Raw genomic sequence first — 115,343 nt, 5'->3', positions numbered from 1 at the left:
GGCTCTGCCCTATCTTTTACCTGCTGAGATTTATTTCTCATAGAAAGATACAAACGGACTTTTTTCTTTTTATCCTCCCAAAGTGCAGACAGTTTGCGGAATTCCAGCAGCATGCGATGATAGGCCAAAATCCGACTCCCCCGATCCACGTTTGTAGCCCTGGCTATATTCACCCGCTCGCAAAGTGCCTTTTTTTCGGTGTTATACCACTCGAGCATCCCTGTCTTGGTCATATAATCCTTCTCCTCTATAGAAAGGCCAAGCAGCGGATCCTCCTCCTGCGCATCGGCCAATGGCTGGAATTCTTTTTTATAGTAAAGCAGCCACAAGGGGTCAACATCTGTAAAATAATAGGAATGCTGCGTACCTTCAGCGTATGTGGTATTGTAAACCGTATCTGACTGGAGCTTATATGCTTCTTCTGCAGACTGCATCGCTGCTACCAATCCCAATCTCTGCATCTGAGGCCCTACTGGGCCTAATGGGCGCAAATCTGTTTTTGGATAATTGGGATGCAGTGCCCAGGTAAGCCAATACTCTGGATTAAGTCCTAGAAAACCGCTAGTGGGGGTAAACTTAGACCGGTCCCACTGCTTAAATACCATTCGCTCCTGCTGATTGGTAATATGTCTGTCGCGTAGAGTAGGCAAATGAATCACAAAATTTAATTATGAAAAAAGTTGGTATTTTATTAGGGCTGTGCCTGGGTCTATCGGCAGCTTCGTTTGCGCAAACTCCAAAATTCTCTAAAAGAGATCAGGCTGAGATCCAAAAGGTTCTTGGTAAAGATTTTACTGCTGTATTGGGTAAAGATGGTCAACTAGCTGTTGTTACGCCTAACAAGGTAGCTGATTTAAAATCTACCTCTAGAGGAGGTTTTACTGGCCAACCAGGTATGGCTGCAAATGCGATCTTGGCTGCTTATGAGAAAGCTTGGGTTTACAAACAATCTGGTGCTGTTTTAAAATCTAAATTGGGTGAGGAGCGTTTCAACCAGTTGAAGACTATTCTCACCGCTAAAGGTTTACAGATGTAATCTCCCGTTGGGTTTGAATCTTGGGCCTATGCGCGTGTGCATAGGCCTTTTTTGATTGTTGCTGGTTTTCATTTTTCGCTTTTTCATTTAGGCTCTTTGTATTATGACTTTAACTTATCGCTCTCTGTTTTCTTTTTTCAGGGAGAATATCTTTTATAAAGTGGATTACCATTTTTCTCATTCTCAGCTGGAAGTTTTCAGGATTCTGATTGCTGTTTTCTGCATGGTGAATTTTTCAACTATTTTATTGGATTATGATGTATTCCTAGCGCCTAATGGCCTGGTAGGCTGGGAAGTTTCCAATGCCAATTCTTTCTGGTTTGAACTTCATCCGCAGAAAATTGCAGATTTACTAGGTGTTTTGCCTGAACGGGTTATGATAGCGGTTTGTGTGGTTTATCTGAGTGCTTTGGGATTTCTGCTTTTTGGGGTGTTTGCAAATATTGCTGCTTTGGTTTCTCTTGTTTGCTTTACGCTGATTACAGCTGTCATTACTCCTTATGCTTATGGCGTGGACGTATATCAGTCGGTGTGTTTGTTCTTTCTTTGTTTCTTTCCAATTGGTTATAGCTATGCTGTGCGAGAGAAAAAGAAGAAAGATAATCTTGCTGTTTTGCAGGCACTGAGTGTGCGGTTACTGCAACTTTATCTGATTATAACTTATTTGTCAGCGGGTTTTGAAAAGGCGGTAATGAGCGGCTGGTGGAATGGAAAATTCATTTTCTTTTTGGTGAATGATCCTACGATTGTAAGCTCTTCGCTGATTCCTAAGAGTGCCCCCCTATTTCTTTATCTTTTTTTTGGTGTGGTGGTGGTGCTTTCAGAATCGCTTTATTTTGTGCTGATCTGGTTAAAAGCTACCCGGCTTTGGATCTTTCTTGCGGTGGTATCTATGCATGTTTTTATTGCGCTTTTCATGGATCTGATGTTCTTTGGGATCCTGCTTACGATTTTAAATATCTGCTGCTGGTATCCGGCTATTGTTTCTGATCTTAAAACTATTCGTGTATGATTTCCAGGTATAAATTATTTCTTCGGGTTATTGTGGTGATCATGTTTCTCTCTATTTTGAAGGTAAATGAATGGGTAGAAAAACATACCTCTTCTTATGCTATGATTGTTGGACAGTCTTTTGTCTTTAGGATTACCAGGCTGAACTGGCAGTATGGTTTTTTCACGAGTAAACGTAATGATTATCAGTTTATCAAAAGTGATATTGCGCTTGTGGATGACCTGGATTCTGCGCGGAGTGTTGTGGTTGCTCGGTCTGGGGGACTAGATACGCTGGTACATGGGATCAATGCAGTGCGGGTGAATACGGCTATTCAGCAGATCGTTAGGGATTCTCTTTATCTGGAGGCCGGGTCTCGTGCTATGTCCCTGTATTTGTTTCAGCAGCATCCTGATTTTCGGAATATTAATTTTTCTATTCAGGCTTATAATAAAAAGATTAGGTTAGATGGGAATAGGTATCGGTTGGTTTCGAAGACGGATACTCTTTTCAATAGGCGGATAAGCTATTAGATTTTTTGGTTACCTAGCCGCTGATTTAGCGGCTTTTTTGTTTTTGCAGGCTTTTGTTTTCGCTTGTTGCCAGTGTTTTTGATTTGTGCTTTCCAAATATAATTTTCTTTTCTGGTTGATTTCAGTTTATTCGGCTGAAGTTGTCTGGCTGCTTTGCTGTTGGAGTTAAAGTTTTGATTTTTGCCACTGGTACTCTTGATTAGATCAAGGCAGCCTCTATTAGTCAGGGCTGATTTCTTCATCAATAGGGAAAGGCGGATGCCGGTTCCTATTTGTTTTTAAGCGGGCCTGGCTTTGTGGCTTTCTCTCTGCATCTGACGGCCAGGCCTCGCTTTTTTCCGATAATTAAATCTTCCAGCTTATTGTGCTTTACTTGTATTCCCTATCACCGATAAGCTCTTTTTTGTACTTTATTAAACGACACCTCTCGTTCTATACGTTCAGAGGGAAAGGAATGACTTAGCAAAAAATCCGGCAGCCAAATTCGCGTACAGTTTGGAGCGAAACGGACTGTACAGTTTTAGTGAAATACGCAGCAAGCACTGCGATATGTCAGCAACAGGATTAATAATGTTTTTAATGAATCGCACATGCAAAAGGCGAATTCGTTCGAACAGCTTGAAGTCAACTATGGAGAGTTCAATAAATAGATCGAAATTGCCACCTGGTTCCAGGTTCGCCTCAGGTCAATCGAGGACATCGTTTCAGGAAGGATTATCATGCGGCTATTGCGATATTCAATCATAAAGGTTTAAGGGAAATCGTTCAGAGAAACTTTTCCAAGTCCGATTATATTGACAATGTACTCAAATAGATACCCACAAACTAGCAGGCTATGCGAGTAGTTAAAAACATGTTGCCGAAGGAACTACTTAACGTGTAGTTTCTCTATCGGTCAGCACAACTGACGAATCTTCTTGATGGGATATTAACCTAATCTGGTCTAAATGTCTTTTGACCTTAGGTAAAGAAATTGTAAATTAGAGCTTTTAAGAGTATAAAAAATTAGAAACATTTAATTAACGCTCATGGGATTATTTGATGGAAAAAAGGAAAAACAGCTTGAATATCTTGAGGAAGAACGAAAAAAGCTTTGGAGCAGAATAATCAATCTGGAAAATGCCAACAAAGCATTGCAGAAGGAAATTCAAAAAAAAGCCAGTGATTCAGAAAAAGAAGCTGCCCAAAGCTCCAGAAAGGCAGCGGAATTTAAGAACAAAGCAGAGCAGCGCCTTGAAGAAGCTGGGACTATTGTTTCCGAAATCAAAAAACATTTAAATTCTGCTGAAAACACTGTTACCAATATTGCTTCGAGTAAAGTTGATGTGGAGAAAAACCAAACCGAAATACTTGAAATAAAGAACCAGCTGAAAGAAACAGAAGCTGAATATCAGGCAAGCCTTGAAGAACTAGATAACAGAATCGCCAAGTTTGACGGCTTCCTTGAAAAATATCCGGACCTTGAAAATCAACTTGAAGATGCAGATGAAAACCTGAGTAAGATATTGGACATTGTCGAAAAATCTAGTGTCAGCCTTAACGCCCTTAATAAACGAAAAAAGGATATTGACGACATGCATCGGGAAATTTTCGGCTACAGTCAAACTGATGCAGAGGGCAACATAACAAAAGTAGAAGGCTTAAAGGACGAACTTTCAGAAGCATATGAAAAGTTATCACTTGAGATAACCGAATCGCAGGAGAAAGTCGAACAGATTAATGTAGATTATAAAACTAAATTTGAAAATTTCGAAAAAGGTCACGACGAAAAATATAAAGCAATAACTGAGGAGATTACAGCCTTACTTCCCAACGCATTAACAGCCGGTCTCAGTGCCGCATTCTCAAAAAAGAAAGAAGAAGAGGTTAGTTCGTCCCACACTCTTCAAAAACGATTTAATTTAGGAATCTATTTGTTAATTGGCGTCAGTTTTCTTCCATTCATACTTAATGGCATTTTTCTTTATCAGGGAATAGGTCTCCAGGAGGCGATAAACAGGTTACCCAGGCTTGTCCTTGCGATTATCCCGATGTATATACCTGTCCTATGGTTCACCTATTCAGCTAATAAAAAACTCAACCTTTCCAAAAGACTGATAGAGGAATATGCACACAAGGAAGTATTGAGTAAAACTTATGAGGGATTGTCTAAGCAAATCAACGGTATCACGGGCGAGGGACAATCGGACGAACTTAAATTTAGGTTGTTATCGAATTTCTTGCAGGTCTCTTCCGAGAATCCAGGCAAACTTATATCTAACTATGAGGCTTCTGATCATCCGATTATGGAAGCCCTTGAACAAAGTTATAAATTCCAAATTGCGATCGATCGCCTGGAAGGCATACCAGGCTTAGGAAAAGTCGCCGCTATATTAGAATCTAAAGCCAAAAAGAAAATAGAGAATAAACAGCAGGTGATTGAAAAAGCTTTGGTTACAGAAACACAAGACGACGAGGAAGAAGATACTTAAATGGTAAAAAAGACGCACTCTATCTACCATGGAAACCAGTCATCCATAAGTAATCAAATGCAGACAACTCATCATTGAACAGTATCAATATGATTATATCGAACGGATTTTGAAAGGACTCGGTTAAAAATTCCTGAAACACTTGGCTCCTGATTAAAATCCTTTTTACTTCATCAACATTTCTGCACCCTATTCGCCAACCAAGTATAATACGTAAACTGAAGCTGAACATTCACAAATTTATAGCGGCTAATTACGATGGTCATCAGAACGAGCGCGTGAGCGGGTGCAGCGGCATCCTTTTGGCACAAAAGATACAGTGCAAAACGCGCCCCTTTAGGGGCACGCCCAAAAAATTAAAATAAAACCTACTTGAAATAGAAACTTAACTGGCAAAAGGACCAACAATACTATTTCAAACAAAAATATTTGCAATCCAGCCCAGTAGCGAACAAAAAAGGGCAAACAAAAATAGCGCAGTCTACCGTGTCACCGGCATGGGTAACATAATAGCTGCCGTTTCTTTGGCAGAAAGCTGAAAGGGCTGAAAAGGACAGTAAAAAAAGCAGGATGTATTTCATGGGAAGCGTTTGTGCCAATAATATAGGAAATCACGAGATTTAAATAGCGGCAGTTGTCGGGCTGGACGGCAACCCTTTCCGACATTGGCCACTCGGCTACAAATAGGGAAAAGACAACATGAGATGGCACTATCCGTTATACCTATAGCAATGTCCAACTGCAATCCACAACATCCCCTCACGGGTAGAAGCAAGAAAGCACCTTTCGGGCGAAACGATTAAGCAACTAAAGTATGGTGGGAAAACAGCAGCAAATTGCACTCCCCCCTCCACTTGCAGCACTATCCTCTGCCAACCCACAACATCCCGTCTCGGGAAAAAGTAAAAAGAAAATGTGCCTGGTGAGGCTGCCCGATTGTGGATTGAAGAAACTGGACGCCGGGTACGATAGTGTGATTGTATTCCTGCTCTGTCTCCTGTTTCGATAGCTGTCTAATTTCATTCCACTTCAACACCAAATCCATTAAATCAACGCCTAATTTAACGATTGTCGAAATGGCACCTGCAATAGCAGCAACGGTAAGAAAAAATGTGATGTAAACCATATTTGGTTGGATTTTAAATTGGCCTGAATTGGTCAACCGCTCCCAATAAGACAAATTTACGGAGAATTTTGGGCGAATTTCGAAAGGGGTTACCTTTCGGACGGAACAAACAGGCCGCGAACATGTAGCGCCAAATTCTTGAACCAATCCTAGGGACAGCATACCAAATATTTCGGTAACAGTTAGCTGGCTTACAAGCCCATAAATAATCTACAATCAACAGATAATGAGCTAAAAAGAAATTAAAAAACTCGAACAAAATACTAAAAATATTAGTATTTTGAAAAAGTAATTTGTACCTTTGATTAATGAAACTGTAGCACACTGCTCAAAATATTGATACCCTAAATTTTTCACCAAATTAACCGCGCTCATGAAAAACATCATTCCATACAATCATTATAGACTTACCCCCTATTTTCAACCGGTAGAACGCAAACAACTTCAAGTGGTCTGTTCTGAGGTTATTCCCGGCCTTACCTACTATCCCAATTTTATTTCTATAGCAGAAGAGCATGAACTTTTGACGATAATCAACGCCCAAGAATGGCTTGGAGACCTTAAGAGAAGGGTACAACACTATGGTTGGAAATACGACTACCGAGCCAGATCGCTTGATAAATCCATGCGCCTAGGCCCTTTACCCCTCTGGATAAAAAAAATTGCCCTACGCCTGAAAGAATGCGGCATGGTCGATGAAATCCCGGATCAGGTTATTGTCAATGAATACAGACCTGGTCAGGGTATTGGCAACCACGTGGACTGTGAACCCTGTTTTGGAGACACAATAATATCACTCAGTCTCTCTTCAACCAGTGTAATGAATTTTGTCAACCTGGAATCCAAATCAAAAGTTGAGGCTGTTCTGGAAGCACGCAGTGCTATTTGTGTTAAGGGTGAGGCCAGGTACAAATGGTCGCATGGAATTCCTGGCCGCTTAGCTGACGATATTTATGGTGTAAGGGTCAATAGAGGATTGAGGGTTTCAATGACTTTTCGAAAGGTAATTGTCTGATAGCTGGTCGATATTCAGGATAAACTCTTCAGCACAGTGAACGACTTTGCGCTATCAGAAGACTGGACAATAAATAGTAAAGCCGGACTTTTCAGGTCAAAAAACGCTATCTCAATACAACTTTCCTAAAGGTCATAGATAAGCGTACAGTTCTTTTGATGTACTGGTTGTTGATCGTATCCGCAAGTCTCGAAGGAATTCCATGCGACCATTTGTACCTGGATTCATCCTTGATGACCACAGCACTTCTGGGTTCAAGCACCAGTTCAATCTTTTCTTTGCTTTCCAGATTAATAAGGTTCATAATACATGCTGATCCAAGGCTTAAAGAAACGATTGAATTTCCAAAACAGGGTTCGCAGTCCACGTGGTTAGCGATGCCCTGTCCAGGCTTATACTCGTTTATAATGACCTGGTCGGCTAAATCTGTTGTGAGTTTGCGATCATACAGCCGGGCTGCAATGTTCGATGCCCACACCGGAAGCTGTCCGAGATACATTGAATAATCAATATTGCGCGCCCTGTAATCATATTTCCACCCGAAATGTTGGACCCTCCGCTTCAGGTCAGTCAGCCACTCATTCTGGTTGATATTCAAAAGAAGTTCGTTTTCTTCCTGCTGGCTAATGAAATCCGGAATATAGGTAAGCCCAGGAACCCTTATTGTGGGACCAGGATTACCCTGTCCAAAATTGTCCGGAGCCGGGTTAAACAAATCAAATGAATGCGTCATATATCTACTGCCTTTGCACTATCACAATTATGCGGCCGAAAATAGCCATTATCTAAAAATTATCACTTGATTATTTCTAATATTTCGTAATAAACTTTCTCATTTGACTCGGAAGAGACCGTTTTATACCTGATAGTCTCCGTGTTCTCAGCCAATCTGTGATGCTGGACAAGTGATTTAAAATCAAGATATTTAGTATTACGTATATCATTATCCGGGTTCTGGAACACAAAATAAACATGGTCCCAAAGTTTGATAATGTCGGCCACGAACGCTGCCAGATCATTAGGTAGAAGCGAATCGCTTGCAAAAAGATAAGAGGCATTGATAATGACCGGGTTGTTTTTTCCAGCCACAGCATAGAGCACACCGAAATCAATGTCGTTCCAACTCTCGTGGTAATAAAAAGTACTATCACAAAATATATCCGATCCCTCGAACGTTTTCGCCCGCCATAGCATTGCTGGAGCGATATCCACTCCAATATAGGTGAACGATAATGCATTTCCTGTATTAGTCTTAATGAGATCCCCCAGTGCGAGCCCCGAGGTCATCGGTCCACAGCCCAAATCAATCACAATAGGGGTGTAATCAGGATTATTGAAGAAAGTCTTTAAGGATGGGAGGATTAGTTCAAATACGGCATACGATGTGTAGAAATGCTTCTTCATATTGAAAAAACAATACAGTAGAACCTTATCATCTGGAGTTATCTCCCCGTAAGCTTCTCTAAAATCTGTCCTTCCCCTTCGCAAAACTTCTCCCAATATCGTTCTGTTGTCGTATCCCCACCAGTTTCCTGCTGGGTGATTAATCTTTGCATGAGCGTAATATTCACTGTTCAGCTGATGAAAAATTGCCTTAATGGCTTCAGAAGGCTCTAGCCTGTCCCGCAATATCGTAACTGGCTCTACAGAAAATAGCTCTTCGCCAGTTATCATTGCCCTGATCACCGGGTGTTCAAGTATTGGATAGGCAGCAACTAATTCAGGATCCGAGCAACATTCATCTAAACGCGTGACATATCCACCCTTGCCCAATTTATTGAATGCCATTCTTGCCTTTTCAATAAAAAATACAAGAATATCGATTAACGACCTGTAATTTGCCTCCTCCCCGATCAACTGCGCTTTCGCCAACAAGGCCAGCACAACTGGCAGCTTGGTGAAATAGTCTTTTGAAACATCCTCTACCTGTGAAAATTCACGAAGCGCTTCCAGCCGGTAACGAGCGGCGTTTTCCGGCAGATGAGCCAAGAGTGTAAGCAACATCGAATCGATCTGGATCAGTGCCAGCCGCTCAGCAGCAACCGAAACCATATCCATGAAAAAGATAAATGGCTCAGCCGTAGAACCACTTGCCTTAAAATTCTTATAGGCTGCTGATTTGGCGATCGAGCTAAAGAATTTGCTATCAAAATCCATCGCATGCAGATCGGGACCTGAAAGTCTATAAAGGAAATTTGATAAGTCTTTTTCGTGTTTATCCAGCCAAATATCGAATTCAGCAGCAGATTTGGTTTCAAGAGCAGTGAGGAGAGCGTTTATATCCATTATTTTCTGTTCTTTAATCGCTTATCAAACTCCATTAACTGAATGAGATCATCAAAGTCTATCCTGGAAGCATTTTCCTTAATCAGTTCAAACAACTGCATCTTAGTCATGCCAAAATTAGCTATCATATGGTGAACTAGAGCCGAACTGGCCGGTACATGATAGGAATAAGTCTTATCCAACGATTCAAACAAGATATCTATTTTATTTATCCTTCGGAATACCGTGATAGGCGCACCTAATAACGAATAAGAAAAGTCCTGATATTCATAAGCGCCGGACCGAACTGTACTTGCTTCCCGAAATTCTGGCCGCTGATAATCAAGAAATGAAAATCCTTTACTGATGTTCAACCCATCGATGGCAAACCGATAGGCACTTTCCATTACGAACCTATCAATAAAGGAAGTTAACCTAAATTTGATCGACTGGTATTTTTGACTGACTGACGCAAAAAAGGGATCAACCAGATTGATATTGGTATCTTCCTTGATCATGGTTTTATATCCATAATAAAGCCCCAATACTGACAACAAGAATTCAGAAACGCTTTTGCTCAATGGAGAATTATTATCCAGGAAATTATTTCTTACCGCCTGTTTATCGGTATGTTGCCTACTCTTGTTGGGAAACCGAGAAAGAAACAGCAATGCGAGGACAGGATAGTTTCTGCTAATCGCTCCATGGAAGGCAACATCTTTATAGGAGATCTGCTTTTCCTGCAATCGTTCAAAGAGTTCAATAATTATCCCTAACTCCTTTTGCTCGTCTATCGTAGAAAGCTCACTTGCCAAAGCGGCTTTTAAAATGGTTATTGCAACATCGATATCCAAATCCACATTTTCATAAATGGCTTTCAGTATCCGTTGAAACAATAGGCGTTGAACAGTAGTCAGCTCAATTTCGCCAGGAAAAATGATGTATTTATATAGACCTATATCCCGGGTAGATTTCGGGACCACTGCAGCATTGACCACACTAAGTGCTGCGAGGTAATTATGCGTATATTCTTCAAATATACTTTCGCGATCGGAAAAAAACACTCCTGCGTTTTTCATAAACGCAAACATCCCCAGTAGTTTATCATATCTGTCCATAATATCATGCCACTGATCAATTTTGGCATTTGGACCAATTTTTACATCATCCAAGTCAACTGTTATGGCTGCTAATCTCGTAGAAACAAAGCATATTTTTTCCTCAACAAAGAAATCGGGAAAGGTTTTAGCAGAGGAAATAAACGTAGATCTGGCCGCTGCTGAGTTAAAGACAATCCCTTTTACTCTTGACAGCGGAATTGGGGTTTCGCTACGAACCAGGGGCGTACCTGGAATTTCTATCAGTTCAAGTTCGTCTGAGAGAATATCAAGTAAGGCGTCATCATCTGAGAACGAATTAATCGGACTAGGACTAAGCAAAATACTATCAGGGAATAAGGTAAAAATATCCTTTTTCCTGTTTTCTTTAACATAAATCTCACTTTCCTCCAAAATAAGCGGATAGATCAGGCCTGCATTAAAGTAGTGAGATATGTTAGACGCTTTTAAATGGATAAAGAGCGTACCACGTTTGGATCCGGGATTGGAATGCAGCTTGGGTTCGCCTACCCCTACAAGTGCTAATTGATTATCCTGAGGATCTTTTTGTAAGTCCCATCCCTTAAGCCTTTTGATCAAAACCTCTTTAGTCCCCTTATCATCTAAATTTCTTTCCTTGCAAAGCGCTTTCAACCGCGTAGTTTCCAGTTTTTTATATTCCATGTCTAGTATGCTTAAAATGGTAGATCATCATCGTATCCAGGTGTTTTTGGTGCGGCAATAATTGGTTTGGTTAACTTTCCAGTTTTTGTCAACTGGTAACTTCCGACGTCAAATTTATTAAAATATTCAGGCAGATTATCCCCTTTAGCCAGCAGAAATAGATTTTCTTTAGCTCTTGTGGATCCGATGTAATAATGTTGTCCAGTCTGATAATATATCCCACCTACAGTTTCCATATTTGGCATTATCACCGTTTGGAATTCTAATCCCTGGGCAGATTTATAAGTCGTTACCAGCACATTTTCTAAGTCATTAACGTGGTCTTGATTGTGGTGACTGGAACAACTTATTCCCAAGCCACTGATAGCTTCGTAGTAGTACCTAACTTCATCAATATGATAAACAATTACAGCTACATTCCGGTCTCCTGCGTCCTTCAAAAGCGTGTAAAGCTGTGCGATCTCGCTGTCTTGATCCGGAACCACAAAAAATGTAGGCTTTACGCTTCTTCCCTTAGGGATTTTTTCGATAGCCCTCTCATTGTTAACCCGCTCGTTTAAGGGCAAAAAGTACCGTGCAAAATTGTATATTTCGTAAGTATTCCTATAATTATACTGCAATTGGACCGGATTTACCGCGCCTTTTAATTTCATTTTTTCGGTGATCTGTTCTGTTGTTAGACCCTTATGAACTTTTTGGGCATTATCTGCTCCTATGGCTATCACTTTACATTTTTCTAATAATATCCTGTGAAATGCCTCCGGAAAGTTCTGTCCCTCGTCAATAATAAATTCGTCGATTGAATCATAATTTTTGAGTTCTTCGGCCATCTCTTCGTAAGTCATTTTCTCGACCTTCTTCCTTTCCACTCCATCCACCTCGGTATACTCGCTTTCCCGATAATACCAGCCATGATACTTCAAAATATTTGGGGCAAGTTCTTTCGTGGCACTATTTTTTAGATTGGTAACCAAAAGATCGTGAAAGGTAATGATGTGAACGTTTTTTTCAAGGTTAATCAGTCGTTCCGCGCGCATCAAGCTAACAGTGGTTTTTCCACTTCCGGCGCAGCCCGTCACCAAGAGGTTTTCCGGCCCGTCATAATCGATGGCATATATCATTTGGGCACCACCCAGACTATTCTCAATATCGGTTCTTGAGATAATGTTAAATTTAAATTGAGGCATAATTAAGATTAAAATTAAGTGTTAAATATAATCGACAAATTGTCAAAATCCCAAATATTATAGGGCAAAGGATAAAATACACATTAATAGGAAGCATTAGCTCCTGAATTTGACATAGGTGGTTCCTTTTGGTAAGTCCAATGATACCAGATTGAACACAATATGAGACAGAATAATACCCAAAGTCATAATAGTATTAAAACACCACAGATAGTGCCATAGTAATAACCAAGGTATGCAACTTTCCCGCTGTCAGAAATTAGAATGGCATACGAAATAACTTGATTTGTTGAAATCTTTCTTTCCTGCTCCTTACCTTCTTTAGTATATTGGCCTGAAAAACGCTCCAACATTGATTTTAACACAAACCTATCCAGAGCAACAGCGATTTTTCCGTATTGCCCAATTGAGTATAAAGATTAGCCGCCATCCGGGCAAATACCCACTTACAGGCTTTTTCTTGGGCAAAACTTATTGTTCCAGGGTATTTAACCATACCTTGGCAAACTGCCTGGAACCAAAGGCACCTTATGATCCATTCTGCTTTGGCTCTAGCGGAACCAAAAAAACAAACAAGTAAAAGTCATCTAACCAGGTCCACAACCCTAACCCCATGCCATGCAGCTTCAAGAAATGATTTCTTTCATAAAAAACAACAGCCACGAGCAGCTCAGTGCCTACTATGGTGAGCTAAAAGAAAGCATACGCGATACAAAGGAAAAAAGTGACAGGCTATATTTCTGGATGATTATCATCGGAGTACTTTATTACCTTTACCGTACTTCAGCTATCTCGGGACTCGAATTCAGTATCATCAAGCTGGACAATATCAGACTGGTGGGCTTGTTGACCGCCCCGGTATTTTCAGCAATGATGTTATTTAACACCCTACTGAATGCCAAACTGGACGAGCTGAGACACTTCAGCAAACTCATCGCCTTCAAACTCTATAACCATGGGCAGGTAAGCCTCTTTGACATCGCTACCTCCAGACAGCCGCATACCTCCAGGCTAACCCAACCCATGTCAATCGGTCTTGAGCTTCTTAAAGAAAGCCCGGCACACAAAACAGATCTTCTGGATCTCATTTTGCTATCCCCGGCAGCACTTATCGGATTAACTCCCCTTGCCTTTATGGCTTACACTAATATCAAACTGATCCAGGAGAACAATGGAACCTCCCTTGGTCTAGTGGTAATCGCCGTTACTACTTATATCAACCTATTTGCCGTCTATAGATTTTGGAGGAAGATTTTCGGAGATATAAAGAGGTCCGAACAGCCCGGCAATAACGCATTAATCTACCTTGATGAGTTTAATTCTTTTTCCGAGAAAAAATAACATGCATTAATTATCGTAAAAGTTCCGTTTCCAACAAATCCTAACAGCCCCATCGAAAGCCGCAATGACAACCCACTTCCACGATAACAAAACACTCAAATCTCTGCTCATTCCAGCGGTAAAGGAAGCGTTGGAACAGATTGATGCCCACCTGAAGAACCGGAACAAAAAAGACCGGTCAGCAAGACTTCCCAAACACTACCGCTATCCGGTCCTCCAGCCAGCAGAGAACGGTCTGCCAAAATTCCGCTATACAGAAACACTGAAAACTGACCATGCGAAAATCTATACAGACAATGCCCCCGACTCTCGGCGACCATTTGCCGATGCCTTTCATGAATATATCATGAACTCAGACCCGATCTGCCAATATTTCGGTATCGGGCCGTACACTCCTGAATCCGTCAGGAAATTCGACGAAATCCTTGACAACTATAACAGCATGCACAGTCATTTCTTCATTGGCCATTTCTGTGACTGTTACATCCACCAATCCGGCTTTGGTTTTGACCAAGCAAGCTTTGACACCTTATACGAACCTTTTTTTCGCATACTATCCTCGCCCACGCTAGAAGTCAACATTTATGTTCCCATCATTTATACCAGCTTTGAAGCCGGCGACCTGGAATTATCGGAGCAGCAAAGCATCGTGAAGATACCAGATAGTATCCTTCTCACCCAAGCTAAACAATTAGATCAAATCACCCCAAGGAATAGAAGTATCTCCATTGCTGCTACACATGCTATTCTATTACAGGGGTGGCAAATTCCAAACGAAAGCGCAAAGGACCTCCGCATTACCTTACACCACCCATCAGCCTACACCCAGGTCAAAAAAACCGTCAATACCATTTTCGCAGCGCTGAGGGTTACCAATCCTACCCTCGATACCGGCTATAGCCATTTCCTTAGCGTTCCGGTAGGCTGGAGAAGTGAGTTTAGCACCCCAATTGCCCAGGCGATCCTAGTCGATGATCCTTACTATCCCCAGCAACTGGAAAATTTAATTTCCTGCCCTGAATCTAACTATATCCCCTTTTCGAAACATCTGGAAATCTCTATCGTTTACCACCAACTTAAACGGCTGGGCAATCTCGAGCTAGCGGTCAACAGGCTCAACAAAGCCTGTATCAATAGACTTGATGATGATTCGATCATAGATATTGCCATCGCACTGGAAAGCATCCTTACCAGCGATTCGAAAAGCGAGATTACCTACCGCCTTGCTACCCGCGCAGCATTACTTTGTAAACTTAATCCATTTGATGGGCACACGGCAGAGGAAATTTTTAACCTTTGCAAAAAAATCTATGACTTCAGAAGTTCGGTCGTTCATGGAGAACCTGCAAAACAGGAGAAAAAGCGCATCATTACCCTTAAAGAAAATAAGACCGTCAAAGCAAACGAGTTCGCACTTGAATTCCTCAAGCACATCATCAAGACCGTAGCCCTCAGCCCCGGTATCAAAAACTCCGCTGACATCGACAAACAACTGTTTTTGTAATCCAATTCCATCAACTAAAAATGAAGCAACAAGAATTAATATCGGAAATTGTCAACCTGCTGATCCAATCCTCAATTGAAGTCCGTGATAAGGGAAAGGTTAATCTTTACGACATCAATGTGATCTCTGAGGACACACTTGCGCCCATACTCAGCATTATCTTTGGTGTAAGCCTTTGTAACCTCAACGAAGATAAAGACAATTATCCGGGTATAGACCTGGCCAGCACTGACCATGCCACCTACGGAGATACCAAAAAAAGGATTGCATTCCAGATCACTTCAACTGCCGGAATAGAAAAAATCAAAAAAACACTTAAGATCTATAAGGAAAAAGAATTTTATAAAGACTTCGGAGAAATATTCATATACAATATTGATGAAAAACAGAACGGCTTCCAACCAAAATCTGTCAAAATGGTAAACGATATAGTAGCCGGTGTATTTGAGTTTGATCTTAAAAAACACGTCATTGACCGTACCGATCTGGAAAAGCGGATCAAAGGGTTGCGTCCTGTAGCTAAGATTGTGAAAATACATAAGCTTTTAACCGATCAGTACGTATACCAAAAAAAGAGTCTGTTTTCATTGGAAATCTGGAAAAGTGGAGACAAAGTTGGGTACGGTTTTTCAAATCTGATCAGCGGTATCGACCAGACTACCTTTGAGACACTGAGTAAGCAAGACCTGCCAAAGCAGGCTCGGGATGTCCTGGCATCGCTTTTTGAGAGCTATAATAAAGAGTTCTCTGCCAACTATGGGCGCAATAATGATGGTAAGTTCCCAAATCTTGGCTTCAACACCTATCTTAAGGCCGCATTTGCACAAACGGAATCTTCGTATGCCCTTATCAGGGACCACGTACCCACGCAGCTAACCACCGTAGAGTTCAGCAAGAATATGGCAAATACACTTGAACAGCTAAGGGCCACTATCGATGAAAGTGATTTTCCTTTGATCAATAATCCTTCAGGGCACCCTGCTGTCCTATTGGTAAAAACAGCAGCGATAAACATACTTTCAGCTGCAGGTGCCAAAATTGAGATAAGGCAGCAGTTTGCCAAAAGCTATAATGAACAAATCCCATCAGCAGTTACCGCTGCGTTTGGGAATGATGAATATGAAAGCCACCTGAAGGAAACTAAAGATAAATGGATTAGGGAAAACGAAATCAAATTCTTAGTTGACCAGAAAAACCTTGCGGCCCTGGGGTTCGCAAAAAATGAAGACCTGCAATACCAACAAACCTTCGGTACATGGGAAGATATAAGGAACTACAATCAGACACATGAAGGAGATCAGTCATCCTACAACCCATTCAGCGAAAACACAGCAAGACAGCAACTGGATATCAGAGAAAAAAACCTTAAACCAATAGAGGAACTAATCGATGAGTATTTTCAGGTCAGTAGTAGAGAACGTGATGGCTTCCTCAGAAATATCCTTTTTTTGATAGCAGATTTTGGGAAGGGAAAAACAAGTTTTCTTCACCACTATGCCGCATCTTATGCACAGCAATACCTGAAAACAAAAGAAGGGCCATTTCCGGTTTATCTTAACCTCAATGAGTATGACCGCTACTCGAATTCCCCAACCCTTGGGGTAATTGCCAACTTTTTGGCGATGGAATATAAAATCGACATTAAAGATGATTATTTCAAAAAGAAGGAATATATCTTTCTATTGGATTCGTTGGATGAGAGTGGGGAACTAAGTGAATCCCATATCGAAAAGGTTGTTAGTGACATTATCCAAATCCAAAACCTGGACAATATCAATCAAAGGAACAACAGGATTATCATCGCTTCCCGGCCGATTTCCAAAGGACTGTCCGAACAAATCAAACGATACTGCCCACATCCATTATTAAAGCAGGGTGATCAGGACAGCAGTCTCTTGGAAAGCACCGACAACTATATTTCGTTCTATGGCTTCAAGCAGCACCAGTTTGACGGGTATATCGAATATGCGCTAAAAAAACTAATGGCGCAGACGGGTCAGTCTTCAAAAGACTTTACCGGAAATCCGAAAAGAATCCTGAAAGCCATTGAGGATAATCAACCGATAAGACTCCATAGTGCATTGCATGATCATATCCTGGAAGACAGTGAGCTGAGAAAACCGATTTTCGCCTACATGATCTATAAACTCATTTCCATGGATACCGATTTCATCAACCTGGGAAAGGTCAGTGTTTATGTTTCCTTTCTCAACCAACTTACCCGGGAAGCCAAACATAAGGACGACTATAACTATAGGCCCAAATTAGAAGAAGAGTATACCTACCGGAATATCCTACATGCCTCTGCAGTACTTTGGCAATATAAGAGACAGAATGGAGAGCAGATATCACTGACCAAAGCTGATATCTGTAGAACAATAGAGGGAAAACAGATCGACACGGATGACAGAATCGTACTAACCCAGTTCCAGGATATTGAATCCATTCATTTTCTCTCGCACTCGTATTTGGGTGAAAAAGAAAATACGCTCCATTTTCAACACCAGTCCTTCGCGGAGATTTTACTTGCGGAATATTACCTAAAGGTATTCATTAAACATGCCATTGAAGATAGCATCGATGTAGAAGAGGCACGGATACGATTAAATATCGGAATACCAACAGATCAGACCATAGATTTCCTAAAGGGGCTGATCACCATGCTTAGGGAATGTGTTGAGGGCAGCAGCGAAAATCCATCTATAATTGCTAAGCGAGAGCTTCTCATTCCCCTCATGGCGTCAATTGCTATAAATAAGCACAATAAAAAGCTGTATTCGACACGGTTAAAAATCCAATGGTTTGAAAAATATGAGAGCGAAATCTACCGGAACAATAAGCTGATCCCAGAGATGATCCGAAATTTTCCTATTACTTTGACTGTACTGCAAAAGATTGAAGAACTATGTCGGGAAATTATCAAATCTCCAACGATATATACCCTTGGGGAGCCCAGGATGAATACCGTATTATTCAACGCCGAACTCAGCGGCAGTCCAAGGAAACACTTCTACACAGCAATTGACAAATGGTTTGCACTGATAATAGGTAATCTGATATGTAATAATATATCATCACGAAAATTCTTTAACAACAAAATAAATTCCGAGATACTGTTTCAACTGATCAGAGACTGGAACTTTGAACATGGAAAAGTTCCTGAATGGGGACGGAACCTTTTTATGGGCATATTGACATCTTATGAAGATCCAACCATAATGCTACAGCGGTTAGATTTAACGGAAATCAATTTTTCCTTTTCCACGTTCAGCGCGATTTATATTAGAGATTCAATGCTTCGCTACACAAACTTCTCACATTGCAACTTCACATACTTCAGCGCTCAGAACTGCGATATCTTAAGGGCAACTTTTGACGAAATAAAAATCTCTGAAAGCGCTTATGAAATCGAGGACATTGAATTTGATGGTCCATTTAGCCTTATATTCAGTTATTTTGATCAAGGAGTAGTCTTTCCAAACAAACTCAACTATAGACTTAAAGGAAGCGATGTCGGATTAGTCAATCATGGACCAGAGACCTGCATGATCGATAATGATGGAAATCTTATCCGTTCGTTTGTCCCATTAAAGGGAATATTCAAACATTTAATGAAAATAGGTACCGATGCGGAGTACATCCTATCTGCTTTTTCATTCCGGGTAAGTCCCTATTTGAAGAAAAACCGTTCAAAGGGTGAAAAGAATTTGAAAAGCGAACTTAAAGAATTTCTCCTAAAAATTGAGCATGAGGTTGAATTTGAGCGTAATGAAAAAGAATGATCAAGAATATTGAGGAAAAATTTCGATGATTAACATTAAATTGCTTAGTATGCTGCAGACCAACCCCGGATCCTGCTCACAGTGATCAGTTCTTGATCGGATTTGGTCATGCTGGGTTATCAATAGCAGTCTTCCATACCTGAAAAACGATGTTTGAGCTATTATTCTTCCTTTTTCAAATGGTTAAAACTGTATTCAATAGCAGGATGGGCACTGGCTGCTACTTTGTTGCTGAACTCCGAAAATTCCCGGTAACACTCCGTTGCGTGGTCAATATTTTCCGCTGTTACAGCATATGCTATTAGCTCATCCTTACTCCCAAATACCTTCGCAATCCATTCGATGTCAAACATATAGTATTTTTTCTCCGGATCGAAATATCTTTTGATAAATCCACCAAGCTCACATGCAGTAATATATTTGCGAAAATATTCTTTGAAAAGGACTTCAGCACGCTCCTGGACTGGAAACTGCCCATAATGATGTTTATCCTTTTCTACAATAGCTGTATGCAGATTCCTGAATTCCATGGTGATACGATCATGACTATTACAATATTTTTTGAAATAGTCAAAAAGCTGATCGCAAATCTGGGTTTCGCTGAGCCCCAGATCCTCATTCCTCACCAGAATTGCCATAAGCAGGTGTGCTTCATAAATATAAGGACTTTCGGCCTGAATAAAAAAATCATTGATGTAAGCAAAATACGCTGCATCACTCACAAATAAATGAACATTATCGAATGATTTTGGGTATTTCAACAGGTCGATCACTGCTGAATAGTTAGCTCCGAATGCGCCCCTAGTGACCATTTTTTTTCTTTCTAGGGCTACTGTCACCATCAGATGTTTCTCCCACTCCTCTTTTGAGGTAAAATCAACCAATGTACTCAGCCTACGTTCCAGTTCAGCTGATAAATCCGGATCTTCAGCCCATTTTAGGACAGCTTCCAAATACTCGCTTGGGCTTCCTTTCCTCGCAGCTTCGAATGCAGCAAAAGAAAGCTTGTTTTCCCTCCCATATGACATAAAGTATTTCTCAAAGTTAACATAATTGATAAACGATTTGTAATCCATACTGGTTGAATCCGTACGCAGTTCTTTATCCACCAAAAGCGCATAAACAATCTCCTTTATGGTACGTTTACCATTTTCATCGGCAAAATCAGTTCCAAGTGAGGTTAAGTAGTGTTCCAATACCGAAATCTTCTTTTCTTCAGGACCCGTTTTGGGTTTTGCGTCTCCCATTAGCTTCCACACCTGGGAAGCCAAGCTGTTTTTCTGTTTGCCGATTTCATCTACCGCCCTCAACCTTAAACGCTGATCTTCTTCAAAGAAAAATATCTGCCGGTTAAGGGAAATGTCGTCATAAACTTTAGAATATCTCAGTTTCAGCAATTGCAATAGATAAAAGTCAGTTAGATTGACCTCTTCTATCTGGCCATCCAATTCAAATAACATCGAGTTTATAAGCCGTACCACCTCCCTTTGGGTTAGGATAACCTTGTCCGTGATGCATTCGCCGGATTCTCCCGTATAGTCTATTGCTGCATCAATTGCATCATGCAAACTGGTATTAGTCAACGCTGCCTTAAGACCGTTCCTGATATTCCTCCTTAGCTCTAGCACCGCTGCGTCTGGCAATTTAAATTCAAACTGGAATATTTTTTCCAGATAGTGCTGGCTCTGATGCGAATTCAGTTCCTTTAGCGATGTAACTACATAATTCCGGTCGTAAGCAACAACATACACCACGTTTTTGAAATTGCCAGTGTTGCGGATGATCCTTAACACCTCCATGATCTCCCTACTATCCAATCGGTCCAGATCATCGATAAATACGATAATCTGTTTATCCACCTTCACCAATGCGCGGTTTATCTCATCATAGTCTACACCAACTGTTGAACTCCCCATAAAGAAATCACTACCGGATTTAATCGACTTTGAAATCCAGTTGTCATCCATTTCAGTTAAGGTCGAAGCGTAACGGCTCATATCCCGTGATAAGCTTCTATCGTATTCACTCAGTTCCTTTGTTAATACCTCAAAAAAATTCTCAATAATCATGCTGGGGGAACTGCTACCCCAGGGATTGAAATCAATCAATATCCTGCCTTCCCCATCAATCTTTTCCTTGACCAGGTTTAGAAAAGAGGTTTTACCGGACCCCCATTTTCCGAGGACTCCGATTGCCAGGGAACCACTGAATTCCTCGATTGGATTGGACTGTATCTTTTCAGCCATCAGCCTTGCATACCTATCCCTGTCAAAAACATCCGCATCGGATCTCAATATCGGAGCATCCACAGTAAAGGGGGAGTTTTTCATGATAGGTTTTCCATGAACCCTAAGCCGCTCTCTAAAACCTAGAAAACCAAGCCCAGCAGCTGGTATCAACAGGCTATCAAGATATGCAACAGCAGGTGCAAATGTTGAACGATAGAAACTATAATGATCACCCGAGATGCGCTGATATAAATAGCAACACAAGAACAGAATACAACCAAAAAACGCTACATCATTAACTTTTGAACGATCCCTCAGCATAGCGATCAACTGGATAATTGCAGTAATCGTTAATGCACATACCGGCCAGTACAACCAATCCCCTCGAAGGCCTTCTAAAAAATTGGCAACAATATACTGATCAAAAAGATCGTATAGTTTTTCATGGAAGAATATAAGCGAAAAAGTGACCAGCAAGAATAGGAGCGTTTTTTTAACCATTGTTTTATTTACCAGGCTTTGTTTCCGGGCGTGCGTGCAATTTAACGAAGATTTTCTTTTTTTCATATCAGCATCAACCGTTTCCCGCCGCTCGCTGACTTTCAGGTAAAGATCCTGTAACAGTTCTTTTGCGACCGTAATCCTAGACCAGCTTGCAGATATTGCTTTAAAATATGTTGTTGTGCATCCGGCACAAACATTGAAAACTGCATCAATTCCTGAAATCATGATGTCAAATCGGTTTCCATACCTGGCTCGATAATAATAACAGTTAGTTCAACTAACATACTCAGGTCCATTAATTTAAGACAAACCAACATCAACTATCACACTTTCGCGAAAGAAATGATTTAATTGAGCATTACATCATATATAACTACGAACAGACCGCAAAAGCCAGAAATATTACTGGCAGGACAACCGGATATAGACTTCAATAGAACAAACCTGAGCGATGAATTGTAAGGAAAACCGGTCAATGATCTTGAGCCCCTTCGATAAGGTAAAGTCAAAGTAGACGAACGATAACTAGTACAACTCTACATGCTCACGATGGATAACAGAGAATTTCAGACTATAGCCATTGAGATGGTTACCATAATAGGAAATGTCGATGATCACCCTGGCAAAACCTTCTTCAAACACTGAGGGCTTGTGAAGTATAACATTAGCATAAATATCAAGTGGAATATCCCTTCCAAAAACTTTCAAATACAAAACTTCAGTTAATCTAGCGAACAAAAAATCGGCATCCCCAACGGAAAATTCATCTGCAACCTCCAACCGTAACTTTAATGAGGTAGCGACGAGTTTGGTGCCAAATACACTGTAAGTCGAGTTAATGCCAGAGCCTGAACCATTAACACGTTTTGGATCGGAAATAACTCCCCATTCCCCACCTCCCAGATCGGAGTAAAACCCCATAGACATTCCTTCTCCAGTCAGGAAATCCTTCGCAATATATGGTGACCATCCATCTTCAATAGATACCAGTGCTGGTTTTTCCTCTCTTTTTTGGGCCTCTTTGATTTCCCTGACAGATTGCCAGATTGCTGTCCGATTCTGATAACTTCCCCTAAATACGTGTTGTCTCCAGCGGTTAAGTCCTTCAATATTATTGAAGAAACTAAAAAACAAGATTCTTTTGGTATAAAGTAAATGTTTTGGAGATTTTATCCTGATCTTTAGGACAACAAATGTCTCTTGAAAACGGGCAAAACACACCAATAGATATAAGAAGGGGATAAACATGACCGAAAGGGTCAGGGGCAGCAAAAATTGTTTGAAATAACTTACGCGCCAATATTCACCAAAATGTCCGACAATATGCCCGACAACCTCAACGATCAGAAATAAGCCCAAAGCGTTACTGATCCACTTGAACAGTTTCGTCACCTTTTGGTTTTTCTCATCTTTCCCACTGAAAGCGATAAGTGCGCCAAGCATCAGGGTGAACGGTACAATCAGAAGTTCTACCCATAGACTAAAAGTATAAAGCCCAAGAACAAATTCCAGTACTATGGTGATCTGAAAAAGATCTTTGAGCGTTGAACCAAAATATCTCTTCAAGTTTTTAGCCTGCATGATACTGTACATCATTGGAAGTGCAGCGAAAATACCCCAAACTATAGTATCCTTTACCATGCTGGTGTGCCATAAACCAATGCGGGAAAGGATAAAACTGCAAAATGAAACGTATATAATGGTAAAGAAATAAACGCGGACGAAGTCGCGCCCAACTAGCGATTTAAGTACTGGCAAAAAGTCCTTTCTTAAACTCTTTAAAAACAGAAAAATAAAACAAACAATAGCACCCCAGATCAGATAGGCAATCTCACGCGTATTAAAAACCTCAAAAAAATTAACCTGCAATTCGTGAATATGAGCGTAATAAAATAACAGTCATCCTTAATCTAATTGAAAGGGGATAACGGCCTTAAGACCACATCAAAATTGGGAAAAATTAATGGATTAGCGTACACCTGAACAAAAACCTCTTTCGGTGAAGTTCCTATTTACACTAAATATTAGCGATATCAACGCACAGACACGTCTCGATGTAACCAGCACTAAACGAACGTTTTCTTGCTCAACAGCCCCACTCAGCACATTCCGGCCATCCTCCCGCAGGGATATATAGCGGAAGACGCTGATCCTTTAGGGGCACGTCCAAAAAATTAAAATAAAAACCTTCTTAAAAACAAGCCGTTAAAAACAAAGCACATAAACAGCCTCCTGCCTTACGATGCTCATGGAGATTACTTTATTTGTCCGGCAGGCAAGCGTATGATCAAAATAGGGGAATCTGAACGTGTTTCAGGTCTTGGCTATAAATCCTAAGGTAAGCTATTATAAAACCGACAGTTGCAAAGGCTGCCCACTCATGGAGATGTGCTATAAAGGCGATGGAGACCGTAAAATTGAGATCAACCATACCTGAAGGGCTTTTAAAGAAAAGGTAAAGCAAAAGCTGTTGAGCGAAGGAGGTGTCAAGCTCAGAAAAAACAGGGCAATAGAGCCAGAAGCAGTATTTGGGCAACTAAAAAGCAATAACCGATTCAATCGGTTCAGGCTACGAACACTCCCTAAAGTAAATGTCGAGTTCGGATTGGCTGCTATAGCGCATAACTTAAGAAAAATGGCTGCAAAAGCAGCATAAAAGCCGCGTCAAACCAATCCGAATCATCATGATAAACCAATTTCAACAGAATCTGATCCAGCAAGCAATTTAACTAACCATAAATTAAAGCTATTCATAAGAAGCTGAAAAAAATCAACTTTTGCTATAAACAAAAATAGGGAGCCTTTTTAGACACCCCCTTTCCCAAAACAGTTTTTGCTGTTTATTTTTCGCTGTTTTTCTTTTCGGTAACCTCAGCTCTGATTTCCTGGGCTAATCCTTTTAGATCCTGCATTGCCTTACGCACGCGGGTTCCCGCAGCTGCATTTCCATTCTCATAGAATTTGGCAATATCCGCTTCTACAGAAGCGATTACCTCTTGTACTTTTTTGAATTTTTCCATTATGTTTTGTTTTTATGTGCAATAATCTGGGCCGCTCTTTGGCCTTGTTTAAGCGGCGCAAAACTACTCATAGGGAGTTTGGGACTTTTTCTTCCAAAATCCGTCCTGCAAAGTATGGCCGAAATATTCGTGAGCATATTTTGATAGCGGTGCCCGAGCAGCGGATTGTGGTGTTTAAGCCAGCAGGCAAATTTGGGTATTTCGGCAAAAGTGTACACGCGTTTCGCATTTAAGCTGACACCCTATTTCGCTCCAAACTGACGGGCTGTTTCGGACCAAGCTGTACGCACTGATCCTTGGATCAGGATTTCTTCGCTCAGTAAGTCCTTTTAATTTTTTAAGCTCAGGCCAAATAAAGGGCTCTCCTGCTAAAATGCTGCTGAATATGATAATTGATCTTTCGGGTGGGATTTAAGGGGTTCAGTGCGCTTTTTGAAGGGTATTCAGATTTATTTCCAGTATTAATCCTTAAGGGTTGCTGGGGAAACTTTTGGATATTTGTCTGGGCATGATGATTGGATGGATTTCCGGAAAGAAGGAAATTTGGGGGTGGTGATTACTTTTGTTCAGAGGGAAAGGGACAATTTAGTTAACCGCCCGGCAGTCAAATTCGCGTACAGTTTGGTCCGAAATGGATTGTACAGTTTTATTGAAATACGCAATTCTCCAGTAGTTATCAAAAATTTAGCATCAATTTTCAAATCATTTGATTTGACATGAAAATGTGGAGGCAAATGGTCATTAGAATAAATCAAAACTTCTAAGCGCTCAATTTTCTTTATTTAAAGAATGAATTATGAGATAAATGATCTGTGAAAATAATTATGTGTTTGCTAAGTATCTGAATTGCTTGATCGTGGCACTATTCGTGTTCAATCTATTATGGCGGTATATTGCCGCTAACGAACCGTTCTATTAAAATTGATCAAATGGAAAATTTAGCGTTACTGGCCCAATTCGAGGCTAAACCCGGTAAAGAACAACAAGTTGCTGACTTCCTTGCAAGCGCTTTGCCTTTGGCGGAAGCTGAATCCGGTACTATTCGCTGGTATGCATTGCAGCTCGGACCTTCCACCTTTGGTATATTCGATACATTTACCGATGATGCCGGTCGGGATGCGCACTTAAACGGTGAGATCGCTAAAGCACTGATGGCTAGCGCCGATGAACTACTTGTTTCGACGCCAGTGATTGATAAAGTAAAAATACTTGCCTTTAAGTGATCTCTAACAAAAGCTGGGAGTGACCGCAGGTCGGCATTCGACACAGGCCGACCTGCGGTCACTTGCCTGCTGAATATGATCTGATCGGATTATGCGGATAATCTCAAATATTACCCGATCCAACCACATAAGATATCGTTGTGATCAATTGCCGATATCAATAGATATTTGGTTTTCAGTTCAGGCCTGCAATAAAAATTAGTTTAATAGGGATCTTATGTACAATCATCGAACAACTGACAGGCTTGAATATTTTAGCGATGCTGTTTTAGCTATTGCCGCAACATTACTCGCCACAGAATTGCCTAAACCGGAAGCCGGAACAGATCTGCTGGGAGAGATATTGAAAAACTGGCCTCATTATGCTGCGTTCGCCGCGTCTTTCCTGTTTATATGCGTTGCCTGGTCCAACCATCACAACATGTTTATTTATATAAAAAAGACAGATCAGTACCTGCTCATATTACATATCTTGTTTTTAATGTTTGTAACACTCCAATCTTTCACTACAGGATTATTGGCACGCCATGTAGGCAAACCAGACGAAAGAACGGCAGCATTGATCTATCATACTATATTGGTGTTAATGACAGTACTTTATAACTGCGTGTGGTGGTATGCCACCAGAAAGAAAGGTCTTTTGGAAGAAAATACAGACCCGGCACTTGTCAAACTGCTGACAAGAGAATATGCGATCGCCCCTGTACTACACTTAGCTGCCTTAATTATTTCTTTTTGGAACGTGGCTTTTAGTATTATTCCCATAATATTACTCTACATCTATTTTGCGCTGCCTCGGTTCAGCGAAAAGAAGATAAGGGAGAGGAACAAGTCGATTCAAGGTTAGCTAACCTATAAGAATCTGCAGAGCAAAGCCCAGCAAATCAGCTAAATGCAACATTCTTGGTATGATTAATGTTGCTATTAAATAGTGATCAGGATTCGTTTTCTGATGACTGAAGGTGTATGTTTTTGATGAAAAAAAAATCGACAATAATCGTGCTGCGATTGGGGAATGAAAGTTTTGTCATCATGCTTTGGATTCTCTCTTCAGTGAACTTTCCTAAAGCCTTTTCATCTCACGGGCAATACTCCGATGTTCAAGTTTACGGTTATCTCTAAGAGCAATTATTCTTTGCTCGTCTTCAGCAGTGACTTTAGTTTTTATTTTCTTTGGGCGTCTGCTATGTTCATTTAAGCCTTCAACTCCTAACTCTTTATAACGATTAAACCATTTCCTAACTGTGGGACGTGAAATACCACACTTCCTGCAGACAACTCCTGCATTATATAATTCAAGGTAAATATTGATCCAATTAAGCCGGGTTTTTATTTCGTCAATTATTGTTCTTAGCACGTTAAATCTGTTGAAGGGCATGGCCTTCAACAGATTTAACGAAAAGTTAGTGAAACGATGTCTGTGAATCCCACAGATTACGGCTTCCTTTTGACTTATCAAGGGACATTATTTCTTTTTGGGCACTTTAGCGCCTTCATTTTTAGCTTCTGAAAGCCCGATGGCAATGGCCTGTTTTTTGGAGGTTACTTTTTTGCCTGTTCCGGTTTTCAGGGTTCCTTCTTTTCTTTCGTGCAGGGCTTTTTCGACTTTTTCGCCAGCTTTTTCTGAATACTTTGCCATAGTGATACTGTTTTTAAATTGCTAAATGGTGATTCGTCCGCCAGTTACCGGTATGGTTGCCCCTGCAACATAACTGGCGTCATCTGATGCCAGGTACACGTAAGCCGGAGCCACTTCGGCAGGCTGTCCTGCCCTTCCCATTGGGGTGTCCTTTCCAAATTCTTCGTGTTTGGGAATGGTTGAGGGGATTAGCGGTGTCCAGATCGGGCCTGGTGCGACTGCGTTTACCCTGATTCCTTTGCCGTCCATGAGTAGGATCTGGCTTAAGTTGGCTGAAAAGTTTTGGATGGCGCCTTTGGTTGCGGCATAAGGCAGGAGCTGTTCGCTGGGAGAATAGGCATTGACCGAGGTGGTGTTGATGATGCTGCTTCCTGGTTTTAAGTGTGGTTCTGCTGCTTTGCAGAGGTAAAACATGGCGGTGATATTGGTCTGGAAGGTCCGGTCCCATTCTTCGGGAGAGATTTCCTGGATGTTTTTTCTGGCCATCTGGAAAGCTGCGTTGTTTACCAGGATGTCCAGTCCGCCTAATTTGCTGATGGCGGTATCGATGATTTCCCGGCAGTGGGATTCCTTGCGGATATCGCCTTTAACCAGGACGGCTTTGACGCCGGCATCTTCAACATAGCCTGCGGTGATCTTTGCATCTTCATCTTCTGAATCATCAAGATAGCTGATGAGTACATCGGCTCCTTCTCTGGCGAAGGCGATGGCTACTGCCCGGCCAATTCCCGAATCGCCTCCGGTGATGACCGCTTTTTTACCTTTTAATTTACCACTTCCTTTATACGATTTTTCACCATGGTCGGCTTTTGGGATCAGTTCACCTTCTGTGCCTGGTGGCTGCTGGTCCTGCTTGGGAAACGGCGGCAGTGGGTATTTGTCCGCAGGATTTTCCGCTGTGTTTTCTTCGTTTTTCATGTTTATGATGTTTTTAATAAGGTCTTTAATAAACCAATGAAGCGCGAAAATGGTTTGGGTTTTTGCTTTAATTATAGATGTCCGAATGTATCGTTCCAGCCTTCTTGTGCCTGTATCGCTTTCCTTACCGCGTGTAGGGCCGGGAGGTCAAGTTCGCAGCCTTGGCTCTCGCAATGGGCGTGGTCTTTTTCGTCGAGTTGTATCGTGCCGATTATTTCCCCGTTTTCTGATATTTGATACCGGGCATTTCCCAGTGGGTTGATCTCGTAGAATCTGCCCTTACCTTCTATTGCTACTTCTATTCTGAACTGTTCCATGGTGTATTGGTTTTTGAGATTAGTGGGTTTTCGTTTTCTGTTTTTCCGCCTATACCTTCCTCAAATTTTGGGTCGAGTTCGTCGGTTTCCGCGGTTATGGCCGGATTCAGCAGTACTTTTTGCGATCCTCCTTCCGCCTTTTGCTGCTTAGTCTTTGATCGTTTTCATGAGGTCTATTTTTTTTATTTCAACAATTTTTTTTCCAAATGGTTCTAAGGAGTAGCATCTTGCATGGGATTTTTTAGCTGATCCAAAACCCTGGCTTAGAAAGGATTGTTATCCTTTAAACAGATAAGCCCTATGGAAAAATATGCCGTAATCATCAGTCCAGAAATTCAGTACCATTTTCAGGTTGGAGCCTATCCGCACCATTCAACAGGCGGCTGTAAGTACAAGATTTATTTGGAGGATAGTTTTGTTGCCAGTCTGGAGCCGGACGGACAGGATTTCCTGCATGTCTGCCAGAATCCCGGAAACATAGATCTGGAGGTATTGCACCTGTTGGCCGAGCATATCGAGCTGCGACACCCGCATGCTGTTCAACTGGATGAGCTGGAGCATATTGAACTCGATGAAGATGATGAGCTGGAAGCTCCGCCGCAAGTTAACTGAACTTTTTGGTGTTAAGTAATGTTACAGTATTAAACTAATTTTTGAGCTATGACTGATCCAAAAGAAAAACCTGCTGGTGAGCAGGAAGAAAACAATGAGGTAAAAGAGCCAACTCGTGAGGATGGAACCAACTGGGAGGAAAACCAGCGTATCGATGAAGAATGCAATGAGCTGGATCCTGAGGACATTAAATGATAGAAAATCGACCTATGAAAAGAATATTAATGATCCTGACCTCGCACGGTGCGATGGAGGATACCGATAGTAAAACCGGGGTTTGGCTGGGTGAATTTACTGATCCTTATTACGAATTTATTGATCAGGATTACCAGGTCACTTTGGCAAGTCCCATAGGCGGAAAACCACCGGTAGATCCATTGAGTGAGCTGACTGAAAACATCACGGCTTCCAACCGGAGGTTTAAAGATGATGCTTTGGCGCAGGGTGCTTTTAACAATACCCAAAGGCTAGTTGGGTTAAAGGCTGAAGATTTTGATGCTTTGTTTTATCCGGGTGGTCATGGTCCAATCTGGGATTTGGCTGATAGTGAATTAAGCGGGCAGCTGATACTGGATTTTCTGGATAAGGGCAAACCGGTTAGCGCGGTATGTCATGGGCCGGCGGCGCTGATAGCAGCAGCTGAACTGCGTCCGGGATTTTTGCAGGGTAAGGTGATTTCTGCCTTTAGCAATGCTGAGGAATTATTGACTGGACGAAGTGGCAATGTTCCTTATCAGTTGCAGAGCAGGCTTGAAGAGCTGGGTGCTGAGGTAAAAACGGCTTTGATTCCATTTACTTCGCATGTAGAGCGTGATGGAATACTCATTACCGGTCAGAATCCATTGTCGGCCGGCCCTACTGCCAAGGCATTGATCGAAGTCTTGGAGTCGCTCCGTGAGCCGCAATTGTAAAGCAATAGAATTTTATACAGTTATCATTATACATTCACCAAAAATTAAATGTTATGCCTAGAGGAACAAAAGTGGAAAGGAATTCGGTATCGAATCAATCACATGAGCTTAAATACGAAGCAGATAAATTGAATGTCAAATCAGCTGAGGTCAAGGATGCGAAAAAAGGTGGATCCAATCAGCGTAAAGACATTGAGAAAAAACTTAAAAATTAAAGGGAAATACAATATTCTCTAAAACTCATCGTATATATTACTGAGAGCGTTAATTTAGATGAACGGGAAAAGGTCGTTATGATCCTTTCCCGTTTTTTTGTTTAGGTGAACTGATGACTAAGCGATCGGTCGAACAATATCTAAACCTGCGAAGACTTTCTGCCAATAAATCCACCCAAAATCGATTATTTCTGTATATACAAGTAGGCAAAAAAACGATTCTTGTCAAAGTTATCAACACTTATACTCCTGAATTTCAGTCGCATAATGCTGTTCAAAAGGTCAGAACCTAATCATTTCAAGTAAATGTCATCCGTATGCGCCTCCGTCGTACCAATAATGTGGACAAAGTGAAATGCTAAATATTTTAGGATTCAGTATTTTTACAGTTAAGTAGCTGACTAATTGATGTTTGTCGAAAAATAAGATTATAGAAAATGATAGGGACTACTGAGGTTATAGTAAAAAAGAAAAAAGTTGTAGAAGATCCAAAATTATCTTTGAAGCAATTTGCAAGGTATCCAGACTCAACGGAAAAAGGGAAAGAGAATATCCTAATTGGCGCCAAATATCCAGGTTCCTATATACCGCGATATTATGAGATAGCCAGACAAATTATGGTAGAGACATTTTCATCAAATTTTGGAGATTATGACCTGTATTTTGATGAATTCAAAAGACATGCAGCAAGGTTACTTAAAGAATCATTGCCTTTTGACACAAAAACTGATGACTACAAAAATCGATTTTTTTCGGCAAAAGCATTAGAGAAATTTGCCTCTCTGAAGGAGGCTATGATTCCAATTCTCGATTGGTATGTGCTCAACATGTGTATTTCAATGAAACTGGCCACCTCGTTTCGGGCCAAACTGGCCGCCAATTTGATTGCCGGGCTATAGCGTAAATAGTTCCTTTCCCTTTGAACAAAACACTAAGAACGATTTCAAATTCTTTAAAGGCTAAAGCCTTCCTTTTTACTTATTGTCAGTGATAGTTACGCTATTCAGTCTGCCCACAGATTGAGGTCTGACAAATTGCATATCCAAAATCCGCTTTAAAAGCCATCAGAACGCTTTTACAATGAAAATTAAAGCCAAGACCTGCCTTCAGCTCCAAACTAGGTCCTGAGGCTTTCATTTTACTTTAATTTAAAATTGATCAGGAAAAGCTATACTTGAAAAGTCTAATCGAAAGATAAGTGCGGCCAGTTTGCTCCGAAATAAGGGGGTCAGTTTGCAGCGAAACAGGGTGACAGCTTAAACGCGAAACGCTCGGCCACTTTTGCCGAAATACCCACTTAAAGTCTCAGGCAAAAGCTACGCTGGGGAATCTGATTATTATTAAAGTCGGTGTGGCCGGTTTGGTGTGAAATAAGCCGGACCGTTCTAAGATTAACCCAGAATAGCTTTTGTTGAAGATATTTCTTTAAAAACTGGTTTTATTTCAGTGCATATCCGATATACCCGCCATCGGCCAATAGCTCAGCGCCTGTAATAAAACTTGCGTCCTGTGATGCTAGAAATAAAACGGCTTTGGCAATTTCTGATGGTTTACCCATTCTTTGCAGGGCTGTGGTTGTTGCAAACTGTTTTTTTACGGTCTCGTCTGGCACAGCCTTGTCGAAACCTTCTGTCTGTGTGGGGCCAGGACTGATCATGTTTACCCTTATGTTTCTTCCGGCAAGTTCATTTGCTGCAATCTGGGCAATCTTGTTGAGGGCTCCTTTGGTTGCGGAATAGACACTACCGTACATTTGGGCGGCTGTTGCCACCGTAGATGAATTGAAGACTACTGAAGCGCCGTCATTGAGATATGGAAGCAGTTTCTGTAGGGTGAAATAAGGTCCTTTTACGTTTGTATTGAACTGTGCGTCGAAATCGGCTTCGGTAGCCTCGGCGATGGGTGCAAAAGTGGCTATTCCTGCATTTAAGAATATTACGTCTAATTTTTGACCGCTTTCTGCTATAGCTGTGGCCAAGGTTTCAATACCAGCGAGGTTTGAGGTATCTGATTTAACGGTCTTAAGGTGATCGCTTTTGAGTATAGCGGCGGCTTTGTCGAGGTTTTCGATGTTTCTTCCTGTAATCCATACATTTGCGCCAGCTTCGATGAAGGCGGTCGCGGTTGCAAATCCTATTCCTGTTGTTCCTCCGGTAATTACTATGTTTTTTCCTGTAAAATTCATTTTTAATAGATTTAATTATGATGCAAATTTAGAATAGCTTTATTTATTATTGTAACTTTGTAACTAAAAGTAACAGTAACATTTGGGTAACTAGGTAACTAATTATGGAAAATATTTGTTGTCCGGCGAATAATGAACGCAATAAAAAACAGATCTTGGCTGTCCACGATGCCATGGATGTATTAAGCGGAAAATGGAAAATATCTATAATATCCTCTGTCTGTTATTTCAACCAGCGTAGATTCTCGGACATTTTAAATGACGTGAGTGGCATCTCAAACAAGATGCTAAGTAAGGAACTTAAGGATCTTGAAATAAATAAATTGATTAAAAGAACTGTTTTGAGTACTCAACCGGTAACCGTTTTGTATCAACTCACTGAATATGGACTTACTTTAAAAACTATCATAGATAATCTTGCAGACTGGGGCAGGCAGCACCGGAAAGAAATCACGGGCAAATAAAGTCTTCTCATGTTGCTTTTCTTTAAGCTGGTTGTAGGCTTTTGGGCGAGAATGTCCGGTTTGGCGCGGGATATGTGGCCTCTTTTGGGAGCATCTCATCTCTGTTTGGCTACCTGGCGTGAAATTAAATGTTTATTTTCTTTAAAGATTTAGACCCTTTCAGCCTCCCTAGGGCACTTTATTATTTTATTCTTTAATAATCTGATTATTTGGCAGTTAATACTATAACGTGGCACTATTCGTGGGGCTTTCTTGGCGGCGGTAATCTTTGCCGCCGATAATCGTTAAATGATAAACGAAATGGAAAAATTAGCATTACTGGCCCGCCTGGAGGCCAAAGCTGGTAAAGAGCAACAAGTTGCAGATTTTATCAAAAGTGCCCTGCCTCTGGCCGAAGCCGAACCTGGAACTATCCGTTGGTATGCACTGCAGATCTCGCCGTCTACCTTCGGTATATTCGATACCTTCGGGGATGAAGCTGGGCGGGATGCGCATCTGGGTGGAGAAATTGCGAAGGCTTTGATGGCCCATGCGGATGAACTGCTGGCTGCGCCTCCGGTAATCGAAAAGGTTGCCTTGCTGGCAGTTAAATAAGTGCAAAATAAAAAGTCTAGATCCCCTATGGATAACATCAGGGGATCTAATCTGGATTGAATTTTCGTTTATATTTCTGCCCCTTAAATAAAATCAAAAAAAACTAGCATCCCCTTTGGTTTGTTTGACAAGATATGCCTTCACAAAAAAATTTACCCAGCATCGTTATCAGGGGTGCCAGGGAACATAACCTAAAGAATATCGATTTGGAAATACCAAGGGATGAGCTGGTGGTTTTCACCGGGGTCTCTGGATCCGGAAAATCTTCGCTAGCCTTTGGTACCCTTTACGCCGAGGCACAGCGCAGGTACCTAGAATCGGTATCTCCTTATGCCAGGCGGCTTTTTAACCAGATGTCGATCCCTGAGGTGGATAGCATTACCGGACTTCCACCGGCGGTTGCGCTGCAGCAGCAGCGCGGAGGAGCCTCGACGCGCTCTACAGTGGGGAGCGTGACGACCCTTTCCAACTTGCTGCGAATGCTCTATTCCAGGGCTGGGGATTATCCAGACGGACAGGGTATCATCTATGCAGAAGGCTTTTCGCCCAATACACCCCAAGGTGCCTGTGGGCACTGCCATGGCCTGGGTAAAGTATTTGAGGTACCCGAGAAGCGCATGGTTCCCGACGAAACAAAAACTATCCGTGAGCGCGCGGTTGCCAGTTGGCCTACTGCGTGGCAGGGCCAGAACCTGCGGGATATCTTAACCTCTATGGGTATTGATGTTGACATTCCCTGGAAAGAGCTTTCTAAAAAGGACCGTGACTTTATCTTGTATACTGAAGAATCGCCCTCGGTGCCTGTCTACCCGGGTTATACGCTGCAAGAGGTGCAAAGGGCAATCAGGGCAAAAAAACAGTTTGATTACATGGGTACCTTTATTGGCGCAAGGCGGTATGTACTGCAGACTTTTGCGACCAGTCAGAGCCAGTTGATGAAAAAACGTGCGCTTTCGTTTATGACTGGAAGGGAATGCCCGGTCTGCGGGGGAAAGCGGCTGAAAAAACAGGCGCTGTCGGTAAAATTCGAGGGATTGGATATTGCCCAGATGAGCCGGCAACCGCTCCAGGTGCTGCAAGATCTTTTCGGTCCTTATGCAGGGCAAACGGCTAAGGGGGGTAATTCAAATAGGCATCATCTGGAGAAACAGCTGGTTACCCAGCGTATCGCAGCTGACCTGTATTCAAGGCTAGCGGTGATGCTGGAACTGGGGCTGGGTTATCTCAGCCTGGAACGGAGTACGCCGACACTGTCTCCGGGAGAGCTGCAGCGGCTTAGGCTTGCTACCCAGGTACACTCTAATCTTTTCGGGGTTGTGTATGTATTGGACGAACCATCGGCAGGACTGCATCCTGCGGATACGCGGGCGCTGCTGGGCATCCTGGACCGGTTAAAACAGGATGGCAACTCGATCTTTGTTGTTGAGCATGAGATTGAGGTCATCCGCCATGCCGACTGGATCGTGGACATCGGTCCCGGTGCGGGCGAAAATGGTGGCAGGGTGATCTATAACGGTCCGGCGGCAAAAATAAGGGATTGCAAGGCGTCCATCACGGCGGGTTATCTCTATCCTAAAATACGATCTGCCAAGGCCAATGCCCTGCCGAAAAGGAAACCGGAACAGTGGCTGGAACTAAAAGGGGTATACAAGAACAACCTAAAGGATTTAGATGTTGCCATCCCGATTGGGATAATGACCAGCGTAACGGGCATTTCGGGATCGGGTAAGAGCAGCCTGATCTCCCAGGTTTTGGTGGACCTAGTGGGGGCAGCGCTTGGACAAAAGCCAGAAGCTGCTGAAGCGGAAAGCGGAACGGACCTTTTGGAGCAGCAGCCTGAGGACGCGGTAAAGGGCGCGATTGCCGGAGGGCTCAAGGGGATCCGCCGTCTGGTGGTGGTAGACCAGAAACCCATCGGCCGAACGCCTAGGAGTAATCTGGCCACTTATACAGGTCTTTTCGATCCGGTCAGGAGGCTATTTGCCAGCACGCCTGGGGCCAGGAAAAAGCGCTATGATGCAGGGCGGTTCTCTTTTAACGTGGCCAAGGGAAGGTGCGCCAACTGCCAGGGCGAAGGACAGGTAATGGTAGAGCTCCTGTTCCTGCCCAGCGTATACACCCCCTGCCCTGTCTGCTCGGGAACACGCTACAACGCGGATACCCTTAAGATCTTTTATAAGGATAAAAATATTGCCGATGTGCTGCAGCTCACCGTGGATGAGGCCGCTGATTTCTTTGATGAAGAACCTGGCATTTCAAGGGCCCTTGAAACGGTAAGGGAGGTCGGCCTTGGCTACCTTAGGCTTGGACAATCTGCCACGGAACTCTCTGGAGGCGAGGCGCAGCGGATTAAACTGGCCACTGAACTCCAGCGCGCGCAGAACGGAAGCACGCTGTATATCCTCGATGAGCCAACGACCGACCTTCACCCGAGCGACGTGGAGCGGCTGATGGCCCAACTTAACCGCCTGGTTGATGCTGGCAATACGGTAGTGCTGGTCGAGCACGATATGCACGTGGTGGCAGGGAGCGATCATATCATCGATATCGGCCCGGGCGCGGGATCCCAGGGAGGAAAAATTGTGGCTACGGGTAGCCCTGCTGAGGTAAGCAGGCATGCTACAAGCCGAACTGCCCCCTATCTAAAAACCTATCTTTCGGGGAAAATTAGCCCATAGCAACCTAGGCATGCAGTTTGATTGCGTTTTTTAATTTGGAGCCTAGCCTTGCTTCTGTGGAAATAGTAAACAAGCTTATCTCTGCTGGCTGGGGATGGATTTAGACTATAGACCGCTATTGCGGGGAAAGGTAAATTTTGGCAGCGGGTTGGGCAGTACATTCTTTTTAGTCAACACTGAGCTAGGACAAAGTTGGATGCGTTTAATAAAGCGAGGCAATTTAGCCCTGGTTACTATTGATTGGCTCGATGATATGCACTCAGAGGGAACTCCGACCCCTTATTGTCAAATGCTTGTTGGATATCATGATAATTCACCAAGGCTTCTTATCTTGACTATACCTAAAATCATCCTTTCCAATGAAAAACGTTACCAAAGAGATTCAAGACCTGATCCAGGTTAATGAAGACCTGGAAAATTATTTTGCCAATACGATTATCCCGCAGTTGTTTGTGGATGAGGAGTTAATATTACGCAAGTACACTCCCCCTGCTATGAAACAATTTAACCTTAATGAAGATTTAATCGGGAAACCGCTTGAAAACATCAAGGAGAATTTTCGTTTCCCGACCATAATAGACAACATTCGCACCGTGATGGGTACAGGAAAGCTGCTGGAAAAAGAAATCCAGACTACCGATCGGCGGTGGTACAAGATGAACATTATCCCATACCTGCTGCGTAAGGAAAATAAAGTAAATGGGGTAATTATTACCTTTATTGATATTACAAGCCGTATCCTGGATCTCAAAGAACAGGAGAAAATGATGGCTGAGTATGAGCTATTGCTAGATTCGCTGGCGCATGACATTAAAAACCCTATTCTTGTGATGAAATTATCTCTGGAATATATCCAGAAAATTCAGCGGGATGATTTTCGTAAACTAGCAAAACTGGCGTTGAACTTGCAAAAGGGTTTGTTGAATATCGAAAATGTGGTCAATAGCATGCTTGATTCAAGATGGCAGCAGCAGCGTTACCAGGCATCAGCGGAATTACTTGATCTGGGAAATATTCTAGAGGACGTGCGCCTCAGCGTTGCCCCTTTAGTTCAGGAATCTGGTGCGGTGATCTCCACAGATTTAAAAGTGCGTGAAATTACCTTCGTTCGCAGAAAGCTCCGGAGTATCTTATATAATCTTTTGAGCAATGCAATCAAATATACGCCTAAGGACAGGCGGCCTGAGATTAAAATTTCCATTGAGCCTAGCGGCGATTATATCCTCATCAAGGTGGAAGATAATGGCGCGGGGATGGATAGTCAGGCGATAGCGCATATTTTTGAGAAATTCAAGCGGTTCAAAACTGATGTGGAAGGTGCTGGCGTAGGGCTTTATCTGGTAAATACTATTGTCAGCTCCGCCCAAGGAAAAATAGAAATCGATAGCAAGGTCAGTGGAGGATCGGTATTTAGTGTGTTCATCAAGAATGTTAACTAGGTGCGATGAGTGGGGTAAGGCTCCTGGAAAAAGGTATTCGAAGTTCTAGGATCTGAAAATGAGCTTTAAAAGGCTCCGCAGTTATATTACTGACTTGCCTTTCCAAATATTATTCTTCTCAAGCGACTGATTTCAGTTTATTAGCCTGAAGTTGGCACGTTGTTTCTTTAGCGAGTTTAAAGTTTTGATTTTTGGGCTGGTACTCTTGATTATACAAGACAGCCCTTTCTAAGTCTGGGCTGATTTCTTCATCACTAGGAATCGGTGGATGCCGTTCCTACTTAGTTTTGAAAGCGGGCCTGGCTTTGTGGTTTTCTCTCTGCATCTGACGGTCAGGCCTTGCTTTTTTTCGATAATTTGATCTTTCAGCTTATTCTGCTTTAGTTGTGTTTCCTATTACCGATGAGCTCATTTTTTTATTTTAGCGCCAGCACTTGTGGTGCATTTATACCGGATAGAGTTTTTCTTTTTTTTAAGTCTGATTCCGCGTACCTCAATGAAACTGGTTCTCCCCTATTTTTGGTAGCCAATTAATCCTTTGGTAGGGATTGCTGGTTTAATGTGCTGTGTTTGCTTCCCTGTGGCTGTTTCTAGATGGCGGGTAAATGAAAACGGATGCAGGAAGGATCCATGCACCCGTTTATCTAAATTAACGCTCTCGAAGGCAAATATAGCTATTTTATTATCCTGACCAAGGCCTTTTTGCCTTTTGAGTATATGTACGGGGATAAGCGCGTAAATGTACGCTATGGGAGTTCCGGTCAGCGAGTATTGCGCTTGATTTGGCCAGGGCTATGCCTTTATGGACGGCAAAGTCTGTAAGCTGCAAAGAGGCTAGTTTCCGAAGGGGAAGATTTTGATATTTAAGCTTCTCTGGATCATAAATGAGGGCTGGTATGGGGATTTAAGTAAGGGTTCTGTTTTTAACTTTTCTTTGCTATAAAAAAGTCCTGCCTTTTGGGGCAGGACTTCCTAACAAACAAATGAGTTAATGTGTATAATGAGTGGCAGAATGGAAACCACACGTATGTAAACCGTTTTGGTTTGATTTTGTTTTGGGGTAGATTGTTTTTTTGATTTTGTTTGTATTTAAGTACTTCGGGCTTGATTTATTTCTCTTTTGCTGTGGTGTTGTCGTGTTTGATTTCTCCAATTTCCAGAATTTAATTCGGTTATTTACAGGTCTTTCAGCTTAATTCCCTAAAATCTTTCGGGTACTCGTCTTATCTCTTTGGGAAACTGAGCTTCGTAGCATGAAAATTTCAATTCGTTTGCTCTCGCTATCTATTATGCTGGTGGCGATGCTTTTTATGGGTGGCTCTGTATCTGCGTATTCTTTTCCTGATAGGTTTCTGGAAACAACTGAGGTAGATTTTAACCGGATTAAGGTATCAGGAAATGTTGAGCTGATTATTATACCTTCTTTCCGCAGCGGTATAGCTTACCAGGAATGTAGCTTTGGAACGGCTAAGGTAATGCAGGATGGTATGAATCTCTCTATTAAATCTATTAGCAGGGAAACGGCCAAGATGGTGGTCTTTGTTAAGGATATTTTCCGTGTGATCGCCTCTGGAAATGCTCTGGTGGAAACCGAAGGGAAGCTTCGCACGCAGTATCTTCAGCTCATCTTAAAAGATAGGGCCTGGGCTAAAGTGAATTCGTTTACTGAGGGGCTTTATACGCTTATTGAGGGGGGTGCCAAGCTGAGGATGTCTGGGACTACCATTGATCACACGCAGGTTATTACCGGGAATGAGCATGTTGTAAAAGATGAGTTTGTGGCAGTAAATACGTATAATATAACTAAAGAAGGTGCTGAGGAACGCACTGGAAAATAAATCGAATCTATCCTTAATATCTATATTTAAAGACGGTGGCCGGTGTGCTGCCGTTTTTTTTATTGTAACCCTTGTCGGATTAAAGTAAGGCTTCTGGTTGAAGAAAGGCTTTATGGCGTATTGGATGCTATTGCAGGTTTTTTTGAAATTAGTTTTTTCATTAATCTGTTTTTCCGCCCACCTTAGATGGTCGAAATCGATTCTTGGTGGAGGAAACACAGCTTTAAAAGAAAATCAAACTAGGATCAATCAGGGCAAATCAAAGGAAGATCATAATCAACTTGTCCTATCTTACCTGACTTTAAGAAAGTTGATCGGTATAGCGGGAATGGCGCTGCCGTTTCTTTTGGCTGTAGCTCCCTCCAGGGCATCTGAATATCTTTTTGACCTTGAACCCTCTATCAGTGATTATTTTTTCACCTCCAGGGGCGATGTACTTGTGGTGGTTTTATGCCTTATCGGTTTCTTTCTGCTGGTTTACAATCGTTATAACCTCGTGGAGCGGTATTATTTTGACCCTTTTGGCCGGTGTCTGTGCAATGGGTGTAACCTTTGCCCCTACTGGTATGGGGGGATTTTTGCCTATGCTAGCGGGAAGCTGGCGGCATCTAGCTTTTGCTTTGGCGTTTTCTTTCTCTGGGTATTATCTCTACGTTTATTTTACCAAAGGTGGGCAAGGGACGACAGCTTGGCGGAAGTTGGGTAGGTTTACCCAGAAGAACAGGGGTAATCTAGCTTATGTGATATCAGGATGCCTGATTTTTGTGTGCCTTATTGTTTTGGCTATTTATTTCATTTATAGGGCTGAAACCAGGAATGACATAAAGCCCTATCCTATTGTTTATATTTTTGAGACTATTGCTGTTGAGGGTTTCGGTTTTTCATGGCTGGTAAAGGGGCAAACGTTATGGCCGGATCCGGAGCATGATTTACCCGGGGGTTCAGAGGAGGGCTTGATATTTATTTGTTTTATAATAAAACTTGTTCTATGACTAAACATGATCTCATTAGCAAAGTATCTGCTAAGACAGGACTGGAATACCAGCAGGTAAGCGTAATTGTGGAGGCTCTTTTCTCTTCGGTGAGGGATGCTGTGATTTTAGGGCATTCGGCTGCCTTTCGGGAGTTTGGGACTTTCTCTTCGAAGATCCGGCCTGCGAAGTATGGCCGAAATCCGTGAGCATATTTAATAGCGGTGGCTGAGCAGCGGGTTGTGGTATTATGCCGGCGGGTGTTTTTAAGGATGAACTGAGGATATCTTTTCGGGTTGAGACTGCGGTGGAATCTTAAACTTTGTTTTTTTTGTGGTACTTTAATTTTCTTCCTTCCTTTAAAGGCATGAAGGCTGCAACGATCCCATTGCAGCCTTACACTAACTTATTACTTTTACTAAACCTAATCATGAAAGCGGCAAGCTCTCTTATCTGCTAATATTGGCATGGATTAAAAAAAACGAAACGTTTTTTTTAAGTTTTTTTTTTAAAAAAAATGCCTGGGAAAAACATTAATTGTATCTCGTTTATTGCGGTGGTATGTGATCTGTTTTTTTTACCAGTAATAGGTGCCTTGGACTGTTGTTGATTTCATGGGAAGAAGGTTCCCGCTTTATCTTTGATTATGGAGTTTCTAAAAAAAACTTAAACTGATGGGGATGGATGGTACAGATTGATATTGATGTCCTGTGCTGATGATCGCAATTTGTTAAAACATTTTTTATCATCTCTGGTTATTGTCTTGATTTCTGCTGGGGCATTCAAGGCCTGTGATTTTCATTTGAATAAATCATTTATTTGTATATTTTTGGAGCTATCTCATTATGATTAGTATATTATCTTGTTATCAAAGCGATCAGGTGACCATAGTAGAACTCGCTCGCGGGGAAAATGGATCTACAGACTATGACTGTAACTGGCTTTACTATGACCATGTTGGCCAACAGCTTGTTAACCTTTGGCTAAGAAACAGAGACTATGCTGGTGAGGTGGCTGAATACTACTTTGAGCAGGGGTACCTGAAGGTAAAGGGATCATCGGCCGTTTTTATAGAGAAATTCAATTTCCAGCAGCATACTTTATCATGGACTGCCGTCAATGGGCAAATTCTTAATCTGTTAAATCCCTACGTTGCTACACCCAGTTTGCAAATCTCGCAACATGGACAGGGCTAAGATATCTATTTTGCTATTTTAAGCCAATATAAAAACCCTAATGATGTCAGAAGAAACAGGTAATCCTTCATCTATCATAAAGTTTATATCAGCTACAGCGGTAATAACGGTTGCGTCTCCAATATCAGCTTTATTGTATTCTGATGCCTTTTGTGTATTTCAACGAAACTGGCTACCTCGCTTCGGGCCAGACTGGACGCCTATTTGATTGCCGGGTTATACCGCAAATAGTTCCTTTCCCTTTGAATAAAACACAAAGAACGATTTCAAATTTCTTTCCAGGCTAAAACCCTTCTTTCTACTTATCCTCAGTGATAGTTAGGCTATTCAGTCTGCCCAAAGATTGAGATCTGACAAATCGCATATCAAAAACCACCTAGAAAAGCCATCAGGGCGCTTTTAAAGTGAGATTTAAAGCCAAGACCTATCTTCAGTTAGAGCCTAGCTCCTAAGGCTTTCATTTTACTGTAAGTTAAAAAGTGATCAGGAAAAGCTATAACATAGCTTTTGGAGCCCCACTGGAAGTTCTACCGCAGGATCCAGTTGCCGGATTCTTAGGTGCTGGGTATCGATATGTACCATCTTATCTGCAAAGTTGGGCAGGACATATCTTTTTTAAAATCCTGTTGGCTTTTTTCTCATGGATTTTCGTATTAAATACATTACCTAGTGCTTTATAATGATGAGCCGCAGTATGTTTAGGCAAGACAATCTACTAAAAAAATTGCATTACAATCTTAATTGCGTTATATTGTCACTATAATCTTTAGCAGTTACTTTTCGTTATGAGAACTTTTCTTATTATTTGCTTAGGCTGTTTTATCAGCTCAGGTGCTTTGCTCGCCTCCACTTCCATGAAAAATCCCTATATTGGCTTTATTGTCGCAGGACTGATCTGGTTTCTTATTTTCCGTTTATTGGCTGCACGTTCCAGACAGTTCAGGAAATATTGATTTAGCTGTCTTTTGCTTCTGGTTCTGCCCCACTTTGTGCTTCGCTCGAGATCTTCTATGCTGTGTAGGACTCCCTCGATACTTTATTCTGTTTGGATGACTAAATTCAACTTATTTCACTTAAATATTTGGCATTTAAAACATTAGACTTATTTTGTTTGGATATTTATGTTAAATTTAAAACCGTGTTTAGCATGTCTTTGATGATGTGTGTAAATAATATTTTGAATTTTTGCTGGGGTTATCTAGTAATTCCCTAACGAAGGTTAATAGTTAATGATTAGATAAGGGCAGTATGGATGTACTACCCTTATTTTTTTTGCGCAGTAGCGATAACGCTGACTTTTTTTTAAAATGTTTTTGTTTAGGGTAAGTTTTGATTGTATATTGCCTCGAATAAATGTGCGATTTCTAAAACAACCTCTAAGTAGATTGGTTAGTAATGCAGCTTTATTTAGATATATTTGGTTACTTTAAAAGAAGCTGTCCTCAATTGGGCAGCTTCTTTTTTCTTTTTGTTATCCGCTGATAAAAACTTTCCAAAGCGTCTTTAGGTCTTCCGGCGACAGGGTTACCATAACAATTTACTGTATTAAACTGTGCAGTCTGAAACGATCAAAGGTGTCGCTGTGGCGCTTTTTCTCCGCAGCCTTCAAGTGCCGGTAGCATAGCGCCGAGGTTTTCCAATGTTTTTAGTGGCTAGGGGAATATTGGCCTTCTAATGGATCTTTTCAACAGGGTATATTTCTTAAAGGTCGATCCTGCCCTGCAGAGATTAAGGTTCCTCGATTCCAAATGCAGACTGCCGATCGGCCTTAGCCTTTTCTCCTGATTTGGAGATATGGATTTATCACAGGAGCAAATCAGATGTTGTCTGCAAAAGGATGTTATGGTTACATGGCTTTCCTATGATCGCATCAGCCTGGCAATCAAACTCACTGATTTTTTGATGTGAAAGGGCGGTCAATAGTATTATTGGGATTTGGCTGGTAAGGGGTGATTTTTTAATCTCATCGCAGATTTCCCTTCCGTCAGCCTCGTCCAACCAAATGTCCATGATGATTAGATCTGGGCTAAAGGTAATGATGGACTCTTTGATGAGCGAGGATTTATTGACCAGCTTCACGGAATATCCTTCATCGGAAAGCAGTAATTCCAAGGAAATGAGCAAAAGCAGATCATCGTCAACTACCAGGATTTTCTTTTTCATAGTCTATATAAACAAGGATGATTGAGGGGTGATTAGGGCAAGATATTTAAAAATCCCGAAATATCAGTTATTTTGCTGGCGCTACAGGACGTTTGTTCTCCTTTTGGGAATTTGTCTTTACATATTCTTAGCAAAACCGTTCAAGCTGTCCACCTTACCGGTTTACCCCCCTGGGATGGGTATTTTTAACTAAGAGGACGGTTTACCATGGAAGCTGAGCGGCCGGGAATGCTCTGGACTGCCTATCGTTTTTTTTTGTTGGGACTGGAAAAGCTTTAATTATCAAAGGAAGGTTTCTAAATTATAGCCTAAGGCAGCTATGCTATAATGTACCCGCATAATCGAGGATGTCTTGGTTACAATTGCCGAGTTGCAGTCTGTGCAATATTCCGTATGAATTACAGTATTTCTACTTTGTAAAAATTGATCATATTTTATAACTTGAGGTTGTAACACATTTAGATGTGTAAAGATGTTTCTTTAAAAACCGGGGGTAAAGACAGCTATTGAACTCGTTAAACTTTAATGATGAAAATGGACAATAATAAAGCAATTATGTGGTTGCGGCAGGCGCTGCTCAAAAAAATAAATGTTTCTGAATTGCAGGCGGACAGTTGCAAGTTGATCTCAATTAACCTTTTTACCGAAAGTGGTGCATATGTAAGTATTTCCACGCTCAGGCGGGTATTTGGGGCTGGGGCGGGACAGCCTGTCCTGAGCGTCCCTCCTGCCATCTTTGATATACTGAGCCGCTATGCGGGTTTTGAAAGCTGGGCGGCCTTACGGGCTTTGGCAGCTGAGGATAGTGGTACTGCCCTCAGTGCACAGGATTTAGCATACCCGCTCTGAGGTTATATTTTTTTCGGTTTCGTGTACTTCTATAATGCTAATGAGCTCGGTGAGTGCCTTTTCGCGCTGGGTAAAGTCCAGGAAGGGAAAAATCAGGGTGGTCTTTGCGGTTTCGATGTGTCTTTCCGGGAACTTCTGGCTGAGGATTTCATCCTGTTCGCCGTATTCGATAAGCTCTTTGGGACGGATAAGCTCTATGGTGCTGATCCTAATATAGGTAGAAAATACCCGTATGAACTGGCCGTGATGTGATAGTATCGCAGCAAATGGTTGATGTTTTTAAGGTTAGGGCGGCAAATATACAAAGGGTTTAGCTGATCGAATTATTTAAACCATTTAGGAGTTTCACTTGTTATGACATAAATCAAGAGTGCAGTGCAAGGGGCTGATCCTCTGAGAGATGATATCCGGTCTGGTTATCCATTGAAAACGCCGAGTTTCCATATGGGTTTTGTATCCATTGGTGGCTCACTGTCCACCTATGCTTCTACGGGTGAATGTTTATCCCATGACGGTTTTTCTATTTACTGCGCCTGGACTGCCGAAAGATAAAACCAGACTATCTGAAAGCGATGGGAATGTGGCTCTTCGCCTTCAGTGGAAGGGGTTTCCTTTTGGCGTGTAGCCTTTTTTAAGCTTGTGCATTTGAGATGGCAGCTCCAATTGGGACTGAAGGGCGGATAAAATGAATGTAGTAAAAAAGGGGTAGTCTACCCCTTTCTTTCCCAAAACAGTGATTTGTTATTTATTATCGCTGTTCTTTTTTTCCGTTACCTCGGCACGAATTTCCTGTGCGAGGTTTTTAAGGTCCTGCATGGCTTTACGAACTCTTGTTCCTGCTGCGCCGTTTCCTGCGGTGTAAAATTTCTCTACATCTTTTTCGATGGAAGCGATAGCTTCTTTGATTTTTGCGAATTTTTCCATTTCTATTTTTTTGGATAGCTAAAATTTGAAGTTCCGAATTTATTATTTTTTTTAAGGTTTCACCTTAGCTGGTTCCGTTTTTTCACTGATTTACAGCAATTGATTACCTTAATGGCCGGGTTTACGTGATATCCTTATGTAGGATACTCTATTTTTCGCCTGAGTTGGGTTTATTCCTGCGAATCCAAAATTACCTAAATTCAAAACAATGGATGCCAATCAGTTTAAACCGGAGATCAATAACGATTCGGCTGCTTTGAAAAGCCATCCGATTGACTATATCAGGGATCATAAAGATGTAGTGAAAGCGTTAGGGCATTTTGACAAGTTTCAAAATGGTCAAATATGAAAGCCCGATTATTCGTGATTTTGAAAAATAAGAGTCTATTTTGCTGCAACATGACCAATAGGCATATCTTAGGCGGTTTTACGCTTCCAAGAAGCATGACCGGACTCATTGACTGTTTTGCATAGAGAACCTAACTTGTCCATGTACTAAAGGCCTTAAGATAGAAAGGTATAAATCTTTTGTTGGACTATTTTCTATCGAAGACGATTTTCTTCAGTCCAAGTCTAAAATGCTCTTTTTAGCTCCCGATGTTGCCTTCTGAGAACCAAGCGGGGATCCGTGGAACAAAAATTACGATACTGTCTGGAAAATGACCAGATCGGGCCGGAGATGTCTGGGTCAGTCTTTAATGTACCATCAAGACCAGAGAAAAACGGGATGTAAAGTCAACCAATGCACACCTTTAGCAGAAGCCCCACCCTCGCCAAACACTATCAGCCAACACCTTATTGGTACACAGCTATTTTTATGCAGGTACGAAAATCGGGCAAGCGGGATCAATCAAATTGGCCGATGCCGATAGGGTCCTATACCCAGTTTTTTACTTGATACCAACTAGGGACTAAACCAAAAATCGGGGGCATAAAAAAACTCGCCAGTTAAATATAACTGACGAGTTTTTTAACAGTACTCGAGGCGGGAATCGAACCCGCACGCCTTTGAAAGCACAGGATTTTAAGTCCTGCGTGTCTACCAGTTCCACCACTCGAGCAATATCCATTACCGGAATCCTCCGGCAGGTTGATTTTAAATATAAATGCCCTCTGTTAGGAAGGCATTTATCAGAGCGAAAGACGAGATTCGAACTCGCGACCCCGACCTTGGCAAGGTCGTGCTCTACCAACTGAGCTACTTTCGCAAACAACACACTAGATGTGTTCCTTTTGGGTCTGCAAATATAGGAATTAAACTTTCCAATGCAAAAGAAATATCATAAAAATCAAAAACAGATCCATTAGTAATTAAGGATCAGTAAATTAAAATCATTTATCAGCTTCCCAAGCATTCTCAAATCAATCAAAAAGGGATATCCAGCGCGCAGGGCCCTATTGGCATGCATATCATCCGGCGAGAGTGTGCAAGTAAACAGACCGGTAAAAACCTATTTGTTTACCGGGGATTTTGATACACAAGAAGGCTTCAGGCATACCAGAGGCGCTCAGTTCATTACCTTTGCGGTCAGATTGCGCCCAGTCTGGATCTCAGATCCCTCATATCGGAGCTGATCTTAAAGTCAATAACTTTAGCATAGTGCTGTGTATGCCTGATGGATGTGTGCCCCAGCATCTTCGAGACTGTTTCCAATGGGACACCATTGGTCAAAGTTACCGTAGTCGCAAAAGTGTGGCGGGCAGTATGAAAAGTAAGTTGTTTGTTTATCCCGCAATCCGCAGCAATCTCCTTAAGATAAGCATTCATTTTCTGATTGGAAAAGACCGGAAGGACAGCGTTATCGGCCCTGCAACGCTCATGACCGGTGTATCTTTGGATAATTTCCATGGCCTGGGGCAAAACCGGTAGCCGTGTGGGCGTTCCTGTTTTTTGCCGGCTGATCGAAATCCACTGCTCACCATCAATTCCCTCAGCAATATGCCCCCTTTTCAATAGTTTCACATCAGCATAGGCCAGACCGGTGTAACAGCTGAACAGAAAGATATCCCTGACCAGAAAAAGCTTTCCCTTTGAAAAACTTTTGCGTGTAAGCCTGTTGATATCCTCCCTATCCAAAAACACACGTTCTGTTTCCCTTTTTGAAAACCTGAAGCCATAAAACGGATCTTTGCCGATCCATCCCCGTTTGACGCACTGGATTATAACTTTTTTAAAATTTGTTAAATACTTCATCGTAGTGTTATGTCCACACCTCTGAACGGATTTCAGCCAGAATTCATAATCACAGATAAAATCGTAATCCAGCATTCGAAGCGCTACATCCTCAGCACCAAATTTCCATCTTATAAAAGCCCTGGTATGGTTTAAGGTAGTGACGTACCGCTGTATGGTCCTACCGGCATAATCTATATCCCTTAGCTCCTCCATCCTTTTATTGTGCGCGGTAAAGACCTCCAGTACCATCCGGCCATCTTCACCCTTCCCGAACAACATATCTTTTATTGCCAGGGCGGTAACCTCGCCGCCCCTTTCCATAACTTCCCGCCTGGCATCAATAACGGATGAGGTGACCCGATCCAGATAGGCATTCAGTTTCTTGGCATCTTTACTACCAGAACTGGCGCGGCAGGCCGGTTGATCCCACATCTCCGGCGGCCATTCCTGTTTAACAGAAAATTCTCTTGCAATACCATCTATGGTAATCCTTGCATACACAGGGCACATCATTTTATGCATTTCCACCGGCTTTTTCAAAAAGAAGCGGAGCTCGAAGCTTTTTTCCAACATAGTTGATCGATTTTAAGTCATCACCTACAAGATAAAGTTTTCAGAGAGAACTTCCGGAAGGAATAGACATCCAGGTCGATAAAGTGTCTACTGAGATGCTTTATAAACTGGATGATCCGAATGGCCGTTTTGCGACCTATACCACCAATAGAAATGCTTTGATATGTTGTTCAGCTCCGCACGCGCAAAGCCGAGTGAAGGTGAAGTCAACCTGAGAAGAATAGACAGATCAAACCGGATTATTTCCCGTACTTTCTGGTATGATATCCCTACCGAAAATGTGGGCCACCAAGATCACCGAAGATCACTTCGGCATCAGGTTTTAATATTTACTAAATCTATATATTTATCTCTATCTGTTTAATCCGGCAAAAATGTTTCCTCAATGATTTTGGTGGCCGACCACCTTATAAAATTATAAATAGTATCTTTGGCGAGAAATAATGAAGATTTGTAAATGAAAAAAGCTGCAAAGAAAATTGAGGTACTTGAACTAAAGTTAGGCATAAAGATCAAGGTAGATCCCGCTCTAGATAATATCGCGAAACTGGTCCCTGAAAAGATGGATGACAGTGCCGCAATTCTAGCCAACTTTAAATTAGGGTTGTAATAGTTATTTTAATCTATCCCAAGGTCATGGCAGCAAACGTGTTCAGGCCAATTAATTATTACCCGTAGCAGGTAGTGAAGCCTAATACTGCTTGCCGGCAGTTTCAGTGGCAGAATGTTCTTGCAGATACAAACTACGGGTCGGGCCTGTACAGATGGGCTCAGTTTACCTTGAATTTATTAATAATCCTGTAAGTCACGTTCTGCCGTCCGTAGACAATCCGTTCCACGATGCCTCTTTTTTCGTAAGCGGTTATATTCGAATTCACTTTGTTTAAAATATCAATTTGACTTGAACCATCCATCCTGGCGATCAATTCTGTCAGATCTTTAACGCTCATTTCATCTCCGAGGGTTTTTAGGATGTATTTGATTTTCGCGGATGATGTCTTTAGGGTACTCCAGAAATTGTTGTCGAGGCAATCCAGCCTGGCCTCCGAAATAAAATTTTCCAGTTCATATAACCATTTTGGCAGATAAGATCTAGCAGAAAAGCCACCTGTCTTTCTAAAGTGCCGTGAGCAGGCCGATAAAAACATAACTCTAATCTTATGTTCTTTCTGAAGTTCTGCTACTGTTGAACTAATCTCCAAAATCCTCGTTACGATCTTTTGTCTGTCTATTTTAGCTTCCATTTTCGCAAATATATGCATAATGGGCCACTTCTAAATATTTTAAAAGGAGTGATTAATTATAACCTGAGAGATAAACTTTGACCTGATTATATATCCATCCTGGATTTGAATTTTGAGTAAGCGCAGACGCCGCCATCAACCAGCGCATTGTGGCAAAATTGAGTATTTCTGCGGACTTTTGCTGGAATTGCATATTTCGGCGAAGTTGTCCGTCTGTTAGGTATTTATGCTGTTTGAAAAGTTAATTCAGGACGGGTTCAATGAACAGCCAAGGGATATCGACCTAAATGCCATAACCAATTGGAACTTGAAACAGATCCAAAAACCACAATCACAGATATGATCAGTATTCCCATCCGTCACGGGAGCACAAAATTTTGGATCAGTAATAAAGCCTTTTATAAAGAGCCGTCCGGTTGCTGCACCGATAGCGGTGGTTTTGGCTGGTATTCGCTTTCATAAGGCCTGTTGTCCCTCACGCAGGCAAATATCCTGCATATCATCTTGAAGCGGACGGCATTCAGTACCGACATTTTGTTCTTGCCTTCAACAGTGGTTTTCCTTTTCCAGTATTCCCGGATATCAGGGATATGACGGACCGCTGACATCGCGGAAAGATGGAGAAGGGACTTTATCTTTTTATTGGCAATGCCGGATATCCTGGCCCTCTTTTTGACCGATGTCCCGGACTGGTAGTTAAAGGGGGCAACTCCGGAATAGGAGGCAAAGGCCCTGGGATTGTTGATGTTGATGAACTCATTGGTGGCAATGATTATTTCCAGCGCGGTAACCGGGCCGATCCCCACCACCGACTGGATAAGGGTCATCAGTCCGGCCAGTCTTTCATCCGTGGACCAGCATGCTTCGATGCGTTTTTCCACCTCGATGATATCTGCCTTAAGTGCATCTGAACTTGCCTGGGACAGTTTGATATTGAGCTGTGATATGCTGCTGTTCTTTCAGTGGCTGGCCCATGGCAGTTTTGATGGAGCTGAACCTATTCCGCAGGGAGGCCAGGCTGGCAGGCTGCTGGATGACCGGCCGTCGCTGCTGATAAAAGGTAACATCCTCTATGTTTTTGATCAGGTACCCCATGATCCGCTTCGCATCCATCTTATCGGTCTTTCACCTGATCAGCCCGAGCGGGTTTCTAATCCTTAGCGGATTCTCCATGGACAAGGTCCAGGGTGTTTTTGGAAATATCGATCCCGATGAAATTGCTGTACTTTTTTGATTTTCCCTTTATCGTGCGACCAGTCTGTTTTTACACCGCTATCGACGGTCAGCCCCCCAAACAGCCAATAGCTTCTGTCTTGTAATGTCCAGCTTCAGCCTGACTGCGACCCCACCTAGACCCTGAGTTCCCAACAGAGCGTTCTTATACCGTTCCTGGTACCGACCGGACAGTACCAGGAACAGTGGGGCCCAGGTTACTTAACTGCACCGAATGCAGCGAAGTAGGAGTTTTTGTGCAGGATCTCTGTAAAACGGAAACCGACTTTTTTCAGCAGCTGTAGCTGGTAATTGAGCGACCTGGGCGTATCCTCATAGGCGATATAATCAAACACCTTCTGCCTGAACCCTTCTCCGCCCAGCCCTTCCAGATACGCACCGTAGCGGCCGCGGAACATGCCATCGATCGGCGGGGAATCGTGGGCAATCAGGTCTGATATCCAGATACTCCCACCGGGCTTTAGGGCATGGTAGGCCCCACTGAACACCAGTTCCCAGTCTGCATCCCCGCGCAGGTGGTGGAAGGTGGCAGCGGCCAGTATAATATCATAATGACTCCCCGGGAGCTTCAGATCGCGCATGTCCTGCTGGATGAGCGTAACGCTGCCTGCCGTTTCGGCCGAAACCCTTTCTCTTGCCCGCTCCAGCATCGGCAGGCTCAGGTCGTTCAGTGTACAGTTAAGGCCGGGGACCTTGCTGAGCATCTTTAAGGTATAGTTACCTGCTCCACAGCCGATATCCAGCAGTTCTTTTGTCCCCGGACTGATATATCTTGCTGCCTCTGTGCAGAGTTCCATGGTCAATGGGGCATCGATCGTAGTCTGCTGGCCGGTATCCAGATTGGAGAAACGCTCCACATCACCGTCAAAACGGGCCCTGATCTCCCCAACGCTTGCTTTTTTGCTGTTGTCTGTATCCATGATATCTTTTTTTGATAAAGTTAAGCCGCTTTATCATATTTGTGAAATATCAATTTTTGCATAAATTGATACTTAATCGGTATTATTAAAATGGAACTAAGGCACCTTTTATATTTTAAGACCGTGGCGGAAGAGCTTCATTTCACCAGGGCAGCCAGCAGGCTTTTTATCGCGCAGCCACCGCTCAGCCGCCAGATCAAAGAACTGGAGCAAGAGCTCGGCGTACAGCTGTTCTTGCGCAGCAACAAGCGTGTAGCGCTGACCGGTGCCGGGAAATACTTCAAAGGTGAAGTAGACGCACTTTTTGCCAGACTGGAGGAAAGCCGGGAAACCGTGCGCCAGATCCATGATGGCCTGAGCGGGGAGCTGAAGATCGGCTACATCAGCTCTGTTTACCAGTCCCACATGGCCGGGGTGCTAAAATCCATGCAGCAGGTATTCCCCTACCTCAAGACCAGCCTGTTCGAGGTGCCTACGCTCCGCCAGATCAGTGCGCTGGAACAGGGGAAACTGGATGTGGGGATATTGCGTGCCCCGGTGCTGTCAGAGAAACTAAAGGTGGAATCCCTGTATTTTGATCCCTTTGTGGTGGTGGTACCATTAAAAGATAACCATACGGATATCATATCCTCACTGAGCGGTTTTCTAAAGGAGCGGCCGTTTATTTTTTTCAATAAGGAGTATGCCCCGCAGTACAACGATAAACTGCTTGAAATTTGCCAGCGCATGGGCTTCAGTCCCGATATTGCCCATGAGGCCAATAACGTACATTCAATCCTACAGTTGGTGGAAGCCGGGCTGGGGGTGTCCATCCTGCCGCTTTCCCTTAAAAAGCAGTATGCAGGGATGAGGGTATCCTTTATTGAGCTCGAAGGTATCCCGATCAATACCGAGGTGGTACTGGCGTATAAACTATCGAACCAGAACCCGGCACTGAAATGGTTCATCGCAAATTACCCCTGCTAATAAGCATATTTAAATGTCGCCCCTCACTAGGGCAAGCGCACTTAGATTTCATCCGGTTAGTAGATGAGCCTCTTGATCCGTCCTTAAAAGTTTAACCCCGAGTGGGGCTCTTAAAGCAGCGCCCCATGGACAGTTTTTTTTTTACGATCTGTCTGTATTAAGGACCAATAAGTCCGGTCAGGCTTCCAGAAAGCTAAAATGAGCAGCTTGCCATTTTGTAGTAAAATGTAGTGAACAATATTGGCCGGAAAAGCTGACCAGAAACATTGTTTTTATTTATATACTCCAATAGGTTTTCTTCCTTTGGGAAAGCTAAACATACTCTCGGCTCCAAAGGCTCTACGGCCGAGTTCAAGGGCGGCAAGAATGGCGCTTGATTTGGCCAGCCCCACACCTTTGAATGCAGATAAGGTACTATGCTTGAGTTTGGCGATTTTCTTAAGGTCATAGCCGTTTTCTTTGAGTATTCGCTCGCTAAGCTCTATAGCGGTCTCTCGCTGTGTTCCTGAACCGATAAGCATAGCCAGCAGTTCGGCATTGCTAAGCACACCGGCTCCAAATTTGTAGAACTTTTCCCTTGGTTTTTGCTCTGGTTCCATTGCTGGGATTCCGCTCCGTTGTTTCTCCTTCTGGTTCTGCTGAAAAAGGTCTCTTACTGTCTGCTCTTTTTCTCCCACATGTGCTGCCGTTCGAAAGAGTGAGGAAAAGGCGGAGATTAAAAACTCGAAGTCCTCTTCGAATATCACAATGGATTTACGATGGTAACTTCCGTCACCGTTCTCATCACTTCGTGTGATGCTAATGTAATTGGTCCTGTTCTGCGCTAGTTTGAAATCCAGGAAGAAGTTCTTCTTTCCTGATGAGAATGCCTCGGTGGCGATTGTTTTGTTTTTCATATCGCTGTTGTTTTAAATTGTGTCAGGACAAAATTGCTGTCACGGTTTTCATTAAGCGGAGATTATCCGTGTATAACCGGATATATCCGATTATACTATTGTGAAGCGGTTGTAAAGGGATTTGTTCAATTTTAGATTTGGGTTTTATTTATTAAAAAATATTCCCAATTTGAGTAAACTCTTTAACGTACAGATGCATGGATATTGAAAAAAATCCCCAATCTCAACATTGCCTGGAATGTGGCCTGGCTGTTCATGGACGTGTCGATAAGCGCTTCTGTGATGATAGCTGTAGGGCGCTTTTCAATAACCGAAGGCGGCAAACTGCCGCCGCAGGTGAGCCGGCGTTCTTAAAAGACATTTCTAAGATTTTATTGCGCAACTACCATATCCTAAGGCAGCTATACCCTGGCCAGAAAACACAGATTAAACGAAAGGATCTGGAGCGGATGGGGTTTAATTTCCGGTTTATGACCAGTTATTATAAGACCTCAGAGGGGGATATGTACCATTTTTGCTTTGATCTGGGATACCTGCCTATTCGCGGTGAGATGGTTTTGATCGTAAGCCAGCCATCACAGGTCCTATCGTAAATCTTATTATTTTTCTTTTCTGCCGGAAAGCATATTTCAATGAACTATACAGTCTCTTTCTGATCAAACTATACACGGATTCGATTGCCGGGCGGTTGCCTAAACTGTTTCTTTCCCTCTAAACAAACACTGAGTGCACTTAGGCAGGCCATCATTGCAAATACTTTTTGGGTAGATTATTCGGGGTTTGCGCAATTTGATATCTATCCAGGGGTGGAAGAAACGAAAAGCAAAAACTGTTTTTCATTCCAAAATCTGCAGTCGCCCGATCTTTTCTGAATAGCCATCACTCCAAAATACGCTAAGGATCTGATATTTTCCGTTCTGGGGCGATTCAAAGCGTACCTGGTACGCTTTGCCGACCTGATAAAAATCCTTTTCAATCGGTAACATAACAGCTGGAAGAGTATTTTTCTGATTTACATCCCTGAAAAAAAGCCTATCATCTCTGGCCGTAATTTCAAATTCGGCAAACCTGCCTGTAAAGGAATTTAAGTTAGTAACCGTAGGTTCAACAGGTGAAAGCATCGATTTGTTGTAGTTGATTATCCACAGTAACACATCTTTTTCTTTTCCAGCGGTTTTAGCCATCTTGTCTGAAAGTATCAAATTGTGGGCGATGATCAAGGCGTTTTCGCTTGTGCTAACATCAGGAATGACTCCGGCCCCTTCCCAATCTGTTCCAGTTTTCGCATTTTCTGTTCTCTGGTAAGGTATAAATCCAACAAAACCATTACCTAAACTAAAGCTACGTGTGAGATGGGCTCCTCCACTTGTTGGGCTTCCCACAACTTTTGCTCCTCGTTGCTGTTGTAATACATACGCAAATCCTTCAGCAGCGGAGAAAGTACTTCTTGCTGTGAGCAAATATAGGGGTATACTGAGTTATACAGCGTTACGATTAGTTTTATATCCCTTAACATAGCTATTGTTCCATTCATTACCGATCCTGTTGTAAGACCTGCCGATCTCTGTCTTCTGTTGAAAAAAATAAGAAAGTATCTCTCCTGAACTTTTTCCATTCCCTCCGCGGTTTGAGCGCAGGTCAATGATCAGTGCCTCGTAGTTAGCAAGATAGCCCATTACCGAACCAAGTGTTCTGCTAAAATCTCTATTAGGTACCGCAAATCCATTGAACTCCAGCTAACCAATGTTTCCTGGCAGCATTTCAACCTTCCTGAAGTAAAAATTCTTTTTCATTTCACTTTGCAGCTCACCTGCTGGCGGGGTAAGGCTATTATTGTAGCTCAATATTTCTTTTTCGAGCAAAGGGTTGTATACGACACGAAAATGCTTATCGCCCAGCAGGGGCTTCAACTGGCTTGCAAGCGTACTTGCAAGTAAATTTGGATCAGGTATGTTATCATACAAACCACTATCAATTTTGGAGTGTAAAAACACTGAAGCATTTTCTGCTTTCTCGGGAAAAACGTAAGTGGCCAAAAGAGCAGCACTGAGCTGTTTAACGGTCTGACGTACCTGATCCTTGGAAAGCTTTGTTGTCTGCTGAGCGAAGGCCCCTATGCCCGCAGCGAGCAGTATTGAAAGTATGGCTAAGTTCCTTTTCATGTTATTTTGGTGTATCTGGATTTACTTAGGGCGATATCGGTAATCTGGAAACAAAAAAAGAGGATCAGCTGCTGGAGCTTGCAGGTTTGAATGCAGTGTTTTGGGTAATCCTACGCAGTAAATCTTCCAATAGCAAGAGCTCATTCTCATTTAAAGTACTTAGTGCGGTATTTTTATTGTTCTCAATTACCGGCTGAATAACCTCTAAAGTATCCAGTCCAACCTTTGTGAAATCCAGTAAAGATCTCCGCCTGTCGCCACTATTGATACTGCGAACCAAAAACCCTTTGGTTACCATCAGCTCAATCATGCGCGTTACAGAGGCCATATCCTTAAAGACAGTTTTGGCAAGTTCGCTTTGCGGGGCTCCAGGGTTTTCCTGTATTGCCTTTAGCAGCAGCCATTGGTCAATGGTAATATCGATTCCGGCTGCTGTTATGTTGTGCTGGGCGTATTGCCTATAGCTCTTTATCGCACGCTCAAGTGCATAAAAAATAATGTTTTCTAACTTTTCCATAGTTTTATTGATACAATAATGATTGATACATCATTTATTTGCAAGTTATAGGTTATTTTTTTTCTACATGTGAGATATTTCACTCAATATGGTCTTCCCGGCAGACATCCGTAAAAAGAAAGTCACTGTAGTTTTGCTAAAGGGAATGTATTCAATTATTGAACCGCTAGAACAGCCAAAATGAGCATAACCATTGTTTGTGAAATATACAGCTTGGTATCAATCTGTTTACAGGTGCTGCCGGGATGATTAATTGTTGTACATTTATACCGAATCCGCTTTTGCAGGACTGGCGATGTTGTTCTAGTAGGTTCCACAAAAACTGAACCAATGGAAACCATTATTATCCAGGAGACTGACGAGGCGGTTCGTGATGTGCTGAAAATTGCGCTTAACGAAGAAAATTTTATTGTCTATACGGTCGAGAAACTCGACGATGATTTTTTGCAGTTAATCGATGGGATCAGGCCGCATGTGGTGATGTTTGATTTCAGGATCGGCGGGGAAGAATCCATCAATATCTGCCGGCAGATCAAGCTAAAATACCCGCATTTGCCGGTACTGGCGATGAGCTGTAACAACAATATCAATGAAGTGTATGCTCGTCATGGCTTTGATGGATATATAGCAAAACCTTTTGATCTGGACCTACTTTTCAGGATCTTGCGCAGGTATATCCCCAAGATAAAACAGAGCAGCTAAGCTGATTGACCTTCATGGACAATCACGATATAAATTACTAAAAATGTTTATTTTACACCTATTGAGCAGCCTGTAAAACATTATTTTTTTTCTCTGTTTGTTTAAAAATCAAGTGTTTATTTAAAGTATGGGAAAGTATATTTTAGTGGTGGAGGATGATAGTGATATCAGGGAAATTATCGGAATTGTGCTTTCGGCTGAGGGCTATGAACTGGAGCTCTGTGGGGATTCGCGTGGGTTTTGGAACAGTTTAAATCAGCAGCTTCCAGATCTGGTGATTCTGGACGTCCACCTCCCTGATGGAAATGGGATTGATTTATGCGGCCGGTTGAAATCTGAGCAGAAGACCAGTCATATACCGGTGATGATGATCTCGGCGCATTCTTCGCTTAAGGAGATTACCAGCTCATGCCCGGCGGATGATTTTATGCCAAAGCCTTTTGATATTGACCGCCTTTCGGGTATGGTTGCGGCGCTTGCCGCAAAGCTGGGCGGTGATGTGAGTGCCGGGGAATTATAGCCCGACTTCCTATCTTATCTCCGTTGACCGCTCGGCTGTTCTTTTGATTTATTGCCTATTACGTTCCTTGGCATATTATGTTTTGGTCTTCCGCTAGTTGGACGGGACCTCTATTAGGTAATATGCCAGCTCCATATCACTCAAAGGAGCTCAGTTATTCTATTGGTGCATGAAAATAAAAGATAAAGCTCAAGGGGCGATAATGGGAGGAATTAAAACCTCTAACACGATCTATGATCTTGATCTGATACGGTTCTGCTCCTCTGTAATCCCCTTACTGGATGCTGAAGCCTTTATTTTTTTATTCCCGAAATTGTAGTTCAAACCGAAATATATGCCCCTGCTTTCCCACTTTCTCAGACTAGTTTGATTGACACTTCCCAATATTGCAGTCTGTTCCCATTTCTGTGTATTAAAAATATCCCTTAAAACCATAGTAAGCCCCAGCTTCTCCCTGAACATAGTATTCTTCAACGAAAAATCAACGCTGTAAATTGGCTTTGTACTGTATATGGATGAACGGCTGGCATAATTGAACCAGCTGCTTAAGCCGGCTTTCCAATGATTTCCAAGCTGAAAACTATTGCTTAAGTAACCATTAAAACCGGCCCCGCCCTTATTTATTTTATCCAAACCATTATAAGCACTCAGGTCGGCGATGTAAAACTGATAATAGGGTTCGGCAGAAAAGTAGCCATTCCACCATTTGCTAAATTTAAGAGGGGTGCTTACACTGATGTTGAGAAAGCTTCTTTTGCCGGCATTGACCGGAAGGGCCAATGTTTGATCCCCTGTCTGGGTTCTGATAGTTTCGATCAGATTTTTGGTTGTATTGTAATTTATTTTAATCTGCTTCCCTCCCTCCCAGGTGTAATCGATTTCGAGATTTTGGGTGAACTGCGGCAGTAAGAGCGGGTTCCCTCTAGAAGCGTAATAGGCATCCGTGCGGTACAAATATGGATTTTGGTCCTGAAAGGAAGGCCTGCTGACCCTTCGGCTATAAGTAAAGCCTATACTGTTATTCTCCTTGATCTGATAGCGCAAAAAGAGGGACGGAAATAGATTCAGGTAGGCAGTGTCCGGTAAGGCAATCTTCAGGCCCTGTTGGTCAACCGAAAGGCCTTTCATTCTTGTATCTTCGGCGCGCAGCCCAATCTGAAGCTCTATCTTATCATACGTATACTGGGCCGTGAGATAGGCGGCGGCTATTTTTTCGCGATAATCAAAACCGTTAAACTGCGCCTGGCCGGTGCTATTATCACCTTGTTCTGCCCTTAACGCATTGCCTGTTATTCCCGAGGAGAACTTTAGGCCCGACTCGATGTTTATTTTCCTGAGCTTAAAAATATAATCGGCTTTGATTGAGAATAAGTTGATCTCGCTACTGGTATTACTGTTAAAATGCAGTTCCTTATTAAGGTTTGTAAATTTATTCTCCACACGGTTGGCTAATATGGAATTATAACGCATCCAGTCTGCATCGACAGTAAATTTATCATCTTTTCTTCCAGAATATCCGTAGCTCAAGTTAGCCGATAAACGGTTTTCGCTCAGGTTTGCAACTGTAGCGGTCAAGAGCAGGTCTTCAACATCCCCGGAGGATAACGTATTGGCGTCTGATGGAAAATCATCCCACGTCCGCTGGAAATTCAGCACTGCTCCCAGTTTATGCTTTTCGCTTACGGCATAATCCAGACCACTACGGATCATGGAGGTGCTGTAGCCCTGTCGCTCTGTTCCATTTTGATCCAAAACCCGGTTGCTTAAGATCCGCAGGCTGCTTACCCTGGTATACTGTAAACTGTTATCTAAACTGCCATTTACAAATGCCGTTACTCTCTTTCCCCTGTAATTTGCGTTCAAAGCATTGTTCTGTTTGTAGTGCTGCATTTTCTGATAGCCCACGGACACACTTCCGCTAGTACCATAATTTCCAGATTTTTTGAATACCAGATTAATGATGCCGGCATTGCCTGCTGCATCATATCTGGAAGAAGGGCTGGACATTAGCTCAATTAACTTTAGGTTAGCGCCCATTGTTCCCTTTAATAGCGAGATGAGCTGCTGGTTGTTAAGCGTTTGAATTTTTCCATCGAGCAGGACCTGTACACCACTTTTGCCGCTGATCTTAACATTATCCTGGCCATCAACGCTAACCCCTGGTATCTGCCTGAGCAGATCAAGTGCGCTAAGGCCGGTTGCCGTCGGCATTGCCTCCACCTGAAGGACTATCTTATCTGTTTTTACCTGAAGTGGGGATCTTGCGGTTTTTACCGTCACCTCATCCAGTCTATATGTTTTTAAGCTGTCCGGTTTTTTGAGGCTGTCCCTCCCCTGTGCTAAAAGACAGTTTCCAGAAAACAATAAGCACAACAAAGAAATAATTTGACGCATAATATCTTTTTTCCTCAAAGCTGGGGATTAAGATGCTTTTCATCGCCTCATATAATAATCTGAAGCAATCTTTTTGAGGCTCAAATTATAATCTGCTACTTAAATCGCGGTTTAGAAACTCTTTTGGGTTCTTTCCGGTAATTTTTTTAAAACTCCGGTTGAAGGTGGCCTTTGAGTTGAAGCCTGAATCAAAAGCTATGGCAAGTAGTGTCTGGTTTTTAAACTCCGGCATTGCGATACGTTTAATTACCGCCTCCACCCTGTATTGATTGATGTAGTCGTTAAAATTAAGTTTAAAATGCTGGTTCACTACCCTGCTCAGCAGTACAGAATTTGTGCCGAGTTTTTTTGCAACCTCACTTAAAGTGAGGTCTGCCCTTTCAAACAGTAGTTCAGCTTCCATCACTTCGAGCAGTCCATTCCTGAGGGTGATCATTTTCTCTTGGGCAATGTCAGTTTTTTTGATTTCCGGGCCGAGATTTCCGGCCTCATTTTCTGCAGCTGAATCCTGCTCTGGGAACCCCTGGAGTAGATCAGGATTAAATTCAAGTTTGTAGATCGGGAGATAGATGGCATGGTAAGCACTGATGGCTATATAGTAAACTACGATGGCAAAACCGAGGTAGTAATACCAGGGGCCAAAATAGCGCATCCGTTCAAAGAAACTAAAGTTTGATAGTATTGTCCTGATAATTGGCATGATGCTCAGGAGAGAAAAGGCGTATAAAAAGTTCCTGAGCCACTGCAAACTGGCCGCATCGGCAAATGAAGTGGCAATTCTGGTGTACTTTTTATAACTGTTGTAATAACGGATGGATAGAAAAAGGTATATCAGCACACTTAGCATGGACAATATTGTATACCAGTCTGAAAAATCCGGGTCGTTATATTCATTAGTCAGGTTATATCTTTTATAAATAAAAACATCAATCAAACTCAGGGCAATATTGACTATCAGGTAAACCAGTCCGGGCAGCAGATGAAGGTACGCCCGGCCCCTTATCCGAAAGTTGTAATTAGAAATGGATTTGGTATAAAAATATAACAATGGCCCGATGAAAAGGCTGTGAACGAATGGGACAAAAAACAGAATATCCCGGTAAGGCTGATTATCATACCAGCCAGCAAAGCCTACCATAAACGGGATGATTGCCATCGCAGCAACGATGAGGAACCATCCCATAAGCTTATCTGAATAATTACCCTGTTTTAATCCCCTTTTAAAAAAAAGAAAACTATACACCAGCAGGTGAAAAAAGAAAATCAAGAGCAGACAACTGTAGAGGCTGAAATCAAAAAGCATGTGACTAAATTAATGAGAAGATTTAAATCATCCAATATCACTTGACTTTATAGCTAAAGGGTATCCGCCAACATAGTTGATGAAAATATTTAGTTTATTTATAAACTTTATTTAGCGATATTAGTTTATAAATATATTAATTATTTCAGTCAGTGATCATGAGGTTTAACAATAAAAATATTCTTATCATCGGTGGGAGTTCTGGAATCGGGTTGGATTTGGTCCAATATTTAAGTGCCCAGGGTGCAAATGTTTTCACGGCCAGCAGAGGCCGTTCACCGCTTTGGCCCGGTTCAGTACGCTATCTGGAATTTGATGTCCTTAATTTTACTAAAGGTCTATCCTCTTTTCTGCCTGATGAACTTCACGGCCTGTTATATTGCGTGGGAAGTATTAATCTCAAGCCTTTCGCAAGAATCTCTGAGGCTGAATTTATTGAGGATTTAAAACTTAATGTAATCGGGGCTGCGTTAGCCGTTCAGCAATCACTAAATTCTCTAAAGGCTGCTCCCTGGGCATCAATCGTACTGATAAGCTCTGTTGCAGCGCGCAGGGGAATGCCTTTCCATGCCAGTATTGCGGCCGCTAAAGCGGCGGTGGAAGGACTGGCCATTTCTTTGGCCGCAGAACTCAGCAGCAATCGAATTAGGGTCAATGCCGTTGCGCCGTCCCTCACAGCTACGCCGCTAGCATCCAAACTCCTCAACACGCCCGAGAAAATGGAAGCTGCAGCAAAAAGGCACCCCTTGGGGAAATATGGCCAGCCAAAAGATATCAGCGCAGCTATAGCTTTCCTGCTCTCCTCGGAAAGCGGCTGGATAACCGGACAGATTATTCCCGTAGATGGTGGCATCGGTAGCCTGATCACATCTTTTTAGAAAAGAGCTGCCTTAAATAAACCCAAATTACTAACTATTATAGATATAGATAATGATGTATAAGCTGATAAATGATTTACTATCCCTGGTAGAAAAATACGAAAGCAGTGGCGCTGATGCGCAGGATAATCTGAGCTCATTTTTAAAATGGATTGACTCACGGGGCAATGACGGGGAAAACATAAGCGAAGAGGAGCCTGAATGGACAGGAAAAGTAAATGGACGCTCCGCAGATAGTGTAATTAACACTGCCTTGGTCCATCTTTACAGGTACGCTAAAATACAGGCAAAATCCGCGATAAATGGCAGTATATTTTCCACACCCGATGAATTCATCTACCTGATAAATCTACAGGCCTGCGGAGAGATGAGTAAATCAAAACTGATCAAAGAGAACATCCATGACAAGCCTGCGGGAACGCTGATAATCAAACGGCTTTCTGATAAGGGCTTAATTACCCAGCACTCATCGGGGATAGATAAGCGCAGCCTGGTAATAACCATGACCTCAAAGGGAGCTGAAGCATTAAACAAGGCCATGGATAATATACGCGCAGCATCAGCCAATGTTACCGCCCCCCTTACTCCCGAAGAAAAAACCAGGTTGATCATGCTGCTGCAAAAACTCGAAAATTTCCACTTTGTCCAAAATTTTGGGAGCAATAAACCGATATAAATGAAGATTATCTTTGACCTAGTATCTGCAAAATGCAGCAAGGTAGTAACAAAAACCTATAGCACTAGCTTTTCTATGGCTATCGGTTTTCTGGAGAGAAGCCACCGGGAAGCTGTCTATGCCATATATGGATTTGTAAGGCTTGCTGATGAGGTTGTGGACAGTTTCCATGACTATGATAAGGCACTTTTGCTCGGGAAACTAAAAAATGACTGTTATGAGGCCGTTCATGATAAAATCAGTTTAAATCCTATCCTTAATGCTTTTCAAAAAGCGGTAAACCGCTACCATATTGATCACCAGCTCATAGACCTATTTCTGGAAAGCATGGAAATGGACCTTAAGCAGGAAGCATATACGCCTCAAAAATACGAACGCTATATACTGGGCTCGGCTCAAGTTGTAGGCCTGATGTGCCTGCAAGTATTTGTAGAAGGTGACCCTGCAGATTATCTGCGTTTAAAAGAATCTGCCATGAAACTTGGGTTTGCTTTCCAGAAAGTAAATTTTCTCAGGGATGTTCGCGCAGATTTTAACCAATTGAACCGAAATTATTTTCCTGGGGTAGATTTAGCCAGATTTTCTACAGCTGAAAAACTTGCTATTGAGCAAGAAATATCAGCAGAATTTGATGCAGCGTTACCGGGTATAAAAAAATTACCAAGGTCTTCACGCATGGGTGTTTATCTGGCCTATACCTATTATAAAAAGCTTTTCGAAAAGATTAAGCGCAAAACCGCGGCGCAAATCATGAATGAAAGGATTCGTATTTCAAATCCCCGCAAGCTCGTACTGTTGCTCGGTTGTGCGCTCAAAAGCAGCTATTACCGAAATTGATCAGCCGATGAAAGCTGTTAAAAAGGAAAACCTGCCTTCAAAAATCTGTGCTCACTGCCTCAGGCCATTTACCTGGCGCAAAAAGTGGGAAAAAGTATGGTCTGAGGTAAAATACTGCAGCGATAGATGCAGAAACTGCAAAAACTCACCGAATAGCTAGAAACAAGCTTATCTGAGCTATGGCAGTGAAATCCGGATTGAAACGGCGGAAAGTTATTATCCTGATGAGAAAACATATGCAGGCGTAAAGCTTTAACACGTAGAAAACCGGGGGAGGGATAAAGCTCTCAAGCATGCAATATTAACGAACATAGAGATATCTCATCTCAGGTGCGCCCGCCAGCGGGCAGCTTTAATGAACAAAATAAGCAAACGATAGAAATGACCGGAACAGCATTTACGACAGATTACCTTAAAATCTTGGAACAGGTTGCGGCATTGGATCCGGTCCGATACGCCCAAACCAGGAACTTCACCAATGGTGCTGTGAGCATGTTATCACCGTACATTTCCCGTGGCGTGATCAGCCTAAAAGAAATCCTAAAGGAAATTATTGCCAAGGGATTTGATTTGCGAACAGCCGAAAAATTTCTGCAGGAGCTGGCATGGCGGGAATATTATCAGCGCATCTGGCAGGAGAGAAAAGATTTAATCTGGGAGGATATCGGCAGTGGGCAGCCTGATGCTAAGGAGTATGATATGATAACATCTATTCAGCAAGCAAGAACTGGAATTACCACAGTAGATCAGGGGATAGTAAAGCTTTATCAAACCGGTTATATGCACAACCATCTGAGAATGTATATTGCCTCCATTATATGTAATATTGGCAGAACCCGTTGGCAAATACCATCCAGATGGTTATATTATCACCTCTTGGATGGAGATATCGCAAGTAACAGTGCAAGCTGGCAATGGGTATCCGGAGCATTTTCTTCCAAAAAATATTACTGCAACCAGGAGAATATCAACAAGTATACCTTAAGCGCTCAGCGGGGTACATTTTTAGATCGCAGCTACGATGAACTCCCATCCATACCTATTCCAGATATCTTAAAAAATCGCAGTACCATAAAACTGGAAGCTGTTCTTCCAGAAACCGAAATCCCGGCGATAGATATATCCAAACCTACTATCATATATAACAGCTACAATCTTGACCCTTTGTGGCGAAAAGATGAACAGGCTAATCGGGTATTGCTTTTAGAACCGAGCCATTTTTTGAAATATCCTGTTGGCAAAAAAGTAATCGATTTTATTATTGGGCTATCTGAAAACATCTCCGGGATTAAGATATTTACCGGTGAACTAACTGAACTGGCAGATTTACATAGCAGCAGTGAGCTACCTGCTAATGAAATTTTCATTTCTAAGCAACACCCTGCTTTTAGTTACTATACTGGGAAAAAGGATAGTTACGATTGGATGTTTCCTGAAATTAGTGGCGAATATTCTTCATTTTTCAAATACTGGAAACTTTGCAGGCCTTACCTCGAACAATTGTTTCATCAAGCCTAAACTCACGCTTAAAAACCCTAAAAGACTGACCTGCTAGACTGTTTATCCACCATACATACTTAGCATCCCGCCCCATCACTCCATTGGACCAGATCATTTTCCAACTGGACAGACCGATCGCCAAATAACTTTTTTGCGATGTTAGGAGAAAAATCCCGGTCTGCAAAAAAGCAGAACGGGATCATTTCAATGTTATGGGCATGTTTATAATGTAACTACCACTTTGCCTATCGTTCGCCCGCTTTCAATTTGCTGGTGTGCTTTTGCCATCTCAGAAAATGGAAAAGTTTTTTCAATATAAGGTTTTATGATCCCCTGGTGTAACCATTGGGAGAGTACCGCCATATCATCACCATTTGAGGACACTAGAAAAAACATAGCGTTTACATTTTTTTCCTTGGCTTTTGTCTGTATCTCTTCGCTTAGTCCAGAAGGGATGCTGATAAGAAAACCGCCTTGCTTTAGGGCCAATAAAGATTTCTCGATATTGTCTCCACCGACGGTATCCATCACGAAATCATATTGCCCGGAAACTAACTGCCAATCAAAATCATGATAATCTATATGCTCATCGCAGCCCAGTTCCATTAGGAACTCTCTGTTTTTTTTGGAAGAACTGCCAGTGACATCTGCGCCTAGAAATTTTGCTATCTGAACTGCGAAATGACCAACGCCGCCTGCGGCTGCATAGATTAACACTCTCTGGCCTTTTTGAACCTTTGCATGGGTAATTAATGCCTGATAGGCAGTCAGTGCTGCCAACGTTGCAGATGCGGCCTCTGCATGTGAAACGTTTTTAGGTTTCAGGGCCAGCTGTGCTGCAGGTGCCGCTACAAACTCAGCGTATCCTTTGCCGTGACCGGGAAAGTTAATCATTCCAAAAACTTCATCTCCGATATTAAACTCTGTTTCTTTTCCTTTGGCCACCACAGTACCACTGATGTCCCAGCCAAGGATCAAGGGCTTTTGTTCCTTTAATAATTGAAAAATACCATGTCCCGCCCTCACCTTTGCATCCACCGGATTAACACTGATGGCCTTCACCGCTACGAGCACTTCTTCAGCCTGCACCGATGGTTTTTATATTTCACTGTAGACTAAGTTTTCTGTTCCACCTGGCGCATTTACCACAATTGCTTTCATTTTCTATATTTTACAAGTACTTTCCTAAATTTAATTCTACCTCTCCGTAAGTTTGTAGGCCTTTTTCTAATAGGGCTTTTATCCTTGTCCTGGCCTCAGGCTCGGTCAGCGAAGCAAAAAAAGCGATCTGCGTTTCGGTAATATGCTCGTTCTTTGGAATAACCACCCTTTCGTTCATCACAGCTTTGATCTTTTGGATGATCTTAAGATCGAAAGATGCAATTCGGCGGGCGAGATTATCAACAAAAGCATCGAGCTCGCTGTCTGCGAAAGCCCTGTTGATCCATCCATATGCCGCAGCAGTCTCGGCGTCGAAGTCATCTCCGCTAAGTATGATCTCTAAAGCCCTCGCCTTTCCGGTTAGCAGGTGCAACCGTTCCAGTCCCCCTCCGCCGGGAAAAGATCCTATACCTATTTCTGGTTGTGAGAAAATGGCTTTTTCCTTGCTCGCAAAACGCATGTCGAAAGCCTGAATAAATTCGCTTCCCAATCCCCTCGCCCTGCCTCTGATTGAAGCAATACTCACGAAAGGTGCCTGCTCCAAACGTTTTGCTATATCTGGCCATGACTTGGAAAGCCCTGTTTTTCCTTCACCCTTGGGAAATTCGAAAATATTCACCAATTCTGCATGTGCTACGTAAAATTCAGGGTTGGCACTTTCGAAAACTACAACTTTTAGATTTTGGTTTTCTTCGAGCTCGTCTATTAACGAGCGTAATTGGACTGAAAACTCAGGATCGAAAACATTTACCGGCGGGTTGTCGATGCTCACCTTCCAATAGCTGTCATCGATGGTTGTTTTAGTAAAAATCATAACTGAGAATTTAAAATGGTTTATAGAATTAGTTTCATTATTTTTGCTTGCAAATTGCAAGTGTAAAGATAAATAAAAACACTTTTAAAATGCAAGTGGTTTTTTTTATGAAAGAAATAAAAACCCGTTCGGGCTGTCCAGTGAGCAGTTCGCTGGACATATGGGGAGATAAATGGTCGCTGCTTATCGTAAGGGACCTGATGTACGATAAAGAACGTACCTATGGCGACTTTTTGAAATCTGAGGAGAAGATCGCCACGAACATACTCGCCTCAAGGCTACAGACCTTGGAAGGTGCAGGTATAATATCGAAGGCTGGGCATCCGGAAAGCAAGGCCAAGGTATTGTATAAGCTAACCCCAAAGGGGATTGACCTCTTGCCCGTTATGATAGAGATCTATCTCTGGGGGGAGAAATACTTTGACTTATCGGAAACACACCTGGCCTTTCTTAAGCAGGTGAAGAAGGACAAGGAAAGTTTTTTACGCAATACGATGCAAAAGCTTAAGGGCAAGCGGTAATTTACGCTCTCCAGGTTATTCCCATTAGCTCTCTTTGGGTAAACAATAGTAGTTAGAGGAGTAGTAGCTCTACCCTTTCCTCTTACGAGTCATACTTAAAAAACCGGAGTGATACCCAAATAGGAAGCGATGTACCTTTGGGGAATGCGCTGTTCTAACTTAGGGTAGAGTTGTCGAGGTTTATCGCAGATAAATCGTGCAACACGTCTTACAAGATACTCAAGTCATTCCAATTTCCGCAGGAAGCTGAAATCAAATAGTTCTCTACTGTGAGAGATGGCAGCTATTTTTTTCTACCGAACAGATAGGCCTTCCTGATCTTTGTTTGTTTTAACCCGATCAAAAAACCTACCGGCTGGAACGGTGGTACCCGGTCGCAGATGATCTTTAAAATACCCATAATCGGTATGGCCAATATCATACCTGCCACACCCCAAACTAGCTCGCCAAATACAATGGATAATATAGTAAAAAAGGGGTTGATATTCACCTGTTCGCCCACAATGAGGGGTTCCAGGATGTAGGTTTGTAGAAACTGAACAAGCGTATAAACAATCAATACACCAATTATCATTTTGCCATCACCTCCCTGCGCCACTACAGCAAGTATGGTAATGCCAGTTCCAGTCAGATTGCCGATAAAGGGAACAATCTCCAATATTCCACATAGGACGGCAAAAAAGATAGCACTCTCCACCCCTACAATACTGAAGCCAATGCCATAAAGTAACCACAATGCTCCTATCATTGCGGCCATGCCGCTTAAGTAATGCTGGGCAACCTTGCCGGATTCATGGATGATGAGTGAAGTAGCCTCCCTGTTTTCAATATGCACGACCTTTAGGATAAACAGCTTTATATGTCCCCTATAATAAAGGCTGAGGTACATATACACCAGTACCAGAATAATATTTACCCCTACGCTCACTAAGCCGCTGGCAAAACCTGCAAGCAGGCTGCCAGTGGCACCGCTACTCTCTTTTATCAGTTCTGCCTGCTTTTTCTCATCTACGCCTATTTTTTCATCAATCCATCCCTTGAACTGGTTTAACATCTCTCCTAGACGTCTTTTCATCTCATCGAGATTTTCCGATAGACTGCCTAATTGCCAATAAAGCAGCCCGGCTATGATGCTGATACAAAACACGAAAAGCACTAGACAGAGTAGCGCCGCCCATCCTCGTGGGATACCTTTGCACTCCAGCCAGTTGCAGAGCCTAATAAAAACCATCGAGAAAATCGCGGCTAGGCAAAGTGGAATCAGAAAGGTGCTCCCGAAATACAATAAGGTTAAACTAATGGATACAATGAGCAGGAGGTAAACATTTCGTTGAAGTATATTCATACCATTCAAACAGCTACGGCGGCAAATGGTTTATGTGACTATTTTCTGTAAACACTTTGCACTTCTTTTATCACTTCAAACGGTATCGGATTGCTCACATGAAGAAGTTGCTGTATTTAATCACTGGGAAAGGGACAAGCCATGCCGTAATCTGGCAATCAAATTGACAGCTAGTTTGGGGAAAATGAGGTGACCAATGTTGATAGTCGATAAATTGTTCGGGGACATAATAAATGTTTCGCGTACACTGAAATCCGCAGACTGCGCATAATAGTCACTTGATATTTTTTTATACCGTAAAAAAGGAATGGCTATTAAACCTATCTATGAGGTAATAACTATGTTTGAGAGGATCTTACCAAATACCTTTTATTAGATACCTGAAGTACTCAGTAACTAAAAGCCACCAAAATTGGGCAAGAACTACTTTTCCCGCAATCCCCCACTAATGTCTTAATTTTTATTCCTTTGAAATTTCCGGTATAGCGACGGACTCTGGCCAATGACCTTCTTAAAAATCCTATTGAAATGGCTCTGATCGGAAAAGCCAGTCAGATAACCGATTTCGGTCAGACTATGGCTTGTGTTTTCGATGAGCTCACAGGCCTTTTCTATTCGAAGTTTACGCATGTAATCACCAAAGGTCATGTTATCAAAATATTTTGAAAATTCCCGTGAAAGGTATGCGGGATTGATCTCCAGTTCCTGCGATGCCTTCTGCAGACTAAAGACCATGTTGGTGTCGAGTTGATCCTGGATCATTTCCTTAAGCGTTTCGGCCCATTCCGGAATCTTTTTCCCTTTTTCCCGTTTGAGGTATTGATGGTAAACCTGTAAAAGCAGCTGCTCGACAGGGCCATCCTGTGCATGTTTATTTTTAAACAAGTGGGTCGCCCAGCTATAGAGGCCGTCATAAATGATCATGCCTATTTTTAACAGCTCCCGATCATCGCTGATGTTATAAGCCAAACCGGAAAATATTGCTTCCAATCCCGCCGACTGAGAAGCAAAATCATGCCGATCGGTATCTGCGCCACGGACTATGGCTGCAATCCGTAAAAGCGCCGGATCATTCAGTTGATGCTTTTTGATGATATAATCAAAAGTACACGGGTCATCATAATGTGAATATTCTACATCTGGCAGATCGAAAGGTATAGCCCCGGTCTTTTGGGCTTCCGCCAACACTTCATCATAGGGTACATAGATGATTTCTGCATCGAAATCGACAAAACGTTTAATCAGCCAGGGGCAGGCAATCCGGTCAATCTTAGGGCGTTCACGGGTGATCCATTTCATGTGATGTTCTTTAGTCGGCAAAGTTACTCAATGGAAGGATATAACCTGATACCTGCTTTCCTCTTTAAGCCATTGCAAGATCAGTTATCCCCCCACCTATTTTACAAAATATATGCCTGATTAATTGTAACGAAGCTGATATCGCTCTCGTGGAGGCCAATTGTGAAATGAGCTAAATGCCTTAAATAAAAAAAGCCTTCTCAATCCTGATCAGGCTAATTTAGATAAAAGTGTCCCCTACCAAGGGGGATGTAAATATATTAAAATTTAGCGCTCCAAAAACCTGGTTTTGCGAAAAAAGATTAATAGGTCTACGCATGTTTAAAAAAAAGTTAAAAAGGATCACGACTGATTTGAGAAATATATGATGTTTTTATAAATTAGTACCATTAAAGTTTGCTAAACATATCACTCCATGGGCACCTTGTCCAAATTTTCCGCAGGTTACCACTATCCTTCGGAGGTGTTTTGTTGTGTTTAATTTTGCTCTACTCACTTTATGAATCTTATTGATCCTGCTATAACTGATTTTTATAATCAATCCTGCGAAGACTCGCGTCTAAAGACCGGCCTGGGGCCACTGGAATTTGAAAGAAATAAAATGCTTATCACAGCCTACCTTGGGCAAATGCCGCTTAGGATAGCTGATATCGGAGGAGGAACGGGGCATTACTCGGCCTGGCTTTCTGCTCTGGGGCACAAGGTCTATCTGGTTGATCCCGTGCCCGGGCATGTTCAAAAAGCACAAAAAAAAGCTAAAGGGGGATCCGTATTCAGCTGCCTTCTTGGCCAGGCTGGTAACCTTCCCTTCGAAAATTCCAGTTTTGACCTGGTTATTCTTCATGGGCCGCTCTACCATTTGCAGCGGCAGGAAGATAGGTTACAAGCTATACGGGAAAGCCGAAGGATACTGCGGCCTGGGGGTATCGTATTAGGTTTTGCCATTACCCGTGCCGCTTCCACACTTGCTGCTTTGAATACTGGCCTAATCCATAATCCGAGCATATTTCAGATGTGTATCTCGGCGCTGATCACTGGAGAACACGATGCTCCTGAAGGTATGCAGGGTATTCTTTCCCGGGCTTACTATCATAGGCCGAATGAACTTAAGGAAGAATTCGCCTGCTGTGGCTTTAACGTTGACGCTATTCATGCAGTTGAGGGTATGGCCTGGATGGACAACAGCTTTTTTCAGAGCTGGGCAGATCCTTTGAAAAAAGCGAGACTGCTTGAACTCATCTCTTTGACAGAACTGGACTCCGATCTTTTATCTTTAAGTCCTCACATGATGATTGCTGCAACCTTGGAGCTATAAACTAAAGGCAGCGGAACAGGGAGGCCGCCCGGTGGAGTTAGACTTTTTTTGTTTAATCCCGCTTAGCGCCCCCCTGATTTTATCATGGCAATCCAGTGTTCCTTTACTTCTTCCTCAATGCCTTCATTTCGTTTGCTACCCGTTTTCGGCTCATCTTTGCGTAAATCTCGGTTGTTTTGATGCTGGCATGTCCAAGCATATGGGATACTGTTTCCATGGATATCCCGTTAGCCAAGGTAACGGTAGTTGCAAAGGTATGCCTGGCAAGATGAAAGCTCACGTTTTTGCTTATCCCAACCTTTCTGGCAATGTTATGAATGTGATTATTTATTGCAGCGTTCGTCATTCCTGGAAAAACAGTACCACGTCTCCTTGCCCTGGCATCGCCTGCATACAAACTGAGAATCTCTCTTGCTGGGGGTAAAATCAAAACATGAAAATTTCGCGAGCTAGTACTTCGTAATTTTTTTCTATTCATCTCAATCCACTGGTAACCTTCCTCATCAGCGCTCACATCCACCGCCTTCAGCCTATCGATCTCAGAAAAAGCGAGTCCTGTATAACAAGAAAATATGAATAGATGCCGGGCCAATTGCTGTTTTTGACTTTTCAATGGAGCATTTTTAATCAACTCCAATTCCTGCTCATTAAGGCATTCCCGGTCATTTTTGATCAAATGGCGTCTATGGAATTCAAATGGGTTCTTCTTTATCCATTCCAAACGTATTGCGAGACCCATAAGTTTCTTTAGTCTATCTAAATGTTTCATCGAGGTATTGTTCCCACAAGACCGGTATTTTCTTAAGGAACTGGTCCGCAGGAATATACCAAAATCAGTAATGAACTTAAAGTTCAGCGCAGTTAAGGGGAGATCTTTGAGATCCCGTAATGCAATAAATTTCTCTAGGTATCGTCTTGTGGTTCCATAAGCGATCATAGTGCCTACTGAGAGCAATTTACCCTCCTGGGCTGCATGGTAGTCAAACAATCTCCACAGATTATATCTTTCTGCGCCTTTAGTGAGCCTTAATTTAATCTCATTGGCTGTTAATATCCGTTTTTCATGCTTAAGCAGATTTACCGTATCATATATCTTTTGGCGTAAACCGCTCATCATTTCTACAATCCCTATCTCACCCTTTGATCCAGGCTTTACCCGCTGCATGTTCTGTTCCCAGTTACATATTTCAACGACTCTAGTCGTCTTAAGGCTCGCTGAGCTGCCATTCACTGTAATGCGAAGATAAATCGGACAAGATCCATTAATCTCCTGTTCTTTTTTAAGGAAGAACCTAACCCCAAAACTCTCTCGTGTTCTCATATATGATGGGAATGATGTGTTTGGTTAATCAATATTAGCTAATAACCACAAGCTGTTACTTCCGTTAGGGCTCATTTGATTTAATTTGGCCCAAATTGTAGCCGAAGGAAAAGTGATTTGTTTTAAAGCTGCTGTAAATGCTCTCAAAACAGCAATGCTGTGGGGAAATGCTCTCCACAACATTCAGCTCAATATTAATCGGCAGGCGGTAATTCTATCTCCTGCTGAACTAACAGTTCCCTACTTAAGGCTTTCATTTCCATCGCCACCTTCTTCTTTTTAACTTTAGCGTAAACCTGAGTAGTGCGAATACTCGAGTGCCCAAGCATATGCGACACGCTCTCTATCGACACTCCCCGCTCGAGGGTAACCGTGGTTGCAAAAGTGTGCCTTGCGATATGGAAAGTGAGTACCTTTAAAATGCCTGCCCGTCTTCCGATGATTTTCAAACACCTATTTGTCGCCTGATTGGTGGGACAAGGAAATATGGGCTCATATAAGTCTTCCCCTAAAAGCTCCCAATATCTATTCAGTGTCACCTTCGCCTCTGGAAGTATCAGCACATGAAACTTACGCTCTGAGGAATTGAAAGTTTTCTGCCTGATCATCTCTATCCAATACTCTCCCTCTTCATCGCAGACGATGGCAGCTTTATTAAGCCTTGAAATCTCGTTGTAAGCCAGGCCAGTATAGCAGCAGAACAAAAACATGTCCCTGATAACCTGGTGCGTGTACTCAGGGAGCTCTACGACTCTTATCCTCTCAATTTCAGCCCCACTCAGACAATCCCTATCTTTTTGGATGATATGCCTTTTGAAATGGGTAAAGGGATCTTTATTTATCCAGCCGAATTTAAGGGCTAATCCCATCATTTTCTGAAAACGCTCCATATGCTTCATGACCGTATTATGCGTACACGGGCGCTGACCTGGATCAGTTTTTTTAGTCCTAAGGAAAACACTAAACTCTGTAATAAACCTGAAGTCAATTTTTGCCAGTAAGATATCGTCGCGTTTTTGCTTGGCCAGAAATTCTGTGAGAAAGCGCTCTGTGGAAACATAATTCTTCATAGTCCCCCAACTCAGGAGCTTTCCTGTTTCCTCTCTATGGTACTTTAAGAGCTGTGACAACAAAATTCCGATCTCTCCTCCTGTTATCCTCATCTTTATAGCCTCAGCCGTTACCGGCTTGTTTTCGTAGAGCAGCTCGCTATACGCGGTATTAACTTCATTGGTGACCTGCCTCATCCTATCCCGGATCTGGAGATGCTCGGGAAAATTCCCATTGAGCCGTTGTGCCTTCTGGTTCCAAAATTTTATTGTGACCTGTCTTTTCAATGCGTATTTAACAACTTTCCCATCAACCGAAATCCGTAGGTAAAGTGGTGCCTTACCCGCCTCTTCGTTTTCAAGTTTTAAATAATACTGTAAACTGAAGGTGTGTGATTTTTTCATTTTTCTCTTTCTCCTTTCACTTCTTCCTCGTTGGTAAAGCATAAGCTGATGCATGCCCCTTGGAAGAAAATCGATTTTAAGCTGTTAAAAATTTACTTTCCTTCCTCTTTACATCAAAGATCACTTGCTCCGAAGCAAAAACCGACGGCCCTTGTGCAATCTCCAATGCGAACTTTCTGATCCCTGCACTGTGGCTGGATTCCGGTAAAATTGCACCCCGACTGCAAATGGACAAAACATGAGATTTTTTCAGTTTTTTCTGACCGGACTTAGGGTCAAATTTTAGGGGTAAAATTTTGATTCTGATTTTTGCTTCTTTTCCGGCCTTTAAACATCTTTCAAGGCGGATAATTTCTCTTTTTTTCATAAGATTTTCTCCAAAAAATTTTCCCCTATTCTGCCACCTGAAAACACCTAAAAAGATGGACAAAATTACGGAAAATCATTTTTTTAAGTTTTTGATTAAAAAATTCATTTTTTCGGTAAAAAAAGTAATGGTCGGAAAAAGAGTTTAGGATTAAAATAGGGGCAGAATGGATTGCACCCAGTTATGGCATTTTGACACGTGTAAAACGAAAAAACCCCCTAAATAGTGAATTTAGAGGGTTTTTCTGATACAAAATGCATCCGTTTTCTCGTCGGGATGGCAGGATTCGAACCTACGACCTCCACATCCCAAATGTGGCGCGATACCGGGCTACGCTACATCCCGAACTTTGGTATCGATCTTTTTTTAATCCTGTTTTAAAAGGGGATAAACTTTTTAGTCGGGATGGCAGGATTCGAACCTACGACCTCCACATCCCAAATGTGGCGCGATACCGGGCTACGCTACATCCCGAACTTTGGTATCGATCTTTTATTTAACCTTATTTCTAAGGGATGGCAAAGATATGGATTTTATTGGGTTTTCCATTTTTTTGACCAACTTTTTTTTCATTCAGCGGTGAGGGCGGGATTCGAACCCGCGGTACCGTTACCAGTACGACAGTTTAGCAAACTGTTCCTTTCGGCCTCTCAGGCACCTCACCTTTCAACCTCGTTTTTCCGCCCTACCGGCGTTGTTTTGAGGTCTGCAAATATAGTAAAACAAGTTATTCTGCAAAAAAAAATTATGATAATTGTTGATAATCTATGCGCACATGATAGATACTCATCAGCATCGTCTTGAATATCAATTTGATAGTTTCAATATCTTTTAGCGTTAAATCGCAATCATCAAGCTGATTTTGTTCCAATTTATAGTTAATTATGCGTTCAACCAGGTCATTTATGTTCTGCGCATCGGGATTTTTCAGACTTCTTGAGGCTGCTTCCACCGAATCTGCCAACATTAACACACCAGTTTCTTTGCTAAAAGGTATTGGTCCGGGGTAGCGGAAAATGTTCTCATCAACAAATTTTTCAGGAGAATTTTTTAAAAACGACTGATAAAAATAATCTACCCGGGTATTGCCATGGTGTGTTCTGATGAAATCAATAATCGCTTCAGGAATCTGGTTCTTTCTTAAAATCTCAATTCCCTTATGCACGTGCTGAATAATGATCTGTGCACTTTGCTCGTAAGGCAATTTATCGTGCGGGCTAACTGCCGTATTCTGGTTCTCGATAAAATATTGCGGATTATCTACCTTGCCTATATCGTGGTATAAAGCCCCTGCCCTTACCAGCACAGAGTTACCGCCAATTTTAAATATGGCAGCCTCGGCAAGGTTAGCCACCTGTAAGGAGTGCTGAAATGTTCCAGGCGCTTTAAATGCCAGCTCTCTTAACAATTTATTATTGGTATTGGTCAGCTCAATCAAGGCCACATCAGAGGTGATACCAAAAATACGCTCGAACAGGTAAATTAACGGGTAAGCTAAAAGCGAAAGCAATACACTAAATACAAAAGGGATAAAATTGTACCATTCAATTTCGCGGAAAGATCCTTCGCGCAGCAGCGCAATGCCCACAAACGAAACAAAATAGGCCAATAGTATAAACAATGCCGAAACCAGGAACCTTTCGCGCTTAACAAAGTTTTTGATACTGAATATGGCCACCATACCAGCCGTAACCTGGTAAAAAACAAATTCGAAACTGTTGGCCACAAAAAACCCGGCAATTAAAATTACCAGCATATGCAGGTAAAGCGCCAAACGCGTATCAAATAAAATCCGGATGATAATGGGGACCACACAAAAAGGAATATAATACAAACTCGGGATTTCCATTTTAATGGCCCAGGTTAAAGCAAGCAGCATGCCTGTGGTTACAATCAAAATGAGTGAGAGCTGCCGGTTATCGGCAAAAATATCTTTCCTAAAAAGAAAAAGGAACGACATTAAAATAGTCAGGATAAAACCAACCAGCACCACCTGACCCAAATAAACCAAGGCCCTGCTGCCTATGGTTTTGGTCTGCGCATCGTAAGTAGCCTTGTACGATTCGAGCTTCTGATAAATTTCTTCATCAATAACATCATTCTTGGCCACAATAAGCTCGCCCTTTTGCACCATTCCTTTGGTGGTAGATATATTATTAACGGTATTATCCTGTATGGTTTGCGTTAAACGCTCATCGAATACAATATTTGGAGTAATGTGATCAATAGCCAGGTTCGCAACCAGATCGCCCATTACCTGATTAGGTGCCTTAAAATTATCCTTAAAAAAGTTCAGGGCAGATTCGGCAGTAAATACATCCTGGGTATTTCGCTCCTGCGCAGTGTTGTTTTCCATTAAAGAGAAATCATAATTCTTCCCTCCTGCCTGGTGTTTCACATTTAAACCAATAATTCCTTTTTGATAAATACTCTCCAACAACCTGTAAGCCGAACTTTTGTAAGCTTCTTTATCCTTTTCGTTAAGCTGTTTGGATTTCCATTTAATATCAAATTCATTCGAAAACTCATCAAGGGCATTGGCCGTAATCGCCCTATCGAGTTGGTAAACAGGTAAAATATCCTTTAGCGCATTCTTTTTATCGGCACTTACCTGTGGGTTGGTTTTTAAAATAGCAAAGCTGAACGGAGAGATGAGGTCTTTATTTTTCCAAACGGCATTCTTCTCAAATTCGTACCTAAATCTTGGCTGCTTTGGAAGGAACAGGGTAATGATGAAAACGGTAAATATCATCATCACATACTTTAGGTTCGATGAATATTTACGGTAAAGGATTTTGTGGGAATTTCTCTTGATTTTAGCCAAAACGATGTAATTATTGTACTTTCAAAATTAACATTTTTATCTAATATACATTTTACTGATTTTCTTTGCAATTACCAGATTTTATATTTTACTTTATGATATCAAATTAATATCAATCATGTATCAAGAAAAAATAATCAACCCACCATCAGGCTACTTAACATTCGCCTTGTTTTTAGCCCTTTTAGGTGCTGCCGTATTCTGTTTTTTTACAGAAAGTTTTATCTGGGGCGGCTGTATCCTGGCCTTCAACTTCTTTTTGGTTCTGCCCGGCCTTATTATCAACAACCCTAACGAATCAAAAGTATTAACCCTATTTGGCAAGTATGTGGGCACCGTAAAAACCGATGGCTTTTTCTGGGTAAACCCATTAACCACCAAAAGAAAGGTATCGTTAAGGGCAAATAACTTAAACGGCCAGCAGCTAAAGGTTAACGATAAACTGGGCAACCCCATCGAAATTGCTGCAGTGGTGGTTTGGAAGGTAAACGAAACAGCAAAAGCCATTTTTTCGGTCGAAAATTACATGCAATATGTAAATATACAGAGCGAGGCAGCTGTAAGGCATTTGGCCAACATTTTCCCATATGACCATGCTGAAGGCGAAGAAACCAGCATTACATTGAAAGATGGTGCCGAAAAAGTAAGCGAGCTTTTGGAGAATGAACTGAACGAGCGCCTATCAAGGGCAGGCATTGAAGTCTTGGAAGCGCGGATTTCGCACCTTGCCTATGCACCCGAAATTGCAAGTGCCATGTTGCAGCGCCAGCAGGCCACAGCGGTTATTGCCGCCCGTAAACTCATTGTTGAAGGTGCTGTAGGCATGGTAGAAATGGCCCTCGAAAAATTATCGCAAAAAGGAATTGTTGATCTGGATGAAGAACGCAAAGCAGCCATGGTAAGCAATTTACTGGTGGTACTCTGTGGCGACCGCCATGTGCAACCCGTGGTAAATACCGGTACCTTATATAATTAGGATAATGGAATTTGAGGAAAAGCAAAGCCTGAAACTTTGGTGGCTCTACATTCTTGTTGCCATTGATGCGGTGATGATAGCCAGTATTGTACTTTTTGATAAAGGTGGGATGAGCTTTAATGATTTAAAGGCAGTTTATTTTGCTCCACTTTGGGCGGTAATACTCCCATTCGCCATCATCTACCTTATTCAAAAGAATGTGCTTACCCTACAGATTAGCCAGTTGGGCATTGCTTACCGTTATTTCCCTTTCAAAAGAAAACTAAAATCCCATAAATGGGAGGAAATTGACAAGGCCTACATTACCAATTATGATGCCTTTGGCGATTATGGTGGCTTTGGTGTTAAAAACCGGCTTTGGTTTAAATTTAACGACAAGGCCTATTTACTAAACGATAAAAACAAAGGGATACAGCTGGAATTTAAAAATGGCAAAAAACTCTTGTTCAGCTCCAACAGGATAGATGAACTGGAAATATTCCTCATTAACCTAAAAACAAGGTATAATATACAGGCAATACAATAAGGATGGCAGAGAAAGATAAAAAAGCTTTTGTATTAAGAATTAGTCCTGCTTTATTAAAGGAAGTAGAAACCTGGGCTGCAGATGAATTTCGCAGCACCAACGGGCAGATTGAGTTTTTGCTTAACCAGGCAATAAAATCTAGAAAAAAAGGTAAAGCGAAAGAGGAATAGTTAGACTTCCGAAGTTTTAAAGCCCCGAATAGGGATAAACTCGGAAGTCTACAATTGTTACCAATCAAACCTCGCAGTTTTTTAAAACCTGCGAGGTTTATCCCCTAACGCAAAACCCACTGAGCCATTAGACTTCCGAAGTCAGCCGGTGCATTGGCTCTTTTAGGCTTCAGAAGTTAAAAAAAACAAGCAGCCCCGAAGCATGAGGGCTACAGCAAACATCAGGGCTAAACTGGCCGAAGTATTACAGGTTTTGCTTTTCAAAAACGTATTTAAAACCTGATAGTAATGAACGTGCTAAAATCTTGTTTTTAACGTTATCTTTAAACGTTATGGGCTTTGGAAACCTGAGGGGTTTGACTAACTTAGCGGCCTAACCAAAAATTCATAAAATTTACGTTAAATGAAAGAAGTTGTAATCGTATCAGCTGTAAGAACACCCATTGGCAGTTTTGGAGGCGCATTAGCTCAATTTTCTGCTACCCAACTGGGTGGTTTCGCTATCAAGGCCGCTATTGAAAAAGCAGGATTAAACCCCGATCAGATTCAGGAAGTATACATGGGAAATGTACTATCGGCCAATTTGGGTCAGGCACCGGCCACGCAGGCTGCAAAGTTTGCCGGCTTACCAGATTTACCTGCTACAACCATCAATAAAGTATGCGCATCGGGCACAAAAGCCATTATGCTTGCCGCACAGAGCATTGCCAACGGCGATAACGACATTATTGTTGCCGGCGGAATGGAAAGCATGAGCAATGTACCCTACTATTTGGATAAAGCCAGAAATGGCTACCGTTTAGGCCACGGACAACTAACTGACGGGTTGGTGAAAGACGGTTTATGGGATGTTTACAACGACTACCACATGGGATCGGCAGCCGAGCTGTGTGCCACCGAATGCAACATCAGCCGCGAAGCCCAGGATGAGTTTGCAATTGAATCGTACAAAAGGGCGCAAGCTGCACAAACATCGGGCAAATTTGCCAGCGAAATAATAGCCATTGAAGTTAAAGACCGTAAGGGCGAAATTACCCTGATTGATACCGACGATGAACCTACTGCGGTTAAATTTGACAAAATACCTGCATTAAAACCTGTTTTTAAAAAAGATGGAACAGTAACTGCGGCAAATGCCTCTACATTAAATGATGGCGCAGCGGCATTGGTTTTAATGAGTGCCGATAAAGCCAAGGAACTGGGCTTAACCCCTTTGGCCAAAATTTTAGGCTATGCCGATGCACAACAGGCACCTGAGTGGTTTACGACTGCTCCTTCCAAAGCGATTCCACTGGCCTTGCATAAAGCCAATATCGATATTAAAGATGTAGACTTTTTCGAGATCAACGAAGCTTTTTCGGTTGTTTCTATCGCCAACAACCAACTGTTATCGTTAAAAAATGAGCAGGTTAATATTAATGGCGGTGCTGTTTCTTTAGGTCACCCGCTTGGTGCATCGGGCGCAAGGATTGTGGTTACCCTCCTTTCGGTACTGGCACAAAATGACGGAAAAATAGGTGTTGCCGGCATTTGTAATGGCGGCGGTGGTGCAAGCGCTTTGGTAATCGAAAAACTATAATCTCCAGATTTTATTTATCTTCGGTTAGCATGAAGTTTCTCCGGTTCCACATCCTTTTGTGTTTTTGTTTATTGAGCCTTGGCCTAAAAGCGCAGCAGGGCAACAATAAGTTAATTGTTTTTCAAGATTCGCTGATTAAACTATCGGGGAATGTTTTGGCCACGCAAAGCGATGCAGAAAAGCTCGATATTAACGGAAAGTTTGTAAAAACATTGGTTGAAGCACTAAAAACACCGAATTCTTTTGCTTTCCCATTCGATTCGTTAAAGAACATATCGGTAATCAAATCTCCGGATCAGGCCTTTAGGATTTTGAGCTGGTATGTTCAGCTCGAAAATGGCACCTACCGTTATTATGGTGCCATCCAGATGAATACCAAGGGCGGTCCGCTGAAGCTTTATCCACTGATTGATCAGACCGAAAACCTAAGCGATCCTAATATCATAACCAATAACCAAAAATGGCTGGGTGCCAGGTATTACGAAATTGTTCCGGTAACCAGTGGAAACCGCCTACCCTACTATATACTTTTGGGCTGGAAAGGAAATACAACGCTCACCACCAAAAAAATAATCGATGTACTTTCATTCGATAAGGACAATGTCACCTTTGGCGCCCCTGTTTTTGACGGAAAAGAATTAAAAGGAAAAAACAGGGTGATATTTGAATATGCCAAATCGAATGCCATGACCTTAAAAACCGATACAAAGGCAGGAATGATCGTATTCGACCACCTTGAATCCTTCGATCCGGAAATAAAGGGCAAATTTGAATTTTATGGTTCGGACGGTACTTTTGATGGTTTCAAAATTATTGGCGGGCGGTTGAAACTTCAGGAAGATTTAACCTTAAACAACGATCCAAATGCCAGCGATGAACTTTACGCCGATCCGAAGAAAAATGTAAAACCGATCAGAAAGTTTTAAGAATTAACAAAACTTAACAACATCATTACCACAGAGCTTACTTAAAAATTTGTGAGTTTGGCAATAGCTGACTATATTGCGCCCTGCTAACTAGCTTAAACAACACACAAATTCTGAATTCATAAATTAAAACCAACAAATGTTTTATGCAAACATCTAATGAAACCATTAGTATTGACCATGATAAGGAACTAGACCTCCATTTAGAAAGTCAGGGCGTATCCAAAGAAAAATTATTTAGCCACCCGGTTGGCCTTTTTGTACTTTTTTTTACCGAAATGTGGGAAAGATTTAGCTACTACGGGATGCGGGCTATTTTGGTGCTCTTCCTGATTAGCGATTTAAGTAAAAACGGCTGGGGATGGCCACGGCCAGAAGCTTTGCAGCTTTATGCTATTTATACAGGTTTAGTATACTTTACACCAATACTTGGTGGTTTAATTGCCGATAGATTTACAGGATATAGAAAAGCTGTTATCATCGGCGCTTTTATTATGACCCTAGGCCACGCAGCTATGGCTTTAGAAGGCTTTAGCACCAACTTTTTCTATGCAGGTTTACTGCTGTTAATTATTGGTAACGGCTTTTTCAAACCAAACATTTCTTCTATTGTAGGTAAATTATACCCGCCAATAAGCGATAAAAAAGATAGTGCATATGCTATTTTTTACATGGGTATTAACTCTGGTGCTTTTATTGGTATGTTAATGTGCGGTTATATTGGCGAAAAAGTAGGCTGGCACTATGGTTTCGGACTTGCTGGTGTATTTATGCTGTTCGGTATGCTTCAGTTTTATTTTGCACAAAAAATATTTGGTGTAATCGGTGCATCGGTTGATGCAACCAAAAAAGTAGAAAAAGCAGATCCAACGGTTGAAGAAATCCCTAAAAAAGTAAGAAGCCAACGTTTATGGGTGATTGCTATCCTATCTATCTTTACCATTTTCTTTTGGATGGTATTTGAGCAGGCTGGCGGTTCAATGACCATTTTTGCCAAAGATTATACCTTAAGAAATTTAACCGGCGGTGCAGCCACTACTTTTAAATGGGTAGATAGTATCCTTACCATATTCCCTTTGGTGGCGGTAACTTTTGTACTGCTATCATTGGCAGGAAAAATCTTCAAAAAATATCCGGCAACCATACTTTTTACCTTATTAAGTTTTGCCATTATCTGGGTTTTGGCCATCTGGAAAGTAAGCCGCGAAATCGGTTCGGTAACTACCGAGGTTCCAGCATCATGGTTCAGCGTATTAAACTCTTTCTTTATTGTATCATTAGCGCCAATTGTTTCTAAAATATGGGAAACTAAGTTTAACCCTAGCGGACCTGTAAAATTCGGCTTCGGGTTAATTTTTGTAGGTATCGGTTTCGCAGGCCTGGCTTATGGCGGTTCGGCTATTCCACAGGGTGCTACATCGGCACAGGTAAGCTTGTTCTGGCTGGTGTTTGCCTATTTCTTCCATACGGTAGGCGAGCTTTGCATTTCTCCGGTAGGTTTATCTTATGTGAGTAAACTTGCACCGGCCAATTTAGTAGGCTTAATGTTTGGGGTTTTCTTTACCTGTACAGCCATCGGAAATTACCTTGCAGGTGCTACAGGCTCATTGATCGATAAAATCAGTAGCGCTTATTCTATTTCGACATTCTTTTTAATTTTCACCATCATACCAATTGTAGCTGGTTTAATCATGTTTGCATTAAGTCCATTGTTACGCAAATGGATGCATGGTGTTCATTAAACGAAAAAAATAATTTTAACCTAAGAGGTTGTACCGTAAGTAAGAACTTTGATTCGAATTTGTCACATTGAACTTGTCGAAATGCTTTTCCAAGGCATTTAACCAAGTGTTTCGACAGGCTCAGGATGACAGTTTTATACTTAGGATACAGCCTTTTTAATTTTTAGTCTCATTTTAATGGAAAAAACAATTTCAATAGAAGAAATTCAAAATTTTGAGGGGAAATACCCAAAACAGCTCTGGTACTTATCGCTGGTAGAAATGTGGGAGCGTTTCTGCTTTTATGGGATGCGCGGTGTATTGGCCTTTTTTATGGTCGATCAACTGGGTTTGAGCGATCAGAAATCAAACCTGCAATACGGGGCAATACAGGCTTTCGTTTATGCTTTTACCTTTATAGGCGGTATTTTTGCCGATAAGGTTTTGGGCTTTAGGAAATCGTTGTTTTGGGGCGGCTCATTAATGATTATCGGAAACCTGATTCTGGCTTTTTCGCCGCACGATCTATTCTATATTGGAATTACCTTATCTATTGTTGGAACAGGCTTTTTTAAACCGAACATTTCTTCAATGGTTGGCGAACTTTACCACGAAAAAGATAACAGAAGAGATGCCGGTTACGGACTTTTTTATGCAGGCATTAACGTAGGCGGACTTTTAGGCGGCGCCATGTGCATTTACCTGGGCAAGTACTACAACTGGCATTTGTGTTTCCTATCTGCTGCATTGGTAATGGCTTTCGGTTTGGGTACTTTCATTTTCACTAAAAAGCATTTGGGTCCAATAGGAAATTCGCCTTTGCTGCACCTTAAAAAAGCCACTCAAAAAACATCAGAAATTGCTGTATATACAGGCTCTATCCTGTGTATCCCATTGATTTATATCATGGTAAAGAATACGGACTATACTGACTATTTTATGTATACCATTGGTGTGGTGGCCCTGGTTTATTTCCTGTTCGAAACCTTTAAAATAAAAGATAAAAAAGCACAGTACAAATTGCTTGCTGCTTTCATTTTCATCTTCTGTTATTTCATTTTTATGGCCATATCGGAGCAGAGTGGCGGTTCGCTTTCTTTATTTGCAAAAGATAACCTCGACCATAAAATCCTCTTTTTGAATATCGATCCAAATGTGGTTAACAATAGCGTTAACTCTTTCTTTGTAATTGTTTTTAGTCCAATCGTAGGTATTTTATGGCTGGGCCTTTACAAACGCAAAATAGAACCCAATACGGTTGTAAAGTTTGGTATAGGTTTCCTTTTATTGGCCTTGAGTTTTTATGTTTTTTATGCAACCCGGTTTTTCGCCAACGCACAGGGCATTAGCTCTTTAAATGTATTTACCTTTGCTTATTTACTGTTAACATTGGGCGAGCTTTGCCTGGGGCCAATAGGCATGTCGATCATTACCAAACTTTCGCCTAAAAAGATGTTTGGTATGATGATGGGTTTATGGTTTTTATCGAGTGCTTTCGGACAATTGGCCGCCGGAAAACTGGGTGCAGAAATGTCGAGTATAGAAAATGCTTCGTTAACAACCAAATTAATGGCTTATACAGAAGGTTACAAATCGCTTGCCCTATACTCGTTAATATCTGGGTTAGCTTTAATCCTCTTTTCGCAGTTGGTTAAAAGATTAATGCAGGAAGTTAGATAGGCTTAATTTCTGAACCATGTAAGGCATGTAAGATTCATATAACTTTAAACCTTAAATGTGCTCATGTGTCTTATATGGTAAAAAGCAGTTGATTTAAAGCGTCCACAATTCAAGGAAAAATCGTGATGATTCCATATTAAATCTTTACTTTCGCATTTTGAAAGCATAACATAGCTAAAAAACAAGGCTCCGGGCTTACATTACATAAAAAAATCAGCATAAAAGTGTCAGATAGCTTAGTCATCATCCCCACCTACAACGAGAAGGAAAACATCGAAAAGATCATCAGAAAGGTTTTTTCTTTAACCCAGCCTTTTCATGTCTTAATTATTGATGATGGTTCTCCGGATGGAACTGCCGACATCGTAAAATCGTTGCAGAGCGAATACGAAGGGCATTTATTTATCGAAGAACGTGCCGGCAAGCAGGGATTGGGTACGGCTTACATTTACGGCTTCAACTGGGCACTGCAAAGGGCATATGCATACATTTTTGAAATGGATGCCGACTTTTCTCATAACCCAGATGATTTGGCGCGCTTACGCGAAGCATGCATAAATGGAGCTGATGTAGCCATAGGTTCTCGCTACGTTAAAGGTGTTAATGTGGTAAACTGGCCTATGGGCAGGGTTTTAATGTCGTACTTTGCCTCTATGTACGTCCGTTTTATTACCCGCATAAACATTCAGGATGCTACTGCTGGTTTTAAATGCTACCGTAGAATTGTACTGGAAACCATTCCACTTAATAAAATCAGATTTGTGGGTTATGCCTTTCAGATTGAAATGAAATTTACGGCCATTAAATTCGGTTTTAAAGTGGTAGAGGTGCCCATTATCTTTACCGACCGTACGGAAGGAACGTCAAAAATGAGCACCCGTATTTTCAGGGAAGCTTTTTTAGGTGTAATCCAGATGAAATTTTGGAGCTGGTTTAGGGATTATAGTAGGAAATCTGAAGTCGGAAGTCCGAAGTCATAGTTCCGGCCCAATTCTTCAGTCAGGAGCTTATTGCTTACGGTCAATGGTTAATAGTTTTATAGCTCATCGTTAATCATCCATAACAAATGGTTCTGACTTGGGACTTAGCTACAGACTCAAGTCTTACCCTGCGATTCCCTTATCATTGTGCCAAAATCTTGTCCTTTATCCATGGCTTTAATGGTCATTACAATTCTTTTTGTGCGCGTGGGTTCCGTTTTGGCCTGGTTGATCCAGTTGATATAATAGTTTTGATGCGATTTAGGCTGTTTGAGAAAATTCTGCATTAAGTGTTCTTCTTCCGATAAACAGATTTCCAGATCTTCCGGCATTTCAATCTTAAAATCTTTATCTTCTTCTAAATAAAGTTCGATGCTTGCGCCGGCCTCTTTCTTTAATTTTTTACGGAGCTCGCCTTTTAGGGCAATAATAAAATCGCCCTCTCCCATGGGGATGGTTGCCAATCCGGCTACTTCCAGCTGATCTATTTTGCCTTTTACCCTAAAGCTTCTTTTGCAACCGGCTTTTATCCCGTTAGCTAAAGCGGCAGGAATAAATACATAACTCCAACCGGTTTTTTCGCCCATGGTTTCGAAACGCTCTATCTCTGCTTTAAAGTGGATCATGGCTTAAAGATAAAAATTAAGTTTTAACTGATAAACGATTAAATCGTTAGGTTATTGATGCACGGGTTAGAAACGCGCGCAAGCGTATTTTGCAAGCATTTTTACCATATAAGAAACTTTAGGAAAGTAAATTACCCTTACTATTCTTCAACTATGTTACCAATCTATACCAAATATTATTCGGCTCAAAAAAAAGCCAAATCATGAGCCGAATAACCAAATTATTCGGCTCATGACCAAAATAAATAGGTTAAAACAAAGAATTGATAATGTTTCAAAGGGCTTTCCAAAATGGCTAATGAATACTCGTCTCTAATTTTAGATCCAATCATATCCTTTTTATTTAATCAATCGCTACCGGGTTCATCTGAATATCCAGTTTGGCAAATTTTAACACCTCGATACTTTGAAAGCCGAAATCTTCAACCACTTTACCTAAAATAAGGTAACAGCCTTTTCCTTTAAAAGGGTACATGGGTGTGGTATTCGGGAAATGAGTCGTATCAAAAAAATCGCCATTGGCATCTAAAAAGGTACCGAACCACATTTTGGTATTTTTGACGGTATGTACGGTTTTTTCGCACACATAATTGCCCACCATTTTTACTGTTTTGCCAAGGTGTTTATGCATATCTGCGGCCATGGTATCGCCACGGTAAGGTGTTTTTAAAAAATCGAACATTTTATAATTAAGCGGATAACCCAGCAGTTCTAATTCAGTATAGGCATTTTCCAGTTGCGAATCGGCCAGTGCAGGGAGCTGATAGGTTTTGTAGCTTAACTTAAAAAGTTCGGCATGGTTTACTTTCTTCTGTTTAAAACCGAGGTAATTGTGTACATCCCAAAGCAGGGTTTTGCGGTCTTTCCCGGTAAACCTTAAGGCGCCCAGGCGGATTAAAATAATGGTTTGTTCGAGCGAAATGCAGGTGCGTTTTACAAAGTCTTCGAGATCGGTGTAAGGACCATTTGCCCTGCGCTCGTTAGGGATGTTTTTAATGTTTTTTTCTTCCAGTCCCTGGATACCGATAAAACCCAGGTAAGCATCTTCGCCGTTTATATTCACCACCTCATCGCTTTGGTTAACACAGGGCAGATGTACCCTTGCCCCTGTTTTTTGCAGCTCATGAACGTAAACCCATCTGCTGTAAAAGCCACCGTAATTATTAAGCACGGCCACCATAAATTCCATTGGATAATACGTTTTCAAATACAGGCTCTGGTAACTCTCTACGGCAAAAGAGGCCGAATGTGCCTTAGAGAAACTATAACCTGCAAAAGACGAAATCTGCCGCCATACTTCGTTGATCAGCTCTTCGGAGTGGCCTTCTTTTCTGGCCGAAAACTTAAACTTGTTCACCAGTTCTTCAAAAGCAAGTTTAGAACGGTATTTACCGCTCATGGCTTTACGGAGAATATCGGCATCGGCCAGATCCAGACCTGCAAAGTAATGGCAAACTTTAATCACATCTTCCTGATAAACCATTACGCCGTAAGTTTCGCTGAGCCGTTCTTTCATTACCCCGCAGAGGTATACCACTTTATCGGGTGCATGGTAACGTTCGATATAGGATTTCATCATTCCAGAACTGGCTACACCGGGGCGGATAATGGAACTTGCCGCCACCAGGGTGAGGTAATTATCGCATTTCAGCTTTTTAAGCAACTGCCGCATGGCTGGCGATTCGATGTAAAAACAACCAATAGGCTGCCCTTCTTTAAGAATGCCGTTTAATTTCTGATCATCTTTAAAGGTTTTAAAATCGTGGATATCGATATCCCTTCCTTTATTCTTTTTGATGAGCTGTACAGCCTCGCGGATGTGCCCAATACCCCGCTGACTTAAAATATCGAATTTTTCGTACCCAATGGCTTCGGCTTCGTACATATCCCATTGCACGGTGGGAAAACCTTTTGGCGGCATATCCAATGCGGTATAATAGGTAATCGGCTCTTCTGAAATCAAAATCCCACCGGCATGGATAGAGCGCTGATTGGGCATACTCTTCATGTACTGGTGTACGGCCAATAATTTTTGATAAGTGCTGTTTGCTGAATTTTCGCGCTCTTTGGTAGGGTCGGTAAAGCTATCTATCTCCTCTTTTGGCAAACCCAGTACCTTACCTATTTCGCGGATAATTGCACGGTCTTTAAAAGTACTCATGGTACCCAGAAAAGCCACATGCCATTCTGGATAGGTTTTAAAAATATACTTTTGTATGGTTTCCCGCTCATCCCACGAAAAATCGATATCAAAATCGGGCGGACTGGTTCTTTTCTCATGCAGAAAACGTTCGAAATACAGGTCGAGATCAATCGGATCTACATCGGTAATGCGCAAGCAATAGGCTACAATGCTGTTGGCGCCCGAACCACGCCCAACGTGATAAAAACCACAATCTTCCATTGCATAACGGACAATATCGTAGGTGATCAGAAAATAGGCACAGAAATTTTTAAGTTCGATAATCCGCAGTTCTTTTTCCAAACGTTCTACGGCTGTGGGATTATTTTCGCCATAACGGTATTTAAGGCCTCTTTCGGCCAGCTCGCGGAGCATTTTTTTATCGCCTTCAATGCCTTCATCGGTATAAAAAAACTTGTTTTTGGAGGAGGGCACAGGTTTATCTTCGAAGTAAACGCTTAAGTCGCAACTGTTCAACAGCTTTTGTGTATTCTGTACAATAAAAGGATACTGCTTAAACTGCTGCGTAAGTTCTTCTTCGGGGATCAAAAATTCATCAGGGTCGCATTTTTGCTCATCAGGTACTTTACTTAATAAGGTGTTCAGTTCTATCGCCCTTAAATACTCGTGCAGCCGGTAAGTAATTTTGTTTCCTACGGTAACGGGATGCCACACCAGCAGTTTTTCTTTCTGCTTTAAAAGCGGATGCCGGTACAAAAGGCTGAGCTGTTTGGCACGGATACCCACAAATTCATTTTCTTTTAGGGCTAGGCTGAAAGATTTTCGAAAGGGATAAATGATGTACGTATTATCCATTTGTGGCGGTGTTTCTGGCAGTGGGATATGGTTGATATTGTGCAGGCTTAAAAACTCGTTCAACTCGCGCATCCCTTCCCTGTTTTTGGCAATCCCTACATACAATAATCTGTTATCGGTTCTAAACTCAATACCTGCTGCAGGTTTAATCTGATATGGAATGTTGCCCCTCTGTATTTCATCAGCTTCTTTGGCAATACCCTGTTTATAGCACGCACGGATAAACTCTACCGCCCCTGTTGAGTTATTGATATCCGTTAGTACCATTTGATGGATGCCCAAACTTCGTGCAGCTGCAATTAACTGCTCAATGCTCAGGGTACCATATTTTAGGCTATATGATGAATGAACATTTAAAAACATCAGTCGTAAGATTTAGTGCCCGTGGTTCCTTTTTCGCTCATGAAGCTTCTTATTTTTGAACGTTTCTTTATTTCCGGCTCTTCTTCTTCGGTATTCTCGATCAAAATTTTCTTTTTGCGTGGATTGTACTTAATTACCTTTCCTTTTTCATCGCGTGGTGGCTGGGTAACAATACAGGCTTTTACTACGGCTTCGGCACCGAAATTATTGCGCACCTTATCCATAGCCTGGTAAAGATTATATTCTTCTTCGGCGATGTTATACAGGCCAATCTGCTCATAACCGCTTACCAAATGCGAAAGCTTTACCCCTACCAACCGGAGCAACATGCGTTTGGAATACACTTTTTCGAACAGGCTATGGGCCTTGCTGATCAGAAAGGAATCGAGCGAAGTATAAGGAATACGTTCTTGCTGGGTAACGGTTTCGAAATTGGTGTAACGTACGGTTATTGTGATGCAGGCCGTTAGTTTTTTCTGGTTGCGCAGCTGGAAGGTTAACCCTGTTACCATGCCGGTAATAATGGCTTTTAATTTGGCCATATCCATGGTATCGCTTTCAAAAGTGGCCTGTGTACCGATCGATTTTCTTTCGCGGTAGGGAACCACAGGGGCCAGATCAATCCCATTGGCTTTTTGCCATAAACTTAAGCCATGCTGCCCCAATATTTTAAACATAAGCTGTTGGGGAATCTGGGTAAGGGTAAGGATTTCGCGGACGCCCATTTCGCTCAGTTTTTTATAGGTGGCATGGCCAATACCCGGAATTTTGTGGATAGCGAGGGGATCGAGAAAGGGCCTCAGTTCTGGATAGGTAACCTGTAATTCGCCACCAGGTTTTGATTCGTTGGTGGCAATTTTAGCAACTGTTTTGTTAACGGAAAGTCCGAAAGAAATAGGCAGCTTCATTTCTCTGATAATGGTCTGCCGCAGCTCTGACGCAAATTTCATGCAGCCAAAAAAGCGGTCCATACCGGTCATATCGATATAATGTTCATCAATACTGGCTTTTTCAAACAGCGGAACCTTATCGGCAATGATTTCGGTAATTTCGTGCGATGCCTTGGAGTATTCTTCCATATCGCCTTTTAAAAATATAGCCTGTGGACAAAGTAGTTTTGCGGTACGTCCGGGCATAGCCGAGTGGATACCATACTTTCGGGCTTCATAACTACAGGAGGCCACTACGCCCCTATCGCTACCGCCACCGATGATTACCGGTTTGCCTAGTAGTTTAGGGTTTTTCCTGATTTCTACCGATACAAAAAATGCATCTTGATCCATGTGAATAATCTGCCTTTCTTTATCCATTACTGTACTATTGGGATGATTGAAAACAAAAATACTAATATTTTTAGTTTTTAAGGTTGATTAAATTTAAGGATTTTTGAACAAAATACTAACATTTTTAGTTTTTTTTGAGATATAAGATAAAAGAGTGGTATGCTAAAATGGTATGAATTGATGGACTTTACATTTTACATCTTCCATTTTTTTGACCATTAAGGGATTAAGGACATTAAGAGTAACGACTAGGGACGGAATAAAACAAAAAATGCCTCCGGTTAAAACCGGAGGCAAAATGTATTCAAACTGGTTGCCAATATGAGTTTCAGCGTTGTCAGCTTTCTAGCAAAATGGCTATTAAAGCTGACAACTCCTGCTGGCCTTATCATCCCGCTGAGACCTTTTTATGTTTTTTTTTCAAGGAGGTGCTGAAAACAAAAAAAATGCCTCCGGTTAAAACCGGAGGCAAAATGTATTTACACTGGTTGCCAATATGAGTTTCAGCGTTGTCAACTTTCTAGCAAAATGGCTATTAAAGCTGACAAGTCTTTTTATTTACTGTTTTACAATCTTAAACTCGGTCCTTCTGTTTAGCTGGTGTTCTGCATCTGTACAGTCTACACCATTTGCACATTTGTTCAGCAACTGGGTTTCGCCGTAACCTTTGGCTGCGATGCGGTTTTTATCGATCCCCCTGGAGATGATGTACTGCACAGCAGATTCGGCTCTTTTCTGTGATAGGCTGAGGTTGTAGCCATCCTTGCCCCTGCTGTCGGTATGCGAACCAAGCTCGATCCAGATGGTTGGGTTATCTTTCATGATCTTTACCAGCTTGTCCAGTTCTACCGCAGCATCTGCACGGATATTCCATTTATCGAAATCGTAGTAGATATTCTCAATCCTGATGGCTTTATCAATTACAATAGCTTCGAGGTGCAGGTCCTGCTCCAATACGGCCGAAGTGGTAAGGCCAATGGTTGCCAGGTTTTCTACATCCGAACGGTAGCCTGTTTTTTCTGCCGTAACATTGTATTCTGCCTCTTTGGCCAGGTTAAATTTATAGCCACCGTTATCATCGGTTTCTGTTTTTAAAATGCCTCCGTTAACCTTCGTCAGGGTTACCAGTGCACCGGCGATAGGCTGGTTGCTCCCTCTATCAAACACCCTGCCCTCCAGTTTAAAGGCCAAGATCATTTTCTGGTCGATGGTATAAATGTCATCGCTGCCCACACCGCCATCGCGGTTGGAAGAAAGGTAAACAATACCGCCTTTTTCGTTCAGGCTAAAGCCAAAATCATCCTGTGGTGAGTTGAAAGGATAGCCCAGATTTTCTACCCGGCCTATTTTTCCACCTTCTCTTAAAGCCTGATAAACATCAAGTCCACCCATGCCAACCCGTCCATCGCTCGAGAAATAAAAATTGTCTTTTTCATCAAATACCGGACTGCGGTCGTTCCCTTCCGTATTCACTTCTTTCAGGTTGATCGGCTTGCCCCATTCTCCGGCATCTGTTTTTAGGCACACGTAGATATCGGTACCGCCAAGCCCGCCAGGCATGTTTGAGGCAAAGTAAAGGCTGTTGCCATCGGTGGTGATAAAGGGATCGCCTACCGAATATTCGTTTACGTTGTTATAGGCAAAGGAAACGGGTTCGCCCCATTTGCCATCACTGCCTTTTGTGCTGCTGAAGATCTCTACATTGACCGTTGTGGGCTGTTTTTTTAAGCGCTCCAGTTCATCGGAGATCCTAGTCAGGGTAAAGTACATGGTACGGCCATCGGCGGTAAAGCTTGCCGAGCCCACATGGTACCTGGTACCGGCCTTGATGGGGAACAGCTGCAGGCTATCGTTCGGTGAAGCCTTGAAGTACAGTTTCAGGTAACCGTTACCGGTCCAGCCGTAAACCTGCTTATCGGGTTCCTTCGATCCGTCGAACCTTAAAAAAGGCCTGCCCTCGCTGCTCTCCAGTTTGCTGTCCGACCTATCGGAGGTAAACACCACACCGCCCTGGTAATTAACGGCGCCCCAGTCTGACTGGCTGCTGTTCAGCGCTTTCTGGTTTACCAGCTCTATCTTTTTTGGGTTTTTGATCCATTTCAGTGCCGAATCGCAGGAAGCTACCCAAACGGCCTGCTGCTTTTCGGAAACATCCTTCTTTTTTTCGATATAGCTCAGGTACTGTACTTTGGCCTCGCTGTATTTAGAATTGCCCTGCAGCGCCCTGGCATAACCCAGGGTATTTTCGGGACTGCTGCCCGGCATCTTCGCCGCAATGGCATACCAGCTCTCGGCCTGTTTGTAGTTGTACACCATTGCGTAGGCACTGGCCAAACGCTCTGCCGCATGCAATGTCGCTTTCTTTTTATAGGCCTGCTCGTACAGGTCTATCGCTTTGCTGTAGTTGAACAGCCCGTATTGTTTGTCAGCATCTTTTAAAACATATTGCGCATTTGCCGAAAAACCAAGGGCAAAGAAACAGTATGCAGAAAAGCAGGTGCCTATTAAAATTTTCTTCATTATGTTGTTTGGATAGTTGGGTCTAAAATACAGAAATAATGTTTAAAACACCCTTGGTGTAGCCAATCTGATGTTCTGTTTGATAAAAGAATAAGCAATCGAGATCTCGTGCGTACCACTGCTATAGCCCTGCAACGGCCCGATCGAAAAATCGTAGCCATAACCGATCCTGATCTTTTCGGAAGGAAAAAGCTGAATTGCCGCCACAGCAGAGTTTCTTGGCGTAAGGTCTTTCTGCAGGTAACTTTTATCGTACAGCTTTACACCGGTACGGTAAGAGCCGCCAACCCATAAAAAATCTTTGATCAATAAAAAAGCATTCAGATCCAAACTCGTCGGACCGCCACGGTCGTCCTTCAACAGGAATGAGGGTTTGATCTGAAAGTCCTCAGAAAGCGGAAAAAGTGCCCCGGCTGTTAGGTAATAATGCGGTTTGGGCTGTGGGATAAAGGCGTAACGGTCGATATTGATGTAGGTGGCAATCAGGTTATCTACCGAGAAGCCCGCATAATATTTATCGTTGGCAAAGTACACCCCTGCCCTTGCATCGGGTACAATGGTGCTCTGCATGCCCACCGGCTGGTTGGGCTCGGGATTGTTCGGGTTCAGCATGGAACCATCAATGCCCAGCTGCACCATGCCCACACCAAGGCCAAGGGCCAGCCTTGAGCTGCCATCATCGTTCATGGGGATGCGGTAGGCATAGTTGCCGTAAATGCTCAGGTTGTTCTGTGCACCCAGTTTATCGGCCGCCACCTGCAATGCCAGACCCACGTTGCCGCTGTTGGCAATGGCATCTACCGCAAGCGACATAGACCGCGGGGCACCGGTAATGCCCGTCCACTGGCTACGGTAAAAACTGTGCACGTTGAGCACTTCCTTATAACCGGCATAGGCCGGATTGATATAGATCCCGTTGAACATGTACTGGCTGTACTGTGCATCCTGCTGTGCAGATGCGGGGTGCCAGAGCAGCAGAAACGAACCTGCTAGTAAACCTATTAATTTCTTCATCGTCTTAATATCTTAAAGTACAGCCAGATTAAAAACCCGGCTGTACTAAGCCTCTTATCTTATTTTTTAAACGCCCTGATCAGTGTAATGTAACCTTTGTACACTTCGAACTCATCACTGTTTGCTTTTTTAACTCGTAGCAGATAGTAGTAAGTGCCTTCGTTCAGTCCCTCGCCCGTCCAGTTGTTCTGGTAGCCTTTGGCATGGAACACTTCGTTGCCCCAACGGTTTACAATCTGCAGTTCGGTAGCCTGGAACTGGTTAAGGCCGATGATCTCGAAGGTATCATTGATGCCATCACCGTTCGGCGTGAACAGGTTAGGGATTGTAATTCCGGTGAAGTTTGATGTTAACGTTACGGCGGCCACATTGGTATAATATCCGTAGGCATCTTTTACGCGGTAGGTAAATTCATCGTCGCCAACATAACCTGGATCAGGCGTGTAGGTTACTGTACCATCTGAGTTTACAAGCACTTTACCGTGTTTAGGCTGGCCCACAATTTCTACCGTTAACTTATCCAGTGTAGAGTTACCAGGGTCGTCATTTGCTAAAATGTTGATCACAATCGGCGCATTGGCTACTGTTTGTCCTTTATCGTCAATAGCTCTTGGCGATTTAGGGAAAGTGGTAACCGTTGGCGTATTGTTGGTTTCGGCTGTACCGGAAACATCTGTTACGCTTGCACCGCCGAGTGTTTTGGCATTTACCGTTGCCGTATTGGTTACCGTACCCAGATCCTTATCGGCCTGTGTAAGTGTGTACACTTCAACATCGGTGGTGCTTGCACCTGGGGCCAGTCCGCCGGCCAAGGTAACCACCTTGTTGTTCAGGCCAAGTTTGGCATCGGTAAGGGTAATGGTATTTAGGGTAACCGCTCCCGTATTTTTGATGGTGAACGTGTAGGTTACCTTATTGCCGTTAAATACGGCTGTTTTAACCAGGGCTACCGATCCGTTGTTCGGTATAAGGGTTACCGTTGGCGTATTGTTGTTCTCGGCTGTACCGGAAACATCGCTTACTGCAATATTCGACGGTGTTTGACCGGTAACGGTTGCACTGTTGGTTACGCTGCCGGCATCTTTATCGGCCTGGGTCAACTGGTAAACGTAGCTGTCCGTTACGCTTGCTCCTGGGGCAAGTGTTCCAGGGATTACCCTGTTGTTAAGACCAAGTTTGGCATCAACCAGGGTAATGATGTGCAGTGTTACGTTACCCGTGTTCTTCACACTGAAATTGTAGGTAATGCTGTTGCCATCGGCACTCAGCGTACCTGTTTTAACCAAGGTAATGGTAGATGCAGGGGCGATTACCGTAACGGTTGCATCGCCAACAGCAGGTGTGCCCGGATCATCAGACTGTTTGCTGATTGTAACGCCGCCAGGTGCCTGTGCAGTTGCAGATGCCTGGTTGCTGAACGAACCGTTGTTCACCTCTGTTAAGGTAACCGTATGCTTAGCGGTAACGGTTACGCTTGCGCCCGGCAATAGGCTTGCTATGCCCGCTGGCGTGATAGAACCTGCATCGGCGCCTGCATCGGCAACAGCAATATTGGTAAGGGTTACGTTGCCCGTATTGGTTACCACAATGTTGTAGTTGATCACATCGCCAACCTTGCTTACCGTATTGGTGGCCACTTTGGTCAGGCTCATGGCCGGTGCGGCTACCAGTGTTACGTTTACAGGGATGGTAACGGTAACCGTACCGCCTTTGCCATCGCTCACCGTTACCGTAAAGGTATCGCTGCCCGAGTAGCCTGCGGCCGGTGTATAGGTATAGGTACCGTTTGCATTCACCACAACCGTTCCATGTGCTGGCGGCGTAGTTACCGTAAAGGTAAGCGGATCGCCATCCACATCGCTGGCGGTAATTGCTCCGTTAACCGGGGTATTCTGCGGAGTGCTAACTGCAGGTGCAGAGGCTACTGGTGCATCGTTAACCGGAGTTACGGTAACAGGGATTGTAACCGTTGTAGTACCGCCTTTACCATCGCTTACCGTTACCGTGAAGGTATCGGCACCGTTATAGTTCGGTGCTGGCGTGTAAGTGTAGGTACCGTCAGGATTTACCACAACCGTTCCGTGTGCCGGTGGCGTGGTTACCGTGAAGGTAAGTGGATCGCCGTCTGCATCGCTGGCCGTAATTTTTCCGTTAACCGGGGTATCCTCATTGGTGGTGATAGCCGGCGCAGTTGCAACTGGGGCAACATTGGTAGCGTTAACCGTTACGTTAATGGTTACCGTAGTAGTACCGCCTTTGCCATCGCTTACTGTTACCGTGAATACATCGGTACCACTGTAATTATTTGCTGGAGTATAGGTGTAAGTACCGTTGGCATTAACCACAACCGTTCCATGTGCAGGAGGCGTAGTTACCGTAAAGGTAAGTGGATCGCCATCTACATCGCTGGCGGTAATGGTTCCGTTAACCGGGGTGTTTTTATTGGTAACAATGGCTGGTGCTGTTGCAACTGGTGCATCATTTACCGGGCTTACTGTTACCGAAATGGTTACCGTGGTAGTACCGCCTTTGCCATCGCTTACGGTTACCGTAAAGGTATCGGTACCGTTATAGTTTGGTGCAGGGGTATAAGTATAGGTACCGTCGGCATTTACCACAACCGTTCCATGTGCAGGAGGTGTAGTTACGGCATAAGTCAATGGATCGCCATCTACATCGCTGGCGGTAATGGTTCCGTTAACCGGGGTATCTTCGTTTGTGGTAATGGCCGGTGCAGTTGCCACTGGTGCATCGTTAACCGGAGTTACCGTAACAGGGATTGTAACCGTTGTAGTACCACCTTTACCATCGCTTACGGTTACCGTGAAGGTATCGGCACCGTTATAGTTCGGTGCTGGCGTATAAGTGTAGGTTCCATTGGCATTCACTACCAACGTTCCGTGTGCAGGTGGCGTAGTTATCGTGAAGGTAAGCGGATCACCGTCTGCATCGCTAGCGGTAATGGTGCCGTTAACCGGGGTATCCTCATTGGTGGTGATAGCCGGCGCAGTTGCAACTGGGGCAACATTGGTAGGGTTAACCGTTACGTTAATGGTTACCGTAGTAGTACCGCCTTTGCCATCGCTTACGGTTACCGTGAATACATCGGTACCGCTGTAATTATTGGCTGGGGTATAGGTGTAGGTACCGTCGGCATTTACCACAACCGTTCCATGTGCAGGAGGCGTAGTTACCGCGTAGGTAAGTGGATCGCCGTCTACATCGCTAGCGGTAATGGTTCCGTTAACCGGGGTGTTTTTATTGGTAACAATGGCTGGTGCTGTGGCAACAGGCGCATCGTTTACCGGATTAACCGTTACCGGAATGGTTACTGTAACTGTACCACCTTTGCCATCGCTTACCGTTACCGTGAAGGTATCGGTACCGTTATAATTCGGTGCAGGGGTATAAGTATAGGTACCGTTAGGATTTACCACAACTGTTCCATGTGCAGGAGGCGTTGTTACCGTGAAGGTAAGTGGATCGCCATCTGCATCGCTTGCGGTAATGGTCCCGTTAGCCGGAGTATCCTCGTTAGTACTAAGCGCAGGTGCAGTTGCCACTGGTGCACGGTTATCTCTGATGTTAACTGTAGCAGGTGTTGTACTTGCCGTAATCAATGCATTATTTGTTGCTGCATTCATCGTTAATATTACCGTTTCGTTTCCTTCGTTGATGTTGTCATCAAGTACTGGTACTGCAACGGTTACCGAGGTTTGGCCAGCAGGAATGGTTACTGTTGTACCAATTGAGGTATAATCTGTACCGCTGGTCGCTGTACCGGTAACCACATAGGTAATCTTAGTATCAGTTGTAGATACATTGCTTAGCGTGAAGGTAAACTGACCAGGTGTTGCTGGTTCGGCACAATCGGCCGTGGCGGCTACGGTAACAGTTGCTGTGGTACCATCAGTAATATTAATGGTAGCCGGAGCATTGTTTATGGTTACTGCAGGGTTAGCTGAAGTAACTAAGGTAGCAATTACGGTTTCTGTTCCTTCTACAAGTACATCACTCAATACCGGAATGGTAATGGTAGCCATAGTTTGACCGGCAGGGATGGTAACTGTTTTGGTTACAATCGCACTGTAGTCGCTGCCCTCGGTTGCTGTTCCGCTTAAAGTATAAGTAATCTGTGTATCAGAAGCAGATGGCTTGCTCAATGTTACGGTAAATGTTCCATTGATAGGTCCGCTTTCGTTGCCATTTGTACCAGCAGTAATGGTAGCCACAGCAGAATCGTTATCGATAATGGTAGTGGTTGCCGTATTTGTGGCAATGGTTACCGGTGCTCCTGTTACGTTGCTGATGGTTGCATTGAATGTTTCGTTTGCTTCAACAATGTTATCATCGTTAATTGGAACGGTAAAGGTTAAGGTAGCACCTGCTGCAGAACCTGCAGGGAACGTTAAGGTTCCAGTGGTTGCTGTATAATCTAAACCTGCAGTTGCCGTTCCGTTGCTTGTAGCATAATCAACAGTGAATGCATTTTGTACCGCCGCATTTAAAGTAACGGTAAAGGTAGCTGTTCCAGCCGATTCGTTAACTGTTGGTGCGGTAGAAATACTGATGGTTGCATCGTTGTTATCGGCAATATTAATGGTTGCCGGAACATTGCTCACTGTTACTGCTGGGTTGCCAGAGTTGGTTAATGTAGCAATTACCGTTTCAGTACCTTCTAGAAGGGCATCGCTTAATACCGGAATGGTAATGGTAGCCGTAGTTTGACCCGCAGGAATGGTAACTGTTTTGGTTACAATTGCACTGTAGTCGCTGCCCTCGGTTGCTGTTCCACTTAAGGTATAAGTAATCTGCGTATTGCTGGCTGATGGCTTACTTAAGGTTACCACAAATGTTCCGTTTGCAGGACCGTTTTCGTTACCATCTACACCGGCAGCAATCGTAGCCACTGAAGAGTCGTTATCGATAATGGTGGTAGTGGCCGTGCCTGTACCAATGGTTACCAAACCACCGGTTACATTGCTGATTACACCATTAAAGGTATGGTCGCCCTCTACAACGTTATCATCGATAATCGGAACGGTGAACGTTAGGGTTGCACCAGCCGCAGCACCTGCAGGGAAAGTTAAAGTTCCGCTGGTTGCAGTATAATCTAAGCCTGCTGTTGCAGTACCATCGCTTGTGGTGTAAGCCACGGTAAATGCATTTTGAACGCCAGCGCTTAGGGTTATTGTAAAGGTTGCTGTTCCAGCCGATTCGTTAATGGTTGGCGCAGTTGATATGCTTACCGTAGCAGCATTATTATCGGCAATGGTAATGGTTGCCGGAACGTTGCTGGTGGTGATTAATGGATTGCTCACACTCACCAATGTGGCCACAACTGTTTCTGTACCTTCTACTACCGCATCTGTTAACACCGGAATGGTGATGGTTGCAGAGGTTTGGCCCGCTGGAATAGTAATGGTTTTGGTTACAATTGGGCTGTAATCGGTTCCTTCGGTAGCTGTTCCGCTTAAAGTATAAGTAATCTGCGTATCGGTTGCTGAAGGGTTGTTTAAAGTAACGGTGAATGTTCCGTTAACCGGACCGTTCTCGTTACCGTTTGTACCCGCAGTTATCGATGCGATAGATGAACCACTATCGGTAATGTTTACTGTTGCAGGTGTAGTACTTGCCACAATAGCGCCATTATTTGTAGTGGCATTCATGGTTAAAATAACCGTTTCAGTTCCTTCAACAATGTTATCGTTTAATACCGGTACACTAACCGTAGCCTTAGTTTGGCCAGCAGGTATGGTAACAGTATTACCAATTGCAGTGTAATCGGTTCCGCTGGTTGCTGTTCCGCTTACGGTGTAGGCAATCTGCGTATCGGTTGTAGACACATGGCTTAAAGTAAAGGTAAACTGTCCAGGGGTTGAAGGCTCTGCCCCATCAGCTGTTGCTGCAACAGTTACAATTGCTTCGGTATTATCGGCAATATTAATCGTTGCCGGTGTATTGCCCACGCTTACCAAAGGATTAGCTGAGGCTGTTAGGGTGGCAATAACAGTTTCCGTTCCTTCAACAATTACATCAGTTAACACCGGAATGGTGATGGTTGCTGTAGTTTGGCCAGCTGGAATAGTGATGGTTTTGGTTACAATTGTGCTGTAATCGCTTCCCTCGGTTGCTGTTCCGGTTAAAGTATAGGTTAACTGTGTATCGGTTGAGGCAGGATTGCTCAACGTAACGGTAAATGTTCCGTTTACTGGTCCGTTTTCACTTCCATTTGTAGCAGCCGCAATAGTTGCTACCGACGAATCGTTATCGGTAATGGTTACGGTAGCGGTTCCATTTCCTATGGTTACCAACCCACCGGTTACGTTACTGATCATACCATTGAAAGTTTCATTTGGCTCTACAATGTTATCGTCGATAATCGGAACGGTAAAGGTTAAACTGGCACCTGCTGCGGAACCTGCAGGGAAAGTTAAGGTTCCACTGGTTGCCACGTAATCTAAACCTGCAGTAGCTGTTCCATTTGAAGTGGTATAATCTACACTGAAAGCATCTTGTACCGATCCGCTTAGGGTTACGGTAAAGGTTGCTGTTCCTGCAGCTTCATTTACATTGGTTTGAATAACCGAAACGCTTGCAGTTACGGAGTTGTTATCCAGGATATTGATGGTTGCAGGCGTATTGTTTACCGTTACCAAAGGATTATTGGTATTGGTTAAGGTAACCACCACTGTTTCATTTCCTTCAACAATATTATCACTTACTACCGGAATGGTAATGGTGCCCGAAGTTTGACCTGCCGGGATGGTGATGGTTTTGGTAATGGTAGTATAATCGCTGCCTTCAGTTGCTGTTCCACCAACGGTAAAGGTAATCTGCGTATCGGTTGATGATGGATTGCTCAAGGTTACGGTATAAGTTCCACTAACCGGTCCGTTTTCATTTCCATTAGTACCTGCAGTAATACTGGCCACTGATGTATCGTTATCGGTAATGGTTACTGTAGCAGGCGATGTTCCGATGGTAACTACCCCACCTGTAACATTGCTCAGTGCTGCACTGAATGTTTCGGCAGGTTCTACCAGATTGTCATCGTTAACCGGAACGGTAAAGGTTAACACTGTGCCTGCTGCTGAGTTTGCAGGGAATGTTAAAGTACCATTTGTAGCGGTATAATCAAGACCTGCTATAGCCGTACCATTTGCGGTGCTGTAATCAACACTGAAGCTATTTTGTACAGCATGGTCTAAAGTAACACTGAAGGTAGCTGTACCCGCGTTTTCGTTAATTACCGGAGTGGTCGAAATACTTACCGTTGCCACATCTTTATCAATGATATTGATTGTTGCCGGCGTATTGTTAACAGTTATTACCGGATTACTCGATGCCGTTAAGGTGGCAATTACGGTTTCGGTACCTTCTGCCAATACATCCGCAAGTACCGGAATTGTAATGGTTCCTGTGGTTGCACCAGCAGGGATGATGATTGTTTTGGTAACTGCACTGTAGTCGGCACTTTCGGTAGCTGTTCCGGTTAAGGTAAAGGTTAATGTAGTTGGCGTTGCCGAAGGATTGGTTAAGGTAACGTTGAACACACCATTTACCTGGCCGTTTTCGTTGGCGTTGGTACCTGCTGTAATGGTTGCCACCGCACTATCGTTATCGGCAATGGTTACCGTTGCAGGACTGGCGCCGATGGCTACATCTGCACCTACTACGTTACTTAAACCAACAGTAAACGATTCTGAGCTTTCGATCAGGTGATCATCTATAATCGGAATAACCACGTTAAGTACGGTACCAGCAGGCGAATTTGCAGGGAACGTTAAGGTTCCGCTGGTTGCGGTATAATCTAAACCTGACAAGGCTGTACCGTTTGCAGTTGCATAATCGACAGTAAAGCTATTCTGCACCGCAATGTTCAGGGTAACAGATAAGGTAACTGTACCAATTGCTTCGCTTACGCTTGCCGCATTGATTGAGATACTTACGTTGGCCGTATTGGCATCAAGAATGTTAATGCTTGCAGGTGCAGTATTTACCGTAATTGCCGGGTTGTTTGAAGTACCCAATGTAGCAATAACTGTTTCAATACTTTCTGCTACTGCATCGGCCAGTACAGGTATGGTAATGGTTCCTGTAGTTTGACCTGCAGGAATAGTGATGGTTTTGGTAACAATGGTTGAGTAATCACTTCCTTCGGTTGCAGTACCACCCAAAGTATAGGTTAACTGTGTATCGGTTGAAGCTGGATTACTTAGGGTAACCACAAATGTTCCATTAACCGGACCCGTTTCGTTACCGTTTGTACCTGGTGCAATGCTGGCCACAGCGGTATCGTTATCGTTTATGGTAACAGTAGCTGTTGGTGTTGCAATGGTAACCAGTCCACCTATTACATTACTTAAAGTAGCGCTAAAGTTTTCGGCTGCTTCAACAATGTTATCATCGTTAATTGGAACGGTGAAAGTTAAGGTTGCTCCTGCTGGAGAATTTGCAGGGAAGGTTAATGTACCTGTTGCTGCTGTATAATCTAGGCCAGCGGTAGCGGTTCCATCTGTTGTTTTGTAATCAACACTGAATGAATTCTGTACTGCTGCATTTAAAGTAACCGTAAATGTAGCGGTTCCATCGGCCTCGTTTATTGTTGGCGGAGTAGAAATACTTACTGTAGCGGTACTGTTATCCAGAATATTAATGCTTGCAGGTGTATTGTTTACATTAATTAACGGGTTGTTCGAGCTGGCCAAAGTAATGATCACCGTTTCTGTTCCTTCCACTACAGCATCGGCCAATACCGGAATGGTAATGGTTCCTGTGGTTTGACCCGCAGGGATGGTAATGGTTTTAACAATCGGGGTGTAATCGCTTCCTTCGGTTGCGGTTCCGCCTACGGTATAGGTAATCTGTGTATCGGTTGCCGATGGATTACTTAAGGTTACCGTAAAGGTTCCATTTACCGGACCATTTTCGTTTCCTGTTGTTCCAGGGGTAATGGTTGCAATAGCGGTATCGTTATCGGTAATATTAACTGTTGCAGGCGTAGTATTTGCGGTAATGGCCGTGTTGCTTGTTGCAGCAGCCATGGTTAAAATAACCGTTTCGGTTCCTTCAACAATATTATCGTTCAATACCGGTACACTTACTGTTACTGTAGTTTGTCCGGCAGGGATAGTTACCGTAGTACCAATGGCTGTAAAATCTGTACCGCTGGTTGCTGTGCCAGTAACGGCATAGGTAATTTGGGTATCAGTTGTAGCAACATTACTCAAGGTAAATGTAAACTGGCCCGGTGTGGCAGGTTCTGCCCCATTTGCCGTTGCCGCTACGGTTACTGTTGCTGTTGTATTATCGGTGATGTTAATACTTGCAGGTGTATTGCTTACCGTTACCAATGGATTACCAGAAGTAGTTAAAGTGGCAATAACCGTTTCGGTACCTTCTACCAGGTTATCGGCTAATACCGGAATGGTGATGGTTCCTGTGGTTTGACCAGCAGGTATGGTAATTGTTTTGGTAACGATAGTTGAGTAATCGCTTCCTTCGGTTGCTGTACCACCTACTGTATAAGTAATGGTAGTAGGCTGAGCCGATGGATTACTTAAGGTTACAGTAAATGTTCCGTTTACAGGACCATTTTCGTTTCCTGGTGTGCCAGCCGTAATGGTTGCCACTGATGTATCGTTATCGGTTATGTTAACCGTAGCTGGCGTTGTGTTTGCTGTAATTGAAGGATTGCTTGTTGCAGCAGTCATGGTTAAGATTACCGTTTCTGTGCCTTCAGCAATATTATCGTCAATTACCGGTACGCTTACCGTGGCCGTAGTTTGTCCGGCTGGGATAGTTACCGTTGTACCAATTGAAGTATAATCGCTTCCACTTGTAGCAGTTCCAGATACAGTGTAGGTAATCTGCGTAGCCGTTGTAGCCGGGCTGCTTAACGTAAAGGTAAACAGGCCAGGTGTTGCAGGCTCTGTCCCATTGGTGGTAGCGGCTACAGTTACTGTTGCGGTGGTATTATCGTCAATATTGATGGTAGCTGGTGTGCTGCTGATGCCAACCAATGGATTTCCGGAATTGGTTAAGGTAGCGGTTACTGTTTCTGTTCCCTCTACTACATTATCTATTAATACCGGAATAATGATGGTACCAGTAGTTTGTCCGGCTGGAATGGTTATGGTTTTCGTTACGATTGTGCTGTAATCACTTCCTTCAGTTGCGGTACCAGTTAACGTGTAGGTTAAGGTAGTTGGCTGCGATGATGGATTACTTAACGTTACGGTGAATGTACCATTTACCGGTCCATTTTCGTTACCTGGTGTTCCGGCCGTAATGGTTGCTACCGAAGTATCGTTATCGGTAATGTTAACTGTAGCAGGTGTAGTACTTGCGGTAATGGCAGGATTGCTAGTTGCGGCAGTCATGGTTAAAACAACCGTTTCTGTGCCTTCAGCAATGTTATCGTTCAATACCGGTACACTTACTGTTGCAGTGGTTTGTCCGGCCGGGATGGTTACCGTTGTACCGATCGATGTATAATCCAATCCACTTGTAGCAGTTCCGGCAACACTGTAGGTAATCTGTGTATCGGTTGTAGCTACATTGCTCAGTGTAAAAGTAAACAAGCCTGGTGTAGTTGGCTCTGCCCCATTAGTTGTTGCTGCTACCGTTACGGTTGCAGTTGTATTATCGGTAATGTTGATGTTTGCAGGCGTATTGCTTACCGTTACCAATGGATTACCAGAGGTAGTTAAAGTAGCAATAACTGTTTCTGTGCCTTCAACAATATTATCGGTTAATACCGGAATGGTGATTGTTCCGGTAGTTTGACCAGCCGGAATAGTGATCGTTTTAGTTACAATCGCTGTGTAATCACTACCCTCGGTTGCGGTACCACCTAAAGTATAGGTAAGCTGCGTATCCGTTGATGATGGTTTACTTAACGTTACGGTAAATGTTCCGTTAACCGGTCCATTTTCGTTACCTGGTGTGCCTGCGGTAATGGTAGCTACCGAAGCATCGTTATCAATAATAGTAGCAGTTGCTGTAGCATTGCTGATGATTACTACCCCACCGGTAACACCGCTTAATGTTGCAGTGAAAGTTTCTGATGGCTCGGCAATGTTATCGTCATTAATCGGAACCGTAAATGTTAAGGTAGAACCGGCTGCAGCATTTGCAGGGAAGTTTAATGTTCCCGATGTTGCCGTATAATCAGCTCCTGCAGTTGCAGTTCCGTTGGCAGTACTGTAATTTACGCTAAATGCATTTTGAACAGCGTTATTTAGAGTTACCGTGAAGGTTGCCGTTCCATCTGCTTCATTAACCGTTGGTGTGGTAGAAATACTTACACTAGCGGTATTTGCATCAAGGATGTTGATGCTTGCAGGCGTATTGCTTACCGTTATTGATGGGTTACTTGATGTACCCAACGTAGCAATAACCGTTTCGATGCTTTCGGTAATGGCATCGGTTAATACCGGAATGGTTATGGTTCCGGTGGTTTGACCCGCTGGGATGGTAATGGTTTTGGTTACGATGGTCGAGTAATCACTTCCTTCGGTAGCTGTGCCACCCAAAGTATAGGTAAGCTGTGTATCGGTAGAAGATGGATTACTTAAGGTTACCGTAAAAGTTCCATTCACAGGACCAGTTTCGTTTCCGTTTATACCCGGTGTGATGGTTGCAACAGCAGTATCGTTATCCACAATGGTTACGGTGGCCGAGCTTGTAGCAATGGTTACCAATCCACCTGTGGCGTTGCTAATTGTGCCATTAAACGTTTCACTTGGCTCAACCAGGTTATCGTTGTTTACCGGAACAGTAAAGGTAAGGGTTGCACCAGCTGCAGATCCTGCAGGGAAGGTTAACGTTCCGTTTGTTGCGGTGTAATCCAATCCTACTCCAGCAGTTGCTGTACCGTTAGTTGTGGCGTAATCAACCGTAAATGCATTCTGAACGGCTGCACTTAAGGTTACGGTGAAAGTTGCTGTTCCATCGGCTTCGTTAATGCTGGTTGGTGTTGCAGAAATGCTCACCGTTGCAGCATTGTTATCCAAGATATTGATGGTTGCAGGTGTATTGCTTACAGTTACCAATGGATTGCCAGAAGTAGCCAATGTAGCAATTACGGTTTCTGGGCCCTCCACTATCGCATCGCTTAATACCGGAATGGTAATGGTGCCCATGGTTTGACCTGCTGGGATGGTAATGGTTTTGGTAACGATGGTTGAGTAATCGCTTCCTTCGGTTGCCGTACCCGCTAAAGTATAGGTAATAGTGGTAGGCTGCGAAGCTGGATTGCTTAGCGTTACCGTAAAGGTTCCATTTACCGGACCATTTTCATTTCCAGGTGTACCAGCTGTAATGGTTGCCACAGCGGTATCGTTATCGGTAATGTTGATACTTGCAGGTGTTGTACTTGCTGTAATCGATGGATTACTTGTAGCTGCAGTCATGGTTAAAATAACCGTTTCTGTACCTTCTGCAATATTATCATTCAATACCGGTACAGCTACTGTTGCAGTGGTTTGTCCGGCTGGGATGGTAACCGTTGTACCAATCGAGGTATAATCAGTTCCACTTGTTGCCGTACCACTTACCGCATAAGTAATTTGGGTATCGGTTGTAGATACATTGCTTAAGGTAAAGGTAAATTGACCAGGTACAGTTGGTTCAGCACCATCGGCAGTGCCGGCAACTGTTACGGTAGCCGTAGTATTATCGCTAATGTTAATGCTTGCAGGTGTATTGCTAACCGTTACCGCAGGGTTGTTTGTGGTACTTAAAGTTGCAATAACTGTTTCTGTACCTTCTACTATAGCATCGGTTAATACCGGAATGGTAATGGTTGCTGTAGTTTGACCTGCAGGTATGGTAATGGTTTTGGTAACGATGGTTGAGTAATCACTTCCTTCGGTTGCTGTGCCGCCCAATGTGTAGGTTAGCTGCGTATCGGTAGCAGATGGATTACTTAAAGTAACGGTAAATGTTCCATTAACCGGTCCGTTTTCGTTTCCTGGAGTTCCAGGGGTTATGGTGGCTACCGACGTATCGTTATCGGTAATGGTTACCGTAGCGGTACTGGTTGCAATGGTTACTAAATTCCCAGTTACGTTACTGATAGTTGCATTAAAAGTTTCGCTTGGTTCAACCACATTATCGTTCGTAATCGGAACAGTAAAGGTTAGGGTTGCCCCTGCCAGCGATCCAGCAGGGAAATTTAATGTTCCGTTTGTAGCGGTATAGTCGCTGACAGCAGTAGCTGTTCCGTTTGAAGTAGCATAATCTACACTAAAGCCTGCCTGTACAGCATTGCTTAAGGTAACTGTAAATGTAGCTGTTCCGGCTGCTTCGTTGATACTGGTTGGTGTAGCAGAAATGCTCACTGTTGCAGGATCATTGTCGTTAATGGTACCAATTCCTTCGGCCTGGGTAATGGAAACCGGAGCTGTAGCGCCGCTTAAGGTTACTTTAAAGCTTTCAGGGTTTTCGGTCAGGTTATCATCCGTTATCGGAATCAGAATGGTTTGTGTTGCACCTGATACTGATCCGGCAGGGAAAGTAACTACACCTGTTTTAGCGGTATAATCGGCCCCTGCAATTGCAGTATTATCAGCAGTGGTATAATTAATAGAAACTGCATCCTGAATATTTCCGGTCAAAGTTACGGTGAAGGTCATGTTGCCAGCATTCTCTAAAGCAGAAACACTGTTAATGGCCACACTCGCAGCATCATCGTCGGTGATGGTTGCTGTACCTGTTGCACCCGCTGCCGGGATGGTTACCACCGATCCTGCACTTACACTGTTTAATGTAACATTAAATGTTTCGGCCAGTTCGGCAATGTTATCATTAATAAGCGGAATGTTAAACGTTTGTGTTGCACCGCTCACAGAACCTGCAGGGAAAGTTACGCTACCTGTAGTTGCTGCATAATCTGAACCAGAAAGCGCCGTACCGTTTGCAGTTGAATAATTTACGGTAAATGCATTCTGAACGTTACCGGTTAAGGTTACGGTAAAGGTTGCGTTACCTGCATTTTCTACTACAGTAATGCTGTTTACCGCTACTGTGGCATTATCGTTATCGGCAATGTTTACGGTTGCCGGAGCTGTACTTGCCGTGATGGCTGAATTGCTTGTTGCCGCTACCATGGTTAAAATCACAGTTTCTGTAGGCTCAGCAAAAGTATCATCCTGTACAATAACCGGAAGCGTTACGCTGGTTTGTCCGGCTGGGATGGTTATTGTTGTACCAATAGCCGTATAATCAGTTCCGCTGGTTGCTGTTCCGCCAACTGTATAAGTAATCTGCGTATCAGTTGTGGCAGCGTTACTTAGGGTGAAAGTGAACAAGCCTTGTGTATTTGGTTCTGCACCATTTGTTGTTGCAGCCACAGTTACAGTTGCCGTGGTGTTATCGGTAATGTTAATGCTTGCTGTTTTGTTGGCAGGAGTTGGTGTTACTGATACCACTGCACTATTGGTAGCAACCAATGTAGCAATAACGGTTTCCGTTCCTTCTACAATTCCATCTGTTTTAACCGGGATGGTGATTGTTCCGGTAGTTTGACCAGCTGGGATGGTAATGGTTTTGGTTAAAATGGTATCGTAATCACTACCTTCAGTAGCTGTTCCGCCTAATGTATAGGTAATCTGTGTATCTGTTGAAGATGGATTACTTAAGGTAACAGTGAATGTTCCGTTTACCGGACCGTTTTCGCTACCAGCAACTCCAGCTGCGATAGTTACTGTTGCCGCATCATTATCTACAATGGTTGCCGTAGCCGTAGCATTGCTGATTACCACTAGTCCACCTGTAATACCACTTAAGGTAGCCGTAAAGGTTTCGTTAGCTTCGGCAATATTATCGTTATTGATCGGAACGGTAAAAGTTAAGGCTGTACCTGCTGGCGAATTGGCCGGAAAGTTTAATGTTCCGCTAGTGGCCGTATAATCTAAACCTGCAGTAGCGGTTCCATCAGCTGTGCTATAATTTACACTGAAGGCATTTTGAACAGCATTATTTAAGGTTACCGTAAAAGTTGCCGTACCTGCTGTTTCATTAATTGTAGGTGTGGTAGAAATACTTACACTCGAAGTGTTGGCATCAATAATATTGATACTGGCCGGAGTGGTATTTACCGTTACCGCATTGTTTGATGTAGCTAAAGTAGCGATTACGGTTTCGATGCTCTCGGTAATGGCATCCTGTAAAACATCAATAGTAATGGTTCCGGTAGTTTGACCTGCCGGAATGGTGATGGTTTTGGTTACAATAGCGGTATAATCGCTTCCTTCGGTTGCTGTACCACCCAAAGTATAGGTAAGTTGGGTATCGGTAGAAGCCGGATTACTCAACGTTACCACGAAAGTTCCTTTAACCGGACCGGTTTCGTTACCATTTACCCCTGCAGCAATGGTTGCTACAGATGAATCGTTATCGGTAATGGTTACCGTTGCACTACCAGTGCCGATGGTTACCAAGCCACCTGTTACACTGGTTAATGTACCATTAAAGGTTTCGCTCGGTTCAAGAATGTTATCATTATTGATCGGAACGGTAAAGGTTAAGGTTGCTCCTGCCGCAGAATTTGCAGGGAAGTTTAAGGTTCCGCTGGTTGCGGTATAATCCAACCCGGCAACTGCAGTTCCATTTGTTGTAGCATAATTTACATCAAATGCACTTTGAACTGCCGTGCTTAACGTTACGGTAAATGTAGCAGTTCCATTGGCCTCATCTACGCTGGTTGGTGTTGCTGAAATGCTAACCGTAGCCGTATTGTTATCGAGGATATTTATGGTTGCCGTTTTATCTACCGGTGCGGTAGTGATGGTTACCAACGCACTGTTAGAAGAAACAAGGTTTGCAATAACTGTTTCGGTTCCTTCTACAATTAAATCGGTTTTTACCGGAATGGTTATGGTTCCGGTAGTTTGACCAGCCGGAATAACTATGGTTTTGGTTGCAATGGCCGTGTAATCGCTGCCTTCAGTTGCAGTTCCACCTAAAGTATAGGTAATCTCTGTATCAGTTGAAGAAGGGTTACTTAAGTTAACAGTGAATGTTCCGTTAACAGGTCCATTTTCATTACCTGGCGTTCCGGCAGTAATAGTTGCCACCGAAGTATCGTTATCGGTAATGGTTGCCGTGGCTGTTCCTGTACCAATGGTAACCAAGCCTCCTGTTACTCCACTCAATACCGCAGAAAAAGTTTCACTTGGTTCTACGGTGTTATCATTTATAATAGATACCGTAAACGTTTGAATAGCACCTGCCGCAGAACCTGCTGCAAAGGTTAAGGTTCCGTTTTTAGCGGTATAATCTGATCCTGCAATAGCAGTGCCATTTGCAGTAGCATAATTAACTGTGAATGAATTTTGGATGGCATTGCTTAAAGTTACGGTGAATGTGGCTGTACCAGCTGCTTCATCATAACTTGTTGGTGTTGCCGCAATGCTCACAGTAGCCACATCATCATCGGTAATAGTGGCTGTTCCGGTTGCGGTTGCAATAGTTGTTGGTCCGGTAATGCCCGAAAGTGTTGCAGTGAAAGTTTCGTTCCCCTCTGCAATATTATCGTTGATAATTGGAACGGTGAAAGTTTGGGTAGCACCGCTCACCGATCCAGCTGGGAAAGTTAAGGTTCCACTTGTTGCGGTGTAATCACCAGGCTGTACTGCGGTATTGTTGGCTGTAGCGTAATTAACTGTAAATGCATTCTGAACATTTCCGGTTAGCGTTACGGTGAATGTAGCTACGCCACCAGAAACATTTTCTGCAACCGAGATATTGTTGATAGCAACTGATGAATTATCGTCATCGTTGATGGTAGTCGCTACACTGGCATTGCCCAAAGTGGCTACGCCGGTCGGAGCGCTGATGGTTGCCGTATAAGTCTCTGGACTTTCGGACACAGCATCATTTACAATTGCTACGGTAAAAGTTTGCGTTGCACCCACAGCCGAACCAGCAGCGAAAGTTACCGTACCTACGGTAAAGGTGTAATCGCTTGTTAATGAAGCCGTACCCGGGGTTACGCCGGTGGTCGCACTAACCGCACTCTGGATCGTGGTTCCAGCGGTACCTGTAAGGGTTACGGTATAGGTAGCTGTTCCAGCATTTTCGTTGATGGTCGCTGGGCCGCTCAATACCAGAGTAACCGCGTCGTTATCGTTAATGGTAGTCGCTACACTGGCATTGCCCAAAGTGGCTACGCCGGTCGGAGCACTGATGGTTGCCGTATAAGTTTCCGGACCTTCTGCCCTCGTATCGTCAACAATACCAACGGTGAAAGTCTGCGTATCGCCAACAGTTGATCCTGCCGGGAAGGTTACCGTACCTGCGGTAAAGGTATAATCGCTTGTTAATGAAGCCGTACCCGGGGTTACGCCGGTAGTCGCACTAACTGCACTCTGGATCGTGGTTCCAGCGGTACCGGTCAAAGTTACCGTATAGGTAGCTGTTCCTGCGTTTTCGTTGATGGTCGCAGGGCCTGACAGTACCAGAGTAACCGCGTCGTTATCGTTAATGGTAGTTGCTACACTGGCATTGCCCAAAGTGGCTACGCCGGTCGGAGCGCTGATGGTAGCTGTATAAGTTTCCGGACCTTCTGCCCTCGTATCATCTACAATACCAACGGTAAAGGTCTGCGTATCGCCAACAGTTGATCCTGCCGGGAAGGTTACCGTACCTGCGGTAAAGGTATAATCGCTTGTTAATGATGCCGTACCCGGTGTTACGCCGGTGGTCGCACCAACGGCATTCTGGATCGTAGTTCCAGCGGTACCTGTAAGGGTTACGGTATAAGTAGCTGTTCCTGCGTTTTCGTTGATGGTCGCTGGGCCGCTCAATACCAGAGTAACCGCGTCGTTATCGTTAATGGTAGTCGCTACACTGGCATTGCCCAAAGTGGCTACGCCGGTCGGAGAACTGATCGTAGCTGTATAAGTTTCCGGACCTTCTGCACGGGTATCGTCAACAATACCAACGGTAAAGGTCTGTGTATCGCCAACAGTTGATCCTGCCGGGAAGGTTACCGTACCTGCGGTAAAGGTATAATCGCTTGTTAATGATGCCGTACCCGGGGTTACGCCGGTGGTCGCACTAACCGCACTCTGGATCGTGGTTCCAGCGGTACCGGTCAAAGTTACGGTATAAGTAGCTGTTCCAGCATTTTCGTTGATGGTTGCTGGGCCGCTCAATACCAGAGTAACCGCGTCGTTATCGTTAATGGTAGTCGCTACACTGGCATTGCCCAAAGTGGCTACGCCGGTCGGAGCACTGATGGTTGCCGTATAATTTTCCGGACCTTCTGCCCTCGTATCATCTACAATACCGACGGTGAAAGTTTGCGTTGCACCAACAGCCGAACCAGCAGGGAAAGTTACCGTACCTGCGGTAAAGGTATAATCGCTTGTTAATGAAGCCGTACCCGGGGTTACACCGGTAGTCGCACTAACTGCATTCTGGATCGTGGTTCCGGCTGTACCTGTAAGGGTTACGGTATACGTTGCTGTTCCTGCGTTTTCGTTAATGGTCGCAGGGCCGCTCAATACCAGAGTAACCGCGTCGTTATCGTTAATGGTAGTCGCTACACTGGCATTGCCCAAAGTGGCTACGCCGGTTGGAGCGCTGATGGTAGCTGTATAAGTTTCCGGACCTTCTGCCCTCGAATCATCTACAATACCAACGGTAAAGGTCTGCGTATCGCCAACAGTTGATCCTGCCGGGAAGGTTACCGTACCTGCGGTAAAGGTGTAATCGCTTGTTAATGAAGCCGTACCCGGGGTTACGCCGGTAGTTGCACTAACCGCACTCTGGATCGTGGTTCCAGCGGTACCTGTAAGGGTTACGGTATACGTTGCTGTTCCTGCGTTTTCGTTGATGGTCGCTGGGCCGCTCAATACCAGAGTAACCGCATCGTTATCGTTAATGGTAGTTGCTACACTGGCATTGCCCAAAGTGGCTACGCCGGTCGGAGCACTGATGGTTGCCGTATAATTTTCCGGACCTTCTGCCCTTGTATCATCTACAATACCAACGGTAAAGGTCTGCGTATCGCCAACAGTTGATCCTGCCGGGAAGGTTACCGTACCTGCGGTAAAGGTATAATCGCTCGTTAATGAAGCCGTGCCCGGGGTTACGCCGGTAGTCGCACTAACCGCACTCTGGATCGTGGTTCCAGCTGTACCTGTAAGGGTTACGGTATACGTTGCTGTTCCAGCATTTTCGTTGATGGTCGCTGGGCCGCTCAATACCAGAGTAACCGCATCGTTATCGTTAATGGTAGTCGCTACACTGGCATTGCCCAAAGTGGCTACGCCGGTCGGAGCGCTGATGGTAGCCGTATAAGTTTCCGGACCTTCTGCCCTCGTATCGTCAACAATACCAACGGTAAAGGTCTGCGTATCGCCAACAGTTGATCCTGCCGGGAAGGTTACCGTACCTGCGGTAAAGGTATAATCGCTCGTTAAGGAAGCCGTACCCGGGGTTACGCCGGTAGTCGCACTAACTGCATTCTGGATCGTGGTTCCAGCGGTACCGGTCAAAGTTACGGTATACGTTGCTGTTCCAGCATTTTCGTTGATGGTCGCTGGGCCGCTCAATACCAGAGTAACCGCGTCGTTATCGTTAATGGTAGTCGCTACACTGGCATTGCCCAAAGTGGCTACGCCGGTCGGAGCGCTGATGGTTGCCGTATAATTTTCCGGACCTTCTGCACGGGTATCGTCTACAATACCAACGGTAAAGGTCTGCGTTGCACCAACAGCTGAACCAGCAGCGAAGGTTACCGTACCTGCGGTAAAGGTATAATCGCTCGTTAAGGAAGCCGTACCCGGGGTTACGCCGGTAGTCGCACTAACTGCACTCTGGATCGTGGTTCCAGCGGTACCGGTCAAAGTTACGGTATAAGTAGCTGTTCCAGCATTTTCATTGATGGTTGCTGGGCCGCTCAATACCAGAGTAACCGCGTCGTTGTCGTTAATGGTAGTTGCTACACTGGCATTGCCCAAAGTGGCTACGCCGGTCGGAGAACTGATGGTAGCCGTATAATTTTCCGGACCTTCTGCCCTCGAATCATCTACAATACCAACGGTAAAGGTCTGCGTATCGCCAACAGTTGATCCTGCCGGGAAGGTTACCGTACCTGCGGTAAAGGTGTAATCGCTTGTTAATG

The 115,343-nt window shown here is 43.0% G+C and carries 86 protein-coding genes, 5 tRNA genes and 2 pseudogenes (1 of these 93 running past the window's edge); 47 read left to right on the top strand and 46 right to left on the bottom strand.

Features of this window, described 5'->3' with window-relative positions; all coding sequences use genetic code 11:
* Positions 1-650 carry the 5' portion of a hypothetical protein gene (locus tag ACS5PU_RS16600; RefSeq protein WP_439460274.1) on the bottom strand. It extends 73 nt beyond the left edge of the window, so only the first 650 of its 723 coding nucleotides appear in the window; its start codon is at positions 648-650; its stop codon lies beyond the left edge, outside the window.
* 20 nt (positions 651-670) lie between these two features.
* Between ACS5PU_RS16600 and ACS5PU_RS16595 the strand changes: the two genes are divergently transcribed.
* The 3 genes from ACS5PU_RS16595 to ACS5PU_RS16585 all read left to right on the top strand — a co-directional run bounded on the left by ACS5PU_RS16595 (position 671) and on the right by ACS5PU_RS16585 (position 2,560).
* Positions 671-1,036, top strand: a complete 366-nt coding sequence (locus ACS5PU_RS16595) for a hypothetical protein (RefSeq protein WP_439460273.1) — start codon at positions 671-673, stop codon at positions 1,034-1,036.
* A gap of 103 nt (positions 1,037-1,139) precedes the next feature.
* Positions 1,140-2,048, top strand: coding sequence for a hypothetical protein (locus ACS5PU_RS16590; RefSeq protein WP_439460272.1), 909 nt, complete (start codon positions 1,140-1,142; stop codon positions 2,046-2,048).
* The gene (locus tag ACS5PU_RS16585; RefSeq protein ID WP_439460271.1) at positions 2,045-2,560 is read left to right on the top strand and encodes a hypothetical protein; all 516 of its coding nucleotides are present in this window, start codon (positions 2,045-2,047) and stop codon (positions 2,558-2,560) included. Before ACS5PU_RS16590 ends, ACS5PU_RS16585 begins: the two co-directional genes overlap by 4 nt.
* Here the strand turns inward: ACS5PU_RS16585 and ACS5PU_RS16580 are convergent.
* Positions 2,557-2,802, bottom strand: a complete 246-nt coding sequence (locus ACS5PU_RS16580; protein ID WP_439460270.1) for a hypothetical protein — start codon at positions 2,800-2,802, stop codon at positions 2,557-2,559. The genes ACS5PU_RS16585 and ACS5PU_RS16580 overlap by 4 nt on opposite strands.
* 786 nt (positions 2,803-3,588) lie before the next feature.
* Between ACS5PU_RS16580 and ACS5PU_RS16575 the strand changes: the two genes are divergently transcribed.
* Positions 3,589-5,031, top strand: a complete 1,443-nt coding sequence (locus ACS5PU_RS16575) for a hypothetical protein (protein ID WP_439460269.1) — start codon at positions 3,589-3,591, stop codon at positions 5,029-5,031.
* Positions 5,032-6,530: 1,499 nt separating this feature from the next.
* Positions 6,531-7,172: an alpha-ketoglutarate-dependent dioxygenase AlkB gene (locus ACS5PU_RS16570; RefSeq protein WP_439460268.1), complete on the top strand. Its 642-nt coding sequence runs from the start codon at positions 6,531-6,533 to the stop codon at positions 7,170-7,172.
* Positions 7,173-7,278: 106 nt separating this feature from the next.
* Here ACS5PU_RS16570 and ACS5PU_RS16565 read toward each other — a convergent pair whose 3' ends face one another.
* The 4 genes from ACS5PU_RS16565 to ACS5PU_RS16550 form a co-directional block, all read right to left on the bottom strand.
* Positions 7,279-7,905, bottom strand: coding sequence for an alpha-ketoglutarate-dependent dioxygenase AlkB (locus tag ACS5PU_RS16565; RefSeq protein ID WP_439460267.1), 627 nt, complete (start codon positions 7,903-7,905; stop codon positions 7,279-7,281).
* A 62-nt stretch (positions 7,906-7,967) separates the two neighbouring features.
* Positions 7,968-9,458 (bottom strand): hypothetical protein, encoded by a 1,491-nt coding sequence (locus ACS5PU_RS16560; protein ID WP_439460266.1) that lies wholly within the window; start codon positions 9,456-9,458, stop codon positions 7,968-7,970.
* Complete coding sequence (locus tag ACS5PU_RS16555) at positions 9,458-11,218, bottom strand: SAP domain-containing protein (RefSeq protein WP_439460265.1); 1,761 nt, start codon at positions 11,216-11,218, stop codon at positions 9,458-9,460. The genes ACS5PU_RS16560 and ACS5PU_RS16555 overlap by 1 nt, the downstream gene beginning before the upstream one ends.
* An 11-nt stretch (positions 11,219-11,229) precedes the next feature.
* Positions 11,230-12,405 carry an AAA family ATPase gene (locus tag ACS5PU_RS16550; RefSeq protein ID WP_439460264.1) on the bottom strand — a complete coding sequence of 392 codons (1,176 nt, stop codon included), beginning with the start codon at positions 12,403-12,405 and terminating at the stop codon, positions 11,230-11,232.
* A gap of 352 nt (positions 12,406-12,757) precedes the next feature.
* Between ACS5PU_RS16550 and ACS5PU_RS16545 the strand changes: the two genes are divergently transcribed.
* The 4 genes from ACS5PU_RS16545 (at position 12,758) to ACS5PU_RS16530 (ending at position 19,032) form a co-directional block, all read left to right on the top strand.
* Positions 12,758-12,985: a hypothetical protein gene (locus tag ACS5PU_RS16545; protein ID WP_439460263.1), complete on the top strand. Its 228-nt coding sequence runs from the start codon at positions 12,758-12,760 to the stop codon at positions 12,983-12,985.
* 38 nt (positions 12,986-13,023) lie between these two features.
* The gene (locus tag ACS5PU_RS16540) at positions 13,024-13,746 is read left to right on the top strand and encodes a hypothetical protein (RefSeq protein WP_439460262.1); all 723 of its coding nucleotides are present in this window, start codon (positions 13,024-13,026) and stop codon (positions 13,744-13,746) included.
* 64 nt (positions 13,747-13,810) lie between these two features.
* Positions 13,811-15,250, top strand: coding sequence for a hypothetical protein (locus ACS5PU_RS16535; RefSeq protein ID WP_439460261.1), 1,440 nt, complete (start codon positions 13,811-13,813; stop codon positions 15,248-15,250).
* 20 nt (positions 15,251-15,270) lie between these two features.
* Positions 15,271-19,032, top strand: coding sequence for an SMEK domain-containing protein (locus ACS5PU_RS16530; RefSeq protein WP_439460260.1), 3,762 nt, complete (start codon positions 15,271-15,273; stop codon positions 19,030-19,032).
* A 161-nt stretch (positions 19,033-19,193) separates the two neighbouring features.
* Here the strand turns inward: ACS5PU_RS16530 and ACS5PU_RS16525 are convergent, their stop codons facing one another.
* Together ACS5PU_RS16525 and ACS5PU_RS16520 are read right to left on the bottom strand one after the other, a co-directional pair.
* Positions 19,194-21,989, bottom strand: coding sequence for a KAP family P-loop NTPase fold protein (locus tag ACS5PU_RS16525; protein ID WP_439460259.1), 2,796 nt, complete (start codon positions 21,987-21,989; stop codon positions 19,194-19,196).
* A 300-nt stretch (positions 21,990-22,289) separates the two neighbouring features.
* Positions 22,290-23,633: a hypothetical protein gene (locus ACS5PU_RS16520; protein WP_439460258.1), complete on the bottom strand. Its 1,344-nt coding sequence runs from the start codon at positions 23,631-23,633 to the stop codon at positions 22,290-22,292.
* A gap of 439 nt (positions 23,634-24,072) precedes the next feature.
* On the opposite strand from ACS5PU_RS16520, the pseudogene ACS5PU_RS16515 reads away from it, so the two are divergent.
* Positions 24,073-24,420: pseudogene (locus tag ACS5PU_RS16515) on the top strand (transposase).
* A gap of 184 nt (positions 24,421-24,604) precedes the next feature.
* Here the strand turns inward: ACS5PU_RS16515 and ACS5PU_RS16510 are convergent.
* Positions 24,605-24,784: a histone H1 gene (locus ACS5PU_RS16510; RefSeq protein ID WP_439460257.1), complete on the bottom strand. Its 180-nt coding sequence runs from the start codon at positions 24,782-24,784 to the stop codon at positions 24,605-24,607.
* Positions 24,785-24,798: 14 nt separating this feature from the next.
* Between ACS5PU_RS16510 and ACS5PU_RS16505 the strand changes: the two genes are divergently transcribed.
* Complete coding sequence (locus ACS5PU_RS16505) at positions 24,799-25,017, top strand: HU family DNA-binding protein (protein WP_439460256.1); 219 nt, start codon at positions 24,799-24,801, stop codon at positions 25,015-25,017.
* 333 nt (positions 25,018-25,350) lie between these two features.
* Here the strand turns inward: ACS5PU_RS16505 and ACS5PU_RS16500 are convergent, their stop codons facing one another.
* A complete protein-coding gene (locus tag ACS5PU_RS16500; RefSeq protein WP_439460255.1) occupies positions 25,351-25,539 on the bottom strand; it encodes a DUF4160 domain-containing protein in 189 nt (62 codons plus the stop codon).
* A 174-nt stretch (positions 25,540-25,713) separates the two neighbouring features.
* Here ACS5PU_RS16500 and ACS5PU_RS16495 point away from each other — a divergent pair, with 174 nt between their 5' ends.
* Both ACS5PU_RS16495 and ACS5PU_RS16490 read left to right on the top strand, forming a co-directional pair.
* Positions 25,714-26,007 (top strand): putative quinol monooxygenase, encoded by a 294-nt coding sequence (locus tag ACS5PU_RS16495; protein ID WP_439460254.1) that lies wholly within the window; start codon positions 25,714-25,716, stop codon positions 26,005-26,007.
* A 217-nt stretch (positions 26,008-26,224) separates the two neighbouring features.
* Positions 26,225-26,854, top strand: a complete 630-nt coding sequence (locus ACS5PU_RS16490) for a TMEM175 family protein (RefSeq protein ID WP_439460253.1) — start codon at positions 26,225-26,227, stop codon at positions 26,852-26,854.
* A 216-nt stretch (positions 26,855-27,070) separates the two neighbouring features.
* On the opposite strand, the gene ACS5PU_RS16485 is transcribed toward ACS5PU_RS16490, so the two are convergent.
* The 4 genes from ACS5PU_RS16485 to ACS5PU_RS16470 all read right to left on the bottom strand — a co-directional run bounded on the left by ACS5PU_RS16485 (position 27,071) and on the right by ACS5PU_RS16470 (position 28,881).
* On the bottom strand, positions 27,071-27,385 hold the full coding sequence (locus tag ACS5PU_RS16485; protein ID WP_439460252.1) for a helix-turn-helix domain-containing protein: 315 nt from the start codon (positions 27,383-27,385) through the stop codon (positions 27,071-27,073).
* 87 nt (positions 27,386-27,472) lie between these two features.
* Entirely contained in the window at positions 27,473-27,646 is a 174-nt protein-coding gene (locus ACS5PU_RS16480; RefSeq protein WP_439460251.1) for a DUF6496 domain-containing protein, read from the bottom strand.
* Between the two features lie 21 nt (positions 27,647-27,667).
* Complete coding sequence (locus ACS5PU_RS16475; RefSeq protein ID WP_439460250.1) at positions 27,668-28,564, bottom strand: SDR family oxidoreductase; 897 nt, start codon at positions 28,562-28,564, stop codon at positions 27,668-27,670.
* 71 nt (positions 28,565-28,635) lie between these two features.
* Positions 28,636-28,881: a hypothetical protein gene (locus ACS5PU_RS16470; protein WP_439460249.1), complete on the bottom strand. Its 246-nt coding sequence runs from the start codon at positions 28,879-28,881 to the stop codon at positions 28,636-28,638.
* Between the two features lie 300 nt (positions 28,882-29,181).
* On the opposite strand from ACS5PU_RS16470, the gene ACS5PU_RS16465 reads away from it, so the two are divergent.
* The 5 genes from ACS5PU_RS16465 (at position 29,182) to ACS5PU_RS16445 (ending at position 31,518) form a co-directional block, all read left to right on the top strand.
* Positions 29,182-29,493 carry a hypothetical protein gene (locus ACS5PU_RS16465; protein WP_439460248.1) on the top strand — a complete coding sequence of 104 codons (312 nt, stop codon included), beginning with the start codon at positions 29,182-29,184 and terminating at the stop codon, positions 29,491-29,493.
* Between the two features lie 48 nt (positions 29,494-29,541).
* Entirely contained in the window at positions 29,542-29,688 is a 147-nt protein-coding gene (locus ACS5PU_RS16460) for a hypothetical protein (RefSeq protein WP_439460247.1), read from the top strand.
* 14 nt (positions 29,689-29,702) lie between these two features.
* A complete protein-coding gene (locus tag ACS5PU_RS16455) occupies positions 29,703-30,404 on the top strand; it encodes a type 1 glutamine amidotransferase domain-containing protein (protein WP_439460246.1) in 702 nt (233 codons plus the stop codon).
* 53 nt (positions 30,405-30,457) lie between these two features.
* Positions 30,458-30,619 carry a hypothetical protein gene (locus tag ACS5PU_RS16450; protein WP_439460245.1) on the top strand — a complete coding sequence of 54 codons (162 nt, stop codon included), beginning with the start codon at positions 30,458-30,460 and terminating at the stop codon, positions 30,617-30,619.
* Between the two features lie 437 nt (positions 30,620-31,056).
* Entirely contained in the window at positions 31,057-31,518 is a 462-nt protein-coding gene (locus ACS5PU_RS16445) for a hypothetical protein (RefSeq protein ID WP_439460244.1), read from the top strand.
* A gap of 539 nt (positions 31,519-32,057) precedes the next feature.
* Here the strand turns inward: ACS5PU_RS16445 and ACS5PU_RS16440 are convergent.
* Positions 32,058-32,804: an SDR family oxidoreductase gene (locus ACS5PU_RS16440; protein ID WP_439460243.1), complete on the bottom strand. Its 747-nt coding sequence runs from the start codon at positions 32,802-32,804 to the stop codon at positions 32,058-32,060.
* Between the two features lie 104 nt (positions 32,805-32,908).
* Between ACS5PU_RS16440 and ACS5PU_RS16435 the strand changes: the two genes are divergently transcribed.
* The 7 genes from ACS5PU_RS16435 to ACS5PU_RS16405 all read left to right on the top strand — a co-directional run bounded on the left by ACS5PU_RS16435 (position 32,909) and on the right by ACS5PU_RS16405 (position 40,997).
* A complete protein-coding gene (locus ACS5PU_RS16435) occupies positions 32,909-33,268 on the top strand; it encodes a winged helix-turn-helix transcriptional regulator (RefSeq protein ID WP_439460242.1) in 360 nt (119 codons plus the stop codon).
* 288 nt (positions 33,269-33,556) lie between these two features.
* Positions 33,557-33,862 (top strand): putative quinol monooxygenase, encoded by a 306-nt coding sequence (locus ACS5PU_RS16430; RefSeq protein ID WP_439460241.1) that lies wholly within the window; start codon positions 33,557-33,559, stop codon positions 33,860-33,862.
* A 134-nt stretch (positions 33,863-33,996) separates the two neighbouring features.
* A complete protein-coding gene (gene uvrA / locus ACS5PU_RS16425) occupies positions 33,997-36,540 on the top strand; it encodes an excinuclease ABC subunit UvrA (protein WP_439460240.1) in 2,544 nt (847 codons plus the stop codon).
* Between the two features lie 359 nt (positions 36,541-36,899).
* Positions 36,900-37,979, top strand: coding sequence for a sensor histidine kinase (locus tag ACS5PU_RS16420; protein WP_439460239.1), 1,080 nt, complete (start codon positions 36,900-36,902; stop codon positions 37,977-37,979).
* A 1,253-nt stretch (positions 37,980-39,232) separates the two neighbouring features.
* Positions 39,233-39,817: a GIN domain-containing protein gene (locus tag ACS5PU_RS16415; RefSeq protein WP_439460238.1), complete on the top strand. Its 585-nt coding sequence runs from the start codon at positions 39,233-39,235 to the stop codon at positions 39,815-39,817.
* Between the two features lie 97 nt (positions 39,818-39,914).
* On the top strand, positions 39,915-40,523 hold the full coding sequence (locus ACS5PU_RS16410; RefSeq protein ID WP_439460237.1) for a hypothetical protein: 609 nt from the start codon (positions 39,915-39,917) through the stop codon (positions 40,521-40,523).
* A gap of 282 nt (positions 40,524-40,805) precedes the next feature.
* A complete protein-coding gene (locus ACS5PU_RS16405) occupies positions 40,806-40,997 on the top strand; it encodes an HU family DNA-binding protein (protein WP_439460236.1) in 192 nt (63 codons plus the stop codon).
* A gap of 2,790 nt (positions 40,998-43,787) precedes the next feature.
* Here the strand turns inward: ACS5PU_RS16405 and ACS5PU_RS16400 are convergent.
* Entirely contained in the window at positions 43,788-44,147 is a 360-nt protein-coding gene (locus ACS5PU_RS16400; RefSeq protein WP_439460235.1) for a response regulator, read from the bottom strand.
* Between the two features lie 534 nt (positions 44,148-44,681).
* Between ACS5PU_RS16400 and ACS5PU_RS16395 the strand changes: the two genes are divergently transcribed.
* Entirely contained in the window at positions 44,682-44,996 is a 315-nt protein-coding gene (locus ACS5PU_RS16395; RefSeq protein ID WP_439460234.1) for a hypothetical protein, read from the top strand.
* A gap of 741 nt (positions 44,997-45,737) precedes the next feature.
* Here ACS5PU_RS16395 and ACS5PU_RS16390 read toward each other — a convergent pair.
* The 4 genes from ACS5PU_RS16390 to ACS5PU_RS16375 form a co-directional block, all read right to left on the bottom strand.
* Positions 45,738-45,920, bottom strand: a complete 183-nt coding sequence (locus ACS5PU_RS16390) for a histone H1 (protein WP_439460233.1) — start codon at positions 45,918-45,920, stop codon at positions 45,738-45,740.
* A gap of 977 nt (positions 45,921-46,897) precedes the next feature.
* A tRNA-Leu gene (locus ACS5PU_RS16385) sits at positions 46,898-46,981 on the bottom strand.
* 74 nt (positions 46,982-47,055) lie between these two features.
* A tRNA-Gly gene (locus ACS5PU_RS16380) sits at positions 47,056-47,128 on the bottom strand.
* Positions 47,129-47,448: 320 nt separating this feature from the next.
* On the bottom strand, positions 47,449-48,669 hold the full coding sequence (locus ACS5PU_RS16375) for a site-specific integrase (protein WP_439460232.1): 1,221 nt from the start codon (positions 48,667-48,669) through the stop codon (positions 47,449-47,451).
* Positions 48,670-49,126: 457 nt separating this feature from the next.
* On the opposite strand from ACS5PU_RS16375, the gene ACS5PU_RS16370 reads away from it, so the two are divergent.
* Positions 49,127-49,279, top strand: a complete 153-nt coding sequence (locus ACS5PU_RS16370) for a hypothetical protein (RefSeq protein WP_439460231.1) — start codon at positions 49,127-49,129, stop codon at positions 49,277-49,279.
* Between the two features lie 160 nt (positions 49,280-49,439).
* Here ACS5PU_RS16370 and ACS5PU_RS16365 read toward each other — a convergent pair whose 3' ends face one another.
* Together ACS5PU_RS16365 and ACS5PU_RS16360 are read right to left on the bottom strand one after the other, a co-directional pair.
* Positions 49,440-49,913: a hypothetical protein gene (locus ACS5PU_RS16365; protein ID WP_439460230.1), complete on the bottom strand. Its 474-nt coding sequence runs from the start codon at positions 49,911-49,913 to the stop codon at positions 49,440-49,442.
* A gap of 398 nt (positions 49,914-50,311) precedes the next feature.
* On the bottom strand, positions 50,312-50,794 hold the full coding sequence (locus ACS5PU_RS16360; RefSeq protein ID WP_439460229.1) for a transposase: 483 nt from the start codon (positions 50,792-50,794) through the stop codon (positions 50,312-50,314).
* Positions 50,795-50,798: 4 nt separating this feature from the next.
* Between ACS5PU_RS16360 and ACS5PU_RS16355 the strand changes: the two genes are divergently transcribed.
* A complete protein-coding gene (locus ACS5PU_RS16355) occupies positions 50,799-51,074 on the top strand; it encodes a hypothetical protein (RefSeq protein ID WP_439460228.1) in 276 nt (91 codons plus the stop codon).
* 269 nt (positions 51,075-51,343) lie between these two features.
* Here the strand turns inward: ACS5PU_RS16355 and ACS5PU_RS16350 are convergent, their stop codons facing one another.
* Positions 51,344-52,066 (bottom strand): class I SAM-dependent methyltransferase, encoded by a 723-nt coding sequence (locus tag ACS5PU_RS16350; protein WP_439460227.1) that lies wholly within the window; start codon positions 52,064-52,066, stop codon positions 51,344-51,346.
* A 90-nt stretch (positions 52,067-52,156) separates the two neighbouring features.
* On the opposite strand from ACS5PU_RS16350, the gene ACS5PU_RS16345 reads away from it, so the two are divergent.
* Complete coding sequence (locus ACS5PU_RS16345; protein ID WP_439460226.1) at positions 52,157-53,032, top strand: LysR family transcriptional regulator; 876 nt, start codon at positions 52,157-52,159, stop codon at positions 53,030-53,032.
* Positions 53,033-53,304: 272 nt separating this feature from the next.
* Here ACS5PU_RS16345 and ACS5PU_RS16340 read toward each other — a convergent pair whose 3' ends face one another.
* A complete protein-coding gene (locus ACS5PU_RS16340) occupies positions 53,305-53,928 on the bottom strand; it encodes a UPF0758 domain-containing protein (RefSeq protein WP_439460225.1) in 624 nt (207 codons plus the stop codon).
* Positions 53,929-54,125: 197 nt separating this feature from the next.
* On the opposite strand from ACS5PU_RS16340, the gene ACS5PU_RS16335 reads away from it, so the two are divergent.
* Positions 54,126-54,521: a DUF2116 family Zn-ribbon domain-containing protein gene (locus ACS5PU_RS16335; RefSeq protein ID WP_439460224.1), complete on the top strand. Its 396-nt coding sequence runs from the start codon at positions 54,126-54,128 to the stop codon at positions 54,519-54,521.
* 243 nt (positions 54,522-54,764) lie between these two features.
* Here ACS5PU_RS16335 and ACS5PU_RS16330 read toward each other — a convergent pair.
* The 3 genes and pseudogenes from ACS5PU_RS16330 to ACS5PU_RS16320 all read right to left on the bottom strand — a co-directional run bounded on the left by ACS5PU_RS16330 (position 54,765) and on the right by ACS5PU_RS16320 (position 56,607).
* Positions 54,765-55,664 (bottom strand): annotated as a pseudogene (locus ACS5PU_RS16330) (S41 family peptidase).
* On the bottom strand, positions 55,665-56,090 hold the full coding sequence (locus tag ACS5PU_RS16325) for a hypothetical protein (protein ID WP_439460223.1): 426 nt from the start codon (positions 56,088-56,090) through the stop codon (positions 55,665-55,667). It lies immediately after the preceding pseudogene.
* 64 nt (positions 56,091-56,154) lie between these two features.
* Positions 56,155-56,607, bottom strand: coding sequence for a MarR family winged helix-turn-helix transcriptional regulator (locus ACS5PU_RS16320; RefSeq protein WP_439460222.1), 453 nt, complete (start codon positions 56,605-56,607; stop codon positions 56,155-56,157).
* A 330-nt stretch (positions 56,608-56,937) separates the two neighbouring features.
* Between ACS5PU_RS16320 and ACS5PU_RS16315 the strand changes: the two genes are divergently transcribed.
* Together ACS5PU_RS16315 and ACS5PU_RS16310 are read left to right on the top strand one after the other, a co-directional pair.
* Positions 56,938-57,309 carry a response regulator gene (locus tag ACS5PU_RS16315; protein ID WP_439460221.1) on the top strand — a complete coding sequence of 124 codons (372 nt, stop codon included), beginning with the start codon at positions 56,938-56,940 and terminating at the stop codon, positions 57,307-57,309.
* A gap of 127 nt (positions 57,310-57,436) precedes the next feature.
* Positions 57,437-57,829 carry a response regulator transcription factor gene (locus ACS5PU_RS16310; protein ID WP_439460220.1) on the top strand — a complete coding sequence of 131 codons (393 nt, stop codon included), beginning with the start codon at positions 57,437-57,439 and terminating at the stop codon, positions 57,827-57,829.
* 231 nt (positions 57,830-58,060) lie between these two features.
* Here the strand turns inward: ACS5PU_RS16310 and ACS5PU_RS16305 are convergent, their stop codons facing one another.
* Together ACS5PU_RS16305 and ACS5PU_RS16300 are read right to left on the bottom strand one after the other, a co-directional pair.
* The gene (locus tag ACS5PU_RS16305; protein WP_439460219.1) at positions 58,061-60,223 is read right to left on the bottom strand and encodes an outer membrane beta-barrel protein; all 2,163 of its coding nucleotides are present in this window, start codon (positions 60,221-60,223) and stop codon (positions 58,061-58,063) included.
* A gap of 85 nt (positions 60,224-60,308) precedes the next feature.
* Positions 60,309-61,406 (bottom strand): helix-turn-helix domain-containing protein, encoded by a 1,098-nt coding sequence (locus tag ACS5PU_RS16300; protein WP_439460218.1) that lies wholly within the window; start codon positions 61,404-61,406, stop codon positions 60,309-60,311.
* A gap of 278 nt (positions 61,407-61,684) precedes the next feature.
* On the opposite strand from ACS5PU_RS16300, the gene ACS5PU_RS16295 reads away from it, so the two are divergent.
* The 5 genes from ACS5PU_RS16295 (at position 61,685) to ACS5PU_RS16275 (ending at position 65,435) form a co-directional block, all read left to right on the top strand.
* Positions 61,685-62,404, top strand: a complete 720-nt coding sequence (locus tag ACS5PU_RS16295) for an SDR family NAD(P)-dependent oxidoreductase (protein ID WP_439460217.1) — start codon at positions 61,685-61,687, stop codon at positions 62,402-62,404.
* A gap of 52 nt (positions 62,405-62,456) precedes the next feature.
* On the top strand, positions 62,457-63,080 hold the full coding sequence (locus ACS5PU_RS16290) for a MarR family winged helix-turn-helix transcriptional regulator (protein WP_439460216.1): 624 nt from the start codon (positions 62,457-62,459) through the stop codon (positions 63,078-63,080).
* Complete coding sequence (locus ACS5PU_RS16285; protein WP_439460215.1) at positions 63,081-63,917, top strand: phytoene/squalene synthase family protein; 837 nt, start codon at positions 63,081-63,083, stop codon at positions 63,915-63,917. It begins immediately after the preceding gene.
* Positions 63,835-64,077, top strand: coding sequence for a DUF2256 domain-containing protein (locus tag ACS5PU_RS16280; protein ID WP_439460214.1), 243 nt, complete (start codon positions 63,835-63,837; stop codon positions 64,075-64,077). The genes ACS5PU_RS16285 and ACS5PU_RS16280 overlap by 83 nt, the downstream gene beginning before the upstream one ends.
* A 221-nt stretch (positions 64,078-64,298) precedes the next feature.
* Positions 64,299-65,435, top strand: coding sequence for an FAD-binding domain-containing protein (locus tag ACS5PU_RS16275; protein ID WP_439460213.1), 1,137 nt, complete (start codon positions 64,299-64,301; stop codon positions 65,433-65,435).
* A 204-nt stretch (positions 65,436-65,639) separates the two neighbouring features.
* Here the strand turns inward: ACS5PU_RS16275 and ACS5PU_RS16270 are convergent, their stop codons facing one another.
* Together ACS5PU_RS16270 and ACS5PU_RS16265 are read right to left on the bottom strand one after the other, a co-directional pair.
* Positions 65,640-66,506 carry an NADP-dependent oxidoreductase gene (locus ACS5PU_RS16270; RefSeq protein WP_439460212.1) on the bottom strand — a complete coding sequence of 289 codons (867 nt, stop codon included), beginning with the start codon at positions 66,504-66,506 and terminating at the stop codon, positions 65,640-65,642.
* 82 nt (positions 66,507-66,588) lie between these two features.
* A complete protein-coding gene (locus tag ACS5PU_RS16265) occupies positions 66,589-67,392 on the bottom strand; it encodes an enoyl-CoA hydratase/isomerase family protein (protein ID WP_439460211.1) in 804 nt (267 codons plus the stop codon).
* 89 nt (positions 67,393-67,481) lie between these two features.
* On the opposite strand from ACS5PU_RS16265, the gene ACS5PU_RS16260 reads away from it, so the two are divergent.
* Positions 67,482-67,913: a winged helix-turn-helix transcriptional regulator gene (locus ACS5PU_RS16260; protein ID WP_439460210.1), complete on the top strand. Its 432-nt coding sequence runs from the start codon at positions 67,482-67,484 to the stop codon at positions 67,911-67,913.
* Between the two features lie 283 nt (positions 67,914-68,196).
* On the opposite strand, the gene ACS5PU_RS16255 is transcribed toward ACS5PU_RS16260, so the two are convergent.
* Both ACS5PU_RS16255 and ACS5PU_RS16250 read right to left on the bottom strand, forming a co-directional pair.
* A complete protein-coding gene (locus ACS5PU_RS16255; protein ID WP_439460209.1) occupies positions 68,197-69,258 on the bottom strand; it encodes an AI-2E family transporter in 1,062 nt (353 codons plus the stop codon).
* A 453-nt stretch (positions 69,259-69,711) separates the two neighbouring features.
* On the bottom strand, positions 69,712-70,557 hold the full coding sequence (locus tag ACS5PU_RS16250) for a chromate resistance protein ChrB domain-containing protein (RefSeq protein ID WP_439460208.1): 846 nt from the start codon (positions 70,555-70,557) through the stop codon (positions 69,712-69,714).
* 499 nt (positions 70,558-71,056) lie between these two features.
* Here ACS5PU_RS16250 and ACS5PU_RS16245 point away from each other — a divergent pair, with 499 nt between their 5' ends.
* A complete protein-coding gene (locus ACS5PU_RS16245; protein ID WP_439460207.1) occupies positions 71,057-71,872 on the top strand; it encodes a class I SAM-dependent methyltransferase in 816 nt (271 codons plus the stop codon).
* 103 nt (positions 71,873-71,975) lie between these two features.
* On the opposite strand, the gene ACS5PU_RS16240 is transcribed toward ACS5PU_RS16245, so the two are convergent.
* The 7 genes from ACS5PU_RS16240 to ACS5PU_RS16210 form a co-directional block, all read right to left on the bottom strand.
* Positions 71,976-73,193: a phage integrase SAM-like domain-containing protein gene (locus tag ACS5PU_RS16240; RefSeq protein WP_439460206.1), complete on the bottom strand. Its 1,218-nt coding sequence runs from the start codon at positions 73,191-73,193 to the stop codon at positions 71,976-71,978.
* 194 nt (positions 73,194-73,387) lie between these two features.
* Positions 73,388-74,647, bottom strand: a complete 1,260-nt coding sequence (locus ACS5PU_RS16235; protein WP_439460205.1) for a site-specific integrase — start codon at positions 74,645-74,647, stop codon at positions 73,388-73,390.
* 76 nt (positions 74,648-74,723) lie between these two features.
* Entirely contained in the window at positions 74,724-75,014 is a 291-nt protein-coding gene (locus tag ACS5PU_RS16230) for a hypothetical protein (RefSeq protein WP_439460204.1), read from the bottom strand.
* A gap of 271 nt (positions 75,015-75,285) precedes the next feature.
* Positions 75,286-75,359, bottom strand: a tRNA-Pro gene (locus tag ACS5PU_RS16225).
* A 55-nt stretch (positions 75,360-75,414) separates the two neighbouring features.
* Positions 75,415-75,488: transfer RNA gene (locus ACS5PU_RS16220), tRNA-Pro, on the bottom strand.
* Positions 75,489-75,591: 103 nt separating this feature from the next.
* A tRNA-Ser gene (locus tag ACS5PU_RS16215) sits at positions 75,592-75,678 on the bottom strand.
* An 81-nt stretch (positions 75,679-75,759) separates the two neighbouring features.
* On the bottom strand, positions 75,760-77,766 hold the full coding sequence (locus ACS5PU_RS16210) for an HD family phosphohydrolase (RefSeq protein ID WP_439460441.1): 2,007 nt from the start codon (positions 77,764-77,766) through the stop codon (positions 75,760-75,762).
* A gap of 190 nt (positions 77,767-77,956) precedes the next feature.
* Between ACS5PU_RS16210 and ACS5PU_RS16205 the strand changes: the two genes are divergently transcribed.
* From ACS5PU_RS16205 to ACS5PU_RS16170, 8 genes are all read left to right on the top strand, one after another.
* Positions 77,957-78,814, top strand: coding sequence for an SPFH domain-containing protein (locus tag ACS5PU_RS16205; RefSeq protein ID WP_439460203.1), 858 nt, complete (start codon positions 77,957-77,959; stop codon positions 78,812-78,814).
* 4 nt (positions 78,815-78,818) lie between these two features.
* Positions 78,819-79,340, top strand: coding sequence for a hypothetical protein (locus ACS5PU_RS16200; RefSeq protein ID WP_439460202.1), 522 nt, complete (start codon positions 78,819-78,821; stop codon positions 79,338-79,340).
* 2 nt (positions 79,341-79,342) lie between these two features.
* Positions 79,343-79,510 (top strand): Arc family DNA binding domain-containing protein, encoded by a 168-nt coding sequence (locus ACS5PU_RS16195; RefSeq protein ID WP_439460201.1) that lies wholly within the window; start codon positions 79,343-79,345, stop codon positions 79,508-79,510.
* A gap of 403 nt (positions 79,511-79,913) precedes the next feature.
* Positions 79,914-81,089: an acetyl-CoA C-acyltransferase gene (locus tag ACS5PU_RS16190; protein WP_439460200.1), complete on the top strand. Its 1,176-nt coding sequence runs from the start codon at positions 79,914-79,916 to the stop codon at positions 81,087-81,089.
* A 29-nt stretch (positions 81,090-81,118) separates the two neighbouring features.
* The gene (locus ACS5PU_RS16185; protein ID WP_439460199.1) at positions 81,119-82,015 is read left to right on the top strand and encodes a hypothetical protein; all 897 of its coding nucleotides are present in this window, start codon (positions 81,119-81,121) and stop codon (positions 82,013-82,015) included.
* Between the two features lie 146 nt (positions 82,016-82,161).
* Positions 82,162-83,757 carry a peptide MFS transporter gene (locus ACS5PU_RS16180; RefSeq protein WP_439460198.1) on the top strand — a complete coding sequence of 532 codons (1,596 nt, stop codon included), beginning with the start codon at positions 82,162-82,164 and terminating at the stop codon, positions 83,755-83,757.
* 177 nt (positions 83,758-83,934) lie between these two features.
* Entirely contained in the window at positions 83,935-85,416 is a 1,482-nt protein-coding gene (locus ACS5PU_RS16175; protein ID WP_439460197.1) for a peptide MFS transporter, read from the top strand.
* Positions 85,417-85,640: 224 nt separating this feature from the next.
* The gene (locus tag ACS5PU_RS16170) at positions 85,641-86,396 is read left to right on the top strand and encodes a polyprenol monophosphomannose synthase (protein ID WP_439460196.1); all 756 of its coding nucleotides are present in this window, start codon (positions 85,641-85,643) and stop codon (positions 86,394-86,396) included.
* A gap of 116 nt (positions 86,397-86,512) precedes the next feature.
* Here ACS5PU_RS16170 and ACS5PU_RS16165 read toward each other — a convergent pair whose 3' ends face one another.
* From ACS5PU_RS16165 to ACS5PU_RS16140, 6 genes are all read right to left on the bottom strand, one after another.
* Positions 86,513-87,022 carry a YdeI/OmpD-associated family protein gene (locus ACS5PU_RS16165; RefSeq protein ID WP_439460195.1) on the bottom strand — a complete coding sequence of 170 codons (510 nt, stop codon included), beginning with the start codon at positions 87,020-87,022 and terminating at the stop codon, positions 86,513-86,515.
* 343 nt (positions 87,023-87,365) lie between these two features.
* Positions 87,366-90,383 carry a DNA polymerase III subunit alpha gene (locus tag ACS5PU_RS16160; protein WP_439460194.1) on the bottom strand — a complete coding sequence of 1,006 codons (3,018 nt, stop codon included), beginning with the start codon at positions 90,381-90,383 and terminating at the stop codon, positions 87,366-87,368.
* The gene (gene dinB / locus ACS5PU_RS16155) at positions 90,383-91,693 is read right to left on the bottom strand and encodes a DNA polymerase IV (RefSeq protein ID WP_439460193.1); all 1,311 of its coding nucleotides are present in this window, start codon (positions 91,691-91,693) and stop codon (positions 90,383-90,385) included. The genes ACS5PU_RS16160 and dinB overlap by 1 nt, the downstream gene beginning before the upstream one ends.
* 531 nt (positions 91,694-92,224) lie before the next feature.
* A complete protein-coding gene (locus ACS5PU_RS16150; protein ID WP_439460192.1) occupies positions 92,225-94,186 on the bottom strand; it encodes an OmpA family protein in 1,962 nt (653 codons plus the stop codon).
* A gap of 42 nt (positions 94,187-94,228) precedes the next feature.
* Positions 94,229-95,200 carry a PorP/SprF family type IX secretion system membrane protein gene (locus ACS5PU_RS16145; RefSeq protein WP_439460191.1) on the bottom strand — a complete coding sequence of 324 codons (972 nt, stop codon included), beginning with the start codon at positions 95,198-95,200 and terminating at the stop codon, positions 94,229-94,231.
* A gap of 59 nt (positions 95,201-95,259) precedes the next feature.
* A partial coding sequence (locus ACS5PU_RS16140; protein WP_439460190.1) for a Calx-beta domain-containing protein occupies positions 95,260-115,343 on the bottom strand: 20,084 nt, incomplete at its 5' end.

It is taken from the genome of Pedobacter sp. GSP4 (genome assembly GCF_051857575.1).
In the GTDB taxonomy this organism is placed as follows: domain Bacteria; phylum Bacteroidota; class Bacteroidia; order Sphingobacteriales; family Sphingobacteriaceae; genus Pedobacter.
The sequence above is the reverse complement of the archived record's forward strand: the minus strand, read 5'-3'. Positions and strand labels throughout refer to the sequence as shown.

What these genes read in the sequence shown, in the direction of transcription:
- ACS5PU_RS16595 (WP_439460273.1), top strand. Translation starts at nt 671, where the DNA reads ATGAAAAAAGTTGGTATTTTATTAGGGCTGTGCCTGGGTCTATCGGCA.
- ACS5PU_RS16590 (WP_439460272.1), top strand. Translation starts at nt 1,140, where the DNA reads ATGACTTTAACTTATCGCTCTCTGTTTTCTTTTTTCAGGGAGAATATC.
- ACS5PU_RS16585 (WP_439460271.1), top strand. Translation starts at nt 2,045, where the DNA reads ATGATTTCCAGGTATAAATTATTTCTTCGGGTTATTGTGGTGATCATG.
- ACS5PU_RS16580 (WP_439460270.1), bottom strand. Translation starts at nt 2,802, where the DNA reads ATGAAGAAATCAGCCCTGACTAATAGAGGCTGCCTTGATCTAATCAAG.
- ACS5PU_RS16575 (WP_439460269.1), top strand. Translation starts at nt 3,589, where the DNA reads ATGGGATTATTTGATGGAAAAAAGGAAAAACAGCTTGAATATCTTGAG.
- ACS5PU_RS16570 (WP_439460268.1), top strand. Translation starts at nt 6,531, where the DNA reads ATGAAAAACATCATTCCATACAATCATTATAGACTTACCCCCTATTTT.
- ACS5PU_RS16565 (WP_439460267.1), bottom strand. Translation starts at nt 7,905, where the DNA reads ATGACGCATTCATTTGATTTGTTTAACCCGGCTCCGGACAATTTTGGA.
- ACS5PU_RS16560 (WP_439460266.1), bottom strand. Translation starts at nt 9,458, where the DNA reads ATGGATATAAACGCTCTCCTCACTGCTCTTGAAACCAAATCTGCTGCT.
- ACS5PU_RS16555 (WP_439460265.1), bottom strand. Translation starts at nt 11,218, where the DNA reads ATGGAATATAAAAAACTGGAAACTACGCGGTTGAAAGCGCTTTGCAAG.
- ACS5PU_RS16550 (WP_439460264.1), bottom strand. Translation starts at nt 12,405, where the DNA reads ATGCCTCAATTTAAATTTAACATTATCTCAAGAACCGATATTGAGAAT.
- ACS5PU_RS16540 (WP_439460262.1), top strand. Translation starts at nt 13,024, where the DNA reads ATGCAGCTTCAAGAAATGATTTCTTTCATAAAAAACAACAGCCACGAG.
- ACS5PU_RS16535 (WP_439460261.1), top strand. Translation starts at nt 13,811, where the DNA reads ATGACAACCCACTTCCACGATAACAAAACACTCAAATCTCTGCTCATT.
- ACS5PU_RS16530 (WP_439460260.1), top strand. Translation starts at nt 15,271, where the DNA reads ATGAAGCAACAAGAATTAATATCGGAAATTGTCAACCTGCTGATCCAA.
- ACS5PU_RS16525 (WP_439460259.1), bottom strand. Translation starts at nt 21,989, where the DNA reads ATGATTTCAGGAATTGATGCAGTTTTCAATGTTTGTGCCGGATGCACA.
- ACS5PU_RS16510 (WP_439460257.1), bottom strand. Translation starts at nt 24,784, where the DNA reads ATGGAAAAATTCAAAAAAGTACAAGAGGTAATCGCTTCTGTAGAAGCG.
- ACS5PU_RS16505 (WP_439460256.1), top strand. Translation starts at nt 24,799, where the DNA reads ATGTGCAATAATCTGGGCCGCTCTTTGGCCTTGTTTAAGCGGCGCAAA.
- ACS5PU_RS16495 (WP_439460254.1), top strand. Translation starts at nt 25,714, where the DNA reads ATGGAAAATTTAGCGTTACTGGCCCAATTCGAGGCTAAACCCGGTAAA.
- ACS5PU_RS16490 (WP_439460253.1), top strand. Translation starts at nt 26,225, where the DNA reads ATGTACAATCATCGAACAACTGACAGGCTTGAATATTTTAGCGATGCT.
- ACS5PU_RS16485 (WP_439460252.1), bottom strand. Translation starts at nt 27,385, where the DNA reads ATGCCCTTCAACAGATTTAACGTGCTAAGAACAATAATTGACGAAATA.
- ACS5PU_RS16480 (WP_439460251.1), bottom strand. Translation starts at nt 27,646, where the DNA reads ATGGCAAAGTATTCAGAAAAAGCTGGCGAAAAAGTCGAAAAAGCCCTG.
- ACS5PU_RS16475 (WP_439460250.1), bottom strand. Translation starts at nt 28,564, where the DNA reads ATGAAAAACGAAGAAAACACAGCGGAAAATCCTGCGGACAAATACCCA.
- ACS5PU_RS16470 (WP_439460249.1), bottom strand. Translation starts at nt 28,881, where the DNA reads ATGGAACAGTTCAGAATAGAAGTAGCAATAGAAGGTAAGGGCAGATTC.
- ACS5PU_RS16465 (WP_439460248.1), top strand. Translation starts at nt 29,182, where the DNA reads ATGGAAAAATATGCCGTAATCATCAGTCCAGAAATTCAGTACCATTTT.
- ACS5PU_RS16460 (WP_439460247.1), top strand. Translation starts at nt 29,542, where the DNA reads ATGACTGATCCAAAAGAAAAACCTGCTGGTGAGCAGGAAGAAAACAAT.
- ACS5PU_RS16455 (WP_439460246.1), top strand. Translation starts at nt 29,703, where the DNA reads ATGAAAAGAATATTAATGATCCTGACCTCGCACGGTGCGATGGAGGAT.
- ACS5PU_RS16450 (WP_439460245.1), top strand. Translation starts at nt 30,458, where the DNA reads ATGCCTAGAGGAACAAAAGTGGAAAGGAATTCGGTATCGAATCAATCA.
- ACS5PU_RS16445 (WP_439460244.1), top strand. Translation starts at nt 31,057, where the DNA reads ATGATAGGGACTACTGAGGTTATAGTAAAAAAGAAAAAAGTTGTAGAA.
- ACS5PU_RS16440 (WP_439460243.1), bottom strand. Translation starts at nt 32,804, where the DNA reads ATGAATTTTACAGGAAAAAACATAGTAATTACCGGAGGAACAACAGGA.
- ACS5PU_RS16435 (WP_439460242.1), top strand. Translation starts at nt 32,909, where the DNA reads ATGGAAAATATTTGTTGTCCGGCGAATAATGAACGCAATAAAAAACAG.
- ACS5PU_RS16430 (WP_439460241.1), top strand. Translation starts at nt 33,557, where the DNA reads ATGATAAACGAAATGGAAAAATTAGCATTACTGGCCCGCCTGGAGGCC.
- uvrA (WP_439460240.1), top strand. Translation starts at nt 33,997, where the DNA reads ATGCCTTCACAAAAAAATTTACCCAGCATCGTTATCAGGGGTGCCAGG.
- ACS5PU_RS16420 (WP_439460239.1), top strand. Translation starts at nt 36,900, where the DNA reads ATGAAAAACGTTACCAAAGAGATTCAAGACCTGATCCAGGTTAATGAA.
- ACS5PU_RS16415 (WP_439460238.1), top strand. Translation starts at nt 39,233, where the DNA reads ATGAAAATTTCAATTCGTTTGCTCTCGCTATCTATTATGCTGGTGGCG.
- ACS5PU_RS16405 (WP_439460236.1), top strand. Translation starts at nt 40,806, where the DNA reads ATGACTAAACATGATCTCATTAGCAAAGTATCTGCTAAGACAGGACTG.
- ACS5PU_RS16400 (WP_439460235.1), bottom strand. Translation starts at nt 44,147, where the DNA reads ATGAAAAAGAAAATCCTGGTAGTTGACGATGATCTGCTTTTGCTCATT.
- ACS5PU_RS16395 (WP_439460234.1), top strand. Translation starts at nt 44,682, where the DNA reads ATGGACAATAATAAAGCAATTATGTGGTTGCGGCAGGCGCTGCTCAAA.
- ACS5PU_RS16390 (WP_439460233.1), bottom strand. Translation starts at nt 45,920, where the DNA reads ATGGAAAAATTCGCAAAAATCAAAGAAGCTATCGCTTCCATCGAAAAA.
- ACS5PU_RS16375 (WP_439460232.1), bottom strand. Translation starts at nt 48,669, where the DNA reads ATGTTGGAAAAAAGCTTCGAGCTCCGCTTCTTTTTGAAAAAGCCGGTG.
- ACS5PU_RS16370 (WP_439460231.1), top strand. Translation starts at nt 49,127, where the DNA reads ATGAAAAAAGCTGCAAAGAAAATTGAGGTACTTGAACTAAAGTTAGGC.
- ACS5PU_RS16365 (WP_439460230.1), bottom strand. Translation starts at nt 49,913, where the DNA reads ATGGAAGCTAAAATAGACAGACAAAAGATCGTAACGAGGATTTTGGAG.
- ACS5PU_RS16355 (WP_439460228.1), top strand. Translation starts at nt 50,799, where the DNA reads ATGATATCTGCCTTAAGTGCATCTGAACTTGCCTGGGACAGTTTGATA.
- ACS5PU_RS16350 (WP_439460227.1), bottom strand. Translation starts at nt 52,066, where the DNA reads ATGGATACAGACAACAGCAAAAAAGCAAGCGTTGGGGAGATCAGGGCC.
- ACS5PU_RS16345 (WP_439460226.1), top strand. Translation starts at nt 52,157, where the DNA reads ATGGAACTAAGGCACCTTTTATATTTTAAGACCGTGGCGGAAGAGCTT.
- ACS5PU_RS16340 (WP_439460225.1), bottom strand. Translation starts at nt 53,928, where the DNA reads ATGAAAAACAAAACAATCGCCACCGAGGCATTCTCATCAGGAAAGAAG.
- ACS5PU_RS16335 (WP_439460224.1), top strand. Translation starts at nt 54,126, where the DNA reads ATGGATATTGAAAAAAATCCCCAATCTCAACATTGCCTGGAATGTGGC.
- ACS5PU_RS16325 (WP_439460223.1), bottom strand. Translation starts at nt 56,090, where the DNA reads ATGAAAAGGAACTTAGCCATACTTTCAATACTGCTCGCTGCGGGCATA.
- ACS5PU_RS16320 (WP_439460222.1), bottom strand. Translation starts at nt 56,607, where the DNA reads ATGGAAAAGTTAGAAAACATTATTTTTTATGCACTTGAGCGTGCGATA.
- ACS5PU_RS16315 (WP_439460221.1), top strand. Translation starts at nt 56,938, where the DNA reads ATGGAAACCATTATTATCCAGGAGACTGACGAGGCGGTTCGTGATGTG.
- ACS5PU_RS16310 (WP_439460220.1), top strand. Translation starts at nt 57,437, where the DNA reads ATGGGAAAGTATATTTTAGTGGTGGAGGATGATAGTGATATCAGGGAA.
- ACS5PU_RS16305 (WP_439460219.1), bottom strand. Translation starts at nt 60,223, where the DNA reads ATGCGTCAAATTATTTCTTTGTTGTGCTTATTGTTTTCTGGAAACTGT.
- ACS5PU_RS16300 (WP_439460218.1), bottom strand. Translation starts at nt 61,406, where the DNA reads ATGGGATGGTTCCTCATCGTTGCTGCGATGGCAATCATCCCGTTTATG.
- ACS5PU_RS16295 (WP_439460217.1), top strand. Translation starts at nt 61,685, where the DNA reads ATGAGGTTTAACAATAAAAATATTCTTATCATCGGTGGGAGTTCTGGA.
- ACS5PU_RS16290 (WP_439460216.1), top strand. Translation starts at nt 62,457, where the DNA reads ATGATGTATAAGCTGATAAATGATTTACTATCCCTGGTAGAAAAATAC.
- ACS5PU_RS16285 (WP_439460215.1), top strand. Translation starts at nt 63,081, where the DNA reads ATGAAGATTATCTTTGACCTAGTATCTGCAAAATGCAGCAAGGTAGTA.
- ACS5PU_RS16280 (WP_439460214.1), top strand. Translation starts at nt 63,835, where the DNA reads ATGAAAGGATTCGTATTTCAAATCCCCGCAAGCTCGTACTGTTGCTCG.
- ACS5PU_RS16275 (WP_439460213.1), top strand. Translation starts at nt 64,299, where the DNA reads ATGACCGGAACAGCATTTACGACAGATTACCTTAAAATCTTGGAACAG.
- ACS5PU_RS16265 (WP_439460211.1), bottom strand. Translation starts at nt 67,392, where the DNA reads ATGATTTTTACTAAAACAACCATCGATGACAGCTATTGGAAGGTGAGC.
- ACS5PU_RS16260 (WP_439460210.1), top strand. Translation starts at nt 67,482, where the DNA reads ATGCAAGTGGTTTTTTTTATGAAAGAAATAAAAACCCGTTCGGGCTGT.
- ACS5PU_RS16255 (WP_439460209.1), bottom strand. Translation starts at nt 69,258, where the DNA reads ATGAATATACTTCAACGAAATGTTTACCTCCTGCTCATTGTATCCATT.
- ACS5PU_RS16250 (WP_439460208.1), bottom strand. Translation starts at nt 70,557, where the DNA reads ATGAAATGGATCACCCGTGAACGCCCTAAGATTGACCGGATTGCCTGC.
- ACS5PU_RS16245 (WP_439460207.1), top strand. Translation starts at nt 71,057, where the DNA reads ATGAATCTTATTGATCCTGCTATAACTGATTTTTATAATCAATCCTGC.
- ACS5PU_RS16240 (WP_439460206.1), bottom strand. Translation starts at nt 73,193, where the DNA reads ATGAGAACACGAGAGAGTTTTGGGGTTAGGTTCTTCCTTAAAAAAGAA.
- ACS5PU_RS16235 (WP_439460205.1), bottom strand. Translation starts at nt 74,647, where the DNA reads ATGAAAAAATCACACACCTTCAGTTTACAGTATTATTTAAAACTTGAA.
- ACS5PU_RS16230 (WP_439460204.1), bottom strand. Translation starts at nt 75,014, where the DNA reads ATGAAAAAAAGAGAAATTATCCGCCTTGAAAGATGTTTAAAGGCCGGA.
- ACS5PU_RS16210 (WP_439460441.1), bottom strand. Translation starts at nt 77,766, where the DNA reads ATGATATTTACCGTTTTCATCATTACCCTGTTCCTTCCAAAGCAGCCA.
- ACS5PU_RS16205 (WP_439460203.1), top strand. Translation starts at nt 77,957, where the DNA reads ATGTATCAAGAAAAAATAATCAACCCACCATCAGGCTACTTAACATTC.
- ACS5PU_RS16200 (WP_439460202.1), top strand. Translation starts at nt 78,819, where the DNA reads ATGGAATTTGAGGAAAAGCAAAGCCTGAAACTTTGGTGGCTCTACATT.
- ACS5PU_RS16195 (WP_439460201.1), top strand. Translation starts at nt 79,343, where the DNA reads ATGGCAGAGAAAGATAAAAAAGCTTTTGTATTAAGAATTAGTCCTGCT.
- ACS5PU_RS16190 (WP_439460200.1), top strand. Translation starts at nt 79,914, where the DNA reads ATGAAAGAAGTTGTAATCGTATCAGCTGTAAGAACACCCATTGGCAGT.
- ACS5PU_RS16185 (WP_439460199.1), top strand. Translation starts at nt 81,119, where the DNA reads ATGAAGTTTCTCCGGTTCCACATCCTTTTGTGTTTTTGTTTATTGAGC.
- ACS5PU_RS16180 (WP_439460198.1), top strand. Translation starts at nt 82,162, where the DNA reads ATGCAAACATCTAATGAAACCATTAGTATTGACCATGATAAGGAACTA.
- ACS5PU_RS16175 (WP_439460197.1), top strand. Translation starts at nt 83,935, where the DNA reads ATGGAAAAAACAATTTCAATAGAAGAAATTCAAAATTTTGAGGGGAAA.
- ACS5PU_RS16165 (WP_439460195.1), bottom strand. Translation starts at nt 87,022, where the DNA reads ATGATCCACTTTAAAGCAGAGATAGAGCGTTTCGAAACCATGGGCGAA.
- ACS5PU_RS16160 (WP_439460194.1), bottom strand. Translation starts at nt 90,383, where the DNA reads ATGTTTTTAAATGTTCATTCATCATATAGCCTAAAATATGGTACCCTG.
- dinB (WP_439460193.1), bottom strand. Translation starts at nt 91,693, where the DNA reads ATGGATAAAGAAAGGCAGATTATTCACATGGATCAAGATGCATTTTTT.
- ACS5PU_RS16150 (WP_439460192.1), bottom strand. Translation starts at nt 94,186, where the DNA reads ATGAAGAAAATTTTAATAGGCACCTGCTTTTCTGCATACTGTTTCTTT.
- ACS5PU_RS16145 (WP_439460191.1), bottom strand. Translation starts at nt 95,200, where the DNA reads ATGAAGAAATTAATAGGTTTACTAGCAGGTTCGTTTCTGCTGCTCTGG.